Source organism: Ochrobactrum sp. RH2CCR150 (assembly GCA_014138095.1).
Taxonomy (GTDB): domain Bacteria; phylum Pseudomonadota; class Alphaproteobacteria; order Rhizobiales; family Rhizobiaceae; genus Brucella; species Brucella gambitense.
Genome location: JACGXE010000005.1, coordinates 57,672 through 170,596, shown reverse-complemented (window position 1 = coordinate 170,596; position 112,925 = coordinate 57,672). Strand labels below are relative to the sequence as shown.

The window sequence follows — 112,925 nt, the reverse complement described above, 5'->3', positions numbered from 1 at the left end:
GAAAACCTCTGCCCAGCGGGCTGAACGGAACGAAGCCGATGCCCAGCTCTTCCAGAACAGGCAGGATTTCCCCTTCCGGCTCACGCCACCACAACGAATATTCGCTTTGCAACGCCGTTACCGGCTGAACAGCATGGGCGCGCCGAATGGTTTGCGGGCCGGCTTCGGAAAGACCGAAATGCTTGACCTTGCCTTCCTGGATCAGATCGCGAACCGTTCCGGCCACATCTTCGATGGGCGTCGCCGGGTCGACGCGATGCTGATAGAAAAGGTCGATCACATCCGTCTTGAGGCGCTTCAGCGATGCTTCAGCAACCGCCCGAAGATGCTCGGGGCGGCTGTTCACGCCATTCTGGCCACCCTTGTCGTCAAATTCGAAACCGAACTTCGTTGCAATCACCACGCGGTCGCGAATCGGCGCCAGCGCCTCACCCAGAACTTCCTCATTCACATAGGGGCCATAGGCTTCCGCCGTATCGAAGAAGGTAACACCCTTGTCGAATGCAGCTCTCAGCAGCCCGACCGCCTGCGCCTTTTCCATGGCCGGGCCATAGGCGAAACTAAGGCCCATGCAGCCAAGACCGATAGCCGAAACCTCAAGGCCGCTGCGGCCCAATATTCTCTTTTTCATGGTCAATATCCTTAAGCGTGATAATCTTCGTCGCTGACATGTTCCAGCCAGTCCACGACCTTGCCATCGAGCGCTTCCGCTATGGCGATATGGGTCATGGCCGTGGTGGCCGTCGCGCCGTGCCAATGCCGTTCGCCCGGTTCGAACCAGACGATATCTCCGGGACGGATTTCCTCGACAGGGCCACCCTCGCGTTGCGCCCAGCCAAGGCCAGCCGTAACAATCACCGTCTGGCCCAGCGGATGCGTGTGCCAGGCCGTGCGCGCGCCCGGCTCAAACGACACGGTAGCGCCGCCGACACGCGCCGGTGCCGTGGTGCTGAACGGCATGTCGAGACGAACCGTACCGGTGAAATAATCGGCGGAGCCCTTGGTCGAAGGTTGAGACCCGATGCGCTTGATCTGCATGATATGTTTCCTTTCTTTGCCCGCCTGAAATCGCGGCAAACTTAAAAACTTCTGTCCCCGATGATTAGCCACTATAATCGGCATGAACTCATGAGATGGATTCATCAATGCGGCGCGACAATATTCACGATCTTCTGGCTTTTCTGGCCATTGCCCGCGAGGGCAGTTTCACCCGCGCGGCGGCAAAGCTTGGCGTTTCCCAATCAGCGCTGAGCCACACAATGCGCGGACTGGAGGAGCGGCTTGGGCTTCGCCTTCTGACCCGCACCACCCGTAGCGTCTCCCCGACCGAGGCAGGTGAAAGACTGCTCCGCACCATCGGTCCTCGTTTCGAGGAGATCGAAACCGAACTCGACGCCTTGAGCGAATTGCGCGACAAGCCTGCCGGAACCATTCGCATCACCACCTCCGAACATGCTGCACAGTCGATTCTGTGGCCAGTGCTGGCGCGTCTTCTGCCGGACTATCCCGACATTCACGTCGAAGTGGCCGTCGATTCCGGACTGCGCGATATCGTAGCCGACCGTTATGACGCCGGTATTCGCCTTGGCGAACAGATCGCTCAGGACATGATCGCCGTGCCCGTCGGACCTGACATGCGCATGGCCGTTGTCGGCGCGCCGTCCTATTTCAAAAGCCACCCGGTCCCCCGCACCCCGCAGGAACTGACCGCGCATCGTTGCATCAATCTGCGACTGCTCACCTATGGCGGGCTTTACGCCTGGGAATTCGAGAAGAACGGGCGCGAGCTCAAGGTGCGCGTCGAAGGCCAGCTCATTCTCACTTCGCCAAATATGATCGTCGAAGCCGCCAGGGCCGGTTTCGGCCTCGCCAGTTTGCCGGAAGACTACATGCGGGACGGTCTTGCCGATGGCTCGCTTGTGCGCGTGCTGGAAGACTGGTGCCCGCCCTTTCCGGGTTTTCATCTCTATTATCCAAGCCGGAGACAATCTTCCCCGGCTTTCGCGCTGCTCGTTGACGCCCTGCGGTATCGAGAGGCGGAATCGCTGAAACGCTGATCCGCCTCCCCGTTCAACTCAACACCGGCCACTGCCCGAAACGCGGAAGCCTGCGCGTTCCGCCTCGCAGCGATTGGAGAATGTGCGCCGTTCGCTGCCGCGTCTCGCGCAGACAGGCGCATATTCCCGCGTGCATGCGCCCATGCCGGGCCGCGTCCCATGCTGCGGCGGACGGGCCGGACCAACGCCGGGGCCATTCCAGCCACTACCCGGACGGCCGCTACACTGACCGTTCGATACCACGCGGAACCCCTCAGCCCGTGCGGAACATGCGTTGCCGAAGGTCTGGCGAACACCCCGACGCTCGCCGCAGACGGGCGAATAAATCATCGGGCAAGCCTGCACATGGCCCGGATTACCGGGCCGAATCGGTGGTGGTCTGTGATCGGGGCCACCCTCCGCAACACAGCCGCTCAACACCATCACACCAGCAATCAAGCTGGTCCACGACAATCCCCTCAACATGTTTCCTCCTCTCCAGAAACCGGTATCCGTCTTTTGTCCTCATCTAGAATGGAGCAGTCGTACCGAACGGCAAGATTTAAATAGGAAGATTACACGGCCCGACTCTCGACAAGCCGCCAACTTGCGTTACTCTGCATTCAGGCTTTCGACCCAAACAATCCGGGTCACAGCATGGGCAAAAGCGAACAGAAAGACGATATGCGGCGTTTCGGAACTTTTCTGACGGCAGCGCTCCTGATCGTCCCGCTTTCAATCACGCCCGCCGACGCAGAACCGGCACCGGCAAGCTATAGCGAACCCAATCCGCGCATATCGGCACCATCCTTGCCGCCGGAGAAGAAGGTGCCGGGCGTCAACCGCATCTGTCAGCTGATCGAAACCAGCGCTACCAGACATGGCATACCGAAGGATTTCTTCGCCCGCCTGATCTGGAAGGAAAGCCGGTTCGACCATCAGGCCGTCAGCCCAGTCGGCGCGCAAGGCATTGCACAGTTCATGCCCTATACGGCCAAGGAGCGCGGTCTGGCCGACCCGTTCGACATCGAGCAGGCGATCCCCGCTTCCGCAAGCTTCCTGTTCGATCTCAAACAGGCTTTCGGCAATTGGGGTCTGGCGGCGGCCGCCTATAATGCTGGTGCGGGACGCGTCTCAAGCTGGATGCGTTCCGGCGGTTTCCTGCCGCTCGAAACAGAAGACTATGTGCTGGATATCACTGGCGCTCCGGCGGACGACTTTGCTTCCGGCAAGGAGGTGCAGAACCGACCGCTTGATTCGGGGCGCTCCTTTGCGGAAGCCTGCCGCCGCCTGCCGGTCATCCGCTCGGCGACGATTCCCATGTCGCGTGTCAAACCGAAGCCGTGGGGCATACAGGTGGCGGGTAACTTCCGTCGCAGCGCGGCAGTGAATCAGTGGAGCCGCCTGAGCAGACAATTCGCGTCTGTTTTGAAAGGCCATGACCCGGTCATCAGCCGTATTCGCACGCCGATGGGGCGGCGCGGCATCTATGCGGTGCGGATTGGAGCCGACAGCAGGGCTGAAGCAGATGGTATTTGTAGCAAGTTGCGCGCAGCTGGCGGCGCATGCATTGTCTCACGCAATCGCTAACCGCGAGGGAAGCCGGGTAAAGATCTTTGCGCCCGCAATTGATGGCGCACTCTATTAAGCCACCCAATTAAATCCGGGCATTTAATCAGGCCACTTGTCTATAAGATCTCTTATATATCAAGGATAGCCTGTTCTATTTCGGTATACAGCATAGAAATTCTAGAAATAATCGGAAAAATTGCCGACCAATCCGGTTCAAAGATAACAAAAGATCGTGGGCGCAAAGAATTTGCTTGCCAAAATTCGCGTCTTAGATCAGTCTCCACTCGTTCGGGCATTTAGCGAACAAATGGAAGACTGGAAGAACGGCGTGCCGGGGCCGCTATAAGTTCCGGGTCTGGGGATACCCAGACAATGATCGGTTCCTTCCCTAAGTCGAGAACTGCCTGCATGACCCTCTGTCGGGTGTGTGGTGCGCTCGGCAGAAGATATAATTCCATCGTTTTTTGAAAAAAAGCGGTGGCGCCAAGGAAAAGGAACGGATCCAATGGCACAGACCGGACTGGTCAAATTCTTCAACAATGAAAAGGGCTTTGGTTTCATCAAGCCTGATGATGGTGGCGCGGATATCTTCGTGCACATCTCTGCTGTACAGGCTTCGGGCCTGACGGGCCTCGCAGACAATCAGAAGGTTTCCTACGAAACCGAACCAGATCGTCGCGGGAAGGGCCCGAAGGCCGTGAACATCACCGTTACCGGCTGATTGTTCTGAATACCAATTATGACCCCGGTTCACACCGGGGTTTTTTATTGCCCGGGATTCCACGAATATGACGCGCCCGTCGGACAGTGACCGGGCCAGCGCTTATCCTGAAACTGCCACCAAAGGATCGGAACGGCCAGCGAAACCGTTCTGGCGCGCAACTGCTTGAAAGCATTGCGAGAGCGACATTTCCCCGCCGCGCGCAGCGGTAAGCGCGCCTCAAATCCTGCCCGCGAATTGTTACAGACACTGCGTGTATTTTACCGGGGATTGACGACTTAGCTCCCTATTTCACCATTGTTCAGCCTCCATTCATGTCGAGAGAGTTAATCCATTATTCATGAATGGTGCCCCCTCGTTTGAGGGGCCGCACCAGAGGAATTGCAGTCGAGCTTCTGAAGGAGCGAACAATGAACCGATTTGCGAAGACAACCATTCTGGCCGTTGCATCATTGGCAGCGATTGCTGCTCCTCTTGCTTCAGCTTCGGCAGATTCATGGGGCCGTCCGGGCTGGGATCGCGGCGGTGACTGGGGCCGTCACCATCACCGTGGCAATGGCGACGCTGTTGCAGCCGGTGTGATCGGCCTTGCAGCGGGCGCGCTCATCGGAAGCGCGCTGAGCCAGCCGCAGCCGACCTATGTGCAACCAGCGCCGATCTACGATGCGCCACCCCCGCCGCCTGCATATTACCCGGCTCCTCCGCCACCGCGTCAGGTAACCTATTACCGTCAGGGAGGCTTCGAGCCGTGGAGCCGCAGCTGGTACGATTATTGTTCGGACCGCTACCGGTCGTTCAATGCGAATACCGGCACCTATCGCGGTTATGACGGTCGCGACCATTTCTGCACGGCGAATTAAGTGCAAAGTCGATAAGGAAAAGCCGCCCAATGGGCGGCTTTTTTTTGTATCCGTCACGCCATTCCGATCAGGAATGGGTTGTTGCGGCGCTCCTCGCCGAACCGTCCGCCCGGGCCGTGCCCGCAGATAAAGCCGATATCGTCACCGAGCGGCAAAAGCTTCTCGCGGATCGAACGGAGCAGCGCGTCATGGTCTCCACCCGGCAAGTCGGTGCGGCCGACGGAACCGTTGAACAGCACATCGCCGACAATCGCGAAACGGGCTTCGGGGCTGTAGAAAACCACATGGCCGGGCGAATGACCGGGGCAGTGGAACACGTCAAAGCTATGTCCGGCGACAGTGACCTTGTCGCCCTCTTCCAGCCAGCGATCCGGCGTCACATTGCGCACGCCGTCGACAATTCCATATTTGAGGCCTGTCATCACAAGATTATCGAGCAGGAACTGGTCGTCGACATGCGGTCCAATAATCTCGACGCCGAGCTTGTCCTTCAAATCAGCCGCAGCACCCGCATGATCAATATGGCCATGGGTGATCCAGATGGCTTCGACATCGATGCCCTGCGATTGGATCGCTTCCTCGATCTTGGGCAGATCGCCGCCCGGATCGATGACAACGCCCTTCTTGGTCTCGCCGTCGAATAGAATGGTGCAGTTTTGCTGGAACGGGGTAACGGGGACGATAATCGCCTGTAGCTGGCCCATACTGGATACTCCATTGCATATGTGGATTGGCGAAGATCGCGTCACCGCCGCCTGTGCTGTTTCACACATAGTGGCCTTGGCCCGATACGGAAAGGGTTTAAGAATCCCTCAAGCCGCGTTTCTTGGCGATCGGATCGAGCCATAAAAAACGGACGGCGCATGGCCGTCCGTTTTATCCCTCTCAAACAGTTCGTCTTGCCGGTTGGCCATGAAAACTGTGCCATCTACCCGGAGCGTTTCCAAAAACTGGAGGGCGCTCCAAGTTGCTATTTTAGTAACATCCTTGCTCGACCCGATGTTTCCATCCGGCCACGAAATGCATTCCTCAGGCCTTGCTGGCCATCGAGTTTTTGATCAGCCCTACGATTGCAGTCAGAACGATACCGCCCACGCCGCCGCCAGCGAGCTGGCCGATTGCGCCATTTAGCATCGAATCCACACCACCGCCGGAGAGCATCGGAAGAAGCTGGCCGAGGATGACACCGCCAATACCGCCAGCCACGGTGTTACCCGTTGTCCCAAGGCTGATATTCTTGACAGCGCCAGCAATATTGCCACCGACAGCACCGGCGACCAGCTGGAGAATGATAGGCAATAGAGATTCCATAATCGTCACCCCATCTCTGTTAGAGCGCATCCCGAAAAGAATGAACGATTTCGGAATAGTTTGCGCGCCTGATCAAATATTAGAGCGTCGATTTGAAAGGATCAGATCGGAAGCCGCTCCAATACCGGAATAACGCGACTCCGGCATGAAAATCTTGAGCCGAAACTTCGTAATGTCAAACAATAAGCAGTAAAGAAACTAAAAAGCGGCCCGAAAGCCGCTCTTTTTCTGTTTAAAACCCAGTCACTCGGCCGCCTGGCGCTTTGGCTGCACTTCCGCTGTATAAGCATCCATCAAAGTGCTGGTGATTTCGGCCGGCTTGAACCGGTACTGACCTATCTCCGAAACAGGCGTAACTTCGGCAGCCGTACCGCACAGGAAGCATTCGGAGAAATCTGCCATTTCTTCCGGCATGATCGCGCGCTCGATGACCTCGATGCCGCGACGCTTGGCCAGATCGATAATGGTGCGGCGCGTGATGCCGTCGAGGAAGCAATCGGGCTTCGGCGTATGCAGCGCACCATCCTTGACGAAGAACACATTCGCGCCGGTCGCTTCCGCCACCTGCCCGCGCCAGTCGAGCATCAACGCATCGGCATAGCCCTTGGCTTCCGCCGCATGCTTGGAGATCGTGCAGATCATGTACAGGCCGGATGCCTTGGACTTCGACGGAGCCGTGCGCGGGTCCGGGCGGCAATATTCAGCGATGTCGAGGCGAATGCCCTTCATCTTTTCTTCCGGCGAGAAATAGCTTGGCCATTCCCAGCAGGCGATTGCCACGTGAATACGGTTGTTCTGCGCTGAAACGCCGAGCGATTCCGATCCGCGCCATGCGAACGGGCGCACATAGGCATCGACATAGCCCATCTTCTTGATCAGCGCCCGGCAGGCATCATCGATTTCTTCAACACTGTAAGGCAGCGCAAAACCGAGAAGTCGCGCAGATTCATGCAGGCGCTCGGTATGTTCGTTCAGCTTGAAGATTTCGCCGCCATAGGCGCGTTCGCCCTCAAAAACCGTGCTCGCATAATGCAGGCCATGGGTGAGGACATGAATTTTCGCATCTTTCCAGTCGACGAATGCACCGTCCAACCAGATGTATCCGTCCCTTTGATCGAATGGAATCGCAGCCATTTTCTTGCTCCTAACTATTTTGATTGCGGCGCTGTCTCAGGGCAGATTCTGCTCGGGCAAACGTTTCCGCATTCCCATTTCACCAGTTAAATCGATATTACCGGCAAAACGGGCGCCTTTTTCCGCGCGAATACTGGCCTTTTGGTGCGAAATGCTTAGAGCTTGGGCAAAGATTTTGCGCAAAACTCTATTGGAGCACGCATGGACAAAAAATAATCCTCCCAATCCGCGGGACTTCGCGGTCGCAGCGTTTCTTTCACCGCCTCCACAGCAGTGATCGAAAACCCGGTCGCGTAATTATCTCTCCTCCAGCATGCGCCAGCGTAAACATTGTTCCAAAAAGCCAGCTCACGCTTACCGAAAATTATCTGGGCGGTTGAATTATGTCAATAATGCTGACATATTTATCGCAGCAGTACGGAGCATCGATGTGAATTCGACCAACGACATGAATTATATAAGCAATCCGTTGACAGCCGAGGAGGCGGCCGATCTCAACGTCATCGAACTCTTGTTCTTTTCTTATCGCGACTTCACCGCCGACCCCGATCTCATTCTCGAGAAGATCAGCTTTGGCCGCGCGCATCACCGCGTGCTTTACTTCATCAATCGCAAGCCGGGCATGACGGTTGCCGAACTTCTGGAAGTTCTGCGCATCACCAAGCAGAGCCTGTCGCGCGTTCTCAAGCAGCTGATCGATACCGGCCATGTGGTTCAGGCAACCGGCCTGCACGACCGCCGCCACCGCAAGCTATACCCCACGAAAAGCGGACGCCAGCTGACGCTCGCCCTCGCCTTGCCGCAGTCGCATCGCATTGCCCGCGCCCTTGAGGGATGCGCCCCGCAGGACCGCGCCGTCATCGAGCGCTTCCTGTATAATATGGTCAATCCGGAACGCCGTGCCCAGATCGACGCTTTTTCCAGCGCAGAGCCGTCTTGAACCCGGATCGGAATTAAGTGTTACGGTAGGTAGCACTAAGTGCTTGTGTAAAAACATATAAGCAAACACGGCGAATAGACGTGCCACATTCCAGTCGATAATATGCGCGTCCGACGGCCCTGTGTCGTCAGCGAACAGAAACTGAATGGGATCGAAAGACGCCATGACCGCAGAAGAACAAAAAACACTCTCGGATGACGCCCCGCATCTGCTCGTTGTCGATGACGACACGCGAATCCGCAGCCTGCTTTCGCAGTATCTAACCAATAGCGGCTTCCGCGTTACCATTGCCGGAAGCGCTGCCGAAGCGCGCCGCAAGCTGGAAGGTATCGACTTCGACCTTCTGATTCTCGACGTGATGATGCCCGGCGAGACCGGCGTGTCGCTGACCCGCTCGCTGCGCGAACAAAAGAATGTACCGATCCTGATGCTGACCGCGCTGTCGGAAACCGACAACCGCATCGACGGCCTGTCGGCTGGCGCAGATGATTATCTGCCAAAGCCATTCGATCCGCGCGAGTTGACGCTGCGCATCAACAATATTCTGCGCCGCGGCGCCCCCCCTGCCCAGCCCAAGATCGAACAGATCGTGTTCGGGCCTTACACATTCTTCATTCCGCGCCGTGAATTGAAGAAGGGCACCGAAACCATCAAGCTCACGGACCGCGAGCAGGACATTATGGCAATCTTCGCGGAACGCGCGGGAGAAACCATTCCACGTCATGAATTGACCGGACAGGACGGCGATGTCGGCGAGCGCACTATCGATGTTCAGATCAACCGTCTCCGCCGCAAGATCGAGCAGGACCCAGCCAACCCGGTCTGGCTCCAGACTGTGCGTGGCATCGGCTACAAGCTCAGCATCGAATAGTTGTGATTTGACGCAACCGGCCGCTGTTTGGGACGTTCTGAGACGATGACGCTCTGGAAAAATCTCTCGCGCTGGCTGGCGCGCCGGATGCCGAAAGGCCTCTATGCGCGGTCGCTCATCATCATCATCGCCCCGATGGTCCTGCTGCAATCCGTGATCGCCTATGTGTTCATGGAACGTCACTGGCAGATGGTGACCGAGCGGCTTTCGACTGCTGTCGTGCGCGATATTTCGGCGATCATCGACATTCTCGAAACCTATCCGCAGGAACCGGGTTACGACAATCTGATCCGCCTTGCGCAACAGCGTCTCGCGCTCAATATTTCGATCCTGCCGCCCGATCCCCTGCCCGCGCCGGGACCGAAGCCGTTCTTCGCCATCCTGGATTACTTCTTGAGCGAAGAGATCACGCGCCAGATCAATCGGCCCTTCTGGGTCGATACGGTGGGCGATTCCGACCTGATCGAAATCCGCATCAAGCTCGACGACAAGGTGCTGCGCGTCTTCGCCCGACGCAGTCAGGCTTATGCGTCCAACACCGGCATCTTCCTGACCTGGATGGTGGGCACCGCGCTTGTGCTTCTCATCATCGCCATCGCCTTCCTGCGCAACCAGATCAAGCCGATCCAGCAGCTGGCAGACGCTGCCGAGAGTTTCGGCAAGGGCCGTTCCATGCCGGAAGGTTTCAAGCCGCACGGCGCAGAAGAAGTGCGCAAGGCCGGTATCGCCTTCATCCAGATGCGCTCACGCATCGAGCGCCAGATCGAGCAGCGCACGGCGATGTTGTCGGGCGTCAGCCATGATTTGCGCACCATTCTCACCCGCTTCAAACTGCAATTGGCGCTGGCCGGGCACTCGATCGACGTCGAGCCGCTCAATCAGGATATCGCCGATATGCAGACCATGCTGGAAGGCTATCTGGCATTTGCGCGCGGCGAAGGTGCAGAAGAAACCGCAAGCTATGATGTGAAGCGCCTGTGCGAGAAACTTGAAAACGAAGCGCGCCTGCGCGAACGCGGGTTCAAATATTCCATCGACGGCGACAGCGAAATCCATGTTCGCCCCAATGCCTTCTCGCGCCTCGTCAGCAATCTGGTGTCTAACGCCTTCCGCCATGCGCAAAACGTCGAGCTTTCGCTTTCGCATGAGGATGGATGGCTGAAGGTCGTGGTGGACGATGACGGACCCGGCATTCCCGAGGACCGCCGCGAAGATGTGTTCAAACCCTTTGTGCGACTGGATGAAGCCAGAACGCAGGATTCGGGCGGCACAGGCGGCCTTGGCCTTGCCATCGCGCTCGACATTGCCCGCAGCCATGGCGGCGACATTACACTCGCAGACGCCCCGACCGGCGGCCTGCGCGCCATCATCCACATTCCGGCGTAAAAGAGGTTGAAGCCGTTCCTTCACACTGAACTTGTCGAAGGCCCCTCATCCTGAGCTTGTCGAAGGATCGAAGGACGAGGGAAAACGCACCGAGCCCCTCGTCCTTCGAGACGGCTCCTTCGCAAGCTCAGGAACCTCCTCAGGATGAGGGCGCGACGGCGCGTGTTTTTAATTGTGAAATTATTGCGCTCAGTAGAGCTTGCCGCCGTTTGGCACTTTCTTGTCGATGGCCGCGAGGACGACTTCACCGGCTTCGTCCGGCAGGCCCAGCGTCAGCACTTCCGACATGAACGGACCGATCTGGCGCGGTGGAAAATTCACCACGGCCAGCACCTGACGGCCGATCAGTTCTTTCGCCTGATAATGTTTGGTGATCTGTGCCGAAGATTTCTTGACGCCGATCTTCTCGCCGAAATCGATCTTCAGTTTGTAGGCGGGCTTGCGCGCTTCCGGAAAGGGCACCGCTTCCACAATCGTACCCGTACGGATATCGACCTTTTCGAAATCAGCCCAGGTGATTGTCGCGTCTTCGCTCATATCCGTCCGCTTTCGTCTTTCCAAGCATAACCCGGCGCTTGTCCCGCCGGGTTATCTGTTGATCCTGATCAGGCGCGTCCGACTGTTTCGAACACGACGCTTTCCAGCGACTCGCGCGCACTGACACCCGACCAGACCACGAACTGGAAGGCCTGGAAATAGGTTTCGCAAGCTTCAAGCGCTGCGCCCAGCAACACTTCCACCTGACGGCTCGTCGGTTCCGCACCGCCGGCCAGCAAAAGCGACTGGCGGTACATGATGGCGCCTTCCTGCTGCCAGAGATCGAAATGCCCCATGAGAAGCTTTTCGTTGATCAGCGAAAGCAGGCGCATCACCTCGTTTACACGCGGCTCTGCAACCTTGATGTCGAATGCGCAAGCCAGATGCAGCGCCTCGAAATCTTCCATCCAGGAAAATGAGATGTGATAGTCAGTCCAGTTGCCCGCAACCGAAATTGCGATTTCATCGTCGCCAGTCCGCTCGAATGTCCAGTCGTTTGAATGCGCAACCTGCTCGATCACATCCACCGGATGCGCCTCGCGTGCGAATTCAAGCTCAAGAAGGCTCATGTCCGTTTCCTGTTCTGTGAGACACCCTCAAGCCGGATGTCTCAAATTCCCGGCGCGCAAGAATTGCTCGCCCGCACCCGCCGCCGCGCAAAAACCAAGCGCAGAAAAACAGGCACGAATTGATCGGTCGAGGAACCGGCATGCCAAACAGCATGCAAGCGCCTCAATGGCACACGCACATACGCAACTGATACTGGAAAGCAGCCTGAAGACGCGAAAACTAGAACTACAGCCCCTCGCCGCCGCCTACATGACCACACTTCGAATCATGTAGTGTTTTCAGTCTATTGATGCTGAATCTGAACGCCAGTCCCTTTTCAGAAAAGAGACATGAAAGCATGTGGAAACATGAAAGGGGCTGGCCGCGAGCATTGCCTTAAGCGACTCTAAGACAAGGGTTTTTACCGCCCGCGGCCTGTTAATAAATAATCAGGAATTATTTTTGGATTTTGCCGATGAGGAGGCCGATTTTGCCGGTTTGGCATCGGAATCACCTTCGAATCTGGCAAGACGTGCTTCAAGTGCTTCGATTCTTGCCAGCAACGCACTGTTTTCGGCGCGCGCCTTGATGGCCATTTCGCGCACCGCTTCGAAGTCTTCGCGCTGCACCACGTCAAGCGTGTTGAGCACGCGCTCGCTTTGCGAACGCAGGGCCGTTTCCACTTCACGGCGCACGCCTTGCGCAGCGCCAGCCGCATCCGTCACAAGCTTGGCGAGTTCATCGAGAACCCGGTTTTGTCCGCTGGTCATGGCAATCGTTCCTTATTTCCAGGAGAGACCTGTTGAAAACATAAAATGGAAATAGGGCCGTCTCAGTTCCGATGCAAGCGCAGCTATAGAAAGTGATCATGTTGGAAAGCAATTACAGACATGGAGCAGGACAGCTTGACCGTGGCCGGTTCGTCCAGCATGTTCCGTCACAAAATGGAGTGATTTCATGATAGAGACGTTGCTGCCCGCTTCGGCCCTCGCCTTTCCGAACATTGACCCGGTGATCTTTTCCATCGGACCACTGGCCGTGCACTGGTACGGGCTCGGCTATGTCGTCGGCATCATGTTCGCGTGGTGGTATGGCAAGAAGCTTCTGCGCAGCCATCGCCTCTGGACGCATAACCAGCCACCCATGGCGCCCGAAGCGCTCGACGACTTCGTCATCTGGGCAGCGCTCGGCGTCGTGCTGGGCGGTCGTATCGGCTATGTGCTCTTCTATAATTTCTCCTATTATATCTCCAATCCGATCGCCATTCCCGCGGTCTGGGACGGCGGCATGTCGTTCCATGGCGGTATTCTCGGCACCACCATCGCCATGATCCTGTTTGCCCGCTCGCGCGGCATCAGGGTCTGGAGCATGTTCGATGTGGTCGCTGCCGGTGTGCCGGTCGGCCTCGGCGTGGTGCGCGTTGCAAACTTCATCAATTCCGAACTCTGGGGCCGTGTCAGCGATGCGCCATGGGCCGTCTATTTCCCCAATGGCGGGCCGCTGCCGCGCCATCCAAGCCAGCTTTACGAAGCCTTCCTCGAAGGTTTCGTCTTGTTCTTCGTCTTGTTCCTGCTGGTCTGGGTCGGTCGCAAGCTGAAGAAGCCGGGCTTCATCGCAGGCGCATTCGTGACCGGCTATGGCCTCAGCCGCATCGCGGTCGAGTTCTTCCGCGAACCGGATGCACAGCTCGGCTATCTGGTCGGCAGCTGGCTGACCATGGGCATGGTGCTTTCGGTGCCGATGGTGCTGATCGGCCTGTGGGCCATGTGGCGCGCCAACCGCGCAGCTGCCAAAGATGCCTGAAGCAACGCTGAAAGACCGGCTGAAACGGCTGATCGCCACCACGGGGCCGATCAGCGTCGCCGATTACATGGCCGCATGCCTCGGTGACCGGGAATCCGGCTATTACACGACCCGCGAACCCTTTGGTCGCGAGGGCGATTTCATCACCGCACCCGAAGTCAGCCAGATGTTCGGCGAGTTGGTCGGCATCTGGTGCGTCGCGGAATGGGACGCGCTTGGTCGCCCTGCCAACACCGTGCTGTGCGAAATCGGCCCCGGACGCGGCACGCTGATGAGCGATATGCTGCGCACGATCAGCAAGCTCGCGCCACAAATGCTGCCGGGTCTGCGGGTCGCCATGGTTGAGACCAGTCCGCGCCTTGTCGAAAAGCAGAAACAAAAGCTCGCGGATTTGGGCGTTTCCATCACGTGGTTCGAACGTTTTGCCGATGTCCCCACCGGCCCGCTGATCCTCGTATCGAACGAGCTGTTCGACGCGATCCCGTTCCGCCAGTTCGTCAAGTCCAACGGGCGCTTCGTGGAACGGCTGATTGCGCTTGATGATCAGGATGAGTTCCATTTCGTCAGCGGTGCGGGCGGAATCGACCCGGCGCTTTTGCCGGAAGACCATGCACAGACGCCCGAAGGCACGATCTTCGAGGCAGCCCCGGCGCGGACCGCACTGTTGCAGGAAATCGCGCAGCGTATCGCGACGACACGCGGCGCAGCGCTCAACATCGATTATGGCCACCTGCAATCCGGCTTTGGCGACACGCTGCAAGCCATGCTCAAACATGGCTATGACGATGTTTTTGCCCATCCAGGTGAAGCCGACCTGACCAGCCATATCGATTTCGATAGTTTGGAGCAGGCTGCACGTGCCTCTGGCTGCAAGACCGGTACCATGACGCAAGGCGAGTTCCTGCTGGCCATGGGGCTGCTCGACCGCGCAGGGCGTCTGGGCACGGGGCGCGACGCCGCCTTTCAGGAAAAGATCCGTCAGGATGTGGAGCGTTTGGCAGCGCCCGATCAGATGGGCACCCTGTTCAAGGTGCTAGCATTCGGCGACTGCGACACCCGCCTTATTCCTTTCGAGACGGCCTGACTGTCATTTGCTCTTCAAAAAGCTGCAATTGACAAGACAACCTGCCTCCCCCACCATCTCGCTCCAATTATTCGAGCATGATCTTCGTAGAAAAACAGTCCCCACTGTTTTGGAATTATGCTCCAGTGAAAGCCAACATACGATGACCGACATGCCGCAACCGCTCCGCTCGCCTCTGCTCGACAAGCCCGCCGGTCAGGCCGGGAAGCGCATTGCGCACGGCTTTTTCACGCGCAAGGGCGGCGTTTCGGACGGTATTTACGCCGGACTGAATGTCGGCGCCGGATCGGATGATGTGGCCGAGCATGTCGCCGAAAACCGCCGCCGGGTCGCAGAATCGCTTGGCGTTGCGCCGGATCATCTTTTGACCGTGCATCAGGTTCATTCGCCCGATGTGCTGCATGTGACCGCACCTTTCGATTCGCCGCGTCCCAAGGCCGATGCCATGGTGACCAATGTTCCCGGCATTGCGCTCGGCGCACTGTCTGCCGATTGTGGTCCCGTCCTGTTTGCAGATCATGAGGCCGGTGTGATCGGCTCCGCCCATGCAGGCTGGCGGGGTGCATTTAGCGGCGTGCTGGAAAACACCATCGACGCCATGATCGGCCTTGGCGCAAAGCGCGAGAACATTGTCGCGGTCCTCGGGCCGACAATCGGCCCCGACAATTATGAAGTCGGACCGGAATTCTATGCAGAGTTTTTGAGCAAGGACCCTGCCTATGCGCGCTATTTCCGCGCCTCGGACAAGCCCGACCACAAGCTTTTCGATCTGTGGACCTTCATCACCGACCGTCTGACCAAGGCGGGCGTACAGGCAGAATCCCTTCGTCAGTGCACTTATGCCGATGAAGACCAGTTCTTTTCCTACCGGCGTACCACCCACCGCAAAGAACCGGATTACGGACGCCAGATTGCAGCCATTGCTATCGTCGCTGCCAAAGATTCCATTTGAGGAGAACCGCATGGCCCTTCACTTCGAGCCGGAAGAATTTGCCGCACGCCGCGACCGTCTGATCTTGAAGATGGAGGAGGAAAAGCTCGATGCTCTCCTGCTGTTTGCACAGGAAAGCATGTACTGGCTGACGGGCTATGACACGTTCGGCTTCTGTTTCTTCCAGTGCCTTGTGGTGAAGGCCGACGGTTCGATGGTGCTGATGACGCGCTCGGCGGATTTGCGCCAGGCACGCCAGACCTCCAATATCGAGAACATTGTCGTCTGGACCGACCGCGACAATGCCAATCCGGCAGCGGATCTGCGCAATATCCTGACAGAACTTGATCTGCTCGGCACTCGTATCGGCATCGAATACCAGACCCATGGTCTCACCGGCGCAAATGCCCGCAGGCTCGACGAGCAATTGCAGAGCTTTGCCAAATTGTTCGATGCATCCGGCATGGTGGACCGCCTGCGCCTGTTGAAAAGCCCGGCGGAAATCACCTATGCCAAGCGCGCGGCGCAGCTGGGTGACGACGCGCTCGACGCGGCGCTGAAAACCACACGCGCGGGTGCAAGTGAAGCCGATATTCTGGCCGCGATGATGAGCGCCAATTTCGCCGGCGACGGCGACTATCCGGCCAATGAATATATCATCGGCTCCGGCGAAGACGCCCTGCTCTGCCGTTATAAATCCGGTCGCCGCACGCTCGACGCCAATGACCAGCTCACGCTCGAATGGTCGGGTGTGTTCCGCCATTATCACGCGCCGATGATGCGCACGATCCTGATCGGCCAGCCGACAGAGCACCACGTCAAGCTCTACGATGCAGCCCGCGAGGCGCTGGAAGCCGTCGAGGCGGCGATGACACCGGCTTCAACATTCGGTGATGTGTTCGACGCCCATGCCCGCACCATGGAAGCCCACGGGTTGACCCGCCATCGCCTGAATGCCTGCGGCTACTCGGTCGGGGCGCGCTTCACACCGTCGTGGATGGACCCGCAAATGTTCTATGCGGGTAATCCGGAAAGCATCCAGCCGGATATGACGCTGTTCGCACACATGATCATCATGGATTCCGACAGCGGCGCTGCGATGACGCTCGGACAGACATACCTCACGACAAATGGTGCGGCTCAGCCATTATCCCGCCATTCTCTTGATATGCTTATCGCCTGACATCATTGTCAAACGGCCCACGATCGGCGATAAATCGGCCTGACGTGAGAACCGCCTGTATTTTCAGGACTATGCGTTTTCAGGAGCATGAAGCCGAACATGAACAAGGCACATATTTCGATGATGCTGTTGCTTGCCGGAGCGCTCGCTGCCTGCAACAGCACCGAATCCGCACTGAACGTGCAGGGCTCAGGCCAGACTGCGGGCCAGACCACCGGACAACCGGCTAACGGCCAGGCAACGACGCCGGGCGCTGTGACGACGCCCGCAACGACAACACCTGCGACCACACCGGCCCGCACGGCCACGCTGAAACCGGGCAAGCTGCACATAGCGCCCATTGTCGGCGCACCCGTCAATGTCGTGACACCGCTGACCCATCGCATGAATGACGATGCCAAGGCCAAGGGCGTCGAGCTCGCAGGCGCCAATGACGCCAGCGCGGCCTATGTCATGAAGGGGTACTTCTCGGTTCTCTCCGAGGATAACCAGACGACCGTGCTCTATGTCTGGGATGTGCTCGATGCTTCCGGCAACCGGCTGCACCGCATTCAGGGGCAGGAGAAAGTGCAAGGTGCTGCGGCAGACTCATGGAGCGTGGTGCAGCCCGCCACGATGCAGGCCATCGCCGACCGCACGATGCAGGAATATTCGACCTGGCTTGCGGCAAATCGCGCATAAACTATGAGCATTTTCAGCAAGGAACTGAAATCCCTTACTGAATCCCCGCTTTTTGCCATGCGGAAAGGCCGGAAATCCGGCCTTTTTCAACAATTGTGAACAGTCGGGCCTTGCAATGACGGTGACTCTTTGCAATAGGCCCCACATTCGAGAAAACCTTGTAAGCTGCTGTACTTAACCTGACCGGCCAAAAGTACGCGGCTTTAAAGTTTTTAAAGGATGACGTTGCTGGGCCCCGCATCGTTGCGGTCCATGCGCGAAACAAGATTATGTCCGTTCCACGGACTTTTTGCGACAGAACGAAACCGCAAACCTATCGCATCGGCTCAGAGGCAAAAAGAATGAAACTTTTCGCAGGCAACTCCAACCGGGCACTTGCCGAATCCGTTGCTAAATATCTCAACATCCCGCTCGGCAAGGCTAGCGTTCGCCGCTTCGCCGATCAGGAGATTTTCGTAGAGATCCAGGAAAACGTGCGCGGCGAAGACGTGTTCGTTCTGCAATCGACTTCCTATCCGGCAAACGATCACCTGATGGAACTGCTCATCATGATCGACGCCTTCCGCCGTTCGTCGGCGCGCCGCATCACCGCCGTCCTGCCCTATTTCGGCTATGCCCGTCAGGACCGCAAGCCCGGCCCGCGCACGCCGATCTCGGCAAAGCTGGTTTCCAACCTCATCACCGAAGCCGGTGCAAACCGCGTGCTGACCCTTGATCTTCATGCTGGTCAGATTCAGGGCTTCTTCGATATCCCGACCGACAATCTCTATGCCGTTCCGGTTATTGCGCGTGACGTGAAGGCCAATTACGCAACCGGCAACTGCATGGTCGTATCGCCGGACGTCGGCGGCGTGGTTCGCGCCCGCTCATTGGCCAAGCGCATCGATGCGCAGCTCGCCATCGTGGACAAGCGCCGCGAACGTCCGGGTGAATCGGAAGTCATGAACGTCATCGGTGAAGTGGCTGGCAAAGATTGCCTGCTGTTCGACGATATCGTCGATTCCGGCGGCACGCTCTGCAACGCAGCCGAGGCCCTGCTGGCCAAGGGCGCGAACAGCGTCACCGCTTACATTACGCATGGTGTTCTGTCCGGCGGCGCGGTTGCCCGTATCGCTGCATCGAAGTTGAAGGAACTGGTGATCACCGATTCCATCCAGCCGACCACCGCGATCAACGATGCTCCGAACATCCGCGTGCTCTCGATCTCCGATCTGATCGGCGAAGCCATTGCGCGTACGGCAGCGGAAGAATCCGTTTCGAGCCTGTTCGACTAATCAAAACAGCAAGCGGATCACAATTCCGAGACATGCCGCCAGCAACAGCACAAGCGGCATGTTGAGCCTCAGAACGACAAGCAACAATGCCGCCGCGCCTGCGATCAGGACGGCGGCATTGTCTATTGTGCTCCAGACCGGCAAGGGCACGCTGAACGGCCCGACTGCCTTATCCTGCACCTGCGCAAACAGCACATGCAGCGAGAACCACAGCGCCAGATTGGCGATCACGCCCACGACCGCAGCCGTGATGCCGCTCAGCATGGCCGAAAGCCAGCGCACCTGACGCAGCCGCTCCACGAACGGCGCGCCCGCCAAAATCCATAGAAAACACGGCACGAAGGTAAACCACAGCGCAATGATGCCGCCGACGAGGCCGCCCAGAATTGGCGGCAGACCTGACAGGTTTGCAGCCCCTACGAAGCCGACGAAAACCAGCACGAGAATCAACGGTCCCGGCGTGGTTTCAGCCAACCCCAGCCCGGTCAGCATTTCGCCCGGCTTCATCCAGCCAAAATGTTCGACCGCCTGCTGCGCCGTATAGGAAAGTGCTGCATAGGCGCCACCGAAGGTCACAGCCGCCAGTTTTGAGAAGAACGCCGCTTCCTGCACGAAGACATGCGCGCTGCCGAAAGCCAGATAGAGAAGAACGAGCGGCGTGAGCCAAAGCCCGCCCCAGACCAGTGTTTGCTGCGTGAACTCGCGCAAAGCGCCGGGCGTCGCCTCGCCCAAACCAGTGCCCGCCCCGCTGCCCTGAACGATATGGCGCAAGCCCCCTGCCAAAGCTGCAAGCAGGACGACAAGCGGAAACGGCAGTTTCAAAAGGGCTATGGCAATAAACGCCGCAATCGCCACGGCATAAGAAAAGCCCGAAGCCAATGTACGTTTCGCCATGCGGTAAAGCGCTTCGAACACCACAGCCAGCACCGCTGCCTTGAGGCCGAACAGCAAGCCTGCCACCATCTCCACATGCCCGAATGCAATATAAAGCGCGGAGAGCGCAAGCATCACGGCAGCGCCGGGCAGCACGAATAGAAGCCCCGCCAGCAGGCCGCCGCGCCAGCCTTTGACAGCCCAGCCCGAATAGGTCGCAAGCTGCATGGCTTCCGGCCCCGGCAACAACATGCAGAAGTTCAGCGCATGGATCAGCCGTTCCTGATCCATCCATTTTTTCTCATCCACGATAATGCGTTGCAGCATGGCGATCTGGGCGGCTGGCCCGCCGAAAGACAGCAGGCCCACTTTGCCGAAAGTCGTGAATAGTTCTTGGAAACCTGGCTGCTTTACTGGCTCTGTCACGCTACTGCCCTGAATGATCCGTTTCGCAAGAAGTCGGCGAGGATCATTACAGGTTCATGACAGTTTTCACAGTCTACTCGGCGGCAGCGCCCTCTTCCGCCAGATCGTCCGGGGCATTGGGATCGCCCGGTGCCGTTTCGCAGGCGAGATCGGGGAAATTGACGATGCGCATTCCCTTGAAATCATTGCGAACAACGAGCAGCCCACGCTCCTCGAAGTAGGTCAGCAAACGCCGGGCGCGGCTGAACGAATGCGTGCCATAGGCGCGCGCCAGCGCCGCGTCGGACGGGCAAGGCGCGCCGGTCACCGCCGCCTGCGCGACGATCAGGAACACACCCTGTACATCATCGGTGAGGCTTTCTGATAGCGACAGCGCCTGCTGCCATGTTTCACCACTGGCCACATCGCTTTCAATGCTGGCCTGCGCCACCGCCAGCCTGCGGCGGAAGGCGGGCAGCGCCAACGGTTCGCCCGGAACACGGTGAATGCGACAACGTACCAGAAAATCCTGATAGAGAACGGCCACAGACCGGAACGAAGCTTCCGGGTCATCCACGATCTCACGCATGACCTTATCGAGAAGCTCGTCGCGTTCCGCTTCAACAATACCGGGAAACAGCGGTGCCTCGACCGGCTCTGCTTCGGGCTTCGGCTTGGCCACCTGCGCCAGAATTTCCGCCGTGGATGGCGGTGGCGGTGGTGGAGGCGTGCGGCGCACGACGGTGCGGATTTCCTGCGGCGCGGGCGTAAAGATCAAATCGAGCGCATCTTCCGGCGCATCGGGCAGCGGCATGAGCTTCGGCGATGACGAACGCGCGGAGGTTTCCACCTTGCCGATACGGATCGGCAGCGGGCGTCGCGAGAGTGCCGGTCCAAGCGCCACAAAATGCCCGCGCTCCAGATCGCGGAACATTTCCGCCTGCTTGCGCTCCATGCCGAGCAGATCGGCGGCGCGGGCCATGTCGATATCGAGGAAGGTGCGGCCCATGAGAAAATTGGAGGCTTCAGCAGCCACGTTCTTGGCAAGCTTGGCCAGACGCTGCGTGGCAATGACACCGGCCAGTCCGCGTTTGCGCCCGCGACACATAAGGTTGGTCATCGCGCCGAGCGAAAGCTTGCGCGCCTCGTCGGACACTTCACCAGCGGCGGCAGGCGCAAAAAGCTGTGCTTCGTCTACGACCACGAGCATCGGATACCAGTAGTCGCGTTCGGCATCGAAAAGACCGCCAAGAAAAGCCGCTGCCGAGCGCATCTGCTGCTCGACATCGAGACCTTCCAGATTGAGCACCACCGAAACACGGTGCTGGCGGATACGTCCGGCAATGCGGGTCAGTTCGGCTTCGGTGCGGGCAGCATCAACGACGACATGGCCGTAAAGATCAGCCAGCGTGACAAAGTCCCCTTCCGGGTCGACGATGCATTGCTGCACCCATTGCGCGCTCTGCTCCAGCAGGCGGCGCAAAAGATGCGACTTGCCGGAGCCGGAATTGCCCTGCACGAGCAGACGCGTGGCGAGAAGCTCCTCAAGATCAAGCATGGCCTGCTTGCCACCGCCAAGCGCCGCTGCCGAGGCAGAACCGCTTCCAGCAACAGCACCCATGTCGATACCGACCTGCATCTCGCCTCCTTGATTGAAAATGACAGGAACAGACGACTCGCACAGCCAGGCCAGCGGTCGATCAGGCATTCGCTTAACATCTTTGACGTCGGCAATGCCACCGGTTATGAGAAATGCCCACAGATGCCGGGCGCGGCAACCGCTGGCAGCCCAAAAAACTTGCGCTGCCGCACGCTATGGTCTATAGCCACCGCCATCCGCGTAGACACCCTTGGAGGCAACGCGGAATGGAGCGGTCCGGTCTTTCACCTTGTGACAGACGATACGGGCTGTTTCATGTCGTTTGTTGAAGCATGATCCCGAAAAGTGGAAACCGGTTTTCGGTCAAGATCATGCGCAGATAATACAGCGGGCGACACTCCAATAACTTTGAAAGGAAATGCCATGAGCGAGACTTACGTGCTCAAGGCCGATCTGCGTACCCGGGTTGGTAAGGGGTCCTCCCGCGAACTGCGTCGCAACGGCCAGATTCCTGCAGTCATCTATGGCGACAAGCAGGAGCCCCTTGCAATCGCCGTCTCCTACAAGGAGATTTACTACAAGATCCATGGTGGTGGTTTCAAGACCACGGTTGCCACGGTCGAAGTAGACGGCAAGAAGATTCAGGTCCTCCCGAAGGACTACCAGATGGACCCGGTCCGCGACTTCCCGCAGCATGTCGACTTCCTGCGCGTTTCCGCAAAGTCGGTCGTTCACGTGAACGTTCCTGTTCACTTCAAGAACGAAGAAGCTGCACCGGGCATCAAGCGCGGCGGCGTTCTCAACATCGTTCGTCACGACGTTGAACTGATCGTTCCGGCCAATGCAATTCCGGAAGCGCTCGAATTCGACCTGACCGGCCTTGAAATCGGCGACTCCGTCCACATTTCGGCAATCAAGCTGCCGAAGGGCGTGTCTGCTGCCATTCAGGACCGCGACTTCACCATCGCCACCATTGCTGCTCCTGCCGGCCTGAAGTCGGACGAAGCTGCTGCTGAAGGCGCTGAAGAAGAAGCCAAGGACGGCGAATAATCGCTTCCTGGAAGCGCTGTTAAAGGGGCTCTGAACCATGCTGCTCATCGCAGGTCTTGGCAATCCGGGCCCCAAATATGCGCATAACCGGCATAATATCGGTTTCATGGCGGCGGATGAAATATTCCGCCGCCATCGCTTTTCCAACTGGCAGAAGAAGTTTCAGGCCGAGATCGCCGATGGCGTGATTGACGGCGAAAAAGTGCTGCTTATCAAGCCGCAGACTTTCATGAACCTCTCCGGCCAGTCCATCGGCGAGGCCATGCGCTTTTACAAGCTCACCTCCGCCGATCTCGTCGTCATCTATGACGAACTCGACCTTATTCCGGGTAAGCTGCGCATCAAGACCGGCGGCGGCTCCGGCGGCCATAACGGCATCAAATCCATCGACGCACATGTGCAGTCCTTCCCCGGCGGCCAGAACTATCGCCGCATGCGGCTTGGCATCGGCCATCCCGGCGCGAAGGAACTCGTGCATAATTATGTCCTCGGCGACTTCGCCAAGGCCGACAACGAATGGCTGGACACGCTTCTGGGCGCGATCGCCGACAATGTGGGTCTGCTCGCCAAACCGGGCGACGATAACAGTTTCATGAACCGCATTGCGCTCGCCATGGGCGACGGCAATCAGCGACCAAGCGGTTTCAAGGCCGATCCCGCGCAACTGGAGAAGGCTCCGCCAAAGGCGCAGAGCCATATTCGTCAGGCGCGGCAGAACCAGAAGAAACCGGCCATTCCAGAAAGCGGCCCGATGGCTGAAATGCTGAAAAGGCTGCTGGGCAAAAAGGACTAAAGCACTTCCAGCAAAAGTGCGAAGCGGTTTTGCGTAGGAGAATGCGTAAAAATAAGCCGTTCCAAAGGCCGCGACAGCTCCGCCTCTTGACGCTTCACACCTCAATGTCGCATAGCGACGGTAATTCTATTCTAGTCTGACAGGTACGATCATGGGTTTCAAATGCGGCATCGTCGGTCTGCCAAATGTTGGCAAGTCGACGCTTTTCAACGCGCTGACTAAAACGGCCGCCGCACAGGCCGCAAACTATCCGTTCTGCACCATCGAGCCAAACACGGGCGAAGTGGCGGTTCCGGATCCGCGCCAGAACGAGATTGCCAAGATCGCCGGATCGAAGGAAATCATCCCGACCCGCATCAACTTCGTTGACATTGCGGGCCTCGTCCGCGGTGCATCGAAGGGCGAAGGTCTCGGCAACCAGTTCCTCGCCAACATTCGCGAAGTCGACGCCATCGTGCATGTGCTGCGCTGCTTCGAAGATGACGACATCACCCATGTCGAAGGTCGTATCGATCCGGTATCGGACGCGCAGACGGTTGAAACCGAACTGATGCTGTCCGACCTCGAAAGCATCGAGCGTCGTATCGTGCAGATCCGTAAGCGCGCCACCGGCAAAGACAAGGAAGCCCTCACCATCCTGCCGGTGATGGAAACAGCGCTTGAACTGCTCCAGAATGGCCAGCCAGTTCGCCTGATGCTGAAGGATATCGCGGCAGAAGACCTGCTGACGCTGAAGGGTCTGAACCTTCTCACCTCCAAGCCTGTGCTCTATGTCTGCAACGTCGCCGAAGGCGATGCCGCCAAGGGCAACGCCTACAGCGCAGCCGTCGAAAAGATGGCCGAGGAACAGGGCGCACAGACGGTCATCATCTCCGCCGCCATTGAAGCGGAAGTTGCCCAGCTGCCTGACGAGGAAGCAAGGGAATATCTGGAGAGCATGGACCTTGAGGAACCGGGCCTCGATCGCCTGATCCGCGCCGGTTACAAGCTTCTCGACCTCATCACCTATTTCACCGCTGGACCGAAGGAAACCCGCGCCTGGACCATCCGTCGCGGCACCAAGGCTCCCGGCGCTGCCGGTGTGATCCACACCGACTTCGAGCGTGGCTTCATTCGCGCGCAGACCATCGCCCATGAAGACTACGTCAAATACAATGGCGAAGTCGGCGCCAAGGAAGCGGGCAAGGCCAGAGACGAAGGCAAGGAATACATCGTCCATGACGGCGATGTGATGCTGTTCCGCTTCAACACCTGATACGATCAGGCCGCCGTTTCCCGGCGGCCTTTGCATATTTAGAGCATTTCCGGAAACTGGTTTGGAGGAGATAGAGGGTGAGCAAGCCCCAGCAGAAATACGCCTATGAGGATATGGTGCCGGGACTGAAAATTCCATTCGGTCCGCGCACGATCAACAAGGAAGAGATCATCGAATTCGCGAGCGCATTCGATCCGCAGCCCTTCCACCTTGATGAAGAAGCAGGCAAGGCCAGCGTGCTTGGCGGTCTGGCGGCTTCTGGCTGGCAGACTGTATCGCTGATCATGCGTCTCGTCTGCGACGCCTTTCTCACCAACTCCACGTCACAAGGCGGGCCCGGCGTCGAATTTACCCGCTGGAAGCGCCCGGTTCTGGCCGGCGATACGCTGAGCGGTGTTTCCACGGTCATCGACCGCCGCCTTTCCAAAAGCCGCCCGGGAATCGGTCTCGTCACGCTGCATCATGCGCTGTTCAATCAGCGCGGTGAAACCGTGTGCGAAATGCAGCATCCCTGCATGATGGGCTGTCGCGACTACGACGCGGCGCAGGAAGCCGAAACCAGGGCGGATGCATGATGAGCTATCTTGAAGACAATCTCGGTCGGGAACTGGACATCGGCAGCTACACTTTCACCGCCGAAGAGATCATCGACTTCGCCACGAAATATGATCCGCAACCGTTCCATCTCGACGCCGAAGCTGCAAAGAACAGCCTGTTCGGCGGCCTGTGCGCCTCTGGCTGGCACACGACAGCGGTATTCATGAAGCTGAATGTCGCCTCTATCGTGCAGGCAACCAAGGACGCGCTCAAGCGCGGTGAGACGCCGCCGACTTTCGGCCCCTCTCCCGGCTTCGAAAATCTGAAATGGTCAAAGCCGGTCTATGCGGGTGATACGATCACTTTCAAGCGCACCGTTCATGCAATGCGCCCGCTTGCCTCGCGCCCGGGCTGGTCGATGCTGACCATGTCCTTGAGAGCGCATAATCAAAATGGTGAGGACGTGCTGTCCTTCGACAACGCGGCCATGGTCAAGCTACCGCCAAAGGCCGATGGCTGACAAACGAAAAGCCCGCCAATCCGGCGGGCTTTTTACTAAACAATTGTTGGTTCTCAGTCGCCTTCGAATGAAACCAGCGTGCGCACCGGCACGCCAAGCGCTTCCAGCTTCTTGCGTCCGCCGAGGTCAGGCAGATCGATGATGAAGCATGCCGCGACGATATTTGCCCCCATCTGCAACAACAGCTTGGCAGCGGCTTCCGCCGTGCCGCCGGTGGCGATCAGATCGTCGACGAGAATGATGCGTTCGCCCTTCTCGATGGCGTCGCGGTGCATCTCCATCTCGTCGATGCCATATTCAAGGCTATAGGCGATGCGCACCGTATCGCGCGGCAGTTTGCCCTTCTTGCGGATCGGCACGAAACCGGCGGAAATCTGGTGCGCAATCGCGCCACCCAGAATGAAGCCGCGCGCTTCGATGCCCGCGACCTTATCCACCTTGTTACCGGCAAAAGGATAGACCAGTTCGTCGACCGAGCGGCGGAACGCCTGCGCGTCGCCCATCAGGGTCGTTACGTCGCGGAACTGCACACCGGGTTTGGGATAATCCGGAATGGTTCTGATGGCATCCTTCAAGGTGGCTTTGAGCCCGGATTCCATTGTCGGTCCTTTCAATTTGAACTTTTCAGCAACGCCGGAACACCTCGACTGGAGAGCGGTCCCGTGACCTGCATCCCTTCCTCGTCAACGCGCCCGACAAGGCGATCAAGACGCCTCTGGCTGTTACGCTCTTTTCAATCACGATATCGCAGCCACGCCAAGCTTATTCGCGCTGGAGTGAGCAAAACGCCTGTTCTGGCAGTGGGTTTGGCTGATGCCGATTGTAAATCAGCCCCCAACAAACAAAAAGGGCGCCTTTTCGGGCGCCCTCTTTTCAAAGATCAGCTGATTGCTCAGTGCTTAACGTCAGACCAGATCGACCGCTTGGCGATATAGGCCAGACCCGCAAACAGAATCAGGAACACAATCACGCGGAAGCCGGTGCGCTTGCGCTGTTCCAGATGTGGTTCTGCGGCCCACATCAGAAACGCAGCGACGTCGCGCGAATACTGGTCCACCGTTTGCGGCGAACCGTCGTCATAGGTCACCTGACCGTCATTCAGCGGCTTGGCCATGGCGAGCGCCTTTGCCGAGATGAAGTACGGATTGTAATGCGTACCTTCGGCAATCTGCATGCCCGCTGGCGGCTGCTCGTCGAAGCCGGTCAGAAGCGCGTGAATATAATCAGGTCCACCTTCGGCATATTGCGTGAAAATGTCGAAGATGAAGGTCGGGAAGCCGCGTTCAACTGCGCGCGCCTTCGCGATCAGCGAAAAGTCAGGCGGAGCCGCGCCATTGTTTGCAGCCGCAGCAGCGGCAGCATTCGGGAACGGAGCCGGGAAATGGTCGGTCGGCAACGCCTTGCGGGTGAACATTTCACCTTCGCCATTCGGGCCGTCCTGCACTTCATATTCCGCAGCCAGCGCCTTCACCTGTTCCGGCGAATAGCCGAGGTCTTCCAGCGTGCGGAAGGCGACCAGGTTCATGGAATGGCAGGCCGAGCATACTTCCTTGTAGACCTTCAGACCGCGCTGCAGCTGTCCCTTGTCATAGGTGCCGAACGGGCCGGCAAAGCTCCACTTTTCCTGCTTTGGATGGTGGATCGGGAAATGCGTCGGTTCCGCCGCATTGCCGCCCTCCTCAGCAAAGGCACCGCTCATGGAAAGACCAAGTGCGACCAGCGGAGCGATACCAAAGGCAGCGAAGCTCTTGAGGATGTTTTTCATCGTTACGTCCTTCATATCTCTCGCTGGTTCAGCCCTTGATTTCCACGGGGGCAATCTCGGCCTTGCCTTCGCTCTTCGCCAGCACAGCCTCGGTGATCGAGTTGGGCAAACGCTTCGGCGTCTCGATCAGGCCGAGAACCGGCATGATGACGATGAAGAAAGCGAAATAGTAAAGCGTACCGAGCTGCGCCATGAAGACATAGGAGCCTTCGGCAGGACGCGAACCCAGCCATCCAAGGAAGATGGCGTTGATCACGAAGAGCCAGAAGAACAGCTTGAACCACGGGCGATAGACAGCCGAACGAACCTTCGACGTATCAAGCCAGGGAACCACGAAGAGGATAGCGATCGAACCGAACATGGTCAGAACGCCGCCGAGCTTCGAGTCGATCGGGCCGATGTTGAAGGTGATGGCGCGCAGCATCGCGTAGAACGGCAGGAAGTACCATTCAGGAACGATGTGAGCAGGTGTCTTGAGCGAGTCGGCCGGGATATAGTTGTCCGGGTGGCCGAGGAAGTTCGGCATGTAGAAGACGAAATAGGCGAAGAACACGAAGAAGACGAGCGCGCCGAAAGCGTCCTTGATGGTCGCATAAGGCGTGAACGAAACCGTGTCGGTCTTCGACTTCACTTCAATACCGGTCGGATTGGTCTGGCCGGTCACATGCAGCGCCCAGACGTGCAGGATGACGACGCCAGCAATCATGAACGGCAGCAAATAGTGCAGCGAGAAGAAGCGGTTCAGCGTCGGGTTGTCGACTGCGAAGCCGCCAAGGAGAAGCTGCTGTATCGGCTCGCCTATGACCGGGAAGGCCGTGAAGAAGCCGGTGATAACCGTTGCACCCCAGAAGGACATCTGGCCCCATGGCAGCACATAGCCCATGAAGGCGGTCGCCATCATGAGAAGGAAGATCACCACGCCGAGGATCCACAGAAGCTCGCGCGGCGCCTTGTAGGAGCCGTAGTAGAGACCGCGTGCAATGTGCAGATAAACGGCGATGAAGAAGAAGGATGCACCGTTGGAGTGCATGTAGCGCAGAAGCCAGCCGGAGTTGACGTCGCGCATGATCTTTTCGACGGAATTGAACGCAATGCCCGTATCCGCAGCATAGTGCATCGCCAGAACGATGCCGGTCAGAATCTGCGCGATGAGCATGAAGCTCAAAATGCCACCGAAGGTGTACATGTAGTTCAGGTTACGCGGCGTTGGATAAGCCACGAAGGAATCATAGACCAGACGCGGCAAGGGAAGCCGTTCGTCCACCCATTTTTCGATGCCGGTCTTCGGCGTATATGTGGAGTGTCCACCACTCATGTCTTCTCTCCCCAAGACCTGTTTTAGCCGATCCTGATGACCGTATCGGAAGTGAACGCATATTGCGGAATGTGCATGTTTTCCGGTGCCGGGCCGCTGCGGATACGACCCGCAGTGTCATAGGTCGAGCCATGGCATGGGCAGAACCAGCCGCCGAATGCGCCGGATTCACCAAGCGGCACGCAACCCAGATGGGTGCAAACGCCGATCATGATGAGCCAGTTTTCCTTGCCTTCACCTGCCGAGCGGGCAACGTCAGTCGCCTGTGCGTCGGATGGAAGGTTAGCATTGCGGGCGACCGGATCCTTGAGATCACCGAGAGCCGCGCTCTTGCCTTCTTCCACTTCCTTGGCGGAACGGTTGCGGATGAATACCGGCTTGCCGCGCCATTTGACGGTCAGGGACGCGCCTTCTGCCAGAGAAGAAACGTCAACTTCGATGGAAGCGGCTGCGAGTGTCGAAGCGTCTGGACGCATCTGGTCGATAAACGGCCATGCCAGTCCGCCAACACCGACCACACCGGCCATTCCCGTCGCAATATAGAGAAAATCACGCCGTGTCGGCTCAGCCGTGTCGTGTGCGCTCACGTGCCAACTCCCTTTTAATCTGCATGTTCAATTGAACTCTCCCCTCGTCCGCTTTTGCACCTGCGCAAAAGTTATCCCGCAAGTGCTCGCAGGACGAAATTCCCTCCATCTCACTATCCGGTTTATGCGTGTAAAAAACGCTTGTCCAGACACCAAGCCCTTAGGACGGCACGATGTCGCAGGCGGATTTGCTTGATTAATTTGATGGATACACAGCAAAGCTGCGGCCAAGGCTAAAGACCGGCCCGGATGACGGGAAGTTTTCAGTTTTCGCCGTTCTCTGCGAGAAACCCGCCAGACTGACGCGCCCAGAGGCCGGCATAGATACCGCCTTTGGCAATCAGTTCCTCATGTGTGCCTTCCTCGACGATCCGGCCCTGGTCCATGACCACCAGACGGTCGAGTGCGGCAATGGTCGACAGACGATGCGCAATGGCAATCACCGTTTTGCCTTCCATGAGTCGCTTCAGATTTTCCTGTATCGAGGCTTCGACTTCCGAATCGAGCGCCGACGTCGCCTCGTCGAGAATCAGAATGGGCGCATCTTTCAGCACGGCACGTGCAATGGCGATGCGCTGGCGCTGGCCGCCCGAAAGTTTCACACCGCGCTCGCCCACGAAAGCATCGAACGACTTGCGGCCCTGAAAATCTTCAAGATTGGCGATGAAACCGTCAGCTTCCGCCTGCCGGGTGGCCTTCTGCAATTCCTCGTCAGTGGCATCGTCACGGGCCAGCATGATGTTATCGCGCAGCGAGCGGTGCAAAAGCGCGGTTTCCTGACTGACCACCGCAAAGGCGCGACGTAGCGAGGTCTGCGTGACGTCGCGTATATCCTGCCCATCCACCTCAATGGTGCCCTTTTCGACGTCGTAGAGGCGCAGGATCAGATTGACGAGCGTGGTCTTGCCCGCGCCGGAATGGCCGACCAGCCCAACGCGCTCACCGCCTCGTACTGTCAGATTGATGTTCTGGAGAACGCCTGCGCCCTTGCCGTAATGGAACGTCACGTCGCGCACATCGATACGCGCATCGCTAACCACCAGCGGCTTTGCACCCGGCCGGTCTTCAAGGCCGAGCGGCGCAGAGACGAGGCGCATGGAATTTTCGATCAGCCCCAGTTGGCGCAACATGCCGTTGAGCTGCATCATGAGCCGTCCAAGCAGCATGTTGAGACGCAGCACGAGACCAAGCGTGAACGACACCTGACCGACCGTGATGGCATCCTTTGTCCACAAATCGATGGCAATCGCCGCAACGCTAACGATCATCAGGCCGGACAACGCCGTCAGCGACACGCGCACGCCGGTCAGCGACCGCATGAAAGGCAGGATCGCAGCAAGATAGCGTTCGAAACCATCGCGCAGATAGCGCTCGTCATCATCCGCAGTGTTGAGCTTGATGGTCTGAATGTTGGAATAGCTGTCGACGATCCGCCCGTTAATCATGGAACCTGCTTCGGCGGATGCTTCTGCATTCTTGCGGATACGCGGCAGAAAACGCCAAGCGATGAAGCCGAAAGCAATGATCCAGACGATGACCGCAGCGGCTAACCGCCAGTCGAGCCGACCGACCAGAAACAGCGTGGTGACGCTGTAGATCGTCATGAACCAGACGGACTGAATGAGACTTTCGATCAGGTCGCCCGCCGCCTGCCCGGCCTGCCAGACCTTTGTGGCGATACGCCCCGCGAAATCATTCTGGAAGAAGGCATAGGACTGGCGCAGCACATAGGAATTCGCCTGCCAGCGGATCATATTGTAGAAGCCGGGCGACATGGTCTGGTCTTCCAGCAAGGTCGTTGCCGCGGTGACGACCAGCCGGATCACCAGAACTGTGAACCCCATAAACAGAAGCTCAGGCCCGGCAGCCTCGATAAGCGCCGACCAGCTGCGCTCTATGGTGCCTCTGCCAGCCTGATCCAGAATATCGACCAGACGCCCGGTGAAATAGAACAGCGCGGCTTCCACCAGCGGCAGAAGTCCGCCTGCTGCAAGCGCGGCGGCAAGCGGCCATTTGGCCTGCCGCGCATAATGCCAGAGGAAAGCCATTGTGGTTGACGGCGGTCTCAGATTGTCCGGTTCACGGAAGGGATCGACCCAACGTTCGAACAGGCTGTAGACCGCTTTCATCAATGGCGTTTTCCTTACTTGACCAGCGCATCCTCGGAATTGTCTTCGAAGCCGAGGAACCCGCCGGATTGACGCGCCCATAGACTTGCATAAATGCCGCCGAGCGCCACAAGTTCCTCATGCGTGCCGTCTTCGACGATCCGCCCCTTGTCCATGACGATCAGGCGATCAAGCGCGGCAATGGTGGACAGACGATGTGCAATCGCAATAACCGTCTTACCCTCCATCAGCGTATTGAGGCTGTCCTGAATGGCCGCTTCCACTTCCGAATCGAGCGCAGACGTTGCCTCGTCGAGAATGAGGATCGGTGCGTCCTTCAGCATCACACGCGCAATCGCGATACGCTGGCGCTGGCCGCCGGACAGTTTGACACCACGCTCGCCAACATGCGCTTCCAGTCCGCGCCGTCCTTTCGGATCGGTGAGGAGCGGAACGAACTGGTCTGCCTGCGCAAGACGGATCGCCTGTTGCACCATTTCCTCGGTCGCGTCGGGCCTGCCATACATGATGTTTTCGCGCACGGTGCGGTGCAGAAGCGACGTGTCCTGCGTGACCATGCCGATATTGGCGCGCAGCGAATCCTGCGACACTTTCGAAATGTCCTGCCCGTCAATCAGGATGCGGCCCTTCTCCAGATCGTAGAAGCGCAGCAGCAGATTGACCAGCGTGGACTTGCCCGCGCCGGAACGACCGACAAGACCGACCTTTTGGCCCGGCGGGATCTTCAGCGTCAGGTTTTCCAGAACGCCCTTGCCTTTGCCGTAATGGAAACCGACCTTGTCGAAATCCAGTTCGCCTCTGGTCACCTGCAAGGCCGGTGCATTGGGCACGTCCACCACTTCATGCGCACGCGCAATTGTGGTTATGCCGTCTTCCACCGTGCCGATATTTTCAAACAGCGCCGACATTTCCCACATGATCCACTGCGACATGCCGTTGAGACGCAGCACCAGACCGATGCCGACGGCAACCGCGCCCACCGTAACAGCTTCCTGCATCCAGAGGCCGATACCGATCACACCGACTGCAAACAGCAGCAGGCAGTTGGACACATAGAGCGTGAAGTGGAACATGGTCACGAGACGCATCTGGCGATGCACGGTGCCGAGGAAACCATCGAGGCTTTCGCGCACGTAAGATTCCTCGCGGCTCGAATGCGAGAACAGCTTGACGGTCGCGATATTGGTATAGCTGTCAACGATGCGGCCCGTCATGGTCGAGCGCGCATCGGCCTGCTGTTCCGAGATCACCCGCAGGCGCGGAATGAAGAAGCGCAGCAGGAACATATAGACCACGAGCCAGACGAGGAACGGGATCATCAGCCGCAAATCGGCGGCGGCCGCGATAAAAAGCGTGCCCGCAAAATAGACGATGACATAGTTCAGAACGTCGAGCAGCTTCATCACCGTTTCGCGTACGGCAAGAGCGGTCTGCATTAGCTTGGTTGAAATGCGCCCGGCAAACTCGTCCTGGAAAAACGCCATCGACTGGCGGATCAGGTAACGATGCATCAGCCAGCGCACGCGCATCGGATAATTGCCGAGCAGCGTCTGATGGATCACCAGTGAATGCACCAGCACGACACCCGGCAGGCCGACCAGCACGACACCGGCAATCAATGCCAGCCGCCAGCCTTCATTGCTCAGAAAGGTCTCGCGTGACTGGTGAGAAAGCCAGTCCACAATATTGCCCATGAAGGCAAATAGCGACACTTCGATGATTGCAATCAGGGTGGTGAAAATTGCCATGCCGATAATCCACGGCCAGGCGCCGCGGGTATAATAAAGGCAAAACGCAACCAGACCGCGCGGAGGTTCCTGCGGCGGCTCTTCGGGATAGGCATTGAGTCGGTGTTCGAACCACTTAAACATGGCGCTCCTTTTAGGCGGGCCTTGTGCAATTGCCAAGCCATGGCCGGAACAAAACAGGAAACTTTTTGCAATCCTACGGGATTAGTTAGAACTATCCGCAACGGGATGTTGACGCATGAACCGCGCCCGATATGCAGCCTTGCGACGACGGGAATTTCGGGTTACCCGCTTCATATGGATCTGCGCGTCGCCCTTTACCAGCCCGACATTCCCGGCAACACGGGAACAATTCTGCGCATGGCCGCATGTCTCGGCTTTGCCGTAGACCTGATCGAGCCTGCCGGTTTCGACATTTCCGACCGCTCCCTGAAGCGCGCGGGCATGGATTATCTGGCACAGGCCGCACTGACGCGACACGCCGACTGGAACCATTTCGAAGACTGGCGCAAACAAGCTGGACGCCGCATCGTACTGCTCTCCACCAAGGCTGCAATCCCCTATACCGACTACCGGTTTCAGGGGAATGACATTCTCCTGTTCGGGCGTGAATCGTCCGGCGTGCCAGATGCGGTCCACGACAGCGCCGATGCGCGCCTGCTGATCCCGATGGTTCCCGGCACCCGCTCCCTCAATCTTGCAGTTTCGGTCGCCATGACGGCGGGGGAAGCTTTGCGCCAGATGAGAAGCGAAAGTGATTCTTATTCAAAAGCATTTCCAGCAAAAGTGCGAAGCGGTTTTGCGTCGGATAATGCGTGAACGAACAAGACCATAGGCGTCTTGGCGGAATCAGTACTCGAATTACCCACAGCATGCGTCGCGGATTGACCGGACCGTAACGCATCGCCCCCCATTTCCGGTTCGAAAGGCGCGCTTCATTCCATGAAACTGTCTGCTCGCACTGCCGTTCTCACGGCCTCCACCCTCTCACTGCTTGCTGTCGCTCCGGCCTTCGCCCAGGAAGCAGCCAAGGACGTCGAGCGCGTCGCGCCCAAGGTGATGGTCATCACCATGTTCGGTGAGGAAGCCAAGCCTTGGCTGGAAGGTGAAAAGTTCACGCAGAAGATCAAGCTGCCGGGATTGAGCCCTGAATATCCGGAGATCGACTGCACAGTCGAGGGCCTTTGCCACATGACGACGGCCATGGGTTTTGCCAATGCCGCAAGCTCCACGGCGGCCATGGCACTCAGCGACAAGCTGGACCTCAGCCACACCTATTTTCTGATTGCAGGTATTGCTGGCGTTGATCCGCAGCACGGCACGCTCGGCTCTGCCCATTGGGCAAAATATGTCATCGACGCCAATCTCAACCACCGCATCGATATCCGCGAAGCACCGGAAGGCTGGAGCACCGATTTCTTCGGTCTCGGCGCAGCCAAGCCCGGCGAAAAACCCAAATGGGCTGCTGGCACCGAAGTCTTCGAATTGAACGGCAAGCTGGCCGATTACGCCTTGACCACGACGAAAGATGTCGCCCTTCTCGATGGCGACGATGCGAAGGAATATCGCAAGCGCTACACGCAGGAAGCCGCCACCGGCGCGCCGAAAGTCACCATTTGCGATACGGCGTCGGGTGACACCTACTGGCATGGCGCAAAGCTCGGTGAAGCGATGAGCGATTGGGCCAAGCTTCTGACCGACGGCAAGGCCGATTATTGCAACTCACAGATGGAAGACAATGCCACGCTGACGGCGCTCAAGCGCGCCGCCGATGCGGGCAAGCTGGATTTCAGCCGTATCGCTGTCCTGCGTACGTCTTCCAATTTCGACCGGCAGGGCAAGGACCAGACTGCCATTGATTCCCTCGGCGCAAAGTCGGGCGGTTTCCCGCTGGCCACCACCAATGCTTACCGCGTCGGCAAGGCCTATGCGGACAGCATCATCGGCAAGTGGGACGCGTGGGAAAAAGCACCGCAAACTGCTGCCGAATAAGCCCGTAACGCTATAACGACTCAAGATGAAAGGCACCCAACACGGCTGATATTGGGTGCCTTTTATTGCGAGCCGATTTGAATCCTGTTTCAAGCACTTGGCGGCAGATCTTGAATCAAATCTTCAATCTGCAGTTGGCAGGCGACGCATGGTGAATTCGATCACGTCGTCCGGGCGCTCGCACCAGCTTTCGATCTCGGTCCAGTAGGCGGATTTGGGAAATGTGTCGAACCATTCCCGCGCTTTTTCGCGCGCTGCCTGACGCGGCAGAGTGAAGGTTTCGCGGATGAAACCGTCGCGCGGCAACCGGCTTTTCTTGGCGCTGTTTTGAGCGCGACTCTTCGCCAGCTGCTTACGCAGGCCTTCAAGCGGAGGACGGGGCGGTGCTGCTGTCATGCGATTGCCTCCCTGCTGGCTGGAAACACACGCATCCAGCCCCTTGATCACAAAAGATAGGGTAGCGGTTTTGCAAAGACGAGTCTTTTCTTGGGGAGAGCGATTTCGCCAAACTGCCGAAGCCGGTCTTCGCCCTATGCGCGCGGGGCGGAACTTGCTAAGCCAGCAGATATAGCAAAGCCTATTTCACCTTGCCATTTAACCTTGGCTGCACGCTTTTATCCGGCAGATTGCGCCGAGAGGAAACAACCAATGCAACGCGACGAAATTCCCGCTATCATCCCCCACGATATCGAGGAAAAGAAACAGGCGGCGCAACGCTGGTTCGAGGAACTGCGCGACCGCATCTGCTCAAGCTTCGAGCAGCTTGAAGACGAGCTGCAAGGCCCCCTGTCCGACCGCGAGCCGGGCCGCTTCGTGCGCACGCCCTGGCTGAAGGAAGAAGGCAAAGGCGGCGGCGGTGTCATGTCGATCATGCACGGGCGCGTTTTCGAAAAAGTCGGCGTACACGTGTCCACCGTCTATGGCGAATTCTCGCCAGAATTCCGCAAGCAAATCCCCGGCGCGGAAGAAGATCCGCGCTATTGGGCAAGCGGTATTTCGCTGATCGCGCATCCGCAAAACCCCAATGTGCCAGCCGTGCATATGAACACGCGTATGGTCGTGACCAGCCGCCAGTGGTTCGGTGGCGGCGCTGACCTAACTCCGGTTCTGGATCGCCGACGCACACAGGAAGATGCGGACACGCTCGCTTTCCATAAGGCATTCCGCTTCATCTGCGAAAAACACAAGAATGTCGTCGACTACCAGCGCGTGAAGGACTGGTGCGACGAGTATTTCTTCCTGCCGCATCGCAATGAACCGCGCGGCACGGGCGGCATCTTCTATGACTGGCTGCATTCGTCGGATGAAAATGGCGGCTGGGACGCCGATTTCGCCTATACGCGCGATGTGGGACGCGGCTTTTCCGTCGTCTATCCGCATCTGGTGCGACAGAACTTCAATCAGGACTGGACGCAGGCCGACCGCGACGAGCAGCTCGTGCGCCGTGGCCGCTATGTCGAGTTCAACCTGCTCTATGATCGCGGCACAATCTTCGGCCTGAAGACCGGCGGCAATGTGAACTCCATTCTGTCGTCCATGCCACCCGTGGTGAAATGGCCGTAATTTTTTAAATAGAAAGGGCCGGATAACCGGCCCTTTTTTATATGCCAAAAGCGGGATGATGCATGATGTCACCTTGCGGCGTGTCTGGCCCAAAGGCCAGACACTGGACATATTCCGCAGCTATGCCCGGCATTTTCAGCTGCGGATCGGCTTTGAAACCGAACCGCCTGTAATAGCCGGGGTCGCCCACCAGAACGCAGCCTTTCGCGCCGTCGGCCTGCAATAGGGCAAGACCTTCACGGACGAGTTCCCCGCCGATCCCCTCGCCTTGCCTTTCGGGTCGGACCGAGATGGGACCAAGCGCATACCAGCCCTTGTCCTCCCCGCCGATCTGAACCGGCGAGAAGGCGACATGGCCGAGAATCTCGTCCGCCTCCACTGCAACCAGCGACAAAGTGAGCGCCGAAGCCACACGAAGTGCATCGACGATCTCCCCTTCCCTCTGGTTGCTATAAGGAACCGTGCTGAACGCTTCATCCGTCAGATGACGGATTGCAGCGATATCATCGGGCTTTTCCATGCGAAGATACATGACGCCCTCCCTCAACGGTTATTGAGCTGAGCGCGAACATTTTCGCGCCCTTTAAGCGAAATGCGATACGGACTGCCTGATCGGGATTCGATCAGTCGTTTGCGCCGCAATTGCTGGAACACAGCCATCGTACAATCGGCGAGTAGGTAACCCTCACGGGTATAGCATTCGATGTCGCAGACGCGTCCGTCTTCGCGCAAATGGCGGATAAGGCCGCCTTGTGCCAGCACGTGCAACACGCGCTGTTCGATACGTGAGATATTCATTGTTGTTCATGCCTGGATGGAAACCATAACAAGCATCAGCACGCGCGGACAGCGCACAGCTATCCACGGCCAATGCCGTCCCCGTCCCTGAACAACTGCCCGATCAGACGCTTTCAGCGTCCGTCATCGCAGTTCTTGTTCGGAACGATTAAAGGCTTCCAACAATCTCCAGCATCAACAATTCCTCTTTCAGAGGTCAAAAGGATAAAGGGCCACATGGCCCTCCATCCGTTATCTAAGATCGCACCGATCTAAAGTCAAACCGGCATCAACCCCATATCAGGCCTTCGGCTGGTTACGCAGCTTCTCGGCTTCTGCGTAGAACTTCTTTTCCCACTCATTGTGGTTATCCAGCCCTTCCTTGATGAAGGGCGTGAAGATCGCGAGGTTCATCAGGCACCAGTTGACGAAACGGGCCGGGAATTTCAGCGGCTTCACAAAGTCGACAAACAGAACCACGCGCGTCTTGTCGCTGTGGTTCCACGCCTCATGCTCATAGGCATCGTCGAAGATCAGAACCTTGCCTTCGTGCCAGTGGCAAACCTGCTTGTCCACGCGAATGGCCAGCTTTTCATTCGGCTCCGGCACGATGAGGCCGAGATGCAGGCGCAGCACGCCATTGTAAGGCCCGCGATGCGGCGGCAAATGCTTGCCCGGCTCGAAGATCGAGAACATGGCCGTGGTCAGGCCGGGGATTTTGTTCACGATGCGCCAGGTTTCCGGGCAGGTCTTGATGTTCTGCTCCGACTTCACACCGAAGCCGAGCAGGAAGAATGTCTTCCAGCGATTATCGGTGGAAATCGTCTTCACGTCGGTCGAAATATCCTGAAAGGATGGCAGCTCGCTCTGGCGCAGCAGGATCGTGTCCAGCTCCTTGCGAATGGCGGGCCATTCCTTTTCGATCTCCGCCGCCCATGGGAAGGTCGCATTGTCATAAACAGGCGGATTGCCGAGCTTTGCATATTTCAGATTGAGGCTTTCCGCCCAGGAGACGATCCCCATGAAAAACCGGGTGATTTTGCTCGGGCGGTCCATTGCGGCAAGACCTTCAGTGCCGAATTTCTGTTTCGGATCAGAGACTGCCTTATCTTGGATCGATGTATCGGGATTGGACATTTCATGCTCTTTCAAATCGGCGCTGAAAAGATTCCCAGCCATAAACTGATGAAACTACGGCTGAATTTTGCACACAAGCGGTCAGCTGTTCATTTTATCGCGATCAAGTTTCTCCAGAAGCGTGGCACGGTCAAGGCTAAAACCGGAGTCGATCCAGAAAGTTTCAAGCGACCGCAGCGCCACACCCAGACCCGGACCTTTTTCCACGCCGAGCGCCAGAAGATCACCGCCCGTCACAGGAAAGACGGGGGCTTCATAATGTTCCGCCGTTTCGAGCAAACGCGAAAAGCCGCCGGCGCGGATCATCGCATCATCGCTGCCAGCCGCATCGGCACGCGCCGCTGCATAAGCAAGCTTGATCCGATCCACCACTGCCTGTTTGCTGCCGCGATAAATGACCTTCTTCAAGGCCTGTTCGGACAGCTCCGGCTTCACTGCATCTGCCCGTGCCCAGGCTTCCAGTCGCGCCCGCTCGGCATTAGACATTTTCAGACGCTTGCCCATTTCTTCCATGCGCACGGCATCCGGCGGCACGATACTTTCAAGCCGCAACAGCGGATCAGGCGACCAGCCGAGATCGCCTTCCGATCGCACGAGGCCATGAATGGCGTCGATGCCCCACTTCTCGCTTTCAGGCAAAACGAGATTCAGTACACCGCCCTGTCGCATCCACAAAAGCGCGCGCGACGGATCGGGAGCGGACAGCAGTTTCTTCAGTTCCGACCACACGCGTTCGGCTGAAAGCTGCTCGATGCCGTCCTTCAGCCTAGCACTGGCGCGCAGGCCTTCGGCTTCCGGACGCCCGGAACCATACCAGGCGAAGAAGCGGAAAAAGCGCAGGATACGCAGGTAATCTTCGCGAATGCGCTGTTCGGCATCGCCAATGAAACGCAGAGTCCGGGTTTCAATGTCGGCCAGCCCGCCGACATGATCGATGATTTTGCCGTCCGCCGTCGCATAGAGCGCATTGATGGTGAAATCGCGCCGCTCGGCATCGGTTTTCCAGTCGGTCCCGAAGGCAACCTTGGCATGGCGGCCATCGGTCTCGACATCCTTGCGCAATGTCGTCACTTCATAGGCATGCCCCTGCACGACAACGGTGATCGTGCCGTGTTCGATGCCTGTCGGGACAGGTTTGAACCCTGCTTCCTCGACCAAGCGAACCGTTTCCTGCGGCACATGCGTGGTGGCAAGATCGACATCGCTGACGGATGTGCCCAACAAGGTGTTGCGCACCGCACCGCCGACCACGCGCGCCTCCCCGCCGTCGCGGTTCAAGGCCTTGAACAGCGCCTGCAGAGACTTAGACTTCAACCAGCTCGCCGTGTCGGAAATGTTCACATTGTCGCTCAAACGTAGAGCCTTTCATAAAGTCCGCGAATGATCCCGGCGGTAATCCCCCAGATGAATCGCTCGTGATAGGGCATGGCGTAGTAAAAGCGTTCCTTGCCATTGAGTACCCTGCTTTCGCGCCGGTGATTGGCCGGATTCATCAGGAAAGACAATGGCACCTCGAAAATATCGGCTACCTCATCCGGGTTCGGATGCAGGTCGAACGGTGTCTTGACCACAGCCAGAACCGGCGTGATCGAAAAGCCGCTGCCGGTCAGATAGCGCGGCAGATTGCCGATGATTTCGGCGCGCTCGGCTGCAAGGCCGATTTCCTCATTGGCCTCGCGAAGCGCTGCATGTTCCGCCGTTCCGTCGCCCGGATCGATGGCTCCGCCCGGAAACGCGATCTGGCCCGAATGTTTTCGCAACGTATCGGTGCGCTGGGTGAGAAGCACCGTTGCATCGGGACCGCGATCCACCACAGGCACCAGCACAGCCGCATCGCGCATCTGGGACGTAACCATGGCTTGCGTGAAGTCAGGATTGAGCGAATGATCGCCGGTAATCTCGCTGTAATCCGGCTGCCAGCTGCGAACGCGCTCGGCAAAATCACCAGCGGAAAACGCCGAAAGGGATTTCAGGCCACGTTCCATCAGTACACCATCATTTCTGGGCTGCCTCCAGCGCATCCGCTGGCATGATCGGGAAGACGGCGCCGCCGGACCGCACGGCAAACATCGTCACGCCGTCGATCTCGATTTCGTCGCCAAGCCCGACCAGATCATACATCACGGAGCGCGTCACCAGCGCTTCCAGACGTCCGCGAACAAGCACATAGGGCTTTAATCCGTCGCTTTCTTCTTCAACGACAAACCGCAACGGATGCTCAGCATCAACTTGCACCACATCACCGACATTGGTGCGGAATGTCAGCGACTGTTCCAAGCCCTCACCGGAAACCTGCATTTCAACGGCAATGAACGGCGCATCTTCGACACGGATGCCGACCTTTTCGACCGGCGTGACGAGATAGGTCTTGCCGTCCTCGTCCTTGCGCAGCACGGTTGAGAACAGGCGCACCAGCTGTTTGCGGCCAATCGGCGTTCCCATATAGAACCAGGTACCGTCGGCCTTGATCTCCATGTCGAGGTCACCGCAGAAATCAGGGTTCCACCGCTCGACAGGCGGAATGCCGCGCTCTTTCGTTGACGGACCGCTTTGCGCATCGGCATGGGCGCGCGCGATCAGGGCTTCCAGACCGCTGGTCGTCCCGGCGCTTTGCATCGCGTTTTGCGGCGCAACTTTGCCTATAGGGGTGCTCTTTGTCATCCGACTCGGTTATTCCTGTTCGAATGTGTTTAATATGATGGAAGTCATGAAATAGTCACCGTTTCGCGGCTTGTCAGCATTATATGCGATTTATAAGGCACGTCCGCCAGAGCGGTCACATATTGCGAGGTCACCATGAGCGTCGTCATCACGCCTGAAACCGCCAACTCCGAGCAGATTGTTGCGGAAGCCGAACGGGCGCTCGCAGATATTGCCCGCATCAAGGAAGGCGTCGGCACGGTTATCTTCGGACAAGAAAGTGTGATCGAGCGCACGCTCGTCGCCATTCTGGCAGGCGGCCATGCGCTGCTGGTCGGCGTGCCCGGCCTTGCCAAGACCAAGCTGGTGGAAACGCTGGGTGTGGTGCTCGGCCTCTCCGGCCAGCGCATCCAGTTCACGCCCGACCTGATGCCTTCCGACATCATCGGTTCGGAAGTCATGGAACAGGATGCTGATGGTCGCCGCTCGTTCCGCTATCTCAAGGGACCGATTTTCGCACAGCTTCTGATGGCCGACGAAATCAACCGCGCCAGCCCACGCACCCAGTCCGCGCTGTTGCAGGCCATGCAGGAATATCACGTCACGGTCGCTGGCCAACGCTATGACCTGCCCGCGCCATTCCACGTTCTTGCAACACAGAACCCGCTGGAGCAGGAAGGCACCTATCCGCTGCCGGAAGCCCAGCTCGACCGCTTCCTGATGCAGATCGATATTCTCTATCCGGAACTCGACGCCGAGCGCCGCATTCTTCTCGAGACCACTGGTGTAGCCGAAGCGAAGCCTTATGAGATTCTCGATGCAGAACGTCTGAAGCAGATGCAGACACTGGTGCGCCGTATGCCGGTTTCCGAAAGCGTCGTCGAAGCGATCCTGAAGCTGGTACGCTCTGCGCGCCCCGATGCCGACAATGATCATGCCAGGCAGCATATCGCATGGGGCCCCGGTCCGCGCGCAAGCCAGGCGCTGATGCTCTGCGTCCGCGCCCGTGCGCTTTATGATGGCCGCCTCGCCCCTTCGGTGGACGATGTGAAGGCGCTGGCCGAACCGGTGCTGCAACATCGCATGGCGCTCAATTTCGCCGCCCGCGCCGATGGCATGCACATCCGCGATGTCATCGCCAATCTGGTAAAGGCTGCTGTCTGATGGTCATCGGCACGCAAGTTTCCACCGCAGATCGCAAGGATACGCTGGCCCGCGCACGTGCACGGGCCGCGGCTATCCCCGATCTGCTGGTTGAAGCACAGCGTGTCGTCAATACTGTCATGAATGGCTGGCACGGACGGCGCAAGCGTGGTCCCGGCGAGAATTTCTGGCAGTTCCGCCCCTATGTGCAGGGCGAGCAGCTTTCACGCATCGACTGGCGGCGCTCCGCCCGCGACGACCATACCTATGTGCGCGACCGCGAATGGGAATCGGCCCATACCGTGTGGCTGTGGTGCGATTTCTCGCCCTCCATGCTCTACCGCTCGCAAATGTCGCCTGTTTCCAAGGAAGCCCGCGCGCTGGTGCTGACGCTGGCGCTGGCGGAAATTCTGTCGCGCTCCGGCGAGCGCATCGCTTTTCCGGCACTGATCCCGCCTTTTGCGGCACGCAACGGCGCGGAGCGTCTTGCCGGCGCGCTCATGCATGAAGCGCCTGAAAGCGCATTGCCGGATATCGCGCAGATCCGCCGTTTTTCGGAAGTCGTGCTTGTCTCCGATTTCCTGCACCCGTTCGATGAGCTGACAGAACTTCTCGACCGGCTTGCGAAACGCGGCGTGCGTGCGCATCTGGTCGAAGTTGCCGACCCCGCAGAAGAAACCTTCCCCTATTCCGGCCGCACCGAATTTCGCGATCCCGAGACGGGTGCAACGCTGGTTGCCGGTCGCGCTGAAACCTATGCCGAGGATTATCGCCGTCTTTACACTGCCCGGCGCGAAACCCTGTCGGACTTCTGCAAACGGCTCGGCTGGAGCTATTCCGTGCATCGCACCGACCGTCCGGCGGCGGAAGCGCTGGCGCGTCTGCATAGTGCATTGAGCGCAATGGGGGCTGGCGCATGAATTTTCTGCCGCTTGCCTTCGGTTCGCCGCTGATCCTCGCCGGTCTGGTTGCCTTGCCGGTGATCTGGTGGCTGCTGCGCATGACGCCGCCGCGCCCGCAGGAAGAAACCTTTCCGCCGCTGCGCATTCTGGCGCAGGTTTTCAAGCGCGAAGAAGTCCCCTCGAAGAGCCCGTGGTGGATGACGCTTTTGCGTCTGCTGATCGCCGCACTCGTGATCATGGCGCTGGCAGCGCCGATCTGGAACCCGCGTCCTGTTGCGCTGACCGGTCAGGACCCGCTGGCCATTGTGGTGGATAATGGCTGGGCCGCCGCCGAAGACTGGCAGCAGCGCGTCAACGCCGCTGAAAAGCTGATCGACGACGCAGAAGGTTCCAACGCGCAGATTTACATTCTTGGCACCGCCGAACCCGCCAATGCGGAGATCGGTCCCTATGACGGCACCCGTGCCACGGAACGGCTACAGGCTATGCAGCCACGCCCGATCCCTGTCGACCGCAAGGCGACGATGGAACGGCTGGCATCCGCCCTGTCGGATGGTGTCAAAGTTCGCCTCGCCTTCATGAATGACGGGTTGGCGACAGCTGCCGACGAAGAAACCTTTGCCGCACTGGACAAGACCGGCCATCTGGCAAATGTGCTCTGGTATGGTGCCAATCTTGACCGCACTCTTGCGCTGACCGGGGTGGATAACAAGGCTGACAGCCTCGAAGCCACCGCGATCCGCCCGGAAGGCGTGACCATGCCGCGCAGCCTGACGGCGGCGGCCTATGACGACAAGGGACGCCGCATCGCCGAAGCGCCACTGTCCTTTGCGCTGGGTAGCCCCGAAGGCACAGCGCATTTCAATCTGCCGGTCGAGCTGCGCAACGATTTCCGCCTGATCCGCATCGACGGTGTCGAACAGGCAGGTGCAACGCATCTGATCGATGCCGGGTCCGAGCGGCGCACCATCGGCCTGATTGCCAGCGGTGACGGCGATCTTGCGCAGCCGCTTTTGTCACCGTTGCATTATATCACGCGCGCTCTGTCGCCCTACGCCAATCTGATTGAGCCGCGTTCCGCCGATCTGCTTCAATCGGTGCCGGAACTGCTGGATGCCAAGCCGTCCATTCTCATCATGGCCGATATCGGCAACTTGACGCCGCCTGTCGCAGAGCGGATTTCCACGTGGGTGGAAGAAGGCGGCACGCTGGTGCGCTTTGCCGGGCCACGTCTGGCGGGCGCGAGCGACAATGATCCGCTGCTTCCGGTGCGGTTGCGCAAGGGCGAACGTGCGCTTGGCGGCACCCTGTCCTGGTCCGAGCCGCAAAAGCTGCACGCTTTTCCGGAAAGGGGTCCCTTTGCCGGATTGCCTATCCCTGATGATGTCAACGTCAATCGTCAGGTGCTGGCCGAACCGTCTTTCGATCTCAACGACAAGGCCTATGCCATCCTTCAGGACGGCACTCCATTGGTCACAGGCCAGCAGCGCGGTCGCGGCAATATCGTGCTCTTCCATATTTCGCCGGACGCCACATGGTCGAGCCTGCCGATTTCAGGCTCCTTCGTGGAAATGTTGCGCCGCATTGTTTCGCTGTCGCAGCGCACCGGCGCGCAGGACAATCCGGATGCCGTTTCGCTGCCGCCGTTCCAGCTGCTTTCAGCCGCCGGTGCGTTGACGCCGCCCACTTCGGAGGCCAAGCCGCTGATCGTTGAGCGCAACAGAGAGGCCAGTGTCAGCATCAACACGCCGCCCGGTTTCTACGGCAATGAGGACGGTTTGAAAGCACTCAACATTTTCGCCAACAGTAACGTCAAGCTGGAGCCGATCCGCCAGCCGACCCTGTCGGTGGGCGTCACGCCGGTCTCCTATACGGCAGACCAGTCCATATCGCTGGCTGGGCCATTCTTCGCCGCCGCCGCCATGCTTCTGGCGCTCGATTCCCTACTGATGCTGTGGCTGCGCGGCGCGTTCCGTCGCCGCATGAAAGTGCGCGCCAAGACGGCGGGGGTTGCTCTGCTGCTCGCGGGAAGTCTTGCCGCGTTGTCTGTGGGTCATGACCGCGCCTTTGCACAAGCACCATCGCCCCAGCCGCCACAAATCCATGACGACAGCAAACCCGGCGATGAAGCGATCATCGGTTCGGTTTCGCAGACCCATCTTGCCTATATCATCACCGGCAGTGCCGAGACCGACAATATCAGCAAGGCCGGTCTGAAAGGTCTGACCTTCGCGCTGACCGACAAGACTGCGCTGGAACCGGGCGACCCGATCGGCGTCGACCCGTCCAAGGATGAGCTGGCCTTCTATCCGCTTATCTATTGGCCGATAGACCCGAATGCGCCGATGCCAAGCCCCGAAGCCATTGCCAGGGTGGACGCCTATATGCAGCAGGGCGGCACGGTACTGTTCGACACGCGCGACCAGTTGCAGTCGGGTGCCAGCCTTGATCCATCGGTCTCCCCAGCCAATCAGCGCCTGCGCGCCATTCTCGACGACATGAATGTGCCGCCGCTCGAACCCGTGCCGGACGATCACGTCCTGACGAAATCCTTCTTCATCATGCCGGATTTTCCGGGTCGTTATGAAGGAAGCCCGCTCTGGGTGGAGGCAACGGCACCCAATGCCTCGCCGCATGACCGCCCGGTTAGAACCGGCGACGGCGTGACGCCGATCATGATCACCGCCAATGATCTGGCGGGCGCATGGGCTGTGGACGATCAGGGCAACCCGCTGCTCCCCACCGTGCCGAACGACCCGATGCAGCGCATCTATGCCATTCGCGGCGGCGTCAATATCGTGATGTACATGCTCACCGGCAATTACAAGTCCGATCAGGTCCATGTTCCGGCCCTGCTCGAGCGGCTGGGGAATTAGCGCATGATGTTTTGCAGCCCCGATGTCGCCCAGTTACGTTTGTCTTTCCCCCTCATCCTGAGCTTGTCGAAGGATCGAAGGGCGAAGAGAAATGCACAGTGCCTGCCCTCGCCCTTCGAGGCTTCGCTTCGCTCCGCACCTCAGGATGAGGGTGGAAGCGCAGTAGCTTACGAAGAACAAACCTATGGCGTTAGGAGGCGAGCATGAATATCGAATTCGAACCGTTCCTCTCAACGCCGTGGCTCATCGGCATTCTCGCGCCGCTGGCATTGCTGGTTCTGGCGACTGTCGCCTTGCGCATGCGCGGCGGGTTGATCCGTCTTCTGGCCGCCGCAGCCCTTGCCTTGGCGCTCTTCAACCCCGTGGTGATCAACGAAGAACGCGAGCCGCTGAAAAGTGTCGTCGCCGTCGTGGTCGACCGCAGCCAGAGCCAGGAACTGGGGCAGCGCCGCGCCGACACCGATGCCGCGCTGAAAGCCGTGCAGGATCAGCTTGCCACCATGCCGCAATTTGAAACACGCGTGGTAGAAACCGGCAAGCCGGACGAAAACGAGGATGGCTATGCGACGCGGCTTTTCGGACCGCTGGCGCGGGCACTGCTCGACGTGCCGCCAACCCGTGTTGCAGGCGCGATCATGATCACCGACGGGCAGGTGCACGATACGCCCGCCAACAAGAATGCGCTGGGCTTCGACGCGCCCTTGCATGGGCTGGTGACAGGCAAGCCGGACGAATTCGACCGTCGCATCCGCTTCAACAAGGCCCCGCGCTATGGCATCAGCGGCAAGCCGCTGGAAATGTCATTCACGGTCATCGATGAAGGCAAAAGCCTAGGAAGCCCTGCGCCGGTGGAAATTCGCGTCAATGGCGAAGCGGTTTCGCAGGAACAAGCACAGGTGGGGCAGGAAACATCTGTCACCATCACCTTGCCGCGCGCCGGTGTGAATATCGTTGAAATTGCCACGCCCGCGATTCCGGGTGAAGTGACCGACGCCAACAACCGCGCGGTCGCAACCGTTGACGGTATTCGCGAAAATTTGCGCGTGCTTCTCGTCTCCGGCGAACCGCATAATGGCGAGCGCACCTGGCGCAATCTGCTGAAATCCGATGCCGCCGTGGATCTCGTCCACTTCACCATTTTGCGCCCGCCGGAAAAGCAGGACGGCACCCCGATCAACGAATTGTCGCTGATCGCCTTCCCGACGCGTGAACTTTTCGTGGACAAGGTCAACGAGTTCGATCTCATCATTCTGGATCGCTACCAGCATCGCGATGTGCTGCCACTGCTCTATTACGATTACATCGCGCAATATGTGGAAAATGGCGGCGCGCTGCTGGTCGCAGCCGGGCCGGAATATGCAGGCGAAATGTCGATTGCCCGCACGCCGCTCTATAACGCTCTGCCCGCCATGCCGACCGGCACAGTGACCGAAAAGGCGTTCTATCCGCGCCTGACCGATCTCGGCAAACGCCACCCCGTCACACGCGGTCTCGACGGCAGCGAACAGGAGCCGCCCCATTGGAGCCGCTGGTTCCGCACCATCGATATCACCGCGCCGCAGGGCGAAACAGTGATGAGCGGTGCCGACAACAAGCCGCTTCTGGTTCTCAATCGCGTTGGAAAAGGCCGCGTCGGCATGTTCCTGTCCGATCAGGGCTGGCTATGGGCACGCGGCTTTGAAGGCGGCGGTCCCTATGCGGCGCTCTATCGCCGCATTGCGCACTGGCTGATGCAGGAGCCGGAGCTGGAAGAAGAAGCGCTCACCGCCGCAGGCAATGGCCGCACTTTGAGCATTCACCGTCAAACGATGGGCGATAATCCGGGCACCGCGACCGTCACAACGCCTGCTGGCAAGACGTTGCAGGTCAATCTCGCACAGAACAAGCCGGGCCTGTTCGACGGTTCGCTGCAAACCGACGAGATCGGCGTCTTCCGGATCAAGAACGGCGATCTGGAAACCTTGGCCCATGTCGGGCCCGTCGATGCGCCGGAATTTGCCGACAGTATTTCGACCATGGACCGCCTGAAGCCTATTGCTGAAGCGACCGGCGGCTCGGTCCATCGCGTGCATGCAAGTGCAGACAGCGCCGTGCGGGTTCCGTCAATCACCGCAGTCGCCGCCAACCGTTCGGCCAGCGGCAATGACTGGATCGGCCTGCGTGAAACTACCGACACGCAGCTCAAAAGCGTCAACCGCCTGCCGTTGTTCTCCGGCTTCCTGGCGCTCGCTGCCTTGCTCCTTGTCTTTGGCGGCATGTGGTATCGCGAAGGGCGGTAATCCGCCCTCCCGCACCTCACCCCTCATCCTGAGCAGGTGCGAAGCACCCTGTCGAAGGACGAGGCACGCGCTGGCTTCCCCTCTCCTTCGATCCTTCAAAAATCTCAGGATGATGCGCCGTCTTCGACGGCTCCACAGGATGAGGGGAAAAACAAACGTTCCCACAGATCAAGGATTAAACTGAAAATCAGGCCCGGTTGGCGTGGCGCACAATGCCGCTGACGCCGTTTGCGGCGCCGGCGGTGAGTTCGCAGGCGAGCATCCGGCGCGGATCGACCGGTGCGGGCATGACCATGGAGCCGTGCGGCACCATCTTGAAGCCGAACGGACCATAATAAGGTTCGTCACCGACCAGAATGACCAGCTTGTGTCCCGCCTTCATCGCCGCTTCAAGCGACTGGCGCATCAGTGTGCCGCCAATGCCCCGCTTCTTCCATTCAGGCCGCACGGCAAGCGGCCCCAGCAACATTGCTGGTGTCTTGCCGATCACAACCGGCGTCAGCCGCACAGAACCCACCACTATGCCGCCCATCAGGGCAACGAAGGAAAGGTTCAGATCATGTGGGCCGCCTTCACGGATGAAATGGGCGGCGCGGGTAAAGCGTCCCGGTCCGAAAGCCTCGGCATTGATGGCTTCGATTTCAATGTCGTGCGCCGGGCATTCCTGCGCGTAGGTCAGTTCAAGCTGCTGCATGGGCTTAAGATCACAATTGGAGACTTCAGGGACCGTCAGGTCAATGGAATGCATTCCGCGCTGGCAGTGCGGTCCAAGTTTCATCGTCGGATGAAAAGCATTTCCATTACGTGTCTCCCGGGCGATCGAACATTGGATGATCGCAAATTGGAACCCCCATTACACCAAATTGAGCAGAGGTAAAACCATTTTTTTCAAAATGGCAGCTTCATCTTCTCTTTTTGGCAGCGTGACGCACTGTTTACGAGTTGAGATGCTGTAAATGCCGTCGTTTCGATCTATTTGTTCTACGCATTATCCCACGCAAAACCGCTTCGCACTTTTGCTGGAAATGCTTAGCTGCCAAAAGGAGAAATCACATGGGACTTCTGGTCGATGGCAAGTGGCAGGATGTCTGGTACGACACCAAAAGCACAAAAGGCCGCTTTGAACGCTCGAAATCGCAATTCCGCAACTGGGTCACTGCAGACGGCAGCGCCGGTCCAACTGGCGAAGGCGGCTTCAAGGCCGAGCCGGGCCGCTATCATCTCTATGTTTCCTATGCATGCCCATGGGCGCATCGCACGCTGATTTTTCGCGCGCTGAAGAAACTGGAAGCTGTCATTTCGGTTTCCGTCGTCGATTTTCTGATGGTGGAAGAAGGCTGGACCTTTTACGGCACCACCGGCAGTACCGGTGATGATCTGTACGGTTCCAAGCGTCTTTATGAAATCTACACCCGCGCCGACCCGAACTATTCCGGTCGCGTCACCGTGCCGGTCCTGTGGGACAAGCAGCGCCAGACGATCGTTTCCAACGAATCGTCAGAAATCATCCGCATGCTCAACACGGCTTTCAACGAATTCGGCGATGCCTCGCTCGACTTCTATCCGGAAGCGCTGGCGGCTGAGATCGATGCGCTCAACGATTTCATCTATCCCAATATCAACGATGGCGTTTATCGCGCTGGCTTTGCCACGGAACAGGATGCTTATGAAGAAGCGTTCAAGCAGCTGTTCGCCGCGCTCGACACACTGGAAGACCGCCTGTCCCGCCAGCGTTACCTGACCGGCTCAAGCCAGACGGAAGCGGATTGGCGTCTGTTCACGACGCTGTTGCGCTTCGATCCGGTCTATGTCGGCCATTTCAAATGCAACCTGCGCCGGATCGCCGATTATCCGAACCTGTGGAACTATACGCGTGAGCTGTATCAGGTGCCGGGCGTGGCATCGACCGTAAACATTGAACATATCAAGGGCCATTATTACCGCAGTCACAAGATGATCAACCCAACCGGCGTTGTGCCGATGGGGCCGGATATCGACTTTGCCGCCCCGCATGACAGGGACCGCTTTTCGAAAAGCTAACCCTCCCGACTGCGCTTTTCCTGCAACAGTGCAGTTTCTAATATCAGCACTCTCTCATTCTCTTGCGCCCCTTTGATCTTGATCAATGGGGCGCAAGGCGACGCAGTTCAGATTGGATGCATCCCCCAGGACGACACCCAAGACTGCACTGTGACTAAGGAGAGATTTGATGAACCGTTTTGCGAAAGGGCTGCTCGCAGCAACCGCGCTGACATTTGCCGCCCCGGCCGCCTTTGCCGCCGACACTGTGGTCGCCCAGCCAGCCTCTGAAATTCAGGCAGTGCCTGAAGCGCTTTCGCCCTGGCAGATTCGCGTGCGCGCGCTCGGCGTAATTGCGGAAAACAAGGGCCATGTGAATGGTGTTCCGGGTTCCGACCTCGACTATTCGAAGTCGATCACGCCCGAACTCGATATCACCTATTACTTCACCGACAATATCGCTGCCGAACTCATTCTCGGCACGACCTATGCCAATATCAATGGCGCAGGCTCCATCAGCAGTCTGGGCAAGGTTGGCAAGACCTGGATTCTGCCGCCGACCCTGACACTGCAATACCACTTCACCAATTTCGGCTCGTTCAAGCCCTATGTCGGTGCTGGCGTCAACTACACCATCTTCTACAATCAGGATGCAGGCAGCGCCGACTATCTCAAGGTCAAGAACACGTTTGGCGGCGCGCTCCAGTTCGGCGTCGATTATATGATCGACGAACATTGGGGCCTGAACTTCGACGTGAAGAAACTGTTCCTTGAACCGAAATTCGACGTCACCGTTGGCGGGCAGGAACTGAGCGGCAAGGCCAAGCTCAATCCGTGGCTGATCGGCACCGGTATCACCTATCGCTTCTAAAGCCTGCTACTATAAAGGGCGCATCCTGCGCCCTTTATACCAAAGTATTACAGAGTATTCCGGCAGATTTAACCGAAACCCGGCGAGCATCGTGCGCCGGGCTCAGGCGCTACCACATCGGCAGCGGTTCCAGATCATACAGGGCTTCCTGCAAACGCCGCTTGGTTGAAGCCGTCGTCCCTTCGGGAAGATCGTCGAGAGGAAAGAAACCGCTCTCGGCAATTTCTCTATCGGGCACTTTTGGCGCAAGTTGTTCAAAAGAACGGCATACGTAAAGCGCCACATGATCGCGCGGAGAAGCATGGGCGTTCTTGTAAAGAGCAAGAAGTTGGGGGCGCCCTTTCAGGACAATATTACCCTCTTCCCGCAGTTCTTTTTCTAGCGCCTGCTGAAAAGTCTCCCCACTATCAACACCACCGCCCGGTAACTGCCATCCCGGCACGTAAGTATGTCTTACTAAAAAAACAGAGTTAATGTTTTCATCATACACAATTGCCCTCACCCCAAGTGTCATGGGGCGTCGCAAAAGAAAATATGAATGAAATATAAAATGACGAAAGCGCATTCCGACTCTCCAGCAAACATTATATGCAGCTATCAATGCAGCAATCGCATCAACAAAAAGTCGCTAAATACGGTTTCTATTTCAGTAATTATCCAGTAAACGGGCCTTATGTTTCGCCTCGCTCACATCTCCGATATCCATCTTTCGCCGCTGCCGCGTGTGAGATATCGCGAATTGGCATCGAAGCGCATCACCGGTTATATCAACTGGCTGCGCAACCGCAAGGGTGCAATGCACGGAACAGTGCTCGATAAACTTGTGGACGATATGCTGGCGCAAACGCCGAATCATATCGCCGTCACTGGCGATCTGGTCAATCTGGCTCTCAATCTGGAAATAGATATCGCCGCCGACTGGCTGTCGAAACTGGGCAACCCGGATGATGTTTCGGTCGTGCCCGGCAATCACGATGCTTATGTTCCCGGCGCGCTGGACCGGTCCTGCCGCAAATGGGAGCCGTGGATGCGCGGTGACGGCATCGACAACAAGGGCAAGCGGCCGCAATTTCCTTATATGCGTGTGCGCGACGATGTCGCGATGATCGGCGTTTCCTCGGCCCGCGCTACGGCACCTTTCATGGCAAGCGGCGATTTCCGCTCCGCCCAGGCTAAACGTCTCGCCGCCGCGCTCGACGAGGCTGGTGCGCGCGGGCTTTTCCGGGTGGTGATGATCCATCATCCGCCTATCCATGGTGCGACACCGACCCACAAGCGGCTTTACGGCATCCGCCGTTTTCAGAAGATCATCCGCAAGCACGGCGCGGAACTGGTCATTCACGGCCACACGCATCTGGCGACGAAATATGAAATCGACGGATCGAATGGCAACAAGGTGCCGGTGATCTGCGTCCCGTCGGCCAGCCAGAACTATGGCGGCCATAAGCCGCCTGCCCGCTACAATCTCTTCAACATCGACCGAAAGCCGGATGGTGGCTGGCATTGCCTGTGGGAACAGCACGGCATCGAAGATGCAAGCGAGCGCATCTTCAAGATATCCGAGCAGGAACTCTACAAATAAAAAAGGCGGCACACTGTGCCGCCTTCTTCGTTCAATAGCCTGCGCGGTTATTGACCGATCACGCGGTTGGCCGCCGATACGATGGCTTCCAGCGATGCGCTGACGATATTGTCGTTGATGCCCGCGCCGAACAGCTTGCCGCCCGGATGCGCCATTTCAACATACGAGATGGCCGATGCATCCGAACCCTGCTGGAGCGAATGTTCGGAATAATCCACGACCGACATCTTCACGCCGAGATATTTGGACAGCGCGTCGACAAAGCCGTCAATCGGACCGGTACCCTTGCCTTCGATGTTCTTCGTCACGCCGTTATCGGTGATTTCGGCGGTGAGAATGCGGCGGCCCTTCTGTTCAGGATCCGGGATGGTGTGGTGATCCACGAACTTGATGCGGGCATCCGGCTGCGTCACATAAAGCTTCTGGAACTCTTCATGAATGCGCTTCGACGGCAATTCCTTGCCTTCGTCGTCGGTGATTTGCTGGATGATTTCACGGAACTCGACCTGCAGATTGCGCGGCAGGTTCAAGCCGTAATCGGCCTGCAGGATATAGGCGATGCCGCCCTTGCCCGACTGCGAATTGATGCGGATGATCGCCTCGTAAGAGCGGCCAACGTCCTGCGGGTCAATCGGCAGATAAGGCACTTCCCAAACCGGGGAATTGGCCGACTTGCGCGCCTTCATACCCTTGTTGATCGCATCCTGATGCGAGCCGGAGAAAGCGGTATAGACCAGCTCGCCGACATAGGGGTGACGCTCTGCAATCTTCAGCTGGTTCGAATATTCATAGACATCTTTCATGCGATTGATGTCCGTGCAATCCAGCTCGGGATCGATGCCCTGCGTGTACATGTTCAGCGCCAGCGTCACCACATCCACATTGCCGGTGCGCTCGCCATTGCCAAACAGGGTGCCTTCGACGCGGTCGGCCCCAGCCATCAGACCCAGTTCCGTTGCAGCGATGCCCGTCCCGCGGTCATTATGCGGATGCAGCGAAATGATCAGGTTTTCGCGATTGTCGAGATTGCGGCACATCCATTCGATCTGGTCCGCATAAACATTCGGCGTGTTCATTTCCACCGTGGACGGCAGATTGACGATCAGCTTGTTCTCCGCTGTCGGCTTTACGATCTCGATGACCGCATTGCAGATTTCCAGCGCCACATCCAATTCGGTGCCGGTAAAGCTTTCCGGCGAATACTGGAAGCGATAGCCGCCACCTGCCTTGGCCGCCATATCCATGATCATCTTTGCGGCATCGGTCGCGATCTGCTTGATCCCGCCGACATCCTTGGCGAAAACCACGCGGCGCTGCAATTCACTGGTGGAATTGTAGAAGTGGATGATCGGCGTCTTTGCGCCTTCCAAAGCTTCGAATGTGCGGGTGATCAGCTCAGGACGGCACTGCACCAGAACCTGCAAATCCAGCTCGTCCGGCACATTGCCCTGTTCAATCGCCCAGCGGCAGAAGTCGAAATCCGTCTGCGAGGCGGATGGAAAGCCGATTTCGATTTCCGGGAAACCCATATCGACCAGCAAGCGGAACATGCGCTCCTTGCGGTCATGGCCCATCGGGTCGATCAAAGCCTGATTGCCGTCGCGCAAATCGACCGAGCACCAGATCGGCGCTTTTTCGATCCGCTTCGATGGCCAGGTACGGTCGTCGAGCTTGGGAGCCGGGAATGGTGAATATTTGGTGGCTGCATCCCGCATGCCTTTACGGTCGGCTTCGGCGGCGGATTGCGGCGTGATAACGGACTGGTTCATTTGTCGTTTCCTCCCGGCTTCTGGACGGCATTAAAGCCCGTCAAGCACGGATATTCATGATCGATTATAAGGGTTTTATGAAAAGGAGCACAGGCCAGCGGGACCGTTTTCGACCGCCGGACGCTCCTTCAACGAGCCCGGCGATCGCCGCTAAGGCCGAGGGTAAGAAGCGAGTTGAGAACGCAAACATCGACGCGCGCGCCAGTGGCGGCAGCCGAATGTCCCAGAGATGTTGCGTTCTTCGTCATCATGGCCAAGCTTTTACACGCGCGATTTGACCGATGCAAGATGCATTTACGCCAGTTGCTTCGGTCATACCTGTATTTGCATCAGGCAAATGGCACGGCACTTGTGCCCAAAGGCAATTTCGCCTCGTCTTCCGGTTCAACATGGATGACGACGCGGGCGCTGCCGATCTGTTCTTTCAGGGCATCTTCAATGCGGTCGCAGATCACATGCGCATCGCCGACGCTCATGTCGGCTGCGACAACCAGGTGAAATTCGATGAAGGTGACGCGCCCGGCGATACGGGTTTTCAGATCGTGCACTTCAATCGCGCCTGCTGCATTGGCCGAAATGACATCACGAATGCGCATTTCCTCGGCAGGCTCGACGCCGATATCCATCAATCCCTGCACCGACGAATTGATCACATGCCACCCCTGCCACAGAATATTCAGCGCCACGACAATGGCGAGCAGCGGATCGAGGATCGCCCAGCCGGTGACGACAGCCCCCACCAGACCAACCAGCACGCCCAGCGACGTAAATACGTCGGTCATGATGTGCTTGCCATCGGCTTCCAGCGCTGGAGACCGTGCCGCACGTCCGGTACGGATCAGGAGCGTGGCCCAGACGCCATTGATGACGGCGGCAACCGTGTTGATGCCGAGGCCGAGCCATGGTGCTTCGAGCTGGCGCGGGGTCTGCAAGGCAAACCACGCTTCGCGGAAGATCAACAGCGCCGCAACGGTGATCAGCACGCCCTCGACAACCGCCGAGATATATTCCGCCTTGTGATGACCGAACGGGTGATTTTCATCGGCGGGCTTATAGCTCACGCTGATCGCCCACCAGGCGCCCACTGCCGCGATGACATTGACGATGGATTCGAGCGCATCGGAATAGAGCGCCACAGAGCCGGTCAGCATATAGGCCACATATTTTAGCCCCATCACCCCAAAGGCAATGGGAATCGACCATGCGGCCAACCGCCGAACTCTTGCACTCGCGTCCATGACGAACCTTTGATTTATCTAATTACTGCCCGAGACAGGCCCAAAAACCGGACCTTGACCAATTCAGGCTCATGCATATTGGGCTCATGCGCACCGGCTTTGGCTTGAAATTAGCTTTCAGAGCCGGTCAGTCCTATGCAACTGCACTTTTGAAACCGCTCTATACCCCAGAACAATCGAAGTTCGTACCCCTGTTTTTCAGTTATCGCATTTAATTTTTCCTGCAAATGCAAGGCATTACAGTTGCAAATGAGTTGCCAGAGCAAGCAGTCAAAACGCGCCCTGAACAGCCCAAAACAAAACCGGCCGCAGGATGACTGCGACCGGTTGAATATCAAGGCAATGAAACGCTCTTTCAGTAGTTGCTGCGGCGCGCTTTTTTGTGTTTGCCCGCCAGATGCGTCACCACATTTTCGATCATGCGCATACCGGCATTGTGGCCGAGCGTCATGATCGATTCCGGGTGGAACTGAACAGCCGCCACCGGCTCCTTTTTATGCTCGAAAGCCATGATGACACCGTCTTCGGTTTCCGCCGTGACGAGGAAATCATCGGGCAGACGCTCCGGATCGGCGAAGATCGAATGGTAGCGCCCGACCGTCACTTCCTTCGGCAGACCGGAGAAAATGCGTTCAGGCTTCGACACGCGAATGCGCGACGGCTTGCCGTGCATCGGAATGCGCAACTGGCGCAATGTACCGCCATAGGCTTCTGCCAGCGCCTGCAGCCCAAGGCAGACGCCAAAGATCGGCAGTTCGCGCTTGCGCGCCTTGTCGATGGTTGCCTTGCAGTCGAAATCCTGCGGCGAACCCGGTCCCGGCGAAAGCACGACAAGATCAGGATTGACGCGGTCGAAAATATCGTCGGCAACCGGCGAGCGGACCGTCGATACGGTTGCACCCGTCTGGCGGAAATAATTGGCCAGCGTATGCACGAAGGAATCTTCGTGATCCACCAGCAAGACCGAGATGCCCTCGCCCACCTTGGCGGCAACGCGTTCTTCCGCAACATGGTTGCTCTTCTGCGCCTCACGCACAGCCGCGATCATCGCCGAAGCCTTCAGCTCTGTTTCCGCCTCTTCCTCCTCCGGATTGGAATCGAACAGCAGCGTCGCGCCAGCGCGGATTTCAGCCACGCCATCCTTGATGCGGATGGTGCGCAAGGTGAGACCCGTATTCATGTCGCCGTTGAAATGCATCATGCCGATGGCGCCGCCATACCATGCACGCGGGCTGCGCTCGTTTTCCTCAAGGAAACGCATCGCCCACAATTTCGGCGCGCCAGTCACGGTCACGGCCCATGCATGGCTGAGGAAACCGTCGAAAGCATCCATGCCGTCGCGCAGACGACCTTCAATATGATCAACCGTGTGGATCAGGCGCGAATACATTTCGATCTGGCGACGACCGATCACTCGCACCGACCCCGGCTCGCAAACGCGGCTCTTGTCGTTGCGGTCCACATCCGAACACATGGTCAGTTCGGATTCGTCTTTCTTGGAATTGAGCAGTTTCAGGATCTGCTCAGAGTCTGAAATGGCATCCTCACCGCGCTTGATCGTGCCCGAAATCGGGCAGGTTTCGATGCGGCGGCCATTGACGCGCACGAACATTTCCGGCGATGCGCCGACCAGATATTCGTTCTCGCCGAGATTGATGAAGAAGGAATAAGGCGATGGGTTGATCGTCTTCAGGCGGCGGAAGATTTCCGACGGCGCGGTGTGGCAACGCTCATAAAAAGTCTGGCCCGGCACAACCTCGAACAGATCGCCGCGCTTGAAGCTATCCTTGGCGCGCTCGACCAGCTTGGCATATTCGCCCGGATTGTGATCGCCACGCGGCAATGTGCGCTCCGAGGGCTTGAACGCCTCGGCAGGTGTTTCCCGCGCAAGACCATGCGTCGAGGAACCGCCGCAGGTGAATTCATAACGATCGACCCAGGCGCGTGCTGCATAGTGGTCGGCGACAAAGATTTCATCTGGAATGAACAGCACCAGATCGCGCTGGGTTTCCGGGCGCTTGAGCTTGTACTGGATCGGATCGAACTGGAACGCCAGATCGTAACCGAAAGCACCATAAAGGCCGAGATTAGCATCTTCTTCCGAGAAGAAAAGCCCGACAATGGCGCGCAGCACCGTGAACACCGAAGGCATGCGCGAACGCTCTTCTTCGGTAAACGTGCCGGTCGGCTCTGCAATCGTCAGCTCGATGCGATCTTCAGTGGACGTATCTACCGTCACTTCGCCCAGGGCCTGCACCGTATCGAGAATGGGGCGCAGCAGGATGACACCACGGGCGTTCAACGCCTCGATGCGCATCGTGCGCTGGCGCGACGTGATCACCACTGGCGGATCGACGATTGCCGTGTCCCATCGCGTATAGCGGCCCGGATATTCGTAGTTGGACGAGAACACCGCACCGCGTCTTTCATTGAGCACATCGATATAGGTTTCGATGGCGCCCTTATACGTTGTGAGATGGCGCACGCGCTCGACGACAATGCCGCCAGCCGTTTCGTGCTGAAATATCTCGCTATCCGCTATCTTCGCATTCATGGTCGGCTAATCCCAATTGCTTTGGTTTTCGAATAATTCCGGGCTTCGGTCCCATTCGAGCAGCCAAACAAAAAGGCCGCCCGGATAATCCCAGCGGCCCTGTCTCCTGAACGCATATGCGCAAACGCCTGCGTGGCCGCTTTTAGCGAGCCCACCACCAACCGTTGATGCGAATGTGCGAAATATTCATGGGCGCTAGTGTTAGCGCTCCGCCGGGTGCCTTGCAACCGGAAAATTGCAGCCTCGCATTTTTCGCAGCAAGGCCAGTATCTGTGGCCTACGAGGCGATCCTGTTATTGTTGTCAGGCCTATACCTGTCAGAATTATGCTAAGCCTTCGGAACCGAAAAAAGAAAAGTCCGGACACCACGGAAGGGCCGGACTTTTCCCTGTCCTTAATGAGGACATACAGACAAGGAAGCGGGGTGCCTTGCCTGATCACAACGAGGCTCCTCGCCCCCCAAATGACTAAATTTATACGTGTAATATGACTTTCAGTATGGCTAATCACTACCATGGGTTGCATATACTTGGCAACTAGTAATTGATTCGGGGCTGTCTGTTCGTATTTGGGACAGGCAGCACCAGCCCCCGCAAATTTGTCAGCCTTCTGAACAAGTTTCGTCTTGCGCCCAGCGCGGATTTCAGATTCATTCCCGTGACTTAATTCAGAATGAATGCATGAAGAAAAGAGTCGCCGCAAACAGGCGACCAGTTGGGGAAACACGCATGAAGAACCTTGATGCCATGGACAGGAACATCCTACAGGCCCTCCAGGAGAATGGGCGCCTGACCAATACCGAGCTTGCCGATCGCATCAATCTCTCACAGACAGCGACTGCGGAACGCGTCAAGCGCCTGACCCGGGAAGGCTATATTCTGGGCTATTCAGCGCGGCTGTCGCCCAAGATGCTCGACCGCGCCATGCTGGTTTTCATCGAGATCAAACTCGACCGCACGACGCCGGAGGTCTTCGAGACCTTCGCGACTTTCACGCGCAACAATCCAGACGTTCTCGAATGCCATATGGTGGCGGGCGGCTTCGACTATCTCGTCAAGGCCCGCGTGTCCGACATGGACCACTATCGCCGTTTCCTGTCCGAAGCGCTTCTTTCGCTGCCGGGCGTGCGGGAATCGCACACCTATGCCGTCATGGAAGAAGTCAAGGAAACCGCGCATATCGCGGTATAAAGGGCCTCTCATCGCCCGCACTATGCTGACAGGATCATTCCTGTTCCAGCAATGAATGCTTGCCAGAATTCATTTGCGGGTATATACCCGCATCATGGCACATTCTTGTTTCTGCATCCTTCTGCGTCAGGCATCGCGCAAAACCTCGGCCATCTATGACGAGGCGCTGGCTCCGCTTGGCATCAATGTCGCACAGTTCAGCCTGCTGCGTCGGCTTGACCGCGCGGGAACGCTGTCGATCACCGAACTGGCGCGTACGGCCGAGCTTGATCGTTCCACGATGGGGCGCAATGCCAAGGTGTTGCAGCGCATGGGACTGGTTGAGCCCGGCCAGGGTGAAGACCATCGCGAAACCAATATCAGATTGACCGATACGGGCCGGGAACTTCTCGCCCGTGGCGGTCCGCTCTGGGACAAAGCCCAGGAAGAAATCGAAGATAAACTTGGAAATGACGGGGTCGAACAGTTGCAGGCGCTGCTTCAGGCACTCTGAAGCCAGCCGGACGCGACCCTCTGACTGAACCGACTTGACTGGAAACAATGACGGAGCGCGCTTCTGCGGCTACGCGCAAAGAAGCTCGCCTTCCTATCCGTGGCCATTTTTGTAAAGATGGTCCTAACCGAAAGCGCTCAAGATGATATCCGCTAGCCTCGCACGCGTTCTCGCACAGAGAAACATCCATTACGGATGGGTTGTCGCCGCCATTACCTTCCTGACCATGTTGGCAACGGCTGCCGCCATGGGTTCGGCAGGCATATTGATCGAACCGCTCCAGCGCGAATTCGGCTGGACCAACGCCAATATCTCCTTTGCCATGGCGCTTCGTCTGGTTCTGTTCGGCCTGATGGGACCGTTTGCTGCCGCCTTCATGAACCAGTTCGGCCTGCGCCGCGTTGTGACCGCAGCTCTGATCCTGATCGCCAGCGGCCTGCTTGGCTCCATCTTCATGACCGAGGAATGGCAGATGGTGGGCCTCTGGGGCGTCGTGATCGGTGTCGGCACCGGCATGACCGCGCTCGTGCTGGGTGCAACGGTTGCCGCACGGTGGTTTGAAAAGCGCCGCGGCCTTGTGGTCGGCCTGATGACGGCCAGCAATGCCACCGGCCAGCTGGTTTTCATGCCGATCCTCGCCAGTGTCAGCCAGACCATTGGCTGGCGCACATCGCTCACCATCGTCATCGGATTCCTGACCGTTGCGCTGTTGCTGGTTCTCGCCTTGATGCGCGATCATCCGGCAGATATCGGCCTGAAGCCCTATGGCCGCACGGCTCCGCTGCCAGCACCTGAACCGAAGAAGAGCTTTGGTGCGATGCTTGCCTCACCGCTGGTGACCCTGCGCGAAGCGTCTTCGACCTCCACTTTCTGGGTGCTGTTCCTGACCTTCTTCGTCTGCGGTTTCTCGACCAACGGCCTCATCCAGACCCACTGGATCACGCTTTGCGGTGACTACGGCATCGCGCCAGTCGGCGCAGCCGGCATCCTCGCAGTCATCGGCGCATTCGACCTGATCGGCACGATCATGTCCGGCTGGCTGTCCGACCGTTTCGACAATCGCTGGCTGCTGTTCTGGTTCTATGCGCTGCGCGGCCTGTCGCTGATCTATCTGACCTTCACCGACTTCTCGGTCTATGAACTGGCGCTGTTTGCCGTCTTCTACGGTCTGGACTGGGTCGCAACCGTACCACCGACGGTGAAGCTTGCCGCCGAACGTTTCGGCCCGGAAAAGGCCGGTCTGGTCTTTGGCTGGGTGTTCACCGGTCACCAGATTGGCGCTGCTGCCGCCGCCGGTTTCGCGGGCTTTGTCCGCACCGACTATGACAGCTATACACCAGCACTCGTTCTGGCTGGCGCCATGTGCCTTGCTGCGGCGGCGATGGTGTTCATCATCAACCGTCCTGCCCCGCGCGTGGTGCTACAGGCTTCATGACGCGACCGACTTCTTGCCCTTCCTGTTCAGTGCCAGCACACCGACACTGATCAGGAGGGCGGCGAGCGTGTCGGCCAAGCCCGGCACTTCGCCAAGCAGGACAAGGGCAAGAACCAGCGTGATGACGGGGATCAGCGCCGAAAGTGCTGCCCCCGCCGCCGTTCCCAGCAGAACAACGGCACGGTTGAAGGCGAAGACGCCAAAGGCCGACGTGAGAACGCCCTGATAAAACCCTTGCAGGGTGATGTCGCCCCAGGATGTTGCACCGAGCCCCTTGGGCAGGAAAAGCGCATAGATCGGCAGATAGAGCAGGGCCGAGGCGACCGCTGAAATCGCCGTCGCATGCAGCCCGTCCATGCCCTTGCTGCGAAACACCATGACATAAGTCGCCCATATCAGCGCCGCGGCGAAGAAGGCGATGTGCCCAACCATTTCCTGCCCGCCCAGTTGCGACAGCCCGGCAATCAACATGCTGCCGATCAGGATCAGGACGACCCCGAGCCAGCGCGACATTGCAAGACGTTCTCCCAGAAGCACCACGCCCAGAATGGCCACGAGCACTGTCATGATGCCCGGAATGAGCGCTGCCGCATGGGATGCCGGGGCAAATTGCAGACCATAGGCGGTCAACAGGGCATAAGGCGCACCTGCGCCGGAAACCAGCAGCACAAAGCCCAGCGGCCCAAGCTGCCGAAAGCCGAAGCCCTTCAGGACAACAACTGGCAGCAGCACCAGCCCCGCCACGCCAAAGCGCAAAGCGATGATGTCAAAAGGCGTAAGCGCGGTCTTGAACCCGAAACGCGTCAGAACGAACGATCCGGACCATACCAGAACCCCGGACAGCCCCCAGGCCAGACCGCGTATCGTATCGGATGTCGAAAGTGTCGGATTGTTGTCGGCAATGGCGGTCATGTGTGCTCGCTGCGGGATGGTCGAAGAAGAGCCGGACTATTGCACTCTTCGCCGTGGCGGACACCACGGATAAGCGAGATATGAGATATTAGAGTTTCTTATGCCGCTTTGCTTTTGGCATCCTGCGCCACATTGCAGAACCGCTCGACCAGATGCCGGACCGGACTGTCGGCCCGGAAAACGATATAGACGGTGCGAAATGTCGGCGGATCGAGGCGAAGCGCCCGCAATCCGTGCAGGTCCGCCCCCGGCAGACTGATTTCCGATAAAAGCGTCGTGCCGATACCATGCCGCACCATTTCCAGCACGGTGGCTACATCACGGGTGCGCACCTGCTCGCTGCAGGTTTTACCGTCGCCATGAATGATGCGGTCAATGATCATTTCACAGCCCGCAGCGGCAATCAGCTGGCGATCCCGCAAGGTCTCGACGGCGATCCTGTCATGTCGCATGAAAGGATCATCGCTGCGTCCCACCACAACAAGCTCCTCCTGGCCGATGTCGCATGCTTCCAGCTCCGGCTCGGGCAACGAGGTTATGCCAAGATCGGCAATGCCATCCCGCACCCATTGGCTCACGACATCATGTCCGCCCTCGAAGGCGCTGAGTTCAATACCCGGATAGAGCCGCTGAAAGACTTTCCGTAAACCGGGCAAGGCATATTCGAGCTGGCTCGGAATGGCCGCGACACGAAGCCGCTCGGGTCCTGCTGAAACATTGCTTCGTGCTTGCAGCTCTATCCTGTCCACCGCCGCAAGAGCGGTCCTGGCATCGTCGAGGATAGACTGGCCAAAGGCCGTCAGGGTTGCGCCATCGCGTTTGCGCGCCAGCACATCAAGGCCCAGTATCTTTTCCAGCGTCGCTATCGCCTGACTGGCTCCTGATTGCGTCAGCCCAATCTGGCGCGCCGCAGCACCGACACTGCCGGTTTCGGCTACAGCTTGCAGCAGACGTAACTGAACCAGACTGATCTTCATCGCTTTGGTTCCAACTCAATCCCTCAACAAGGCATCGCCCCAGTCGGCGCGGCGCGCCCAGCGGAACAGGTCGCCGTCGCGCTTGGTCAGCAAGCGTTCCTCGGCACTGCCGTCATCCTTGCAGAGTTTAACCGAAACTTTGCCGCCGCCAACCCTCGTCGGCGCAACAACCCGCGCTTCGACAGCATCGGACGGTTCGCGCACGGCGGCGAGATAGATGAACTTCTCATCCTCCCACGGCACTTCCGCATCCTTGGTCATTCGATGAATGCGCGAACGGGCAACACGGCGCGAGAAATGGCACCAGTCCGGCGCGACCAGCGGGCAATCCAGCTGGTGCGGGCATGGCGCGGCAATCGTTGCACCCAGCCCAATCAGCGCCGTGCGCGCATCGAGGATGCGCTGCCAGCCCGCCGGCGTGCCGGGCTCGACAATCACGAACATCTGCCGCGCAGACGCCCAAAGCTGCGCAACCAGCTTGCGCCGATCATCAGGGGCCAGTTCATCCAGCACATAGGCAATGGTGACAAGATCGGCTTGCGGAAAATCGAGCTTTTCCTTCACCACATCGCCGGCGCGCCAGTCGAGCGATGCCAGACCGCTCTGTGTGGCCAGACTGCTACCCACAGTGCGAATGGCCGGGCTTGCTTCGATCATCGTGGCGTTTTCAAGCGATGGCCAGCATCCACGGGCTGCCCATAGCGCCGTACCCGGTCCAGCGCCGACATCCAGCATCGATTGCGGCGCAAAATCCGGGCAGACTTCAGCAGCACTGTCGAGGCTCGCACGCACCGCCGCATAAGTGGCAGGCAAACGCGCTGCGAGATAGGCCCTCGCAGCCAGATCGTCGGAAATATGCAGGCGACCATCCCTTGTCTCGGCACGGTAGCGACGCGACAGAAGATCGGAAGCGCGCTTGAGATCGGCCAATGCTACGCCCTCAAGCGCGGCATCCACCGCCTGTCGCAAAATCGGAGGCAGTTCCATTGCCCGTCAGCGCTCCAGAACCTGCTTCACGTCGACCAGATTGGAACGAACGCGCAGGATATAGAAGCCCATCGTGGTCAGATGCGACGGTGTAAACCATGCATCAGGGCTGCCGTTCGAAACGATGAACGGCTGCATGTCGAGCGCCGAACGCATCTGCTTTTCCATCTCGTCCCATACCCCGTCGAGATGCTTTTCAGCAAGCACACCACGGAAGTCGGAATGGGCCGAGCGGAGCAAACCATAATAGGCGTAGAGCTGGCCATATGCGAACCAGAAGCGGTCATCCGCACGGGTGTCGAACCAGCCATTATGATAGTTCTCCGCGCGGTCCTTGAGGATCGCCGAGGTGGAACCCAGATCGCTGGCGATACGGTCGACAAACTGGATCAGATTGTCGGCGCGGGCATCAAACGTGGCCTGACAGTTTTCAAGACGCGTATTGAATGAACGCAGATCCTTGATCGCCGAACGATAATAGCTTGGCGTCGGGGTCTTCGGGCCGAACGGGCTCAGGCCGAAATACCAGGAATCTTCGGCAAACTGCAAATTGCCACGCGCCTTTTGCAGATCGCCATCGATCTGTGATGTGCCGCGCAGACGGCCGATATTGTCCACCAGTTCAATCGCCGTGCGGCGCACAGCAGCATTGATCCCGCGCTGGAACGAGGCCTTGTTGTCGAGAAACGGCGTGCGATCCCAGTCGAGACCAAAAAAGCCAGCCTTATAGAGCAGCATGGAGGAAATCCACGCATTCTGGTTCACATTGAAATCGGTAAGGTCTGCGGCAACCTCGGCAATCGCCGAGCGCGAACACTTGCGCGCCGATGACGGAATTTGTGCCGCCTGAACCGGCTGTTCAGTCTGCGGCGTTTCGGAAGACGGCTGGTCATTGCCTGATCCGGTCGCGGTTCCGGTGGAAGGTGCAGGTTCCGGCGCTTGCGCTGGCGCGGCAGGCGCTGGCTGCGATGTTACTTCCTCGCCGGGCGTGTTGGCGGTCTGATAGCTATACTTTGCCGGATAGTCCGGATCGAAATTGGTCCAGACCTGAGTCTGCCAGATAAAATAGATATAGAGCGCGGCCAGACCGACCACGACGACGCCAATTACGGCTTTCCACAATATTCCGAACTTAAGATAAAGCCGCCATAAAGCTGCCAGCGGAATGGCTATCAACCGGGCCAGACCCGCTATCATACGACCCAGGAAGGAGAAAACGGCCCGCACTGCATTCCACACTATCAATCATCCTTCCATTGGCCCGCAATTGCGGGGCTTCGCACCATTTTCGCTCTCGCGTCGATCCGTCCGTAAAAACGTCGTTTCCCAAAAATGCGTGAGCAAGATACGTTGTTCCCTTTCAAATAGAGTGCGCTTGTCTTTTCGACAACCGGGATCGCTCATCCAACTGATTTTATCCGGCATTTTGGCGTGGCAGGGTTGAAACCGGGGGGCCGATCCGTAACATGGCGCAACTTCGAACGGTTCCAGAAAAAGTGCGGGATATTTTTCATTCTCATCACGACAAAAGAGACAGACGTCGCAATCGAGAATATTTTCGCCGCTGTGGTACTTGAACGGCGTAATCTTTGGTGTTTGCTAAAGCCGGAACCGGAAAAATAAGCAAACCGTCAAAACGGCCCGGAAATGGAGAGAACAATGAAACTAACCTATACGCTTGCCTTTGCTGCGCTTGCCACGGGAACGGCAATGCTTGCAGCACCCGGCGTCAGCTTGGCGGAAGAGCCGAAAAGCTGCTCGACGGTGCGCTTCTCCGATGTCGGCTGGACCGACATCACCTCGACAACTGCGGTTGCGACCGAAATTCTCAAAGGCCTCGGCTACAAGACCGATATCAAGGTTCTTTCCGTGCCGGTGACCTATGCGTCGCTGAGCAAGAAGGACATTGATGTCTTCCTCGGCTACTGGAACCCTTCCATGAGCGCCGATCTCAAGCCGTATCTGGATGACAAGAGCGTCGAGACGCTGCGCACCAATCTGACTGGCGCGAAATATACGCTCGCCGTGCCGACATATGCCGCCAACGAAGGCCTCAAGGACTTCAAAGATATTGCAACCTTCAAGGACAAGCTCGGCGGCAAGATTTACGGCATCGAGCCGGGCAATGACGGCAACCGTCTGATCCTCGACATGATCAACAAGGACGCCTTTGGCCTGAAGTCGTTCGAGCTGGCGGAATCCTCCGAACAGGGCATGCTTGCGCAGGTCGCACGCGCCGTCAAAAGCAAGGAGCCGATCGTGTTCCTCGCATGGGAACCGCATCCGATGAACAAGCGCTTCGAGATCACCTACCTCACCGGCGGCGATGACTTCTTCGGCCCGAATCTCGGCGGCGCCAAGGTCGAAACCAATGTTCGCAAGGGCTACACGCAGGAATGCCCGAATGTCGGCAAGTTCCTGACCAATCTTGAATTCAATCTCGATCTCGAAAACGAGATCATGGGCAAGATTCTTGATGACGGCCAGGAGCCTTCAAAGGCCGCGACCGACTGGCTCAAGGCAAACCCGGCTGTGCTCGACACGTGGCTCTCTGGCGTGACGACCGTTGACGGCAAAGAAGGTCTGCCTGCTGTCAAATCGGCCCTCGGCCTCTGACGCGCAGTACTCGCAGGCCGCGGCTAAACCCGCGGCCTTTGCATCTCTGGATGCCCCGCACCCTATCCTACAAGCACGCAGCAGGAGACTTCATCGTTGAACTGGCTGACGGACTATAAAATCCCGGTTGGACCGACTGCAAAAACGGTCGTGGACTGGTTGACGAACAATATGGGCGGATTTTTTGATCTGCTGGCAGCGGTCATGCAAAGCATGATCGACGCCCTGCTCTTCGTCCTGAAACTGCCCCATCCCCTGCTCCTGATCGCCATATTCGCGGTGATTGCCTGGTTTATCCAGCGGCGCATTTCGGTCGTCGTACTGACGATCCTGGGCTTCCTGTTCATTCTCAATCAGGGTTACTGGGACCGGACGCTCGAAACGCTGACGCTGGTGCTTTCATCCTGCGTTCTCTGCATGGCCATCGGCGTTCCGCTCGGTATTGCCGCAGCCCATCGCCCCACCCTTTATGCCGCCATGCGCCCCGTGCTCGATCTGATGCAGACGCTGCCGACCTTCGTCTATCTGATCCCGGCCATCGTGTTCTTCGGCATCGGCATGGTGCCCGGCCTGCTTGCCACAGCGATTTTCGTTCTGCCCGCGCCTGTGCGCCTGACGCATCTTGGCGTTTCTTCCACTCCGTCCTCACTGATCGAAGCAGGTGAGGCCTTCGGCGCCTCGCGATCACAGCTTCTCTGGAAGATCGAGCTACCCTATGCCATGCCGCAAATTCTGGCGGGCCTGACCCAGACGATCATGCTGTCGCTTTCGATGGTGGTCATCGCGGCGCTCGTCGGCGCAGACGGTCTTGGTGTTCCGGTTGTTCGCGCACTGAACTCAGTCAACACCGCGCTCGGCTTCGAGGCAGGACTTGTCATCGTCGTGGTCGCCATCGTGCTCGACCGCATCTTCCGCGCTGGCAGGGAAAAATAGCATGATCCCGAAAAGTGGGAACCGGTTTTCGGTTCAGATCATGCTCAAACAAAAGTCAGGAGATTGCGGATGACCATTATCGCACTCGAAGACGTCTGCATCATTTTCGGCAAGAATACGGACAATGCGCTGGCGCTGGCCGATGGCGGCGCAACGCGATCCAAGATTCAAGCCGAAACCGGTCATGTACTCGGCGTCCACAATTGCACGCTCGATATTGAAGAAGGCGAAATCCTTGTTCTTATGGGCCTGTCCGGTTCCGGCAAATCCACTTTGCTACGCGCCATCAATCGGCTCAACCCGATCTCGCGCGGTCGCGTGACGATACAGGACGGTGACCGTGGCATTGATGTCGGCAAAGCGGATCGCAACACGCTTCGCCACCTGCGTACCGAACTTGTTTCGATGGTGTTCCAGCAATTCGGTCTGCTGCCGTGGCGCACCGTTGAGGAGAATGTGGCCTTCGGGCTGGAAATCTCCGGCATGGGTAAGGAGGACCGCATCTCCAAGGCCCGCCAGCAGCTTGAACTGGTCGGCCTTCAGGACTGGGCCAAGCGCAAGGTCGGTGAACTCTCCGGCGGTATGCAGCAGCGTGTCGGCCTCGCCCGCGCCTTTGCCACCGGCGCGCCGATCCTGTTGATGGACGAGCCGTTCTCGGCGTTGGATCCGCTGATCCGCACAAGGTTGCAGGACGAGCTTCTGGCCTTCCAGTCGCGGCTTAAGAAGACCATCGTTTTTGTGAGCCACGATCTCGATGAAGCCATGAAAATCGGCAACCGCATCGCGATCATGGAAGGTGGACGCATCGTACAATGCGGCACGCCGCAGCAAATCCTGCTGCAGCCAGCCGATCAGTATGTTGCCGATTTTGTCGCGCATATGAACCCGCTCGGCGTGCTGCGTGCGGGCGATATCATGACGCCATTCGACCGCAATGCCGCCCCGCGTCCCTTCGCGGCAACGGCCCGCCGGGAAACGCTGGTGCGCGAGCTGATGAACGCCGTCGCAGACAGTAACGGCGATGTCGGCATCGTCGAGAACGGGAACATCGTCGGCAAGGTCGCGGCGGACGATATCGTCCGGGCGCTTGCCTGGCACCAGCAGCGCTGATGCGCCTACATCAATGAAAAATTCCCCATAAAGAGACAGCGGCAATGGAAACAAGAATAAGGACAGAAAATAAAAGTATTAATAGAATACGCATTTGATCACCATATAATTTAAATACCATCACTGTATCGTAAACGTCCTCGCACTCAAGTTGTAAAAGAAATAAAAACGCCGCACATTATAATATGCGGCGTTTTTATTTGATACCAAGCTCTGAATTTCCAATAAATGGATTATCGAGCAGCTAGGCCTGCGCGGCCTGTCTGGCAGCGGCACGTGCTTCAACGCGGGCGCGGATGGCATCGACATCCGCACGCGGCGTCGCGGCAAACAGCTTCTTCGTATAATCGTGCTGCGGATCGTTGAACACGTCGTCACGCGACCCGTATTCAACCACCTCACCGAAATACATCACCATCACCTCGTCGGCGATATAGCGCACCACCGAAAGGTCGTGGCTGATGAAGACGTAAGTGAGGCCGAACTCTTCCTGCAGGTCGGACAACAGGTTGAGAACCTGCGCCTGCACCGACAGATCGAGCGCGGAAACCGGCTCGTCGAGAATCAGCAGCTTCGGATTGAGCATCAGCGCGCGCGCAATCGCGATACGCTGGCGCTGACCGCCGGAGAACATATGCGGATAGCGGTTGAAGTGCTCGCGACCGAGACCAACCTTCAACAACATCTGCATCGCCTTGGCGCGACGCTCTTCTGCCGACATTTTCGTGTTCAGCAGCAGCGGCTCGGCCAGCACATCACCGATCTTCTGGCGCGGGTTGAGCGAACCGTAAGGGTTCTGGAACACGATCTGCACCTTCTGGCGCATTTCCGGCGTCAGCCCGTCACGAGCGATATTCACATCCTTGCCGCCGATCTTCAGATCGCCGGAGGTCTGTGGATCGATCATAGTCAGGATGCGCGCCAGCGTGGACTTGCCGCAACCGGATTCGCCCACGATTGCCAGCGTCTTGCCCTTTTCGAGCTTGAAGCTGACGCCCTTGACGGCATGAACCACCTTCGGCTTGCCGAACAGGCCGCCGCCGACATGATAGTCGCGCTTGATATCGCGCGCTTCGAGAACGACCTCGCTCATCGCGCTTCTCCTGCACTGCTGGTGTCAAAGACGAAATCGGACACCGTCGGCAGACGATCGCCGGTCGCATTTTCCGGCAAAGCCGACAGAAGCGCGCGAGTGTAAGGGCTTTTCGGCGCGGAGAACAGCGACAGCACGTCGGCGTCTTCCATCTTGTGGCCCTTATACTGCACGATAACCCGATCCGCCGTTTCGGCGACAACACCCATATCGTGGGTGATCATGATCAGACCCATGCCATGCTCCACCTGGAGCCGCATCAGGAGATCGAGGATCTGCTTCTGGATCGTCACGTCGAGAGCCGTGGTCGGCTCGTCAGCGATCAAAAGCTTCGGATTGCAAGCGATAGCCATGGCGATCATGACGCGCTGGCACTGGCCACCCGACATCTGATGCGGGAAGCTGCCCAGACGCTCGGAAGCATCGCGGATGCCGACCAGTTCCAGAAGCTCGATGGCGCGGGCACGGCTGGCCGAACCGCCAAGCCCCATGTGCCGCTTGAGCACTTCCTCAAGCTGATAGCCGACCGTGAAGCACGGGTTGAGACTTGCAATCGGCTCCTGGAAGATCATTGAAATGTCGCGACCGATGATCTGGCGGCGTTCCTTGTCAGACATCGCCTGCAAGTCCTTGCCGTCGAACATCATAAGGTCAGCGGTAACGGTCGCCGTCTTGGGCAGAAGGCCCATCACTGCGAGCATACCGACCGACTTGCCCGAACCGGACTCTCCGACAATGGCCAGAACTTCGCCGTTGTCGACCTTGATATCGATGCCGTCAACTGCCTTGAAAGGACCGGTCGAGGTGTCGAATGAAACCGAAAGGTTCTTGATTTCAAGCAAAGCCATCGATCAGCTCCTCTTGAGCTTCGGGTCAAGCGCATCGCGCAGACCGTCGCCGATCAGATTGATGGCGAGAACAGTGATCAGGATTGCCAGACCCGGGAACGTCACCACCCACCAAGCGCGCGTGATGAACTCCCGCGCTTCGGCAAGCATGGTGCCCCATTCCGGCGTCGGCGGCTGTGCACCCATGTTCAGGAAGCCCAGTGCCGCCACTTCGAGAATGGCGTTGGAGAACGACATGGTGGCCTGAACGACCAGCGGCGCCAGACAGTTCGGCAGCACGGTCTTGAACATCAGACGCAGCCTGCTTGCACCGGCAAGCTTGGCAGCCGTCACATATTCCCGCTCCTTTTCCGCCATCACCGCAGCACGCGTCAGGCGCGAAAAGTGCGGCAGCAGAACCAGCGTGATCGCGATGACCGCATTCGTCAGGCCCGGCCCGAGAATAGCCACCAGCACCAGCGCCAGAAGCAGCGACGGGAAGGACAGCATGATATCCATGACGCGCATGAAAGCGGCATCCACCGCGCCGCCCAGATAACCAGCCAGCACGCCAATCGTGATGCCCACGCACATCGAGATCACAACGATCACGAAGCCGACCAGCAGCGAATATTGCGCGCCATAGATCAGGCGGGACAGGATATCGCGACCCACGGCGTCGGTGCCGAGAAGGAACGACGTCGAGCCGCCTTCCTGCCATGCCGGAGGCTTCAGGAAGAATTCGCGAAACTGTTCCGTCGGATCATGCGGCGCAATCAGCGGCGCGAAAATGGCCATCAGAACGATGGCGATGAAAACCCAGAGGCCGATGACAGCGCCGCGATTGACGCTGAAATAAAACCAGAAGTCCTTCAGCATCGCCATACGGCTCACGCCGGGCGTGGCGGTATCCGTGGCGACGGGTGTGTTTGTTACATTGCTCATTGGAACCTCACCTGTGCCGGATACGCGGATTGACCAGACCGTAGAGCAGATCGACAATCAGATTGACTGCCATGACCAACCCTGCAATCAGCAGAAGTCCGCCTTGCACGACCGGATAGTCGCGGCGAGAGATCGAATCGAGCATCCATTTGCCGATGCCCGGCCAGGAAAAGATCGTTTCCGTCAGGATTGCGCCTGCGAGAAGCACGCCAACCTGCAGACCGATGGTCGTGATCACCGGAATGAGGGCATTGCGCAGCGCATGCAGTCCTACAACCCGACGGGTCGGCAGGCCCTTGGCGCGCGCCGTACGCACATAATCCTCACCCAGCACTTCCAGCATCGCCGAACGGGTCTGGCGCGCAATGACTGCAAGCGGAATGGTGGCCAGCACGATGGTTGGCAGAACAAGATGCGAGGCAGCCGATGCAAAAGCACCTTTCTGCCCCGACAACAGACTGTCGATCAGCATGAAGCCGGTGACGGGCGGAAAGAAGAACAGCAGCGAAATACGGCCCGATACCGGGGTCAGCTGCAGATAATTCGAGAAGAAAATGATGAGGAGCAGACCCCACCAGAAGATCGGCATGGAATAACCGACAAGGGCGACACCCATCAGCGACTGGTCGAACCACGACCCGCGCTTGACGGCTGCCACGACGCCCGCCGGAATACCGATCAATACGGCCAGAATGATTGCGCAGACGCTCAATTCCACGGTGGCCGGGAAGAGCGAAAAGAACTCGGTCAGGACGGGCTTCTTGGTGACGATCGAAAGGCCGAAATCGCCATGCAACAGGTTCCAGACATAGTCGAGATATTGCTGCCAGATCGGACGGTCGAAACCGAACTGCGCCATAAGCGCAGCATGACGCTCGGGACTGACACCACGTTCACCGGCCATCAACAGCACCGGATCGCCCGGCAGCACGCGCACGAAACCGAAGGCGACGATGGTGATCCCGATGAAAGTCGGCACCAGATAGGCCAACTTATTCAGAAAAAAACGGAACATAGAATAAACTCCGACCGGGAGCGGAGGGTTTATCCCCCCGCTCCCGGCCGCTGGTGTTGAGACGAATTACTCTGCGATATCGACGCCGGTGAAGCGATGGATACCCACTGGGTCCATCTTGTAACCGGAGACCTTGGAGGACATCGGCATGAAGACGGTCGAGTGGTCGAGAGTTGCCCAAGGAGCCTGCTCCTTGAAGATGACCTGCGCCTGCTCATAGAGCTTGGCGCGTTCGCCTTGATCGGCAGTGATCTTGGCCTTCTGGATCAGATCTTCAAACGGCTTGTAGCACCACTGGGCACGGTTGTTGTTGCCAACGCCCGAGCAGCCGAGCAGAACGCCGAGGAAGTTGTCCGGATCGCCATTGTCACCGGTCCAGCCCATGATGGCCGCACCGTCACGGTCCTTGTCGGACGACTTCTTGAGGTATTCACCCCATTCCATCGAAACGATGTCCACGCCAACGCCAACCTTTGCGAAGTCCGACTGGATCAGTTCGGCAACGCGGCGGGCATTCGGCATGTACGGACGGCTGACCGGCATTGCCCAGACCTTCATCTTCAGGTCCTTGACGCCAGCAGCTTCGAGCGCCTTCTTGGCTTCTTCCGGGTTATACTCGTCGTCCTTGACGTCGTTGTTATAGCCCCACATTGTCGGCGGGATCGGATTCTTGGCAACTTCGCCCGAACCCTGGAACACGGCGTCGACAATGGCCTTCTTGTTGATGGCCTGGTTCAGCGCCTTGCGTACTTCCGGCTTGTCGAACGGAGCGACCAGCGTGTTGTAGGCAAGATAGGCAACGTTCAGACCAGGCTGTTCGTCAACCTTGAGGTTCGAATCGGCCTTCAGGCCTTCAATGTCCGCCGGAGCCGGATAGGACATGATGTGGCATTCGCCAGCCTTTAGCTTCTGCGCGCGCACAGCAGGATCGGTCGTGATCGCGAAAACGAGATCGTCGATCTTTTCCTTGCCGCCCCAGTAGTCCGGGTTAGCCTTGTAGCGGATCACAGCGTCCTTCTGGTAGGCAACGAAAGTGAACGGGCCGGTTCCGAGCGGGAACTGGTTGAGATCGTCCATCTTCTTGTCGGCCTGAAGCTTGTCAGCATATTCTTTCGACAGGATGGATGCGAAATCCATGGCCAGATCGGCGAGGAACGGAGCTTCCGGACGGCTCAGCACGAAGGTGACGGTATGGTCGTCCACGCGCTTGATCTCCTTGATCAGCGTCGGGAATTCCATGCTGTCGAAATATTCGTAGGAAACACCGGCAGTATATTCGTGCCAGGGATTGTCCTTCTTGGCCTGACGCTCGAACGAGAAGATCACGTCGTCGGCGTTGAATTCGCGCGTCGGCGTGAAAAAGTCGGTCGTCTGGAACTTCACACCCTTACGCAGGTGGAAGGTGTATTCGAGACCGTCCTTCGAAACTTCCCAGCTCTCGGCGAGACCTGGTTCAATCGTGGTTTCGCCATGCTTGAACTCGACGAGACGGTCATAAGCCGTGCGCGACGAAGCATCGAACGTATCCCCGCCCGTATAGGCAGCCGGATCGAAGCCTTCAGGCGAAGCCGGCGAGCAGTAAACGAGTGTCTTAGCAGATGCAGCACCGCTCATGAGAGCCACCAGCGCGGTTGCAGCCAGGAGTGTTTTGTACATTTTCATTTTATTGTCCGCCTCCACGGAAAAGTCTGCCGCGCGCGCCCCATTGCCCGCAGCCTGGCCTATCGAAACGCTTGGTTCCCTACTTTGCAAGCGCAATTGTTAGAACCAGTTCACGTTCTTATGCGTTTACCACCCATATTTTTAGATTTTAATTTCTTCAGAACGCCATATTGCGGAAAATTGCGCTAAGCGCGGTCAAATCATAATATTATTTGCGTGAATTTTCGCATGGGGTCATGCAGGTGTCGCATAGCGCCGCTGGAATCGCCGGAATTGCGGGCAATATGAGCGACATCCCTCTGTTTAATCGCTAAAGACTCGGCTAATAACTGGATTACTATACTCATATTTACGGTGGCCCGATGACCGAGACCAGAGACAAGATTGATTCTCCTATCAGGCCGACAACGCCGGAAGCCATTCAGCTGGCGAAGACATTGATGCGCACGGCGCGCTATGGCGCCCTTGCCGTGCTGGATGCGAAAACCCATCGTCCGCTGGCAAGTCGCGTCGCCACTGCCACCGACACGGACGGCACACCGCTCATTCTGGTTTCGGGACTGGCGGCCCATACGCCGGGTCTGCTCGCTAATCCGGCCTGCTCACTATTGCTTGGCGAACCCGGCAAGGGCGATCCGCTTGCCCATCCCCGCATCACGCTTCACTGCGACGCCGCCAAGATCGAGCGGACAGCGGAGGATTATCCGCGCATTCGCCGACGTTACCTGAACCACAATCCCAAGGGCGCACTTTATGTCGACCTCGGCGACTTCGCGTTTTTCCGGCTGCATGTCGCTGGCGCAAGTCTGAACGGCGGCTTCGGCAAGGCCTTCAATCTCACATCGGATGACCTCATCTGTCCCGCTGACATAGCCGAAAGTATGGCTCCCAACGAACAGGACTTTCTTGATAGTGTCACAGAAAATGGAGAAGATGCGATTGTAGCCCGTATCACTGCGGTGACCGGTGCAGCCGCAAGGCCATTGAAGGTGGCAGGAATAGACCCCGACGGTATCGACGTTGCGGTCGGCAATGAGATCGTGCGACTCTCCTTTTCGCGGCGCTGTTCCAGCCCCTCGGAAATACGCGACGAGCTGTCAAAAATGACCGCCTTGCCCCACTGAAACAAATTCACTTTCTTTTTGGGACAAATTTGCGCGATTTAAACCCCTGCGAATTTAAGCAAGGCCTTTTCAAACGAAATGGCAGCCTTTAAATTTGACTTGCGTGTTCCAAAAAGGGACCGTCATTTGAAACTACCAGCGGTCTTACGGGGGTATGACAGCAAATGAACCAAGAACATACTTTTTGTGATTTAACATCAAACGCAGATCAGGCAGCAGATTTTCTTTCAGCACTCGCAAACAACAAGCGACTATTGATTTTATGCAAGCTGCTACACAATGAAATGTCGGTCGGCGCGCTCGCCAAGGCAATTGACCTCAGTCAGTCGGCCTTGTCCCAGCATCTGGCCAAATTGCGGGCTCTCGACCTCGTTTCGACCCGACGCGATGCTCAGACCATCTACTATATGGTTTCGTCACCGCATATCGAGTTGATGTTGTCGACGCTCTCAAGTCTCTATATGAGTCCGACACCGCGCCGGCAGGAACAGCCGGTACTAGCCATCGCTTAAGCATGAGGTTACAGCCGTGCAATGAAATCAGAAGATCATTTGCACGGCTGTCTCCATCGCATAGACGATCCGGACGACGAACGCCTTTCCCCTTATCGTGACATTCGCGAGAAAGACCTCGTTGGACGCCAGAAGCGTTTCATCGCGGAAGGCAAAGTCGTCATCACTGTCCTGTTCTCTTCCACTGCCCGCTTTGAGACAGAATCGTTGCTCGTGCTGGAAAATCGGCTCGAAGGGCTGACAGAACAGCTGGCGCAGATCCCCGCAGGCACCCCGGTTTATTACGTGCCGCAAGCCGTTATGGATGCCGTTGCGGGTTTTCATGTGCATCGCGGCATTCTCGCCGTCGGACGCCGCAAACCCCAGCCGGAATTGGCTGACTTGCTGGCCGCCCTTCCGCAACAGTCGCTCGTCACCGTGCTGTGCGGCATATCCAATCATGACAATGTCGGATCCATCTTCCGCAACGCTGCTGCCTTCGAGGCCGATTGCGTGCTGATGGATGAAACCTGCTGCGATCCGCTTTATCGCAAGGCCATTCGCGTTTCTGTCGGCGCGACGCTGAAAGTCCCCTATTTCCACGGCGGTCGCATCGACGAGACTCTCGCCGCCTTGCAGGATGCAAACTTCAACGTGCTGGCGCTCAGCCCTTCATCGGAAACCAGCATCTATCAGGCAACAGGGCATGATCGTCAGGCGCTGTTGCTTGGTACGGAAGGCGAAGGGCTGCCACAACGGCTGCTGGAGAAGCTGCAGACGGCACGCATTCCGATGTCGAAAGAATTCGACAGCCTGAATGTCGCCACTGCGTCCGGTATCGCCCTGTCGCGCTTCAGTCGGTTTCAATAGACCTCGCGCTTTAACTATTCGTTTTTACGCACATCTTGTCCGAAAACCGTTTCAAACTTTTCGGGATGTGCTCCTAGCCGACGGTAAAAGCGCAGTGATCAGCCGCCCGTCAATGGCCGCCAACCCGGCTGCGATCATCGCCATGCCGATAAAATGCTTGGCTTGCAGGATCTCGCCCAGAAAAAGCACGCCGAGCAGGATCGCGCTGACCGGGATGAGAAACGTCACCAGCATCAGATTGACAGCGCCCGCCGTCGAGAGGATGCGAAAGAAGAGCACATAGGCAAGCGCAGTTGAGAGCAGCGCGATGCCGACCAGCGCGCCCCAGGTGGCGGCGCTTGGCGCGGCCAGCGTCCACGGATGATCCACGATCAGGGCAACCGGAATGAGCATGACGGTCGTTGCCGTCACCTGACCGGTGGCCGTAATCAGCGGGGCGACGCCCATCGCCTTGAAACGGCGTCCGAAAATACCGGCAAAAGCATAGGAGAGCGCTGCGCAGAGAACAGCAAGCTGTGGCCAGAGATTATGGCCAAGTCCGCCGATGGCGTCTGGCCCGATCATGATCGCCACACCGCAGAAGCCGATCATGACCCCCACGATCTTGTTGCGGGTGATCTTTTCGTCCGCGGTAAGGAAATGCGCAACGATTACGCCGAACAGCGGTGTCGTCGCATTGAGGATGGAAGCAAGCCCGCTGGCGATCTGCGTCTGGCCCCAGACGATGAGACAAAACGGCAGCAGATTGTTGAGAAAACCCATACCGAAAAAGGCAACCCAAATGCGCCGGTCCTTCGGCATGGACAGGCCCATGAGGCGGATCAGCACCATCAGGGCCAACGCCGCCAGAGCAACGCGCAGCGTGACAATGCTGAATGGCGGCAGTTCCCGAACCGCAATGCCGTTGAAGAAGAATGACCCGCCCCAGAGCACGGAAAGCACAAGCAACATGCCCCATTCTTTCCAGCCCATCACCTTTTGCGTTGCCATCGCCAGCACTCCCGAAACTCAATAATGAGGCTCTGCTCAAAGCCAGATTAGGCGAACAGGGCCGGATTGACTTCCCGTTTATCGCTTCTAAATTCAACGCTTGGCAAACGAGTGTTTCTCGCAGGATGAGTGAGTAAAACTAAACCATGCATGCACCGCTCCCCTCCCTCAACGGACTGCGTGCGTTTGAAGCCACGGCCCGGCGCGGCAGTGTAACATTGGCAGCGCAGGAACTGAATGTAACGCCCGGCGCTGTCAGCCTTCAGGTGCGCGAGCTGGAAATGTCGCTTGGTATCTCGCTGTTCACGCGCAAGCCACGCCGCCTCATCCTGACACCGGACGGCGAACAGTATTTTGCGGCCTTGCGCACGGCATTCCGCACGATTCGCGAGGCAACGGCACAGCTCAAAACCCGCACACTGCCCATACTGACGATCAGTTGCACGCCAGGCTTCGCCATCCAGTGGCTGACACCTCGGCTCTCGCTTTTTGAAGCCCTTCACCCGCAGGTCGATCTGCGCATCAGCCCATCCAACCGGATTGTCGACCTTGAACGCGACGGCATCGATGTTGCAATACGCCATGGTTTCGGGATCTATCCCGGACTGGAAAGCGAGCGGTTGATCGATGATGACCTGACACCGGTGTGCAGCCCTGCCCTGCTGACGGGCGCAGATCGCGATCCCGCAGTGCTTGAAAATTTCACCCTGCTCCATGACGAGCATCGGCATGACTGGCGCCTATGGCTGGAGGCCGCAGGTCTGGACACCATCGATGCATCGAACGGGCCGATCTTTCTCGACAGCAATGGCGCTATTGAAACAGCGAAAGCCGGGCATGGCTTTGCGCTGGTGCGCCGGTCATTGGTAGCGCGTGAACTGGAGGACGGCGTTCTGGTCGCGCCCTTCTGTCAGGAAGTCGCCAAGGGCTTCGCCTATCATCTGGTCTATCCGGCAACGGCGCTGGAACGCCCGATCGTGGCCTCATTCCGGGACTGGGTGCTGTCACAGGCAAAAAAATAGGCGGGTGTGAAACACCCACCTATCATTTCGTTTGATCTTTCAAACCGGCTCAGGCCGCCGAAGCACTCGCAGTACCGGCCACCAGACGACGCAGCATTTCTTCCGCCTGCGGTTCGCGTTCGGAACGACCGATAAACCCGCCACCGAAGACGCGTGCCGTATTGCTCTCGTCGGAATAAAGCACGCAGGCCTGTCCCGGAGCGATACCGCTTTCGCCATCCACCAGTTCAACCCAGGTCTTGCCATCGCCATGACGCAGAACGGCAGGGCGCGGCGGACGCGTGGAGCGAACCTTCGCGAAAACTTCCATTCCGCCTTCTGGCAGATCGCCGATTGGGCCATCGCCCAGCCAGTTGATATCGCGCAGGAACACCTTGTGTGTTTCCAGCGCCTCACGCGGGCCGACGATGACGCGCGCATTGGCTGCATCAAGATGCACAACGTAAAGCGGCTCGCCAGTGGCAACACCAATACCGCGACGCTGGCCGACCGTGTAATGGACGATGCCGTCGTGACGGCCAAGTGTGCGACCATCGATATGAACGATATCGCCCGGATTGGCGGCTTCCGGCTTCAGCCGGGAGATAATGTCGGAATATTTGCCCTGCGGCACGAAGCAGATATCCTGGCTATCCTGCTTCTTGGCAACCGTCAGGCCCATTTCCTCAGCGATTTCACGCACCTGCGCCTTTGGCAGATGGCCAAGCGGGAAGCGCAGATAATCGATCTGCTCCTGCGTGGTCGCGAAAAGGAAATAGCTCTGGTCACGATCCGTATCGACCGGACGATAGAGCGAGCGGTGCGCACCATTGGCGCGGCTGCGAATATAGTGACCCGTTGCCAGAGCATCCGCACCAAGATCGCGCGCAGTCTGGAGAAGATCAGCGAACTTAACCGTCTGGTTGCAGGAGACGCATGGGATCGGCGTCTCACCGCTGACATAGGAATTCGCAAACGGATCGATCACGGCTTCGCGGAAACGCGCTTCGTAATCGAGAACGTAATGGGGAATGCCGAGGCTTTCCGAAACGCGGCGGGCGTCTTCAATATCCTGTCCTGCACAACAGGAACCGGCGCGATGAACCGCTGCGCCATGATCATAAAGCTGCAGCGTCACGCCGACGACGTCGTAACCTTCACGTTTGAGAATCCCGGCCACAACAGATGAATCGACGCCGCCCGACATGGCGACGACAACGCGCGTGTCTTCCGGCTTTCCCGGCAGATCGAGGCTGTTCAGGCTCATGATTGATTCCAGCTTCCGGGCATGCGCCCCGCTTCTCAAAATTCAGATTTCTAAGGCCTATATAGGCGAAACTGCGGCAATTTGCCAAGGTGTCGCAGAATAAACATTGGTCGAATTGCGACCTGCCCCGCACACTTCACCGTGAAATTCACCCAAAAACACCGAAATATCGTCGGGCCCTTCATTTTTCTTCGAAAATTTTTCAAGTGTTACCAGAGTGTTACCGGCAGTTTAGGTAATTTTTAAAGCTGTGGCGCTAGTCTCACACTCGATTAGGTCCTTGAGTGTTGTGTAGAGAGTACAATGACCGATCTGGTAAGACCGCGTATAAAGTATGTAATTGGTCCCGATGGCAGCCCGCTGACCATTGCGGATCTTCCCCCCGCCAATACAAGGCGCTGGGTCATCCGCCGCAAGGCCGAAGTTGTCGCTGCTGTTCGCGGCGGACTTCTGAGCCTTGAGGAGGCATGCCAGCGTTATACATTGACGGTGGAAGAGTTCCTTGGCTGGCAGTCCTCGATCGATGAGCATGGTCTCGCCGGTCTCCGGACGACCAGAATTCAGCAATATCGGCACTGATGGATCGTGCCGGGTTGAACAGACGTTCAATCATTCGAACGATTCAGCCCATTGATCTGACAAATTGAAAACCGGCCCTTTGGGCCGGTTTTTGTTTGCGCAAATCATTCCTATGTTGAAGACTGTATGTGTTCAATCTGGAGGATGGCATGAGCGGAAATATCGAGATTCGCAAGGAAGGCAGTTCCGATGGCGGACGCTATGTGGCGTCGCTGGATGGCAGCGAAGCCGAAATGACCTACACCAAGCTGGGGCCTTCGCTCATTTCCGTCGATCATACCCGCGTGCCGGAGTCCATGCGCGGCAAGGGCGCCGCACAGGCGCTGGCCAAGAACGCCATTCTCGATGCGCGCCGCAATGGCTGGAAAATCATTCCGCGCTGCAGCTTCTTGCATGCGCAGGCGACGCGTCACCCCGATTGGTCAGATGTGATAACCAACGGCTGATAATGCCGGCAGGAAACTGAAACGCCGACCGTGTTATCTGGTCGGCGTTTTCGCGAATCATGCGTGATAGGATCGGCGAACGATCAGCCTTTCGGCAATTCCTGAATGCGGCTTGCAAGGCTTTTGGAGACGGCCTTGCCATTCTTTCCGCCTGCCACCGTCTCTGCAGCTTGCAGAATGCCGGGAATAGGCGAATCGGGCCCTTCCTTTTCAGCGGTTGCAGCAACCATCCGGGCAGCAAGCTCCGCCATTTCCTCGCGAAGCGCTGCATTCTGTCGCGTGATCTCCGCCTGATCCTGATCGGACAGCGAAACAGCGACGGCACCGCCCCGCGAAAAGCGTTCCAGCTTTTCCTGTGCATCGGACAGTTCGGAAATCAGCTTTTCCAGCTTCTGCTGCAAATCGCCGTTTCGGCGTTTCTCGCTCTTCAATTCAGTCTGCGCCGAGGTGAGCTGCGTTGAAAGCTCGTTATAGCGGGCAGTTGCTTCCTTACGGTCACGGCGCATTTCGGTTATCTCGCTCGACAAGCGGCCACGTTCAGCCTCATTAGCGCTTATCTCGATACGCAGCGTATCCGCAAGCCCTTCCAGCGCAGTGTAATGGCTTTGAATGCGTTCAAGCTCCGCTTGCAGAATCTCGGACTTTTCCGAGGCCGTTCCCTGCGAAGACTTGGCCTCCAGCAGCGCCTGATCCTGCTCTGCCAGTTTCTTCTCGATGGTGGACTGGCTTTCCTCGAGCAGTGGAATGCGCTTCAGCTCATCATATTGACGCCCAAGCGCGACCGCCTGTTCGGCTGCCTTCTGGCGCTCCCGCTTCAATTGCTGCTCCAGTTTTCTGATGGCCATGGCAAATTCAGCGCGCAATCCGTCCTTGTCGGCGCGGATTTCAGCGAGCGTGATCGGCAGTTCGGCCTGAACCTGCCGTCGCGCCAGAAAGAAAGCGCGCCGCCAGACCGACGGCCCGAGCAGGATCAGGACGAAAACCGTCACAAGAACGCCAAGCAGGAAGAAAAGTGCGGACTGGATCAAGGTTTCACACGAAGTTGAGCTTTTTGCAGCCAAACAGAACCATCAGGGATGGTAGCGCATAGGTCTGGGATGCGCAAAAGGCTTTCTTGCACCGAAACATTCCGGGTGCAGAACAGCCTTCGCGCAGCCAAAATTCACAACGACCTAGAAGGGGTTCCAGGTCGGAGCGGCGGAAACCTTCAGATAGCCGATATTCACGCCAAGCCTTGCGCCAACGCCGGTGCGGATCGGCACGAGCACGATGTTTTCGCGCTTCAGCACGTTGAACCCGACGCCTGCGACCACATAAGCCGAACCGGCAACGCCCGCGTAACGGCCGTAAAGGTTCTGGATATCGTCCAGATTATAGACGAGCATCATGACGCGCGAGCCCTGACCGCCGAAATCCCAGCCGAGCGAAGGGCCCTGCCAGTAAGTCTTATGGTCACCGGCATTCTTCGTATAAAGCGTGCCTTCGCCATAGGTCAGACCGCCGATGAACGCGCCTGAACCTTCTTCACCAAGAACATAGCCGTTCGGTAGGCCGAAGCTCTGGAATGCTTTCTCGACGGCGCTGGCAAGTCCGCCCGAAGCCGAGCCGAAGAACCGATGACCGGAATCGACGATTTCCTCGGCGGTGTAGGTGTTCTGCGCCCGTGCCTGATGCGGCAGAGCGAGGATGGAGACAAACAGTGCCGCAAGAAACGCGATGTAATACGCCGCATTGCGGAAACTGGTTTGCGACAGGGATGGTATGGCCATTTTTTTGTTTCCTTCTGGCTACCGCTTCTCTGTCTGACGCCCTGTTAAAAGCATGACGCCGCCTCTTCCGGGCTTTCGCGTCGAATCGCGCATATTGTAAACGCTAATTTATTGTCCAAACCTTTATGAGCGGAAATTGGCGTTACAAAGGCGAAAATCCCGCGTCTTTATCAACTTGCCTCCATTCATAAGACGATCTCAAGCTGATCTCACAAAAGACAGCTTTGTTGCGGCTTTCTAGTGTGGCGTGTATCCAGTTAAACCGACATTCAGGGCGATTCGCCCACCTTCATGCCGCGCGTCAAACAACAGGTTTTACGGGCGGTTTCGTTAACCGATCAGGACGCGACCGTCCGGCCGAAGCGCCGCGGAGCCGGGTCCATCCGCGTTCCGGAGAAAGCGCCATGCCACTACCCGTTACCCTTTCCGCACTCGACCTCGGTGCGCTTCTGTGCAGCAGGATCTGTCATGACATCATCTCGCCGGTTGGCGCGATCAATAACGGTCTTGAACTGCTGGAAGAAGGCGGCGCAGATGAAGATGCAATGGCGCTGATCAAGTCGAGCGCGCGCAACGCCTCGGCCCGTCTGCAGTTTGCTCGCATTGCCTTCGGTGCTGCCGGTTCTGCAGGCGTGCAGATCGACACGGGTGACGCGCAGACCGTCGCCACCGAATATTTCAAGAACGAGAAGCCGGAACTGACCTGGGAAGGCACGCGCGTGCTTCTGCCCAAGAACAAGGTGAAGCTGCTGCTCAACATGCTGCTGATCGCCAATGGCGCGATCCCGCGCGGCGGCTCGCTTGCCGTACGTCTGGAAGGCGGCGATACCGAGCCGCGCTTCGTCATCACGGCCAAGGGCCGCATGCTGCGCGTTCCGCCAAAGTTCCTGGAGCTGCATTCCGGCGCCACCCCGGAAGAGCCGATCGACGCGCATTCCGTGCAGCCTTATTATACGCTGTTGCTCGCCGAAGAAGCTGGCATGACGATTTCCATTCACGCGACGGCAGAAGATATCGTATTCTCCGCCGAGTAAGTGAATTTGGAGCGCGGGTCCGCCCGCGCTCTTGCTGACAAGACAGCAGGCAAATATCGTGTCGCTGTGAGATGTTTCGGCAGCTTCGTTGCCGCTCTGGGGGAAAGTGATGGGAGACGAACCGATGGCCGGTTATTGCTTGCTGGTTGACGATTCATCCGTCATCCGCAAGGTCGCGCGCCGTATCCTATCCGATTCCATTGCGGAGTTTGCCGAAGTCTCCACAGGACATGAAGCGATTGATAGTTGCGCATCGCGCATGCCGGATATCATTCTTCTCGATTTCGATCTGCCGGACATGACCGCCCTCGAAGTCATCCCGGAACTGCGCGCCCTGCCCGATGGCCAGCATCCGCGTATTATCGTTTGTCTCTATGAACTCGACGTCACGCGCATCATGCGCGCCAAACGCTCCGGCGCAGATGGCTACATATTGAAGCCTTTCGACCGCGCCTATCTCACCGAGCAATTCGCTATCCTGATGAGCGCCGAGCCGCAGAAGCGCCCTCGCCTGGCCTGACACGACCTTTGGCGGCGTGTCGCGGTCAAACGACCTCATCTTCTAGCCGCCAAAAAGCAAAAAGCTCCGCCGAAGCGGAGCTTTTTATTTGGTGACCTGAAGGTCCGGGCCGATCAGGCGCTTTCGCGCAGTTCGGCATCCGGCTCGCGCAGCACATAGCCGCGGCCCCAGACGGTTTCAATGTAGCTCTGGCTACCGGAAACCGCATCAAGCTTCTTGCGCAGTTTGCAGATGAAGACGTCGATGATCTTCAGTTCCGGCTCGTCCATACCGCCATAAAGGTGGTTGAGGAACATTTCCTTGGTGAGCGTCGTACCCTTGCGCAAGCTCAGAAGCTCGAGCATCTGGTATTCCTTGCCCGTCAGGTGAACGCGCTGGCCGGAAACTTCCACCGTCTTTGCGTCCAGATTGACGATCAGATCACCCGTGGTGATGACCGACTGTGCATGGCCCTTCGAGCGACGAACGATCGCATGAATACGCGCGATCAGCTCGTCCTTGTGGAAAGGCTTGGTCATGTAGTCGTCAGCGCCGAAGCCGAGGCCGCGAACCTTGTCCTCAATGCCGGCCATGCCGGAGAGGATCAGGATTGGCGTCTTCACCTTGGAAAGGCGCAACGTACGAAGAACTTCGTAACCAGACATATCCGGCAGATTCAAATCCAGCAGGATGATGTCGTAGTCATAAAGCTTGCCGAGATCGATGCCTTCCTCGCCCAGATCGGTCGTGTAGACATTGAAACTCTCGGACTTGAGCATCAGCTCAATGCTCTGTGCGATAGCACTGTCGTCTTCAATCAAAAGGACGCGCATCTCTTATCCCCTTTCCGCAGCCGACCAGATGTCCCTCAAGGCGGCACACGGAACCGTCGTTGCCTCTGTATGAAGGTGCCAGCAAATGGTTAACAAAATATGATTCTGGTTGGCAAGCATATTTATGCCCTGTTTAGAAAATTCTCGTAGCAATCTGAATCATAAGGAGATTCACTTTCCCATGACTCTAAAGCATCACTTTAAGAATTCTCGCTAAGCGATTCATCCGACTCTAGGTTTCACCTGTTGCTCAAAAACCACATTAGGTTTACCGAGCCTTAAGTCCTAACGCGTATGATTAACCTCGCCGGTAAAGGAATGGTTACCAAACGGGTGAAATCTTAACTTTTTGTTTCGCTACGAAGGGTGATTTCCGACAACGGCCGCGACGCTTTCCCTCTTTGGGGCTGGATTCGCGGGGGATTCGCGGTGTGAACGGGCGCGTTTTGCTTATTCACACTTGTTAATAAAGCATGGTCCGATCGCGTGAAACGAAGGTCGGCAAGACTATGCTTCGAATGAATTTGTTTAGAGCGCCGATCCGATAAGCCGGATCGAACCGTTTTCTAGACTCAGGGGGGAACGCCCCAACACATGGAAGCTGGTTGGTGTTCAAGGAGTATTGCGTATGAAGCCACGTGAAAGCCTAGTCAGGCTGAAACTGTTCCAGGTGAAGGAAAAGCGCCGTCAACTGGGCCAGCTTGACCTGATGATCGGCGAGTTCGAGCGAATGGCCGGAGAACTCGACGCCCAGATTTTGTCGGAAGAAAAGAAAGCCGGCATCACCGACATCAATCATTTTGCCTATCCGACCTTCGCCAAGGCTGCGCGCCAGCGGCGTGACAACCTGTTCGGTTCGATCGGCGATCTGATGTCGCAGAAGGAAGCGGCAGAAGCAGAACTGGCCGTCGCCGAGATCGAGCTTTCCAAGGCCGAAGCGCTGGAAGAGCGCGACGGTGGCAAGGCGCCACGCGAAGTCGTCGAGCGCCCGGCCAATCAGCGTCGCGCAATGATCGGCTGATCAACGGCGAAACGATTGCGATTTTCAAGACACTGCCCTTCTTGCAAGGGCAGTGTCTTTTCGTCTGTACATAAGTCGGGCCGGAAAATAACAACCAACACGCTCCATCGGCACCAACGACATAAAAACTTGGTTTGCATCCCGCCGCACCCGCATGTAGGGAAGGCATGCAATGCAGAAATCCGCCCCCCCAGGGCTTAAACCAGCCCCAAGCAAATTCAATTTGAGCAAGATGCCCAAGCCGGCCCAGTGGGGCCTGCTTCTGGTGATGTCGGCTGTCCTGATCTTTGCCGGGGAAATGCTGCATCTTCCCGCAGCCTTGCTGTTGGGAGCCATGATCGGCGGCATTCTGATGGCGGCTGGCGAGAGCAGCTTGCGGGTTCACAGCCAGCTTTCGACACTTGCGCAAGCCGTGGTTGGCCTCTTGATTGCGCGTGCGATAACGCCTGAGTTCTTCTCCAATATGGGGCGGCATTTGCCGATCATCCTGATCTCAATGCTCTTCGTGCTGTTTTCCAGCACGCTGATTGGCTATCTGCTGGCGCGGTTCCGCGTCCTGCCAGGCACAACTGCCGTCTGGGGCTCATCTCCCGGTGCCGCCACCGCGATGACCCTGATGGCGGAATCCTTCGGCGCAGACGCGCGGCTTGTCGCCTTCATGCAATATCTGCGTGTCGTGCTGGTCGCGACCACTGCGTCGCTCGTCGTCCGCCTGGGTGCTGGCGTGGAAATGGCAACGCCCGCTGCAATGGACTGGTTTCCACCGCTCAACCCATCCAGCCTTGGCGCAACGCTGCTTCTTGTCATTGCTGGTGCGCTGCTTGGTCAGGTCTCGCGTATTCCCACGGGCTCCATGCTGGTGCCGTTGGTGCTGGGCGCGATTCTTCAAGATACCGGCATCATGACCATTGACCTGCCGCCATGGCTGCTCGCGATCAGCTATACGCTGATTGGCTGGCGCATCGGGCTTGGCTTCTCGCGTGCGATCATTGCCCATGCGGCACGGGCATTTCCTGCAGTGCTGGCCTCCACGCTGATCCTGATCGCCGTCTGCGGCCTGTTCGGCATGGCGCTTGGCCACATGCTCGATCTCGATCCCTTGACCGCTTATCTGGCAACAAGCCCCGGCGGCGCGGACACGGTTGCCATTATCGCCGCATCGACCAATGTCGACCTGCCCTTTATCATCGCCATGCAGACGAGCCGCTTCTTCGTCGTGCTTTTTGCCGGACCAGCCATTGCCCGCTTCGTCGCCAAACGCGTGGAAAGAAGCCTGGCAAAACGTCCGCAAAAATCGGGCAAATAAAAAACCCGGCTTTCGCCGGGTTTTTCTTCAACTGAACTGACCAGATCAGGCCTTCTTGCCGTGGAAACCACGGATGGCGCCGATGATCTTGTCCTGATCGGCTTCCGAGAGATACGGATGCATCGGCAGGCTCAGAATGCGCGATGGCAGGGCTTCCGAAACCGGCAGACCGCCCGGCGCAATCGGATAGTGCTTATACGCCGTCTGCTGGTGCAGCGGCTTCACATAATAGATCACCGACGGCACGCCCTCGGCCTGAAGATGCGCCTTCAGCCCGTCGCGGTTCTCGCTTTCGATGGAATATTGGGCCCAGGCGGAACGGTTACCGGCAGGCAAGGCCGGAACCTTAACCACATCCTTCAGCGCTTCGTTGTAACGCTTCGCGATACGGTCGCGCGCTTCCATTTCGTCTTCTAGGATTGCAAGCTTTTCCAGAAGAACAGCGGCCTGGATCGTGTCGAGGCGCGAGTTGAGGCCAATGCGAACATTGTCATATTGCGTTTCGCCCTTGCCGTGGAACAGCACGGAGCGCAGCGTGTCAGCAAGCTCGGCATCGTTGGTGAACATTGCACCGCCGTCGCCATAGCAGCCAAGCGGCTTGGCCGGATAGAAGCTGGTCGCACCGACATGACCGAAAGCACCGCACATGACGTTGTCGCGCTTGCCGCCGATGGACTGCGCGGCGTCTTCGATGATGAACAGGCCTTCGCGCTCTGCAATCGCGGTGATGCGGTTATAGTCGGCAGCAAGGCCGAACAGATCGACCGGAATGATTGCCTTCGGCTGCAGGCGGCCTTCCTTGCGGATAGCGGCAACGGCGGCTTCAAGCTGTTCGACATTCATATTGTAGCTGGTCGCGTCGACATCGACGAAAACCGGCTCTGCCCCGACAAGCGCCACAACTTCAGCCGTCGCGGCGAAGGTGAAGGACGGAACGAAAACTGCATCGCCGGGACCGATGCCGCGTGCCATCAGAGGCATCTGCAGGGCGTCGGTGCCGTTGGCGCAGGCGATCACATGTTCGACGCCCAGATATTCACCGAGTTTTTTCTCCAACTCTGCCACTTCAGGCCCGAGTATATAGCGGCCTTCCGCAACAACCTTGGAAATGGCGGCATTGAGACGGTCTTCGATACGCGCGCGCTGCGCTCCAAGATCAATAAACTGCATGTTGGCTCCATAGAGTTGGCCTCGCACGAACCACGTGCGAATCCTTGGCACCTATTTATTCGCTTGCGCCCCGCCCTGCCATGGCCGGGGCGTTCAAAGTTTTGCGAATGCTGTAACACCACTTGACGAAACGGAAGCTCCGTCTGCGGACAATCTTACTTGTTATGCTTCACGGAGCCTTCGGTCAGAATCCGCAGAACATCGATCGCTTCCTTGCCATCGGTCCGCGGCGTCTCGCGCGTTTCGATGCAATGCATGAAATGCTGCAGCTCGCGGGTCAGCGGCATGCCTTCCTCAACCGGTATATAGATCGGGTCTACGAACTTGAAAGCCCACTGATCATTTTCCCGCCAGACTTCGTGCTTGTAGAGAGCAAGCTTGCGGTCCCACGGTTCGCCATCATCGAAAACGGCCATGCCCTTGGTTCCGGTCACACTGAGGCGACGCTCGCGATATGCATTGAGCCGTGAGGCAAAAAGATGTCCGCGAATGCCGCTCGGAAACTCCATGTGCACATGCGCGAAATCGTTCAGATGATCGATGATGGCCGTACCTTCGCCGCGAATGGCGCTTGGCTCTTCGCCGGTGATGGCGAGAATCATCGACAGGTCGTGCGGCGCGAGATCCCACAGCGCATCGAACTGTGCGTGGAACTTGCCGAGACCGACGCGATGCGAATGCACATAGCGGATTTCGCCGAGCTCACCGCTCTTGACCATGTCGAGAAGCTTCTCGAAAGCCGGATGGAAACGCAGAACGTGCCCGACCATGAAGATGCGGCCGTTATCGCGCGCAGCTTTCACTTCCGCTTCCGCCGATGCGACATCGAGCGCAATGGGCTTTTCGACGAGAACGTCCTTGCCGTTCTTCACAGCTTCGGTCGCATATTGCGCGTGGAACTGTGCAGGCAGGGCCAGAACGATAGCGTCGACGTCAGGACGGGTGAACAATTCATCGACCGGAACATTGGGAACGCCGAATTCGGAAGCGAATCGTTCGGCATTTGCCGGATTGGCGTCGGAGACTGCCTGAAGGGCACCGAGGCTCTTCAGGGTACGAATATGGTTGCCGCCCCAATAGCCGCAACCCAAAACCGCAATACGAGGTGCCATGAAACTATGCCTTTGCTTATGCACAGTTCCTTATCGGTGCAAATGATGGAAAACAAGACGAAACCTGTACGAAGAGTGCTTGACAGGTTTTCATTCCCCACATATACCGCCGCCATTCCTTGCAGGAACAATGCTTTGTCCCACCGGAAACGGTGATGATAAAAAATTCTGCAAAGCGACGCGTGGCGGAGTAGCTCAGTAGGTTAGAGCAGAGGAATCATAATCCTTGTGTCGGGGGTTCGAATCCCTCCTCCGCTACCATCGTCTCCTTCCAGCCGATTGAATCGAATATCTGGTCACACACTACTGCTGCCGCCATCTGTAAAGCACTTTACGGACAGATGTGGGGATGAGCGCTTGGTAGAAATTTCTAGCCTGATCTGTGAAACGTCCGACTGCAGCCGTCGATCCATTTATAGAAGCAAGCAGATCATTCGTTGCATCAAGCCGGTTTCCAACGGAAACAGAGCTTTCCTGAACATCCCTGCGAACATCTCTTAAGCCCGCTTCAACATCACCAAGGCGCGCCAGAAAAACATCTTGATAATTGTTCTCTTGATGCTGGCCCAACTCAGTGGCAATCGCATGCCATTTTCTTTTCTCGCTGGTCACGACCAGTTCTTCGATCCAATGCGCCGATGCCAGATGGCATTCTGACGTATTAAGCGGCGCATGGTCTTCAACGGCTTTCTGATAAATTCGCACATATTCGTCGATATAAGCATCAAGCCCAGCGACTGATCGCATATAGAGCATCACCCCGTGTGCGTCATCTGCACCATATTCGGATATGGCTCGCGTCACATTTTCAATCGTTGTTGGCTCGGACAAGAGCCCAACACCCAAATTCCAATCCCGCCAGCGCTTCATATTCTCGGTCGAAAGACGACCTGCAAAGCCCCTCGCGTCACAGATAATCACGCTACAGCCCACTGCCGCCGCTTCGATTGCCATTCTCGCGGTTGCAAAAACGATGTCGTAATTCACGAGATCTTTTTCGATTTCACCAGAGATCTTACCAGTCGCGGGGCCCATCTCGTCCAACGTGACATTCATAATCTCACAGGCTTGTCGCACCGCCTGCTGATGTTCGCGGTTTTTGGTGAGTAACAGACCCCGCACGGGCTTTGCCGGGAGAGGCTGTCGCGGCTTGAAGCGTTTTAAATCCACCGCGTTGTGAATGATGCTCAAACGATCCGATGGAACGCCGCGTGATAGACTTTTCGCCCGGCACGCCTCATCAACCGCCACCCATTGACGAATTTGCGGATGAAGCATCGGCGCCTCAACCTCAAAAAACGAGCTGTGGCACGTAAACACGATAGGCACATCGGGAAATCGCGCCATGGCGATCAGCGTCGGCGTCAAATGATGGGCATGAATAACATCAGGCTTCTCAGTGATTTCGGCAATACGATCATGGACTTTATGGCCTCTCGCGCGCATTCCTTGCGCAAGACCGCCCAGCGTGGGCGCAAAAACCGCCACGTCATGGCCCGCCTGACGCAAACCATCTGCTAACAAGGCAGACACAGTTTCCGTGCCCGAATTCGAGTGGATGAACAGATTTGTGATAAGAACGCGCACTCTGGAAAGCCCTTGCAATTTATAGTTAGTGTGCGAAGGATTATCGTATATACGACGCAGAGGCCACATGCCCCAACCGACACTGAACATCCTGATTCTGGCACATCCGGGCCATGAACTTAGAATTCACCATTGGTTAGAGCTTAACCGGCCGACGGTATATTTATTGACGGATGGATCAGGCGGCAAGCTATCATCCAGAACCCACTATTCCAGAGCTATTATTGAAAACGCAGGCGGGTTACCCGGTGCTGTCTTCGGCACAATAACGGACAAGGAATGGTACAGCGCGATATTGGGCTGCCAAAGCGCTCTCTTCACAACAATGCTCGACACAATTCTCGATGACATTCCTCTGGACCGGCCTGTACGGATTATTTCCGATGCTTTGGATGGCTACAATCCGATGCACGATATGGCCTGGGCATTCGGCAAAATGGTTCAGCATCGTCTTGCTGTATCGCAAATTTCAGCTCGGCATCTTTGTTCGGCGGCAACCACAAATGTTGCAGGAAAAACTGAAGTCGTGCTTCAGCTGGATTCAGGCGCGCGGAGCAGAAAAATTGGCGCCGTCGAAAAATATACGCCTTTGGCAGAAGAAGCGCAGAGAATTTTGGCGTGTGACCCGACAGCCTTCGATCAGGAAACTCTCATTTCGCAAGATTTTGATTGGCAGAATGATTACTCGCCACATTGGGAAGCCATCGGACAAAGCCGCGTCCAAAGCGGGCTTTACTCCGAGTGCATCACCTATAGCGGACATATCCGTCCGATCTGGAAGCAGCTGTTCTCTGAAACCTGTGCTCGTTCATCCCCTACCATGGGCTAATTCTTCAAACTCTCGTCGAAGATGAAGGCCGGGCCGACGACGCGAACCGCTCGGTCCGTCAATGGCGCAAAGGCTGCCGTGGCGACCGCATCGACCGTATCGGCATTGCGCGCGGGACGATTGTCCGGCATCGGCATGACCACATTTCGCATGGCCTTGACGGATCGATTGCTGGCGCGCAGCTCGCTCACCTTGGCGACATAGCCCGCCCAGTCGCATTTCTGGAAATCGCCGCCGCCTTGATAATTATAGGCTGTCGGCAGATCGACATAGGATTTGCCGCTGGTGGTGGAGATCATATCCGCCGTTTCGCCATTCGGGTCGCTCAAAACATAAAGATCGACATTTTGGTCCTGGCAAATGAACCGGCACTGAGCGAGTGTTTCCGGGGTGCTGCCCGTCTTATCGAACTGCGAATGCGGCGCGGGGAACAGATAACCGTCCGAAAGGCGAACGCAATAGGTCAGCGCACCCTTGCCGCCCCAGGACGGCACGGACTGACCATCTGTTTTCGCGGTTACAGTCGCCGCCTTGGGCCGATCAAGCCTGGTGGTCTGCGCGGCTGACGATGTGTCGGAGCAGGCCCGAGAGGCGAGCCCCGCCGAAATCTGTCGCTGCACTTCTGCGATGCGCACCGACAGGTCACGGCAGGCATTGAATAATCCGCCGCCACTATCCCCCTTGCAGCCACGCCCCCTCTCCATGGCGCGCAAGGCCGTGAGCTGTCGCTGCGCCATGAGTTCGGAAGCACTGGCAGCCTGCGAGCAGGCCGCCGACGCCAGTTGCGGATAGATAAGAAAGCCAATCAAGAGAAGCAGGGTGAATGTTTTTGTCACAACAACACCTTCAAGCCTTCGGTCTTAGACGAGCGCATAATCTGACCAGAATGGATTGAGCGCCGATCAGATTATGCTTCAAACAAGAAAGTTCAGAGCGCCTACCGCGTGGACAGGAGATGCAGAGGCACGTCGATTGGGGTGGACGAGTGCGTTGCACTCAATACTTCATCAGGGTCCATGTCCGAGAGCAGTGCTGCGAGCGCCAGACGTAGATAAAGGGGGGCGTCGGGACGTTCGATTGCCTTCAATGCGACCCGCGATATGCCGAGCGCGTAAGCCAGTTCCTGTTCGGACGTATTCAGAGATGCACAAATTTTCGCAAGTTTATCATATGCGCGTCTGCCCATTATCCTATTTCCTCTCCCTGAAATGACCAGGACAGCGCCGTCAGCCGTCCTTAGAGCGTCTTGGCGCACATCTTGTCCGAAAACCGTTTCACACTTTTCGGGATGTGCTCTAAAATTACCATTTTACATTCAGTCCAATATTGCCTTCCCAGATACGCGCTCGCTCCCCTCCGAGGTTGGTCGTGTAGTCGGCTGTCGCAAAAAGACTGGCCTTTTCCGTAATGTCGACAGTCACCCCGCCGCCCACTTCCAGCGAGGTTCCCTTCAAATTCGTGGTGATAGGATCGGTGCCAAAGATGACGACCTGATCCGATGAAAAATTCTGCCAGAGATTGGCCTTCAGATAGGGGCGCAGCTTGCCGAACGACGTGTCTTGCATGCCCTGCAACCGCATGCCGACACGGCCGGTCCATGCATTGTCGCTATCAAATGTGACTGTGGAATAGCTGTCTGCCTGATCATCGAGCGACAGATGCTGCCAGATCAGTTGCGCCTGTGGCTCCAGCGTCCAGTTTCCGCCCAGCGCTACCGGATAGCCGCCTTCCAGCGAGGCCGTCACACCATGACCGCCGACATCAATGCTTTGCTGCGCGTTGGAGCTGACGCTGCCGTCGAACCATGTCCCCATCAACACGGCATCGAGATACCAGCCCTGCGGACCGATATGCGTCCAGTAACCGCCGAAGCTGGTGCCCGAAACGTCCATATCGCCAACTGCAAGATCGTTCCAGCCAAGCGCCTGACCGGTAATGTCGCCCGTGGCGCGCGCATAACCGAAGAAGACGCCGAAGCGGTCGAAATGGCCGCTGGCCGATTCATAACCGAACAGATCCTGCCCGGCCTGAACACCAAGGAGACTGCCATCGACACCGGGCGCAACCGTACCCTTCCACTTCATGTCGACATCCTGCCCGAAAACCCGAACCCAGCTTGATGGCAGATAGCCGCCGCTTTCGAGCAGGTCCTGTTCGCCCCGGCGCTCATGGAACGTGCCAAGTGTGGTCAGCGCCAGATGATGCGCGACCGGCGGCAGCGCGGAATAGACCGGCACTTCTTCGCGGTAGAGATTGATGACATCGCCTTCAACCGGCGTCGCATCCGCAGAAGGCGGGGCAACACCCGGAGCGGGAAGCGGCACTGGCGTTGGCACCACAGGTGCGGTCGGCGTAATTCCCTGCACGATTGTCGAGCGCAGATACCAGTTTTCAGCCGTATTGGCAGAGACCCCGCCCTTGAACAGGTAATATTGGTAAGCACCCGCCGCGAGAGGCTCGTTCAGCGCAAAGGCGCCCGCAGTCGTGGTTGCCCCATTGAGCGCCTGTACCACCATAATCCCATCGGTAGCGGTCCTTGCGCCCGCGCCGCCGACATTATTCACCTCGATTGTGGTGTTACCGGAAGCGGCGCCACTGTCGATCACCAGCTTGTCGGAGGGCGAGCCGTCGCCTGCCAGCACCGTGTCAATGAGCAACAAACCGTTCTGTCCAGCATAGTTGCCTGTGATTGTAAGACTGTCGGTTGTGCTGGAGCCACCACTTGTCAAATCGATGCGGCCCGCATTGACCACACTGGCCAGTTGGCCCGCCGTGAACGGTACGATGCTCGATTGTGCAGCGCCGCCCAGAATAGTGCTTGTCGCATCGATATTGAGCGCGCCGGTGCCCGTGCCGCTGTCGCCCAGCGTAAACGGCGCATCGAAGGTCATGCGCGTATTGTTGGTGAGATTGACCGTTTCCCAACTGTCGAAGCGGCTGACCTGGCCTGCCACAACATTGTCGAATGTCAGGCTGTCGATCCCCACACCGCCCGTGATGCGCGGTGTTGCGCCGATATTGGCATCGGTCAGATTGGCGAGCACTGCAACGTCGTCGTCCCCGCCGAGATCGACAAAGCCATTCACGACGCCGCCGCCGTTCCAGGTGAACTGATCATTGCCGACGCTCATGAGAACATTGCCGCCAATCGTGCCGCCGGTGATCGTCACACTGTCCGCGCCACCGCTGACGCTGATATTGCCGCCAATGCTGCCGTTGGAAATGATGATCGTATCAGTGTCGAAGCCCGTCACCAAATTGCGGTCGATGATACCGCCCGACATATTGAAGTAGTTCTTGTCGAGCTTCATATCGACGCGACCGATCTGACCGCCGGTCATGACGGCGTAGTCGCCATCTTCAAAGGCGTCGACAATCCGCCCGCCCGACATGAAAAACGTGTCGCGCGCGTCACCCTGATTGAGTGATCCGATCTGGCCCCCAGTCATCTGGAAATCGTCGATACCCGCGCCCTGCTGGACATTACCCGTCACCGAGCCGCCGGTAATGACAAAGGCATCCGCGCCGCTTCCCTGATCGACATTGCCGATAATCGATCCGGAATGCACCTCGATGCGGTCCGTCCCGGCACCAAAGGTCACATTGCCGTTGACCGTGCCGGTGCCGCCTTCCGGCAGCAGGAGCGTGTTGTTGCCCGTTGTGTCGGTCAACCCGCCTGCGGACGCGCCGCTATCGCAGATGAAAACATCGTCGCCAGCTGTCGGTGAAAACGAACATGCAGCCTGGGCGCTACCAGTGTGCAGAAGCACAACGCCAACCGTGAAAAGCGCTGTCGTGGAAAGTAATTGGGCGGCCGTCAACCCGCGAACACCAGAATGCATCTAAACCCCTCAGTTCATTGCATTGGAAGCTCTCAGGCCATTAAGAAACTAATTTATTTTGATGAGCAATACTTAAATTCACAGTAGATCAAGCCAGATGTTTATAACAGATAAACAGATATTAGATTAAACTATTTAACAACATGAAAACTATTGATTTCTTTCAATAAATAACGGTGCCATCAGAAATTTACCATAAGCGATCAATACAGATCGTTGCGCATAAAAATTCCTCAACGGGCAATATCAGCCCTCCGGCTCTGCTCAACCGTAGTGATAGAGCCAGATTCGAATGCAATTCAAACCGTCAGCAATTCAAGATTTAGAAAGTCATTTCGCCGGTTGAATTACTAAAAGAGCAGTTCATCATAGAGAGCTTGATTGCTGAATTGAGGAGGAAACACATGGAACAGTCTGCGGGTGGCTGCCTGTGCGGCAATGTCCGGTTTGTGACCCGAGGACGTCCCTATCGGGTTGGCCTCTGCCACTGTCTCGACTGTCGCAAACATCACGGAGCGCTGTTTCACGCATCGGCGATATTTCCCGAAAATGCTGTGACGGTTAGTGGCGAGACGCGTGACTATGCTGGACGGCATTTCTGCCCGCGCTGCGGTTCCACAGTCTTTGGCCGTTCTGGCGATGAGATCGAGGTCAATCTGGGCTCACTGGACGCCACTGATCAATTCGTGCCGACCTACGAGCTTTGGACGATCCGCCGCGAGAGCTGGTTGCCGCCCTTTCCGCTCAAAAACCACTATGAACGTGACCGCGAGAATACGGGCCGCTCCGAGGAATAGAGCACGGATGCGGCAAAGCTGCGCTGGATAAGCGGAAGGCGAGCGCCTATATCCGGGCTGGAACAACCCTGAAAGCCTCGCCATGACCCTGCTCATCAACCAGCCGCATCCATCGATAGACCCCGCTTCCATTCAGGAACTGGTGACCACATTCTATGGACGGGCACGGGAGGATGAGCTGCTCGGGCCTATTTTTGCGGAGGCCGTGCATGACTGGGATCATCATATTGCGCAGATTGCGCAATTCTGGTCGTCGGTCATCTTGAGGACCGGCGGTTATGACGGGCGGCCCATGGCGCCGCATCTGAAGCTCAATCTGAAGGGCGAGCACTTCGACCGCTGGCTTGCCTTGTTCGAGCAAACCGCACGCGAGATTTATCCTGCGGAAGCGGCGATCATTTTCATCGACCGCGCTAGGCGTATCGCCGACAGTTTTGAGATGGCCATTGCAACGCAAGCGGGGCGTATCGCCGCCCCGCGTCATGCGCGCCGTCCGCTTTAATCAATCGGCCTATCAGGCGGCAGGCTTCGACTTATCCGCTTCCAGCTGCTTTTCGTGACGCAGCAGCATGCCGAAGAGATCGCGCGGCTCATCCGGATCGGCCAGCAGGTCGAGCTGTTCGTAAAGGCCAGTATCCTTCAGCTTATCGCGCACATAACGCAGCGCCGAAAAATCTTCCGTTGCAAAGCCGACGGAATCAAACAGCGTGATCTGGCGTGCGTCCTTGCGGCCTTCCGCCTTGCCAGCAATGACTTCCCACAGCTCGTTGACCGGATAGTCTTCCGGCAGCTGCTGGATTTCACCTTCAATCCGGGTCTGCGGCGGATATTCGACAAAAATGTCGGAGCGGCGCAGAATATCGCCGTGCAATTCAGTCTTGCCCGGGCAATCGCCGCCGACCGCATTGATATGGACGCCAGCGCCAACCGTGTTATCGGTCAGGATGGTGGCGTTGGCCTTGTCAGCCGTCACAGTCGTGATGATGTCTGCACCTTCGACCACTTCCTCAACCGACTTGCAGGCGACGATGTCGAAGCCTGCATGGGCAAGGTTGCGCATGCATTTTGCGGTCGCTTCCGGGTCGAGATCGTAAAGGCGAAGCTTGTTCACGCCGAGCAGCGCCTTGAACGCCATGGCCTGAAATTCGCTCTGCGCGCCATTGCCGATGATCGCCATCGTACGGGCATTCTTCGGCGCTAGATATTTGGCGGCAACGGCAGAAGTGGCAGCCGTGCGCAGCGCCGTCAGGATGGTCATTTCGGTCAGGAGCATCGGATAGCCGCTGCCGACATCAGCCAGAACGCCAAAAGCCGTGACGGTTTGAAGACCCTCACGCGTGTTCTTCGGGTGACCGTTGACATATTTGAAGCCATAGAGCGTGCCGTCGCTCGTCGGCATCAGTTCGATCACGCCTTCGCGGGAGTGGGACGCAACACGCGGGGTCTTGTCGAAATTTTCCCAGCGACGGAAATCCTCTTCCACGTAATCTGCGAGTTCCTTCAGGAAGGTCTCGACGCCGATGGAAAGCACCAGCTTCATCATGTTGTCGACACTGACGAAGGGGACGATGTTGAGGTTCGGCTGGGTCATTCAAATTCTCCTTAAACACGCTCCGAAAGACTGAAACGACCTTCGGAACGCATTGCGTATTGATACAATGATCGGAGCGTCATTCTGTTGCCTCGGGCCGCAGCAACGGCACGCGCAGACAGATGATGCGCCTTAATAGCTGATCGTCGGGCGATCCATGACGCTGCGGCCCAGAAGGCTCGCCATCAGGTCGACCATGACGGTGGCAGTGCGGCCACGTTCATCAAGGAACGGGTTCAGCTCGACCAGATCGAGGCTCGTGACCAAGGCGCTGTCATGCAGCATTTCCATGATGAGATGCGCCTCGCGGAAGGTCGCGCCGCCCGGAACCGTGGTGCCGACAGCTGGTGCAACCGATGGATCGAGGAAATCGACGTCGAGGCTGACATGGAGAAGGCCGTCTTCCGCTTTCACGCGGTCGAGGAAACGGCGCAGCAGGGCGGCCACACCGTGCTCGTCGATCATGCGCATGTCGAAAACCGAGACCTTGGTCTTCTGGATGGCCAGACGTTCCGCCGGATCGACGCTTCGGATACCGAGCATGCAGACATTATGCGGATCGATGGCTGCTTCCAGCTTTGGGAAATAGCCTTCAAAGCCCTTCTGCCCGGTGTAATACGCAACCGGCGTTCCATGCAGATTACCGCTGGTTGTGGTTTCCAGCGTGTGGAAATCCGTATGCGCATCGAGCCAGAGCACGAACTGCTTGCGGCCCTTTGCGACGGCGCGGCGCGCAATGCCCGGAACCGTTCCAGCGGCCAGAAGATGATCGCCGCCGAGGAAAATCGGAAAACCCTCTTCGCTCTCGCGGAAAGCCGCGTCGCTGATCGCCTCAATCCAGGCGACCGCGCTTGGCAGCGCCTTGATCGCCGGGTTCGGATGTTCCTGCGGGGCCTTTGCAGCCAGAGCGGGACTGGGAACCAGATTGCCGAGATCCGTAAAGCCGTGACCAAGCTCGCGGATGGCATCCGCAATGCCTGCGGCGCGGTAGGAATCGGGACCCATATTGCAGCCTGCGCGGCCAGTGCCTTCCTGAACGGGTAGTCCCAAAATCTTGCAATGCATTAAACAAGGTTCCTTCTGATTATTGCCCCAAGATTCATCATTTTTATTTGGCGATGTGAACCAACCGGATTGGCAATTTTATCGGTTTGGTTTATCAGAATGTCGGATTGGCTTTTCAAATTGGAGAAACTATGGACGATCTGGATGAAAAGCTGATTACGCTTTTGCGCCATAATGGCCGCCGCAGCATATCCGACATTGCGATAGATCTTGGCGTTTCCCGCGCGACGATACGTGCGCGCATGGAGCGGCTGGAACGTTCAGGCGATATTCTGGGCTATACGGTTATTCTGCGCTCGGACGCTGTTGACCTGCCGGTGCGCGGCATCATGATGATCGAAATCGAGGGCCATGTCGCCGACCGCGTGGTCAAGGCGCTGGGCGGTTTCTCGGAAATTTCCGCGGTCCACACCACCAATGGTCGTTTCGATCTGGTGGTTGAATTGGGGGCCGCCACCCTCACCGACTTCGATGCGGTACTGCGCCGTATCCGCCTTGTGCCCGGCATCAAGGCCAGCGAAACGAACCTGCTGCTTGCGACCCCGCGTTCGACGCGCGCCAGGCTCTGACCATTCTTCCCACATTGGCAAAGAAAAAGCCCGGTCTCGCGACCGGGCTTTTCTGTTTTCAATATCAGGCGAGCACCGGATAATCCGTATAGCCCTTGGCGCCGCCGCCATACATGTTCTGCTGGTCCAGCTCGTTGAGCGGCGCATTTTCCTTCAGACGACGCACGAGGTCCGGATTGGAAATGAACGGCTTGCCGAAAGCCACCAGATCAGCGCGACCGCTGGCGATTTCTTCCTCGGCCAGTTCGCGGTCATAGCCATTATTGACCATCCAGGCCGCATCACCGCCAGCGTCGCGATAGACCTGCTTCAGGTGAGCATAGTCGAAAGGCTGCGGGCCCTGCTGAAAGTCGCGCGGACCGCCGGTTGCGCCTTCGATAATATGGACATAGGCAAGGCCGTAAGCGGCAAGCTTGTCGATGACATAATCGAACAATGGCTGCGGATCGGAATCAGACGCATCATTGGCGGGCGTGACCGGCGAAAGGCGGATACCGACCTTGCCTGCATCCACCGTCTTGGTGATCGCATCGACCACTTCGAACAGGAAGCGCGCGCGGTTTTCAATCGAGCCGCCATATTCGTCGGTGCGCTGATTGCTGCCCGAACGCAGGAACTGGTCGATCAGATAGCCATTGGCCGCATGAATTTCGACACCGTCAAAACCGGCAACGTCAATCGCATCCTTGGCAGCCTTGGCATAAGTGGCGACGATGTCTGCAATCTCGCTCTTTTCCAGCGCGCGCGGCTCGGAGGTCGGCGCGAATTCGCCGGTGCCATCGGGATGAACCAGATAGGTCTTCGACTTGGCGATAATCGCCGAAGGGGCGACCGGCTTGCCGCCATTCGGCTGCAAGGTGTTGTGGGAAATACGGCCCACATGCCACATCTGCACGACAATCTTGCCGCCGGCCGTGTGCACGGCATCGGTCACGCGCTTCCAGCCAGCGAGCTGCTCGGCCGAATAAAGGCCCGGAACATCGGCATAGCCCTGTCCCTGATGGCTGATTGGCGTTGCCTCGGTGATGATGAGGCCAGCGCTGGCGCGCTGCTCGTAATAGGTGACGTTGAGATCGTTCGGCACGGCGCGTGGCGAGCGATTGCGCGTCAGCGGCGCCATCACAACGCGATTGGCAAGCTTCAGATCACCAACGGTGACAGGATCAAACAAGGTGGCCATAGTGCATTTCCTTCAAGTTGGAAAAGTTGGGCAAGTTGGAAAAGTTGGGCAAACGGGAAGAACTGGTCAAAGACCGGATAGCGACGCGATGAAGGCGGCAATCGCCTCTTCGTCGCGTTTGTAGAACGTCCATTGGCCGACACGATGGGGCGTTATCAGCCCCGCTTTTGTCAGTACGGACAAATGAGCTGAAACGGTGGACTGGGAAAGACCGCACCGTTCGAACTGGCCCGCGCACACGCCCATCTCCAAAGACATGTGCTGAGCGGAGAAGTGTTTCTCCGGCTCTTTGAGCCAGCTCAAAATTTCGAGACGCACCGGATTGCCAAGTGCCTTGAATATCTCATCCAAGGGTATCGCCGAGACTGCGGCTTGAACGTCCGACATTGCAATCACCTCGCTGATCTAATGCATATCGTCATTTCACGATATAGATATCGCTGAAAGCCGATTTAAAAAGAGGCGCGACGTTCACATGCGCGTGAACAAGAGAAACCCGCCTCGAGGGCGGGTTTCGGAATAGCGACCAATTCCGGTCAGTCCATAAGCTTCTGCATCAGATAGACCCATTGCAAAATATTAGAATCCGTATTCTCCCATGACGTTTTCACGGCGCTGTGGCCGCCGTCATCGCTCTCGAAGAACAGATTGGGTATCCCCATGGCGTCCATCCTTGCCGCCATCTTGCGGGCATGACCAGGGTGAACGCGATCATCGGCCTGCGATGTTATAAAGAACGGTTCGGGATAGTGCGTTCCCGGTTTCAGATTGTGATAAGGCGAAATCGAGCGCAGAAACGCTCCTTCGACCGGGTCCGCCGGATCGCCATATTCACTTATCCACGATGCCCCTGCCGACAGTACGTTATAACGCACCATGTCGAGCAATGGTACCGATACGACGACAGCGTTCCAAAGCTCCGGTCGCTGGACCAATTGCACACCCGCCATAAGACCGCCATTCGAGCCGCCAGAAACACCAAGCCGTCGCGGTGAAGTGATCTTTCTCGCGATCAGATCTTCAGCCACGGCCTGAACGTCGTCATAGACACGTTGTCTGTTGGTCTTCAGCCCTGCACGATGCCATTTGGCGCCAAACTCGCCGCCGCCGCGAATATTTGGCAGAACATAAACCCCACCCCTTTCGAGCCACATCTTGCCGACGGTTCCGAGGTAGTGAGGCGTCAATGAAATTTCGAACCCCCCATAGGCTGTAATCAGCGTGGGATTGGAGCCATCGAGAGGAATGCCTTTTTTGGACACCATGAAATAGGGAATCTTTGTTCCGTCTTTCGATGACACCCAGTTTTGGGTGACCTGCATATCGCTGGCATCGAAATCGGCATGCTCCGTCTGCAGAAGCTTTACGTCCATCGAAGCCGCATCCGCCCAATAAAGCGTTGTCGGCTCGAGGAAACCTTCAACCGTCAGGAATAATTCATCGGATCCACCATCCGTACTTAATAGAGTGACCGATGCATTCTTCGGTAGCTGGAATTGTTGCGAATGCCACGCGCCTTTTTCGAATTGAAGAGAATAGAGTTGCCCCACCACATCCGACAGAACTTCAATGAGCAGGCGATTCTCGGTGCTCGATACGTTACCGATTGCCTGATGTTCCGACGGCACAAATACTTTCACCGGCTCTATCTTTTCCGGGTGATCGACATTCGCCGCCAGATCGAACGATACGATGCTGTCAGCGACGTAAGTTGTGCCGCTCGCGCTCTTCCAGTCTTCCTTCAAGCGATAAATCAGCTGTCCTTGGAAAAGTTCGACGAACTGCGACGTGACTGGCAACGGAAATATTGCCTTTTTACCGTTATAAATAAACTGAGATAGTATTTCGTCTCCGCTCAATACGCGATTATTCATTTGTACAACAGGGACATCGGTCTCACCCCAAAACATTTCGGCATAAGCTGAAATATCCGTCTTTTCTCCGCGGAAAATCTCCCGCGCCTCTCCCAGCGACTGCCCGCGCTGCAAAACCTTCGTTATATAGCCATAACCGGAACTGGCCACATCGCCCTGATCCCATTCACGGGATACATAGACCGTGTTCAGGTCCTCTCCCCAACTGACGATCTGCTTGGCTTCAGGCAACTTGAAACCGGACGGCAGAAATTTCCCAGTCGCCCTGTCGAACTCGCGAACCGTCACCGCATCCTTGCCGCCGTCCGAAAAGGACAGCAAACACCTGTCCTCATGCAAGGGATGGCACAATGCCCCGGCAAACGTCCAGTTACGCCCTTCTTTGGCGGCCAGAGCGTCAATGTCGAGTATGGTGCGCCAGCTATATTTTCCTTTAAAATAATCGTCTTGGCTGGTCGTCCGCCATAGTCCGCGCAGATTGACGTCATCCATCCAGAAGTTTCGGAGCTCGCCCGTCTTGCCGAAAGCAGGATAAGCGATACGTGTCGCATCCGCAGCAGACGCCTTCGACAAGCCCTCGAATTCCGCATATCGCGGATCCGTCCTGAGCCTCTGAAGCGTCGCTTCGTTCTTGGCGGCAACCCAATTCAATGCCTCTGGCCCTTGTACATCTTCCAGATAGGTGTTTTCGTCGTTCGCTTGAACACCTTCAAAAGGCAAAGACGACGCTCCACTCCAGGCAATTGTAGATAAAATAATTCCTGAGGAAATTATAAGTATTTTTAACAAAAAATCACCATAATATAAAATTAAACATAAAGTATATTTAAACAATACAGAAAATGGCAATATAATGTCAAAAATAAATAATAACTAATATATGCCCTTAATAAAGAACTCTCCTTTCCTGTGGACCACTACCTCGCCTTGATTGCGCCGAACGGACATCCGACTATGTTCGCTGCAAATATTTGAGATTGGAATGAAGATGGCGAACGACAGCAAGCGCATTGCCGGAATTATCGCGGCGGAAATCAACGCAAAGCCGGAGCAGGCACTGGCCGCCATCGGCTTGCTGGATGAAGGTTCGACCGTGCCTTTCGTCGCACGCTACCGCAAGGAAGTCACCGGCGGGCTCGACGATACGCAACTGCGTCAGCTCTCCGAACGCCTCGCTTATCTGCGTGAGCTTGAAGCGCGCCGCACATCCATACTGGAATCGATCCGCGGCCAGGAAAAGCTGACGCCCGAACTGGAATTGAAGATCGCCAATGTCCAGACCAAGGCCGAACTGGAAGATCTTTATCTGCCCTATAAGCCGAAGCGCCGCACCCGTGCGGAAATCGCCCGTGAGCGCGGCCTTGGACCTCTGGCCGAGGCGATCCTCACCGACCGCCGCCTTGTGCCTGCCGAGATCGCCGCGTCTTACGTCACCGGCGAAGTCGCCGATGTGAAAGCAGCACTCGATGGCGCGCGCGACATCATCGCCGAAGGCTTTGCGGAAAATGCCGAGCTGATCGGCAATCTGCGTAACTATCTGAAAGACCGTGCAGTGCTGCGTTCACGCGTTGTCGACGGCAAGCAGGAAGCAGGCGCGAAATTCTCGGATTATTTCGATCATTTCGAACGCTGGGCCAATGTCGCCGGTCACCGTGCGCTTGCCATGCTGCGCGGACGCAACGAGGATTTTCTGTCGCTCGACATCGAAATCGATGCCGATGACACCTCCCCCGTGAAACCGGTCGAGCGCAAGATCGCCGCCGCCTATGCAATCGGCGGCACGCTGCCGGGCGACCGCTGGCTGATGGAAGTGGCGGGCTGGGCATGGCGCGTGAAGCTTTCGCTCTCACTGTCTCTCGACCTGATGCGTGACCTGCGCGAGCGTGCCGAAGAAGAAGCGATCAATGTTTTCGCCCGCAATCTGAAAGACCTGTTGCTGGCCGCACCTGCCGGTTCGCGTGCCACGATGGGCCTCGACCCGGGCATCCGCACCGGCGTCAAGGTGGCAGTGGTCGATGGCACGGGCAAGCTGCTCGACACGACCACGGTCTACCCCTTCCCGCCGAAAAATGATGTGCGCGGCACACAGGCTGAACTCGCCAGCCTTGTTCGCAAGCACAAGATTGAACTCATCGCGATCGGCAACGGCACCGGTAGCCGCGAGACGGAACGTCTCGTCGTAGACATGCTGTCGGACATGCCAGCGCCAAAACCGCTGAAAGTCATCGTGTCGGAAGCGGGCGCTTCGGTCTATTCGGCATCGGCAGCTGCCGCCTCGGAATTTCCGCAGCTGGACGTTTCGCTGCGCGGTGCGGTTTCCATTGCACGCCGCTTGCAGGACCCGCTGGCCGAACTCGTCAAGATCGAGCCTAAATCCATCGGCGTCGGCCAGTATCAGCATGACGTCGATCAGATACGCCTTGCCCGCGCACTCGATGCCGTGGTGGAAGACGCTGTGAATGCGGTCGGCGTCGATCTCAACACGGCCTCCGCCTCGCTGCTTGCCCGCGTGTCGGGGCTTGGCACATCCATCGCCGAGGCCATTGTGGCCCATCGCGATGCCGAAGGCGCCTTCAAAAACCGCAAGGAACTGCTCAAAGTCGCGCGTCTTGGCAACCGCACTTTCGAGCAATGCGCGGGCTTCCTGCGCATTCCGAACGGGAGCGAGCCGCTCGACGCTTCATCGGTTCACCCGGAGGCCTATGGCGTGGCGAAGAAGATCGTTGCCGCATGCGGTCGCGATGTGCGCTCGTTGATGGGCGACAGCGTGGCGCTGAAAAGCCTCGACCCGCGGGTTTTCGTGGATGAACGCTTCGGCCTACCGACCGTGCGCGACATCATTGCCGAGCTGGACAAGCCCGGCCGCGATCCGCGTCCGGAATTCAAGACCGCAACCTTCGCCGATGGTATCGACGACATCAAGGACCTGAAGCCCGGCATGATGCTGGAAGGCACCGTGACCAATGTGGCTGCCTTCGGCGCTTTCGTGGATATCGGCGTGCATCAGGACGGTCTTGTCCACGTCTCGCAGCTTGCAGACCGCTTCATCAAGGACCCGCATGAAGTGGTGAAAGCGGGCGATGTGGTGAAGGTGCGTGTGGTGGAAGTGGATGTGCCGCGCAAGCGTATCGGTCTTTCCATGCGCAAAGATGGTGGCGAAGCCCCTGCTCCGCGCAACAATGCGCAACGCGATCCAAGGCCTGCCAAAAACTTCACGCCGCAGCGCAAGCAGGAACAGCCTTCAACGGGCGGTTTCGGCGCTGCACTGCTGGAAGCGATGAAGAAGAAATAAGAACCAGACGGCCTTCACCACCCGCGTGAAGGCCGTTCAGTTTTGCACCTGCGGCATCGGGCGTTTTGCCTGCCCCGCAAACCGGCGGCCAACGGCAATCATCGGCTTTTCGACAAAACGATAGGTCAGGCTGGAAACGGCAAAGGCAGCCACCACGCAGAGCACCATCGTTATCAGGTCACTCCACAAGCCGGTCGGCGGCAGGAACAGAAAGATCGTCCAGAACACCGGCACGTGAAAGAGATAGATTGAATAGCTGATCTCGCCCGTCGCTGCCAAAATTTCGGATTTCGGGCGCATGGTCCAGAGTGACAGCAGAAAAACCGCATAGGCCGCAATATAGGCCGCGATGACCGGAAACTTGCCGACGATGAAGAATGTGTCGTTCCGGGCCAGCGAGAAATCACCAATCGAACCGATAATGCTCATCTGCACGACGGCCAGCACCAGCGCGGTCCAGACCGCATGCGGCGCCTTTTCGATAACGGCGAGACGCAAAAGCAAGCCGCAAAAGAGAAACGACAAATGCAGCCCGATATAGATCACCGGCAAATTGATGCCGAACGAGCGCAGCATGAATGGCACGCCGGTGGAAGCCGCCAGCAACAGCCCGGCAGCCAAGATCATCAGCGGTTGACGCAAGATACCCGCCATGAAAGCCAGCGCGATCAGGATATAGAAGGCAAGCTCGATGAAGAGCGTCCAGTACACACCCGACAGCCAGGGCTGGCCGAACATATTTGCCGCCATGGTCACATTGGCGGCCAGCGTTTTCAGCTCCGGACTGTCACCCGTGAACGTCAGATAGGCCCACATGCAAGCCAGTGACAGCCAGAAAGCCGGATAAAGGCGGAAGAAGCGCCCGATGGCAAACCGCCGGATCGGATGCTCGCCCTTATTGCCGCTCCTGATGCTGAACGGCACGACGAAACCGCTGATCAGAAAGAACAGAACCACGCCGAAACGGCCAAAGTCGAAGCTTGTGACCAAGGACATAAATATGCCGAATAACGGCGTGTCCTTATAGGTCGCGTGATGCAGTATATCGGCGAAGAAGTGATGAAACACAACTGATGTTGCGGCTATCGCACGCAAGCCATCAATATTGGAAAAACGGGCTGCCGCCATCTCCCCTCCAGCAAAAATATTAGCCGGAGCTTATATGGCAACCTCGCTTCTCACAAGAAGACTTACATGTTTTGGTTAGTGTCAGATTTTATTGCCGATTGGAAAGCCGGTTGAAGCTTTTCTCACCGGCATATCTTCGGTCGGGATGATCCAGCCGCCGCAGATCGCGATGCGTACCTCGTCGCCCTCTTCCAGCCGAACCGGATCGCGCACTTCAAAGTGCAGCGCAATTTCCGGCTTGTTGATGACTTCGGCCTCAATGCGCGAACCGCCGCCGCGATAGACGGAACGCTTCACGCGGACCGGAATTCCACCGGTTTCGGTGAGTTTCAGATCGGCAGCCCGCACGCAGAGCTGTGCATTGGCGCGCGGCATTTCAATGCCCGAACACCGCACCTGCGCGCGGCTGCCCAGCACCAGCGCTTCGCAATGGCCCGCTTGCGCAAAAGACACGACTTCGGCAGGCAGAACCATGCCATGGGCGATGAAGGAGGCCACCATTTCACTGGCAGGTTCTTCATAGAGCTTTCGCGGCGTATCGAACTGCTGAAGCTTGCCGTGATCCAGCACCGCGATGCGATCGGCGAGCGCCATGGCTTCCGCCTGATCATGGGTGATGTAGATGATCGTCGTGCCGGTGCGCTTGTGGAAGGCGGCGAATTCGTCTTCCATCGAGGCGCGCAGATGCACGTCAAGATTGGCGAGCGGCTCATCAAACAGCACCAGCGACGGCGCCGCCACCAGACAGCGGGCGAGCGCCACGCGCTGGCGTTGCCCGCCGGAGAGGTTGGCGGGACGACGATCACCGAAACCGTCGAGATCGACCAGCGCCAGCGCTTCTTGCACCCGGCGTTCCCGCTCGGCCCTGGCGACCTTGGCCACGCGCAGACTGTAGCCGACATTTTCCGCCACGGTCATATGCGGCCAGAGCGCATAATTCTGGAAGACGATGCCGACCTGTCGCTTTTCCGGCGGCACGTTGCCGCTTACATGGGAGACGCGCTTATCGCCGATGTTGATTTCACCGCCGTCAACTTCCTCGAAACCCGCAATCATGCGCAGAAGCGTGGTCTTGCCGCAGCCGGAAGGTCCGAGAATGGCAACGAACTCGCCGTCATTCACATCCAGTGTCACGCCGGACAGCGCCTGAAACCCGTTGAACGTCTTGGATACCTGGTCGATCTTCAGTCGCGCCATGGCAGGACTCCGTTTGGAAGACGCCGCGCAAACAGATTTGTTGCAAGCATCAGCATGAATGTCACCGCAACGGCCACAATGGATAAGGCAGCCGCATAGGCGGAATCACCCGCCTGTTCGAAAGAAAACATCACCACACCCAGCGTTTCCGATCCCGACGCCCAGAGAAGCGCCGAAACCGTCAGCTCGCAAAACGCGGTCATGAAGATGAGCACGCCGCCAGCAAGCGTCGCCGGTGCGACAAGAGGAAATATAATCGTGCGCAGCCGATAGAAAAGCCCTGCGCCCGCAATGCGTGCCGCTTCCTCCATCGCCCGGTCGATCTGGTGCAGACCAGCAACCGTTGGCCGCAGCGCCAGCACGAAGAACCGCGCGAGATAGGCGAACAGGATGATCCAGAGCGTGTTGTACAGGCTGACGCCGATCACAGGCAGCGGTTTCAGGAACAGCAGCAGACAGGCAATCGCCAGCACGACGCCGGGAAGAGCATAGGGCAGCTCGGCTGCGAAATTGAGCACCGGGGTCCAGCGCCGCTTCCGCCAGGCCAGCATATAGGCGAGCGGCACGGCGATCAAAACGGCAAAAAGTGCTGCAATCAGCGACAACAGGATGCTGTTGCCGAAGGCGCGCGCCGCGCCGCCATGCTCCATGAGCACGAAGCGGAAATTTTCGAATGTCGCGGTGGCGAAGGTCAGAGGCACACCATAGGCCGGAACCAGCGCCGAAAGCGTCAACCCGATCAATGGCAGTGCGAGCACGACGACAATCATCAGCCATGCCACAACTTCGGCCAGCAGACGCCACGGGCCGAGCGCGAAAGGTGCTGCGGGCAGCGATGTGGAAACGATGCGGAAATCGCGCCTGCGCGACGCATAATCCTGCGCTGCGATGCCCGCCATGGCGATCAGCCCGATCAGCACCGACAGAACCGCGACGCTTGACAGGACCGATGGACCGCCACCGGCAAGACGCTGATAGATCAGCGTCGGCAGGACGAGATAATTCGACGGAATGCCCAGAAAGGCCGGAATGCCGAAATTGCCGACGCAGGACACAAAGGCCAGAGCGGCGGCGCCGATGATCGATGGCGTCATCAGCGGCAATATGATGGTGCGCAGCACGGTCCATTTGCTCGCACCTGCGCTCAAACCGGCCTCGACCAGTTCACGCGGCAGTTTGCGCAAGCCTGCCCGCACGATGAGGAAAACCAGCGGCCCATATTGCACGCCGAGCAGAAAGATAATGCCCCAAACGGAATAGAGCGGATTGCGGCTGCCAAGTGGCGGAGCCATGCCGAGGAGTTTCAGAAACTGGCTCGACGGCCCGAACAGCTGGAGCCAGGCCAGCGCCGTTACCTGCGGTGCGATCAACAGCGGCGTTACATAGAAAAGTACGAAGACATTGCGCCCGCGCATATTGGTGAGACCCACCAGCAAGGCCGCGGCAATGCCGAAGGCAAGTGCCAGCAATGTGCCGCCAATGCCGATTTGCAGGGAATGCCACGTTGCAATCCATGTCGACTGGCTGCCCAGCGTCTCAACCAGAACCGATGTCGAAAACTGCCCCTGCGGCGCAACAAGCTCCACCAGCAGCCTGCCCATCGGCAGAAGCGACAGAACCGCCACGATCAGTGTTACGCCAACAATCAGGGCCGCATCGCGGCCCTGAAGGTCTTTCATGATACGCATCGAAATGCCTTATCCGCCAAACAGCTCGGAGAACTGCTTCTTGTCGGCATCAGTCTGATCGAGAACCTTCTGGGTGTCGATAGACATGATGTTGATCTTGGTGCCTTCCGGCAGCCAGGCAGGACGGCCAACGCCTTCCTTGGCAGGCAGATAGCCCTGATCCAGCGCCAGCTTCTGACCATTGTCGGAGAGGATGAAGTCAACGAACTTCTTGGCGCCATCGACATTCTTTGCAGTGGCCATGATGGCGACCGGCTCGGTCACGGCAGGCACGCCTTCCGACGGGAACACAAACTCGACCGGCGAGCCCTTGGCCTTGGCGTTGAGCGCCATGAAGTCGACGAGGATGCCGTAAGGCTTTTCACCGCTGGCAACAGACTTCAGCACAGCGCCGTTGCCCTTCACGCTTGCTAGTTCATTGGCCTTGAGATTCTTGAAGTAATCCCAGCCCAGATCCTTGTTGAGTGCAAAACCGCTCAGCAGGTAAGCCGCTGCGCCCGAATAAAGCGGGCTCGGCATGACCACCTGGCCCTTATAATCAGCCTTGGCGAGATCGGCCCAATGTTCCGGCTTCTGCGACGCGCCGGTATTATAGGCAATGCCGGTGGTGATCAGCTTGGAACCGAAATAGGTCTTGTCGGCGTCATAGGCGTCGGCTGCAAAACCATCGAGCTTTGCTTCCGGATAGGCGAGCAGGCGCTTGTCCTTCTTCAGGCCTTCCATGGTCACCGCATCGGCAATCAGCAGCACGTCTGGCTGCGGCGCACCGGCGGAAAATTCAGCGGCAAGCTTGGTGAGGAGTTCGCTGGTGCCGGAGCGGAAAATCTGCACTTCCGTTTCCGGGTTGGCCTTGCGGAAAGCCTCGACGGTCTTGGTCGCATCCGCTTCTGGCTGCGAGGTATAAAGCGTCAGCGTGTCGGCCTGTGCCACAGCGATGGATAGAGCAAGAAGCGCAGGTACGGCAACGGCCCGCTTCAGCATCTTGTTCATGGGGTTTGCTCCTCGAATTTCGGTGTAATGCTCGCCAGCATGGCCGGCAATGCCAGCGCAGCCCTGCCGCGTGCGAACTGATAGCGCGCAGATACTGTTATGGCGATAGGCACGATCATTTCCATTCATGGTGCACCTGTCAAACATCCTGCGTCGTAAATTCGAAGCGGTGGAACCGCTCCAGTTATTTGTCTTTACGCATTATCCGACGCAAAACCGCTTCGCACTTTTGCTGGAAATGCTTGGATGCAAAAAGCCTTCCGGCGGAATCGCGTCCATCGGAAGGCTTATAAGGCATTGAATGTTCATGCCTATCAGCGATCCGCATCTCTCCAACTTGGAGACGATGCGCATCGCAATAGAGGATTTGCGCTGCGGTTTTATGACAAGCCGCAGGGGCGCAAAAAATCAGATTACCATTTCCGCCACATGGGCGATCTGCGCGCCCGCTTCGTAGTAAGCTTCGCGAACACCACGGAAGTTTTGCGCCTTCGGATCGCTGACCGGCAGCGGCAGATCGTCTTCCTTGATTTCGCCCGAAACGAGCTGCGACAGGATCTTGCCGAACACGGTGCCCGGGACAATGCCGCGACCATTATAGCCGGAGAAGCCGACCACATTGCGGGCCAGACGATGGAACTTCGGCAGGCTGTCATTGGTCATGCCGATCTTACCATACCATTCCGCTTCGAACTCGACATTGCCGATCTGCGGGAACAGGCGCTTGAGCGACTTCTTCGCCCAGGCCTTGTGTACGGAAGCGCCTGTATTGCGCAAGGCACCGACGCTGCCGAACA

109 protein-coding genes and 1 tRNA gene (2 of these 110 cut by a window edge) are annotated in these 112,925 nt (G+C 57.7%); 50 read left to right on the top strand and 60 right to left on the bottom strand.

The window, feature by feature from the left end; all coding sequences use genetic code 11:
* Both FHW03_RS12830 and FHW03_RS12825 read right to left on the bottom strand, forming a co-directional pair.
* Positions 1-631 carry the 5' portion of an aldo/keto reductase gene (locus FHW03_RS12830; RefSeq protein WP_182520987.1) on the bottom strand. 359 nt of this gene lie to the left of the window's left edge, so the window shows 631 of its 990 coding nt (coding positions 1-631); it begins with the start codon at positions 629-631; its stop codon lies beyond the left edge, outside the window.
* An 11-nt stretch (positions 632-642) separates the two neighbouring features.
* Complete coding sequence (locus tag FHW03_RS12825) at positions 643-1,038, bottom strand: cupin domain-containing protein (RefSeq protein ID WP_109369479.1); 396 nt, start codon at positions 1,036-1,038, stop codon at positions 643-645.
* A gap of 107 nt (positions 1,039-1,145) precedes the next feature.
* Between FHW03_RS12825 and FHW03_RS12820 the strand changes: the two genes are divergently transcribed.
* A complete protein-coding gene (locus FHW03_RS12820; protein ID WP_182520986.1) occupies positions 1,146-2,057 on the top strand; it encodes a LysR family transcriptional regulator in 912 nt (303 codons plus the stop codon).
* Between the two features lie 18 nt (positions 2,058-2,075).
* On the opposite strand, the gene FHW03_RS12815 is transcribed toward FHW03_RS12820, so the two are convergent.
* Positions 2,076-2,522, bottom strand: coding sequence for a Kazal-type serine protease inhibitor (locus tag FHW03_RS12815; protein WP_182520985.1), 447 nt, complete (start codon positions 2,520-2,522; stop codon positions 2,076-2,078).
* A gap of 171 nt (positions 2,523-2,693) precedes the next feature.
* On the opposite strand from FHW03_RS12815, the gene FHW03_RS12810 reads away from it, so the two are divergent.
* From FHW03_RS12810 to FHW03_RS12800, 3 genes are all read left to right on the top strand, one after another.
* Positions 2,694-3,626 (top strand): transglycosylase SLT domain-containing protein, encoded by a 933-nt coding sequence (locus FHW03_RS12810; protein ID WP_377514749.1) that lies wholly within the window; start codon positions 2,694-2,696, stop codon positions 3,624-3,626.
* Between the two features lie 487 nt (positions 3,627-4,113).
* Positions 4,114-4,329, top strand: coding sequence for a cold-shock protein (locus FHW03_RS12805; protein WP_109369482.1), 216 nt, complete (start codon positions 4,114-4,116; stop codon positions 4,327-4,329).
* Positions 4,330-4,739: 410 nt separating this feature from the next.
* A complete protein-coding gene (locus FHW03_RS12800; RefSeq protein ID WP_182520984.1) occupies positions 4,740-5,189 on the top strand; it encodes a BA14K family protein in 450 nt (149 codons plus the stop codon).
* Between the two features lie 53 nt (positions 5,190-5,242).
* Here FHW03_RS12800 and FHW03_RS12795 read toward each other — a convergent pair whose 3' ends face one another.
* The 3 genes from FHW03_RS12795 to FHW03_RS12785 all read right to left on the bottom strand — a co-directional run bounded on the left by FHW03_RS12795 (position 5,243) and on the right by FHW03_RS12785 (position 7,634).
* Positions 5,243-5,893: an MBL fold metallo-hydrolase gene (locus FHW03_RS12795; RefSeq protein WP_182520983.1), complete on the bottom strand. Its 651-nt coding sequence runs from the start codon at positions 5,891-5,893 to the stop codon at positions 5,243-5,245.
* A gap of 325 nt (positions 5,894-6,218) precedes the next feature.
* A complete protein-coding gene (locus FHW03_RS12790) occupies positions 6,219-6,500 on the bottom strand; it encodes a hypothetical protein (protein WP_078338731.1) in 282 nt (93 codons plus the stop codon).
* 243 nt (positions 6,501-6,743) lie between these two features.
* Positions 6,744-7,634, bottom strand: coding sequence for a branched-chain amino acid aminotransferase (locus FHW03_RS12785; RefSeq protein WP_182520982.1), 891 nt, complete (start codon positions 7,632-7,634; stop codon positions 6,744-6,746).
* A 430-nt stretch (positions 7,635-8,064) separates the two neighbouring features.
* Between FHW03_RS12785 and FHW03_RS12780 the strand changes: the two genes are divergently transcribed.
* The 3 genes from FHW03_RS12780 to FHW03_RS12770 all read left to right on the top strand — a co-directional run bounded on the left by FHW03_RS12780 (position 8,065) and on the right by FHW03_RS12770 (position 10,831).
* Entirely contained in the window at positions 8,065-8,574 is a 510-nt protein-coding gene (locus FHW03_RS12780) for a MarR family winged helix-turn-helix transcriptional regulator (protein ID WP_182520981.1), read from the top strand.
* Positions 8,575-8,737: 163 nt separating this feature from the next.
* Positions 8,738-9,445, top strand: coding sequence for a response regulator (locus FHW03_RS12775; protein WP_078338733.1), 708 nt, complete (start codon positions 8,738-8,740; stop codon positions 9,443-9,445).
* Between the two features lie 45 nt (positions 9,446-9,490).
* Positions 9,491-10,831 carry an ATP-binding protein gene (locus FHW03_RS12770; RefSeq protein ID WP_182520980.1) on the top strand — a complete coding sequence of 447 codons (1,341 nt, stop codon included), beginning with the start codon at positions 9,491-9,493 and terminating at the stop codon, positions 10,829-10,831.
* A gap of 189 nt (positions 10,832-11,020) precedes the next feature.
* Here FHW03_RS12770 and FHW03_RS12765 read toward each other — a convergent pair whose 3' ends face one another.
* From FHW03_RS12765 to FHW03_RS12755, 3 genes are all read right to left on the bottom strand, one after another.
* Positions 11,021-11,368, bottom strand: coding sequence for a tRNA-binding protein (locus tag FHW03_RS12765; protein WP_182520979.1), 348 nt, complete (start codon positions 11,366-11,368; stop codon positions 11,021-11,023).
* Positions 11,369-11,436: 68 nt separating this feature from the next.
* Entirely contained in the window at positions 11,437-11,937 is a 501-nt protein-coding gene (locus tag FHW03_RS12760) for a YbjN domain-containing protein (protein WP_182520978.1), read from the bottom strand.
* A 429-nt stretch (positions 11,938-12,366) separates the two neighbouring features.
* Positions 12,367-12,687 (bottom strand): accessory factor UbiK family protein, encoded by a 321-nt coding sequence (locus tag FHW03_RS12755; protein WP_078338737.1) that lies wholly within the window; start codon positions 12,685-12,687, stop codon positions 12,367-12,369.
* A gap of 187 nt (positions 12,688-12,874) precedes the next feature.
* On the opposite strand from FHW03_RS12755, the gene lgt reads away from it, so the two are divergent.
* The 6 genes from lgt (at position 12,875) to FHW03_RS12725 (ending at position 18,873) form a co-directional block, all read left to right on the top strand.
* Entirely contained in the window at positions 12,875-13,720 is an 846-nt protein-coding gene (gene lgt, locus FHW03_RS12750) for a prolipoprotein diacylglyceryl transferase (protein ID WP_182520977.1), read from the top strand.
* The gene (locus FHW03_RS12745) at positions 13,713-14,804 is read left to right on the top strand and encodes a class I SAM-dependent methyltransferase (protein WP_182520976.1); all 1,092 of its coding nucleotides are present in this window, start codon (positions 13,713-13,715) and stop codon (positions 14,802-14,804) included. The genes lgt and FHW03_RS12745 overlap by 8 nt, the downstream gene beginning before the upstream one ends.
* Positions 14,805-14,946: 142 nt before the next feature.
* Positions 14,947-15,756 carry a peptidoglycan editing factor PgeF gene (gene pgeF, locus FHW03_RS12740; RefSeq protein WP_182520975.1) on the top strand — a complete coding sequence of 270 codons (810 nt, stop codon included), beginning with the start codon at positions 14,947-14,949 and terminating at the stop codon, positions 15,754-15,756.
* A gap of 10 nt (positions 15,757-15,766) precedes the next feature.
* Positions 15,767-16,918 carry a Xaa-Pro peptidase family protein gene (locus FHW03_RS12735; RefSeq protein WP_182520974.1) on the top strand — a complete coding sequence of 384 codons (1,152 nt, stop codon included), beginning with the start codon at positions 15,767-15,769 and terminating at the stop codon, positions 16,916-16,918.
* A gap of 87 nt (positions 16,919-17,005) precedes the next feature.
* Entirely contained in the window at positions 17,006-17,599 is a 594-nt protein-coding gene (locus FHW03_RS12730) for a hypothetical protein (protein WP_182520973.1), read from the top strand.
* A gap of 341 nt (positions 17,600-17,940) precedes the next feature.
* On the top strand, positions 17,941-18,873 hold the full coding sequence (locus FHW03_RS12725) for a ribose-phosphate pyrophosphokinase (RefSeq protein WP_109369495.1): 933 nt from the start codon (positions 17,941-17,943) through the stop codon (positions 18,871-18,873).
* Here FHW03_RS12725 and chrA read toward each other — a convergent pair whose 3' ends face one another.
* The gene (gene chrA / locus FHW03_RS12720; protein WP_182520972.1) at positions 18,874-20,172 is read right to left on the bottom strand and encodes a chromate efflux transporter; all 1,299 of its coding nucleotides are present in this window, start codon (positions 20,170-20,172) and stop codon (positions 18,874-18,876) included.
* 73 nt (positions 20,173-20,245) lie between these two features.
* Positions 20,246-21,790: an ATP-binding protein gene (locus FHW03_RS12715; RefSeq protein WP_078338745.1), complete on the bottom strand. Its 1,545-nt coding sequence runs from the start codon at positions 21,788-21,790 to the stop codon at positions 20,246-20,248.
* 384 nt (positions 21,791-22,174) lie between these two features.
* On the opposite strand from FHW03_RS12715, the gene FHW03_RS12710 reads away from it, so the two are divergent.
* The 5 genes from FHW03_RS12710 (at position 22,175) to FHW03_RS12690 (ending at position 25,906) form a co-directional block, all read left to right on the top strand.
* Positions 22,175-22,801, top strand: coding sequence for a 50S ribosomal protein L25/general stress protein Ctc (locus tag FHW03_RS12710; RefSeq protein WP_182520971.1), 627 nt, complete (start codon positions 22,175-22,177; stop codon positions 22,799-22,801).
* A 37-nt stretch (positions 22,802-22,838) separates the two neighbouring features.
* The gene (gene pth / locus FHW03_RS12705) at positions 22,839-23,594 is read left to right on the top strand and encodes an aminoacyl-tRNA hydrolase (RefSeq protein WP_182520970.1); all 756 of its coding nucleotides are present in this window, start codon (positions 22,839-22,841) and stop codon (positions 23,592-23,594) included.
* A gap of 151 nt (positions 23,595-23,745) precedes the next feature.
* On the top strand, positions 23,746-24,849 hold the full coding sequence (ychF, locus tag FHW03_RS12700; protein ID WP_182520969.1) for a redox-regulated ATPase YchF: 1,104 nt from the start codon (positions 23,746-23,748) through the stop codon (positions 24,847-24,849).
* Between the two features lie 77 nt (positions 24,850-24,926).
* On the top strand, positions 24,927-25,424 hold the full coding sequence (locus FHW03_RS12695; protein ID WP_182520968.1) for a MaoC family dehydratase: 498 nt from the start codon (positions 24,927-24,929) through the stop codon (positions 25,422-25,424).
* Positions 25,424-25,906, top strand: a complete 483-nt coding sequence (locus FHW03_RS12690; protein ID WP_182521183.1) for a MaoC family dehydratase — start codon at positions 25,424-25,426, stop codon at positions 25,904-25,906. Before FHW03_RS12695 ends, FHW03_RS12690 begins: the two co-directional genes overlap by 1 nt.
* Before the next feature lie 53 nt (positions 25,907-25,959).
* On the opposite strand, the gene FHW03_RS12685 is transcribed toward FHW03_RS12690, so the two are convergent.
* The 6 genes from FHW03_RS12685 to FHW03_RS12660 all read right to left on the bottom strand — a co-directional run bounded on the left by FHW03_RS12685 (position 25,960) and on the right by FHW03_RS12660 (position 33,573).
* Positions 25,960-26,505 (bottom strand): adenine phosphoribosyltransferase, encoded by a 546-nt coding sequence (locus tag FHW03_RS12685; RefSeq protein WP_078338752.1) that lies wholly within the window; start codon positions 26,503-26,505, stop codon positions 25,960-25,962.
* Between the two features lie 293 nt (positions 26,506-26,798).
* Positions 26,799-27,671: a cytochrome c1 gene (locus tag FHW03_RS12680; protein WP_182520967.1), complete on the bottom strand. Its 873-nt coding sequence runs from the start codon at positions 27,669-27,671 to the stop codon at positions 26,799-26,801.
* Between the two features lie 28 nt (positions 27,672-27,699).
* Positions 27,700-28,986, bottom strand: a complete 1,287-nt coding sequence (locus FHW03_RS12675) for a cytochrome b N-terminal domain-containing protein (protein ID WP_138785260.1) — start codon at positions 28,984-28,986, stop codon at positions 27,700-27,702.
* Positions 28,987-29,009: 23 nt separating this feature from the next.
* Complete coding sequence (gene petA / locus FHW03_RS12670; protein WP_078338755.1) at positions 29,010-29,573, bottom strand: ubiquinol-cytochrome c reductase iron-sulfur subunit; 564 nt, start codon at positions 29,571-29,573, stop codon at positions 29,010-29,012.
* A gap of 263 nt (positions 29,574-29,836) precedes the next feature.
* Positions 29,837-31,702: an ABC transporter ATP-binding protein gene (locus FHW03_RS12665; RefSeq protein ID WP_182521182.1), complete on the bottom strand. Its 1,866-nt coding sequence runs from the start codon at positions 31,700-31,702 to the stop codon at positions 29,837-29,839.
* Positions 31,703-31,716: 14 nt separating this feature from the next.
* Positions 31,717-33,573 (bottom strand): ABC transporter ATP-binding protein, encoded by a 1,857-nt coding sequence (locus FHW03_RS12660; RefSeq protein WP_182520966.1) that lies wholly within the window; start codon positions 33,571-33,573, stop codon positions 31,717-31,719.
* A gap of 174 nt (positions 33,574-33,747) precedes the next feature.
* On the opposite strand from FHW03_RS12660, the gene FHW03_RS12655 reads away from it, so the two are divergent.
* Together FHW03_RS12655 and FHW03_RS12650 are read left to right on the top strand one after the other, a co-directional pair.
* Entirely contained in the window at positions 33,748-34,269 is a 522-nt protein-coding gene (locus FHW03_RS12655; RefSeq protein WP_138785449.1) for a tRNA (cytidine(34)-2'-O)-methyltransferase, read from the top strand.
* Positions 34,270-34,392: 123 nt separating this feature from the next.
* Positions 34,393-35,442, top strand: a complete 1,050-nt coding sequence (locus FHW03_RS12650) for a purine nucleoside permease (RefSeq protein ID WP_182520965.1) — start codon at positions 34,393-34,395, stop codon at positions 35,440-35,442.
* 123 nt (positions 35,443-35,565) lie between these two features.
* Here FHW03_RS12650 and FHW03_RS12645 read toward each other — a convergent pair whose 3' ends face one another.
* Complete coding sequence (locus tag FHW03_RS12645; protein WP_182520964.1) at positions 35,566-35,838, bottom strand: hypothetical protein; 273 nt, start codon at positions 35,836-35,838, stop codon at positions 35,566-35,568.
* Positions 35,839-36,090: 252 nt separating this feature from the next.
* Between FHW03_RS12645 and hemF the strand changes: the two genes are divergently transcribed.
* Positions 36,091-37,005 carry an oxygen-dependent coproporphyrinogen oxidase gene (gene hemF / locus FHW03_RS12640; RefSeq protein WP_078338759.1) on the top strand — a complete coding sequence of 305 codons (915 nt, stop codon included), beginning with the start codon at positions 36,091-36,093 and terminating at the stop codon, positions 37,003-37,005.
* A 37-nt stretch (positions 37,006-37,042) separates the two neighbouring features.
* On the opposite strand, the gene FHW03_RS12635 is transcribed toward hemF, so the two are convergent.
* From FHW03_RS12635 to FHW03_RS12610, 6 genes are all read right to left on the bottom strand, one after another.
* Entirely contained in the window at positions 37,043-37,537 is a 495-nt protein-coding gene (locus FHW03_RS12635) for a GNAT family N-acetyltransferase (RefSeq protein WP_182520963.1), read from the bottom strand.
* Between the two features lie 11 nt (positions 37,538-37,548).
* Entirely contained in the window at positions 37,549-37,803 is a 255-nt protein-coding gene (locus FHW03_RS12630) for a YjhX family toxin (RefSeq protein WP_182520962.1), read from the bottom strand.
* Between the two features lie 279 nt (positions 37,804-38,082).
* A complete protein-coding gene (locus tag FHW03_RS12625; RefSeq protein WP_182520961.1) occupies positions 38,083-38,919 on the bottom strand; it encodes an aspartyl/asparaginyl beta-hydroxylase domain-containing protein in 837 nt (278 codons plus the stop codon).
* A gap of 81 nt (positions 38,920-39,000) precedes the next feature.
* The gene (locus FHW03_RS12620) at positions 39,001-40,272 is read right to left on the bottom strand and encodes a CCA tRNA nucleotidyltransferase (RefSeq protein WP_182520960.1); all 1,272 of its coding nucleotides are present in this window, start codon (positions 40,270-40,272) and stop codon (positions 39,001-39,003) included.
* The gene (locus FHW03_RS12615) at positions 40,269-40,904 is read right to left on the bottom strand and encodes a CoA pyrophosphatase (protein WP_182520959.1); all 636 of its coding nucleotides are present in this window, start codon (positions 40,902-40,904) and stop codon (positions 40,269-40,271) included. Before FHW03_RS12615 ends, FHW03_RS12620 begins: the two co-directional genes overlap by 4 nt.
* 10 nt (positions 40,905-40,914) lie before the next feature.
* Positions 40,915-41,580 carry a DUF1285 domain-containing protein gene (locus FHW03_RS12610; protein WP_182520958.1) on the bottom strand — a complete coding sequence of 222 codons (666 nt, stop codon included), beginning with the start codon at positions 41,578-41,580 and terminating at the stop codon, positions 40,915-40,917.
* A gap of 135 nt (positions 41,581-41,715) precedes the next feature.
* Here FHW03_RS12610 and FHW03_RS12605 point away from each other — a divergent pair, with 135 nt between their 5' ends.
* The 4 genes from FHW03_RS12605 to FHW03_RS12590 all read left to right on the top strand — a co-directional run bounded on the left by FHW03_RS12605 (position 41,716) and on the right by FHW03_RS12590 (position 48,759).
* Positions 41,716-42,723, top strand: a complete 1,008-nt coding sequence (locus tag FHW03_RS12605) for a MoxR family ATPase (protein ID WP_182520957.1) — start codon at positions 41,716-41,718, stop codon at positions 42,721-42,723.
* The gene (locus FHW03_RS12600) at positions 42,723-43,622 is read left to right on the top strand and encodes a DUF58 domain-containing protein (RefSeq protein WP_182520956.1); all 900 of its coding nucleotides are present in this window, start codon (positions 42,723-42,725) and stop codon (positions 43,620-43,622) included. The genes FHW03_RS12605 and FHW03_RS12600 overlap by 1 nt, the downstream gene beginning before the upstream one ends.
* Positions 43,619-46,480 (top strand): DUF4159 domain-containing protein, encoded by a 2,862-nt coding sequence (locus FHW03_RS12595; protein ID WP_182520955.1) that lies wholly within the window; start codon positions 43,619-43,621, stop codon positions 46,478-46,480. Before FHW03_RS12600 ends, FHW03_RS12595 begins: the two co-directional genes overlap by 4 nt.
* Positions 46,481-46,683: 203 nt before the next feature.
* A complete protein-coding gene (locus FHW03_RS12590) occupies positions 46,684-48,759 on the top strand; it encodes a glutamine amidotransferase (RefSeq protein WP_182520954.1) in 2,076 nt (691 codons plus the stop codon).
* 187 nt (positions 48,760-48,946) lie between these two features.
* On the opposite strand, the gene FHW03_RS12585 is transcribed toward FHW03_RS12590, so the two are convergent.
* A complete protein-coding gene (locus FHW03_RS12585; protein WP_182520953.1) occupies positions 48,947-49,453 on the bottom strand; it encodes a GNAT family N-acetyltransferase in 507 nt (168 codons plus the stop codon).
* 359 nt (positions 49,454-49,812) lie between these two features.
* Here FHW03_RS12585 and FHW03_RS12580 point away from each other — a divergent pair, with 359 nt between their 5' ends.
* Both FHW03_RS12580 and FHW03_RS12575 read left to right on the top strand, forming a co-directional pair.
* Entirely contained in the window at positions 49,813-50,799 is a 987-nt protein-coding gene (locus tag FHW03_RS12580) for a glutathione S-transferase family protein (RefSeq protein WP_182520952.1), read from the top strand.
* Positions 50,800-50,968: 169 nt separating this feature from the next.
* Positions 50,969-51,649 (top strand): OmpW family protein, encoded by a 681-nt coding sequence (locus tag FHW03_RS12575; RefSeq protein ID WP_182520951.1) that lies wholly within the window; start codon positions 50,969-50,971, stop codon positions 51,647-51,649.
* Between the two features lie 109 nt (positions 51,650-51,758).
* Here FHW03_RS12575 and FHW03_RS12570 read toward each other — a convergent pair whose 3' ends face one another.
* Positions 51,759-52,214 (bottom strand): NUDIX domain-containing protein, encoded by a 456-nt coding sequence (locus FHW03_RS12570; RefSeq protein ID WP_182520950.1) that lies wholly within the window; start codon positions 52,212-52,214, stop codon positions 51,759-51,761.
* 108 nt (positions 52,215-52,322) lie between these two features.
* On the opposite strand from FHW03_RS12570, the gene FHW03_RS12565 reads away from it, so the two are divergent.
* Positions 52,323-53,231 (top strand): metallophosphoesterase, encoded by a 909-nt coding sequence (locus tag FHW03_RS12565; RefSeq protein WP_182520949.1) that lies wholly within the window; start codon positions 52,323-52,325, stop codon positions 53,229-53,231.
* Between the two features lie 47 nt (positions 53,232-53,278).
* Here the strand turns inward: FHW03_RS12565 and leuA are convergent, their stop codons facing one another.
* The 3 genes from leuA to FHW03_RS12550 form a co-directional block, all read right to left on the bottom strand.
* Positions 53,279-55,000 (bottom strand): 2-isopropylmalate synthase, encoded by a 1,722-nt coding sequence (gene leuA / locus FHW03_RS12560; protein ID WP_182520948.1) that lies wholly within the window; start codon positions 54,998-55,000, stop codon positions 53,279-53,281.
* A 329-nt stretch (positions 55,001-55,329) separates the two neighbouring features.
* Positions 55,330-56,238 (bottom strand): cation diffusion facilitator family transporter, encoded by a 909-nt coding sequence (locus FHW03_RS12555; protein WP_182520947.1) that lies wholly within the window; start codon positions 56,236-56,238, stop codon positions 55,330-55,332.
* 355 nt (positions 56,239-56,593) lie between these two features.
* Positions 56,594-58,792 (bottom strand): anthranilate synthase component I, encoded by a 2,199-nt coding sequence (locus FHW03_RS12550; protein ID WP_182520946.1) that lies wholly within the window; start codon positions 58,790-58,792, stop codon positions 56,594-56,596.
* A 728-nt stretch (positions 58,793-59,520) separates the two neighbouring features.
* On the opposite strand from FHW03_RS12550, the gene FHW03_RS12545 reads away from it, so the two are divergent.
* From FHW03_RS12545 to FHW03_RS12535, 3 genes are all read left to right on the top strand, one after another.
* Entirely contained in the window at positions 59,521-59,982 is a 462-nt protein-coding gene (locus FHW03_RS12545; protein ID WP_078338776.1) for an Lrp/AsnC ligand binding domain-containing protein, read from the top strand.
* A gap of 94 nt (positions 59,983-60,076) precedes the next feature.
* Positions 60,077-60,475, top strand: a complete 399-nt coding sequence (locus FHW03_RS12540; protein ID WP_182520945.1) for a MarR family winged helix-turn-helix transcriptional regulator — start codon at positions 60,077-60,079, stop codon at positions 60,473-60,475.
* A 142-nt stretch (positions 60,476-60,617) separates the two neighbouring features.
* Positions 60,618-61,910, top strand: coding sequence for an MFS transporter (locus FHW03_RS12535; RefSeq protein ID WP_182520944.1), 1,293 nt, complete (start codon positions 60,618-60,620; stop codon positions 61,908-61,910).
* On the opposite strand, the gene FHW03_RS12530 is transcribed toward FHW03_RS12535, so the two are convergent.
* The 4 genes from FHW03_RS12530 to FHW03_RS12515 all read right to left on the bottom strand — a co-directional run bounded on the left by FHW03_RS12530 (position 61,905) and on the right by FHW03_RS12515 (position 66,031).
* A complete protein-coding gene (locus tag FHW03_RS12530; RefSeq protein ID WP_182520943.1) occupies positions 61,905-62,822 on the bottom strand; it encodes a DMT family transporter in 918 nt (305 codons plus the stop codon). The two genes, FHW03_RS12535 and FHW03_RS12530, sit on opposite strands and share 6 nt — an antisense overlap.
* Before the next feature lie 98 nt (positions 62,823-62,920).
* Positions 62,921-63,799, bottom strand: a complete 879-nt coding sequence (locus tag FHW03_RS12525; protein ID WP_182520942.1) for a LysR family transcriptional regulator — start codon at positions 63,797-63,799, stop codon at positions 62,921-62,923.
* 15 nt (positions 63,800-63,814) lie between these two features.
* Entirely contained in the window at positions 63,815-64,786 is a 972-nt protein-coding gene (locus tag FHW03_RS12520; protein WP_182520941.1) for a small ribosomal subunit Rsm22 family protein, read from the bottom strand.
* Between the two features lie 6 nt (positions 64,787-64,792).
* Positions 64,793-66,031: a DUF2333 family protein gene (locus FHW03_RS12515; protein WP_182520940.1), complete on the bottom strand. Its 1,239-nt coding sequence runs from the start codon at positions 66,029-66,031 to the stop codon at positions 64,793-64,795.
* Positions 66,032-66,433: 402 nt separating this feature from the next.
* Here FHW03_RS12515 and FHW03_RS12510 point away from each other — a divergent pair, with 402 nt between their 5' ends.
* The 3 genes from FHW03_RS12510 to choV all read left to right on the top strand — a co-directional run bounded on the left by FHW03_RS12510 (position 66,434) and on the right by choV (position 69,445).
* Positions 66,434-67,402, top strand: coding sequence for a choline ABC transporter substrate-binding protein (locus FHW03_RS12510; protein ID WP_182520939.1), 969 nt, complete (start codon positions 66,434-66,436; stop codon positions 67,400-67,402).
* Positions 67,403-67,498: 96 nt separating this feature from the next.
* The gene (choW, locus tag FHW03_RS12505) at positions 67,499-68,335 is read left to right on the top strand and encodes a choline ABC transporter permease subunit (protein ID WP_078338784.1); all 837 of its coding nucleotides are present in this window, start codon (positions 67,499-67,501) and stop codon (positions 68,333-68,335) included.
* A gap of 69 nt (positions 68,336-68,404) precedes the next feature.
* Positions 68,405-69,445 (top strand): choline ABC transporter ATP-binding protein, encoded by a 1,041-nt coding sequence (gene choV, locus FHW03_RS12500; protein ID WP_182520938.1) that lies wholly within the window; start codon positions 68,405-68,407, stop codon positions 69,443-69,445.
* Between the two features lie 244 nt (positions 69,446-69,689).
* Here choV and FHW03_RS12495 read toward each other — a convergent pair whose 3' ends face one another.
* From FHW03_RS12495 to FHW03_RS12475, 5 genes are all read right to left on the bottom strand, one after another.
* Positions 69,690-70,538, bottom strand: a complete 849-nt coding sequence (locus FHW03_RS12495; protein WP_182520937.1) for a dipeptide ABC transporter ATP-binding protein — start codon at positions 70,536-70,538, stop codon at positions 69,690-69,692.
* Positions 70,535-71,386, bottom strand: a complete 852-nt coding sequence (locus FHW03_RS12490; RefSeq protein WP_182520936.1) for an ABC transporter ATP-binding protein — start codon at positions 71,384-71,386, stop codon at positions 70,535-70,537. The genes FHW03_RS12495 and FHW03_RS12490 overlap by 4 nt, the downstream gene beginning before the upstream one ends.
* Before the next feature lie 3 nt (positions 71,387-71,389).
* Complete coding sequence (locus FHW03_RS12485) at positions 71,390-72,250, bottom strand: ABC transporter permease subunit (RefSeq protein WP_162762627.1); 861 nt, start codon at positions 72,248-72,250, stop codon at positions 71,390-71,392.
* A gap of 67 nt (positions 72,251-72,317) precedes the next feature.
* A complete protein-coding gene (locus FHW03_RS12480; protein ID WP_182520935.1) occupies positions 72,318-73,325 on the bottom strand; it encodes an ABC transporter permease subunit in 1,008 nt (335 codons plus the stop codon).
* A gap of 66 nt (positions 73,326-73,391) precedes the next feature.
* Positions 73,392-74,987, bottom strand: coding sequence for an ABC transporter substrate-binding protein (locus tag FHW03_RS12475; RefSeq protein ID WP_182520934.1), 1,596 nt, complete (start codon positions 74,985-74,987; stop codon positions 73,392-73,394).
* 362 nt (positions 74,988-75,349) lie between these two features.
* Between FHW03_RS12475 and FHW03_RS12470 the strand changes: the two genes are divergently transcribed.
* The 3 genes from FHW03_RS12470 to FHW03_RS12460 all read left to right on the top strand — a co-directional run bounded on the left by FHW03_RS12470 (position 75,350) and on the right by FHW03_RS12460 (position 77,472).
* The gene (locus FHW03_RS12470) at positions 75,350-76,111 is read left to right on the top strand and encodes a DUF2470 domain-containing protein (protein ID WP_182520933.1); all 762 of its coding nucleotides are present in this window, start codon (positions 75,350-75,352) and stop codon (positions 76,109-76,111) included.
* 164 nt (positions 76,112-76,275) lie between these two features.
* Positions 76,276-76,623, top strand: coding sequence for a helix-turn-helix transcriptional regulator (locus FHW03_RS12465; RefSeq protein WP_182520932.1), 348 nt, complete (start codon positions 76,276-76,278; stop codon positions 76,621-76,623).
* A 21-nt stretch (positions 76,624-76,644) separates the two neighbouring features.
* Positions 76,645-77,472 carry an RNA methyltransferase gene (locus tag FHW03_RS12460; RefSeq protein ID WP_182520931.1) on the top strand — a complete coding sequence of 276 codons (828 nt, stop codon included), beginning with the start codon at positions 76,645-76,647 and terminating at the stop codon, positions 77,470-77,472.
* 51 nt (positions 77,473-77,523) lie between these two features.
* Here the strand turns inward: FHW03_RS12460 and FHW03_RS12455 are convergent, their stop codons facing one another.
* Entirely contained in the window at positions 77,524-78,462 is a 939-nt protein-coding gene (locus FHW03_RS12455) for a DMT family transporter (RefSeq protein WP_182520930.1), read from the bottom strand.
* A gap of 146 nt (positions 78,463-78,608) precedes the next feature.
* On the opposite strand from FHW03_RS12455, the gene gcvA reads away from it, so the two are divergent.
* Complete coding sequence (gcvA, locus tag FHW03_RS12450; protein ID WP_182520929.1) at positions 78,609-79,484, top strand: transcriptional regulator GcvA; 876 nt, start codon at positions 78,609-78,611, stop codon at positions 79,482-79,484.
* Positions 79,485-79,533: 49 nt separating this feature from the next.
* On the opposite strand, the gene mnmA is transcribed toward gcvA, so the two are convergent.
* Positions 79,534-80,730, bottom strand: a complete 1,197-nt coding sequence (mnmA, locus tag FHW03_RS12445) for a tRNA 2-thiouridine(34) synthase MnmA (RefSeq protein ID WP_182520928.1) — start codon at positions 80,728-80,730, stop codon at positions 79,534-79,536.
* Between the two features lie 303 nt (positions 80,731-81,033).
* Here mnmA and FHW03_RS12440 point away from each other — a divergent pair, with 303 nt between their 5' ends.
* Positions 81,034-81,309 (top strand): DUF1153 domain-containing protein, encoded by a 276-nt coding sequence (locus tag FHW03_RS12440; RefSeq protein ID WP_010659559.1) that lies wholly within the window; start codon positions 81,034-81,036, stop codon positions 81,307-81,309.
* A gap of 149 nt (positions 81,310-81,458) precedes the next feature.
* Positions 81,459-81,755, top strand: a complete 297-nt coding sequence (locus FHW03_RS12435) for a GNAT family N-acetyltransferase (RefSeq protein WP_182520927.1) — start codon at positions 81,459-81,461, stop codon at positions 81,753-81,755.
* A gap of 83 nt (positions 81,756-81,838) precedes the next feature.
* Here the strand turns inward: FHW03_RS12435 and FHW03_RS12430 are convergent, their stop codons facing one another.
* Both FHW03_RS12430 and FHW03_RS12425 read right to left on the bottom strand, forming a co-directional pair.
* Positions 81,839-82,759, bottom strand: a complete 921-nt coding sequence (locus FHW03_RS12430; RefSeq protein ID WP_182521181.1) for a hypothetical protein — start codon at positions 82,757-82,759, stop codon at positions 81,839-81,841.
* 168 nt (positions 82,760-82,927) lie between these two features.
* Positions 82,928-83,524, bottom strand: a complete 597-nt coding sequence (locus FHW03_RS12425) for a DUF1134 domain-containing protein (protein ID WP_078338797.1) — start codon at positions 83,522-83,524, stop codon at positions 82,928-82,930.
* A 404-nt stretch (positions 83,525-83,928) separates the two neighbouring features.
* On the opposite strand from FHW03_RS12425, the gene chpT reads away from it, so the two are divergent.
* Complete coding sequence (chpT, locus tag FHW03_RS12420) at positions 83,929-84,558, top strand: histidine phosphotransferase ChpT (RefSeq protein ID WP_182520926.1); 630 nt, start codon at positions 83,929-83,931, stop codon at positions 84,556-84,558.
* A 109-nt stretch (positions 84,559-84,667) separates the two neighbouring features.
* Positions 84,668-85,078: a response regulator gene (locus FHW03_RS12415; protein WP_182520925.1), complete on the top strand. Its 411-nt coding sequence runs from the start codon at positions 84,668-84,670 to the stop codon at positions 85,076-85,078.
* Between the two features lie 113 nt (positions 85,079-85,191).
* On the opposite strand, the gene ctrA is transcribed toward FHW03_RS12415, so the two are convergent.
* Positions 85,192-85,890, bottom strand: coding sequence for a response regulator transcription factor CtrA (gene ctrA / locus FHW03_RS12410; RefSeq protein WP_078338799.1), 699 nt, complete (start codon positions 85,888-85,890; stop codon positions 85,192-85,194).
* Positions 85,891-86,518: 628 nt separating this feature from the next.
* Between ctrA and FHW03_RS12405 the strand changes: the two genes are divergently transcribed.
* The gene (locus FHW03_RS12405) at positions 86,519-86,911 is read left to right on the top strand and encodes a flagellar export protein FliJ (RefSeq protein ID WP_078338800.1); all 393 of its coding nucleotides are present in this window, start codon (positions 86,519-86,521) and stop codon (positions 86,909-86,911) included.
* A 232-nt stretch (positions 86,912-87,143) separates the two neighbouring features.
* Positions 87,144-88,217, top strand: a complete 1,074-nt coding sequence (locus tag FHW03_RS12400) for an AbrB family transcriptional regulator (RefSeq protein WP_377514827.1) — start codon at positions 87,144-87,146, stop codon at positions 88,215-88,217.
* A gap of 45 nt (positions 88,218-88,262) precedes the next feature.
* On the opposite strand, the gene FHW03_RS12395 is transcribed toward FHW03_RS12400, so the two are convergent.
* The gene (locus FHW03_RS12395; protein ID WP_182520923.1) at positions 88,263-89,387 is read right to left on the bottom strand and encodes a DegT/DnrJ/EryC1/StrS aminotransferase family protein; all 1,125 of its coding nucleotides are present in this window, start codon (positions 89,385-89,387) and stop codon (positions 88,263-88,265) included.
* A 155-nt stretch (positions 89,388-89,542) separates the two neighbouring features.
* On the bottom strand, positions 89,543-90,499 hold the full coding sequence (locus tag FHW03_RS12390; protein WP_182520922.1) for a Gfo/Idh/MocA family protein: 957 nt from the start codon (positions 90,497-90,499) through the stop codon (positions 89,543-89,545).
* A 184-nt stretch (positions 90,500-90,683) separates the two neighbouring features.
* On the opposite strand from FHW03_RS12390, the gene FHW03_RS12385 reads away from it, so the two are divergent.
* Positions 90,684-90,760 (top strand) — tRNA-Met (locus FHW03_RS12385).
* Positions 90,761-90,802: 42 nt separating this feature from the next.
* Here the strand turns inward: FHW03_RS12385 and FHW03_RS12380 are convergent.
* Entirely contained in the window at positions 90,803-92,086 is a 1,284-nt protein-coding gene (locus FHW03_RS12380) for a glycosyltransferase family 4 protein (RefSeq protein ID WP_182520921.1), read from the bottom strand.
* A 67-nt stretch (positions 92,087-92,153) separates the two neighbouring features.
* On the opposite strand from FHW03_RS12380, the gene FHW03_RS12375 reads away from it, so the two are divergent.
* Complete coding sequence (locus FHW03_RS12375; RefSeq protein ID WP_182520920.1) at positions 92,154-92,915, top strand: hypothetical protein; 762 nt, start codon at positions 92,154-92,156, stop codon at positions 92,913-92,915.
* On the opposite strand, the gene FHW03_RS12370 is transcribed toward FHW03_RS12375, so the two are convergent.
* The 3 genes from FHW03_RS12370 to FHW03_RS12360 form a co-directional block, all read right to left on the bottom strand.
* Positions 92,912-93,751: a DUF2865 domain-containing protein gene (locus tag FHW03_RS12370; protein ID WP_182520919.1), complete on the bottom strand. Its 840-nt coding sequence runs from the start codon at positions 93,749-93,751 to the stop codon at positions 92,912-92,914. The two genes, FHW03_RS12375 and FHW03_RS12370, sit on opposite strands and share 4 nt — an antisense overlap.
* 101 nt (positions 93,752-93,852) lie before the next feature.
* Complete coding sequence (locus tag FHW03_RS12365; RefSeq protein ID WP_182520918.1) at positions 93,853-94,101, bottom strand: hypothetical protein; 249 nt, start codon at positions 94,099-94,101, stop codon at positions 93,853-93,855.
* Between the two features lie 115 nt (positions 94,102-94,216).
* Entirely contained in the window at positions 94,217-96,757 is a 2,541-nt protein-coding gene (locus FHW03_RS12360) for an autotransporter outer membrane beta-barrel domain-containing protein (protein ID WP_182520917.1), read from the bottom strand.
* 404 nt (positions 96,758-97,161) lie between these two features.
* Between FHW03_RS12360 and FHW03_RS12355 the strand changes: the two genes are divergently transcribed.
* Positions 97,162-97,554, top strand: coding sequence for a GFA family protein (locus FHW03_RS12355; RefSeq protein ID WP_182520916.1), 393 nt, complete (start codon positions 97,162-97,164; stop codon positions 97,552-97,554).
* Positions 97,555-97,636: 82 nt separating this feature from the next.
* Positions 97,637-98,056 carry a group III truncated hemoglobin gene (locus FHW03_RS12350; RefSeq protein WP_182520915.1) on the top strand — a complete coding sequence of 140 codons (420 nt, stop codon included), beginning with the start codon at positions 97,637-97,639 and terminating at the stop codon, positions 98,054-98,056.
* A 12-nt stretch (positions 98,057-98,068) separates the two neighbouring features.
* Here FHW03_RS12350 and FHW03_RS12345 read toward each other — a convergent pair whose 3' ends face one another.
* Together FHW03_RS12345 and rocF are read right to left on the bottom strand one after the other, a co-directional pair.
* Positions 98,069-99,145 (bottom strand): ornithine cyclodeaminase, encoded by a 1,077-nt coding sequence (locus FHW03_RS12345; RefSeq protein WP_078338812.1) that lies wholly within the window; start codon positions 99,143-99,145, stop codon positions 98,069-98,071.
* A gap of 132 nt (positions 99,146-99,277) precedes the next feature.
* Positions 99,278-100,210, bottom strand: coding sequence for an arginase (gene rocF / locus FHW03_RS12340; protein WP_182520914.1), 933 nt, complete (start codon positions 100,208-100,210; stop codon positions 99,278-99,280).
* A gap of 131 nt (positions 100,211-100,341) precedes the next feature.
* On the opposite strand from rocF, the gene FHW03_RS12335 reads away from it, so the two are divergent.
* Positions 100,342-100,779 carry an Lrp/AsnC family transcriptional regulator gene (locus FHW03_RS12335; protein ID WP_078338814.1) on the top strand — a complete coding sequence of 146 codons (438 nt, stop codon included), beginning with the start codon at positions 100,342-100,344 and terminating at the stop codon, positions 100,777-100,779.
* A gap of 64 nt (positions 100,780-100,843) precedes the next feature.
* On the opposite strand, the gene FHW03_RS12330 is transcribed toward FHW03_RS12335, so the two are convergent.
* The 3 genes from FHW03_RS12330 to FHW03_RS12320 form a co-directional block, all read right to left on the bottom strand.
* Positions 100,844-101,959 (bottom strand): alkene reductase, encoded by a 1,116-nt coding sequence (locus FHW03_RS12330; protein ID WP_182520913.1) that lies wholly within the window; start codon positions 101,957-101,959, stop codon positions 100,844-100,846.
* A gap of 66 nt (positions 101,960-102,025) precedes the next feature.
* Positions 102,026-102,346 (bottom strand): metalloregulator ArsR/SmtB family transcription factor, encoded by a 321-nt coding sequence (locus FHW03_RS12325; protein ID WP_182520912.1) that lies wholly within the window; start codon positions 102,344-102,346, stop codon positions 102,026-102,028.
* Between the two features lie 149 nt (positions 102,347-102,495).
* On the bottom strand, positions 102,496-104,682 hold the full coding sequence (locus FHW03_RS12320) for a prolyl oligopeptidase family serine peptidase (RefSeq protein WP_182520911.1): 2,187 nt from the start codon (positions 104,680-104,682) through the stop codon (positions 102,496-102,498).
* Between the two features lie 139 nt (positions 104,683-104,821).
* Here FHW03_RS12320 and FHW03_RS12315 point away from each other — a divergent pair, with 139 nt between their 5' ends.
* Positions 104,822-107,125 (top strand): Tex family protein, encoded by a 2,304-nt coding sequence (locus FHW03_RS12315; RefSeq protein ID WP_182520910.1) that lies wholly within the window; start codon positions 104,822-104,824, stop codon positions 107,123-107,125.
* 36 nt (positions 107,126-107,161) lie between these two features.
* On the opposite strand, the gene FHW03_RS12310 is transcribed toward FHW03_RS12315, so the two are convergent.
* The 6 genes from FHW03_RS12310 to FHW03_RS12290 all read right to left on the bottom strand — a co-directional run.
* Positions 107,162-108,253: an acyltransferase gene (locus FHW03_RS12310; protein ID WP_182520909.1), complete on the bottom strand. Its 1,092-nt coding sequence runs from the start codon at positions 108,251-108,253 to the stop codon at positions 107,162-107,164.
* Positions 108,254-108,334: 81 nt separating this feature from the next.
* A complete protein-coding gene (locus FHW03_RS12305; RefSeq protein WP_182520908.1) occupies positions 108,335-109,450 on the bottom strand; it encodes an ABC transporter ATP-binding protein in 1,116 nt (371 codons plus the stop codon).
* Positions 109,438-111,138 carry an iron ABC transporter permease gene (locus FHW03_RS12300; RefSeq protein ID WP_182520907.1) on the bottom strand — a complete coding sequence of 567 codons (1,701 nt, stop codon included), beginning with the start codon at positions 111,136-111,138 and terminating at the stop codon, positions 109,438-109,440. Before FHW03_RS12300 ends, FHW03_RS12305 begins: the two co-directional genes overlap by 13 nt.
* A 9-nt stretch (positions 111,139-111,147) precedes the next feature.
* Complete coding sequence (locus FHW03_RS12295; protein WP_182520906.1) at positions 111,148-112,128, bottom strand: ABC transporter substrate-binding protein; 981 nt, start codon at positions 112,126-112,128, stop codon at positions 111,148-111,150.
* Positions 112,125-112,253, bottom strand: coding sequence for a hypothetical protein (locus FHW03_RS26060; protein ID WP_268898820.1), 129 nt, complete (start codon positions 112,251-112,253; stop codon positions 112,125-112,127). The genes FHW03_RS12295 and FHW03_RS26060 overlap by 4 nt, the downstream gene beginning before the upstream one ends.
* Before the next feature lie 283 nt (positions 112,254-112,536).
* Positions 112,537-112,925: the end of an FAD-binding oxidoreductase gene (locus FHW03_RS12290; RefSeq protein ID WP_182520905.1), read on the bottom strand. It continues 895 nt past the right edge of the window; 389 of the gene's 1,284 nt are visible here — the last part of the coding sequence; its start codon lies off the right edge, out of view; the stop codon is at positions 112,537-112,539.

Excerpts from the sequence above, each read along its gene's own strand:
- FHW03_RS12350 (WP_182520915.1), top strand. The coding sequence starts at position 97,637 with ATGACCCTGCTCATCAACCAGCCGCATCCATCGATAGACCCCGCTTCC.
- FHW03_RS12460 (WP_182520931.1), top strand. The coding sequence starts at position 76,645 with ATGAAATCAGAAGATCATTTGCACGGCTGTCTCCATCGCATAGACGAT.
- FHW03_RS12725 (WP_109369495.1), top strand. The coding sequence starts at position 17,941 with ATGAAACTTTTCGCAGGCAACTCCAACCGGGCACTTGCCGAATCCGTT.
- FHW03_RS12495 (WP_182520937.1), bottom strand. The coding sequence starts at position 70,538 with ATGAGCGAGGTCGTTCTCGAAGCGCGCGATATCAAGCGCGACTATCAT.
- FHW03_RS12365 (WP_182520918.1), bottom strand. The coding sequence starts at position 94,101 with ATGGGCAGACGCGCATATGATAAACTTGCGAAAATTTGTGCATCTCTG.
- leuA (WP_182520948.1), bottom strand. The coding sequence starts at position 55,000 with ATGAACCAGTCCGTTATCACGCCGCAATCCGCCGCCGAAGCCGACCGT.
- FHW03_RS12305 (WP_182520908.1), bottom strand. The coding sequence starts at position 109,450 with ATGGCGCGACTGAAGATCGACCAGGTATCCAAGACGTTCAACGGGTTT.
- chpT (WP_182520926.1), top strand. The coding sequence starts at position 83,929 with ATGCCACTACCCGTTACCCTTTCCGCACTCGACCTCGGTGCGCTTCTG.
- FHW03_RS12790 (WP_078338731.1), bottom strand. The coding sequence starts at position 6,500 with ATGGAATCTCTATTGCCTATCATTCTCCAGCTGGTCGCCGGTGCTGTC.
- FHW03_RS12675 (WP_138785260.1), bottom strand. The coding sequence starts at position 28,986 with ATGAGTGGTGGACACTCCACATATACGCCGAAGACCGGCATCGAAAAA.
- FHW03_RS12795 (WP_182520983.1), bottom strand. The coding sequence starts at position 5,893 with ATGGGCCAGCTACAGGCGATTATCGTCCCCGTTACCCCGTTCCAGCAA.
- FHW03_RS12820 (WP_182520986.1), top strand. The coding sequence starts at position 1,146 with ATGCGGCGCGACAATATTCACGATCTTCTGGCTTTTCTGGCCATTGCC.
- FHW03_RS12345 (WP_078338812.1), bottom strand. The coding sequence starts at position 99,145 with ATGACCCAGCCGAACCTCAACATCGTCCCCTTCGTCAGTGTCGACAAC.
- FHW03_RS12655 (WP_138785449.1), top strand. The coding sequence starts at position 33,748 with ATGGATCTGCGCGTCGCCCTTTACCAGCCCGACATTCCCGGCAACACG.
- FHW03_RS12360 (WP_182520917.1), bottom strand. The coding sequence starts at position 96,757 with ATGCATTCTGGTGTTCGCGGGTTGACGGCCGCCCAATTACTTTCCACG.
- FHW03_RS12540 (WP_182520945.1), top strand. The coding sequence starts at position 60,077 with ATGGCACATTCTTGTTTCTGCATCCTTCTGCGTCAGGCATCGCGCAAA.
- FHW03_RS12355 (WP_182520916.1), top strand. The coding sequence starts at position 97,162 with ATGGAACAGTCTGCGGGTGGCTGCCTGTGCGGCAATGTCCGGTTTGTG.
- FHW03_RS12435 (WP_182520927.1), top strand. The coding sequence starts at position 81,459 with ATGAGCGGAAATATCGAGATTCGCAAGGAAGGCAGTTCCGATGGCGGA.
- FHW03_RS12580 (WP_182520952.1), top strand. The coding sequence starts at position 49,813 with ATGGGACTTCTGGTCGATGGCAAGTGGCAGGATGTCTGGTACGACACC.
- FHW03_RS12680 (WP_182520967.1), bottom strand. The coding sequence starts at position 27,671 with ATGAAAAACATCCTCAAGAGCTTCGCTGCCTTTGGTATCGCTCCGCTG.
- FHW03_RS12390 (WP_182520922.1), bottom strand. The coding sequence starts at position 90,499 with ATGGCACCTCGTATTGCGGTTTTGGGTTGCGGCTATTGGGGCGGCAAC.
- FHW03_RS12785 (WP_182520982.1), bottom strand. The coding sequence starts at position 7,634 with ATGGCTGCGATTCCATTCGATCAAAGGGACGGATACATCTGGTTGGAC.
- hemF (WP_078338759.1), top strand. The coding sequence starts at position 36,091 with ATGCAACGCGACGAAATTCCCGCTATCATCCCCCACGATATCGAGGAA.
- FHW03_RS12590 (WP_182520954.1), top strand. The coding sequence starts at position 46,684 with ATGAATATCGAATTCGAACCGTTCCTCTCAACGCCGTGGCTCATCGGC.
- FHW03_RS12490 (WP_182520936.1), bottom strand. The coding sequence starts at position 71,386 with ATGGCTTTGCTTGAAATCAAGAACCTTTCGGTTTCATTCGACACCTCG.
- FHW03_RS12475 (WP_182520934.1), bottom strand. The coding sequence starts at position 74,987 with ATGAAAATGTACAAAACACTCCTGGCTGCAACCGCGCTGGTGGCTCTC.
- FHW03_RS12760 (WP_182520978.1), bottom strand. The coding sequence starts at position 11,937 with ATGAGCCTTCTTGAGCTTGAATTCGCACGCGAGGCGCATCCGGTGGAT.
- FHW03_RS12575 (WP_182520951.1), top strand. The coding sequence starts at position 50,969 with ATGAACCGTTTTGCGAAAGGGCTGCTCGCAGCAACCGCGCTGACATTT.
- FHW03_RS12755 (WP_078338737.1), bottom strand. The coding sequence starts at position 12,687 with ATGACCAGCGGACAAAACCGGGTTCTCGATGAACTCGCCAAGCTTGTG.
- FHW03_RS12730 (WP_182520973.1), top strand. The coding sequence starts at position 17,006 with ATGAAGCCGAACATGAACAAGGCACATATTTCGATGATGCTGTTGCTT.
- FHW03_RS12745 (WP_182520976.1), top strand. The coding sequence starts at position 13,713 with ATGCCTGAAGCAACGCTGAAAGACCGGCTGAAACGGCTGATCGCCACC.
- FHW03_RS12610 (WP_182520958.1), bottom strand. The coding sequence starts at position 41,580 with ATGACAAAGAGCACCCCTATAGGCAAAGTTGCGCCGCAAAACGCGATG.
- ychF (WP_182520969.1), top strand. The coding sequence starts at position 23,746 with ATGGGTTTCAAATGCGGCATCGTCGGTCTGCCAAATGTTGGCAAGTCG.
- FHW03_RS12585 (WP_182520953.1), bottom strand. The coding sequence starts at position 49,453 with ATGCAGCAGCTTGAACTGACCTACGCGCAGGAATGCCCGGCGCACGAC.
- FHW03_RS12775 (WP_078338733.1), top strand. The coding sequence starts at position 8,738 with ATGACCGCAGAAGAACAAAAAACACTCTCGGATGACGCCCCGCATCTG.
- FHW03_RS12635 (WP_182520963.1), bottom strand. The coding sequence starts at position 37,537 with ATGTATCTTCGCATGGAAAAGCCCGATGATATCGCTGCAATCCGTCAT.
- FHW03_RS12565 (WP_182520949.1), top strand. The coding sequence starts at position 52,323 with ATGTTTCGCCTCGCTCACATCTCCGATATCCATCTTTCGCCGCTGCCG.
- FHW03_RS12770 (WP_182520980.1), top strand. The coding sequence starts at position 9,491 with ATGACGCTCTGGAAAAATCTCTCGCGCTGGCTGGCGCGCCGGATGCCG.
- FHW03_RS12520 (WP_182520941.1), bottom strand. The coding sequence starts at position 64,786 with ATGGAACTGCCTCCGATTTTGCGACAGGCGGTGGATGCCGCGCTTGAG.
- mnmA (WP_182520928.1), bottom strand. The coding sequence starts at position 80,730 with ATGAGCCTGAACAGCCTCGATCTGCCGGGAAAGCCGGAAGACACGCGC.
- FHW03_RS12550 (WP_182520946.1), bottom strand. The coding sequence starts at position 58,792 with ATGAATGCGAAGATAGCGGATAGCGAGATATTTCAGCACGAAACGGCT.
- FHW03_RS12625 (WP_182520961.1), bottom strand. The coding sequence starts at position 38,919 with ATGTCCAATCCCGATACATCGATCCAAGATAAGGCAGTCTCTGATCCG.
- FHW03_RS12395 (WP_182520923.1), bottom strand. The coding sequence starts at position 89,387 with ATGCAGTTTATTGATCTTGGAGCGCAGCGCGCGCGTATCGAAGACCGT.
- FHW03_RS26060 (WP_268898820.1), bottom strand. The coding sequence starts at position 112,253 with ATGGAAATGATCGTGCCTATCGCCATAACAGTATCTGCGCGCTATCAG.
- FHW03_RS12415 (WP_182520925.1), top strand. The coding sequence starts at position 84,668 with ATGGGAGACGAACCGATGGCCGGTTATTGCTTGCTGGTTGACGATTCA.
- FHW03_RS12715 (WP_078338745.1), bottom strand. The coding sequence starts at position 21,790 with ATGCAGGTCGGTATCGACATGGGTGCTGTTGCTGGAAGCGGTTCTGCC.
- FHW03_RS12545 (WP_078338776.1), top strand. The coding sequence starts at position 59,521 with ATGAAGAACCTTGATGCCATGGACAGGAACATCCTACAGGCCCTCCAG.
- FHW03_RS12455 (WP_182520930.1), bottom strand. The coding sequence starts at position 78,462 with ATGGCAACGCAAAAGGTGATGGGCTGGAAAGAATGGGGCATGTTGCTT.
- ctrA (WP_078338799.1), bottom strand. The coding sequence starts at position 85,890 with ATGCGCGTCCTTTTGATTGAAGACGACAGTGCTATCGCACAGAGCATT.
- FHW03_RS12650 (WP_182520965.1), top strand. The coding sequence starts at position 34,393 with ATGAAACTGTCTGCTCGCACTGCCGTTCTCACGGCCTCCACCCTCTCA.
- FHW03_RS12375 (WP_182520920.1), top strand. The coding sequence starts at position 92,154 with ATGCCCCAACCGACACTGAACATCCTGATTCTGGCACATCCGGGCCAT.
- pth (WP_182520970.1), top strand. The coding sequence starts at position 22,839 with ATGCTGCTCATCGCAGGTCTTGGCAATCCGGGCCCCAAATATGCGCAT.
- FHW03_RS12735 (WP_182520974.1), top strand. The coding sequence starts at position 15,767 with ATGGCCCTTCACTTCGAGCCGGAAGAATTTGCCGCACGCCGCGACCGT.
- FHW03_RS12485 (WP_162762627.1), bottom strand. The coding sequence starts at position 72,250 with ATGGCGATGCTGAAGGACTTCTGGTTTTATTTCAGCGTCAATCGCGGC.
- FHW03_RS12470 (WP_182520933.1), top strand. The coding sequence starts at position 75,350 with ATGACCGAGACCAGAGACAAGATTGATTCTCCTATCAGGCCGACAACG.
- FHW03_RS12555 (WP_182520947.1), bottom strand. The coding sequence starts at position 56,238 with ATGGACGCGAGTGCAAGAGTTCGGCGGTTGGCCGCATGGTCGATTCCC.
- FHW03_RS12685 (WP_078338752.1), bottom strand. The coding sequence starts at position 26,505 with ATGGAATCCGGGCTCAAAGCCACCTTGAAGGATGCCATCAGAACCATT.
- FHW03_RS12630 (WP_182520962.1), bottom strand. The coding sequence starts at position 37,803 with ATGAATATCTCACGTATCGAACAGCGCGTGTTGCACGTGCTGGCACAA.
- FHW03_RS12825 (WP_109369479.1), bottom strand. The coding sequence starts at position 1,038 with ATGCAGATCAAGCGCATCGGGTCTCAACCTTCGACCAAGGGCTCCGCC.
- FHW03_RS12330 (WP_182520913.1), bottom strand. The coding sequence starts at position 101,959 with ATGGCCACCTTGTTTGATCCTGTCACCGTTGGTGATCTGAAGCTTGCC.
- FHW03_RS12295 (WP_182520906.1), bottom strand. The coding sequence starts at position 112,128 with ATGAACAAGATGCTGAAGCGGGCCGTTGCCGTACCTGCGCTTCTTGCT.
- FHW03_RS12660 (WP_182520966.1), bottom strand. The coding sequence starts at position 33,573 with ATGTTTAAGTGGTTCGAACACCGACTCAATGCCTATCCCGAAGAGCCG.
- FHW03_RS12310 (WP_182520909.1), bottom strand. The coding sequence starts at position 108,253 with ATGGCGGCAGCCCGTTTTTCCAATATTGATGGCTTGCGTGCGATAGCC.
- FHW03_RS12615 (WP_182520959.1), bottom strand. The coding sequence starts at position 40,904 with ATGGAACGTGGCCTGAAATCCCTTTCGGCGTTTTCCGCTGGTGATTTT.
- choV (WP_182520938.1), top strand. The coding sequence starts at position 68,405 with ATGACCATTATCGCACTCGAAGACGTCTGCATCATTTTCGGCAAGAAT.
- FHW03_RS12300 (WP_182520907.1), bottom strand. The coding sequence starts at position 111,138 with ATGCGTATCATGAAAGACCTTCAGGGCCGCGATGCGGCCCTGATTGTT.
- FHW03_RS12600 (WP_182520956.1), top strand. The coding sequence starts at position 42,723 with ATGGTCATCGGCACGCAAGTTTCCACCGCAGATCGCAAGGATACGCTG.
- FHW03_RS12815 (WP_182520985.1), bottom strand. The coding sequence starts at position 2,522 with ATGTTGAGGGGATTGTCGTGGACCAGCTTGATTGCTGGTGTGATGGTG.
- FHW03_RS12525 (WP_182520942.1), bottom strand. The coding sequence starts at position 63,799 with ATGAAGATCAGTCTGGTTCAGTTACGTCTGCTGCAAGCTGTAGCCGAA.
- FHW03_RS12605 (WP_182520957.1), top strand. The coding sequence starts at position 41,716 with ATGAGCGTCGTCATCACGCCTGAAACCGCCAACTCCGAGCAGATTGTT.
- FHW03_RS12710 (WP_182520971.1), top strand. The coding sequence starts at position 22,175 with ATGAGCGAGACTTACGTGCTCAAGGCCGATCTGCGTACCCGGGTTGGT.
- FHW03_RS12335 (WP_078338814.1), top strand. The coding sequence starts at position 100,342 with ATGGACGATCTGGATGAAAAGCTGATTACGCTTTTGCGCCATAATGGC.
- FHW03_RS12510 (WP_182520939.1), top strand. The coding sequence starts at position 66,434 with ATGGAGAGAACAATGAAACTAACCTATACGCTTGCCTTTGCTGCGCTT.
- gcvA (WP_182520929.1), top strand. The coding sequence starts at position 78,609 with ATGCATGCACCGCTCCCCTCCCTCAACGGACTGCGTGCGTTTGAAGCC.
- FHW03_RS12400 (WP_377514827.1), top strand. The coding sequence starts at position 87,144 with ATGCCCAAGCCGGCCCAGTGGGGCCTGCTTCTGGTGATGTCGGCTGTC.
- FHW03_RS12805 (WP_109369482.1), top strand. The coding sequence starts at position 4,114 with ATGGCACAGACCGGACTGGTCAAATTCTTCAACAATGAAAAGGGCTTT.
- FHW03_RS12810 (WP_377514749.1), top strand. The coding sequence starts at position 2,694 with ATGGGCAAAAGCGAACAGAAAGACGATATGCGGCGTTTCGGAACTTTT.
- rocF (WP_182520914.1), bottom strand. The coding sequence starts at position 100,210 with ATGCATTGCAAGATTTTGGGACTACCCGTTCAGGAAGGCACTGGCCGC.
- FHW03_RS12440 (WP_010659559.1), top strand. The coding sequence starts at position 81,034 with ATGACCGATCTGGTAAGACCGCGTATAAAGTATGTAATTGGTCCCGAT.
- FHW03_RS12665 (WP_182521182.1), bottom strand. The coding sequence starts at position 31,702 with ATGAAAGCGGTCTACAGCCTGTTCGAACGTTGGGTCGATCCCTTCCGT.
- lgt (WP_182520977.1), top strand. The coding sequence starts at position 12,875 with ATGATAGAGACGTTGCTGCCCGCTTCGGCCCTCGCCTTTCCGAACATT.
- FHW03_RS12465 (WP_182520932.1), top strand. The coding sequence starts at position 76,276 with ATGAACCAAGAACATACTTTTTGTGATTTAACATCAAACGCAGATCAG.
- FHW03_RS12325 (WP_182520912.1), bottom strand. The coding sequence starts at position 102,346 with ATGTCGGACGTTCAAGCCGCAGTCTCGGCGATACCCTTGGATGAGATA.
- FHW03_RS12405 (WP_078338800.1), top strand. The coding sequence starts at position 86,519 with ATGAAGCCACGTGAAAGCCTAGTCAGGCTGAAACTGTTCCAGGTGAAG.
- FHW03_RS12530 (WP_182520943.1), bottom strand. The coding sequence starts at position 62,822 with ATGACCGCCATTGCCGACAACAATCCGACACTTTCGACATCCGATACG.
- FHW03_RS12480 (WP_182520935.1), bottom strand. The coding sequence starts at position 73,325 with ATGTTCCGTTTTTTTCTGAATAAGTTGGCCTATCTGGTGCCGACTTTC.
- FHW03_RS12535 (WP_182520944.1), top strand. The coding sequence starts at position 60,618 with ATGATATCCGCTAGCCTCGCACGCGTTCTCGCACAGAGAAACATCCAT.
- FHW03_RS12690 (WP_182521183.1), top strand. The coding sequence starts at position 25,424 with ATGAGCTATCTTGAAGACAATCTCGGTCGGGAACTGGACATCGGCAGC.
- FHW03_RS12315 (WP_182520910.1), top strand. The coding sequence starts at position 104,822 with ATGGCGAACGACAGCAAGCGCATTGCCGGAATTATCGCGGCGGAAATC.
- FHW03_RS12595 (WP_182520955.1), top strand. The coding sequence starts at position 43,619 with ATGAATTTTCTGCCGCTTGCCTTCGGTTCGCCGCTGATCCTCGCCGGT.
- FHW03_RS12645 (WP_182520964.1), bottom strand. The coding sequence starts at position 35,838 with ATGACAGCAGCACCGCCCCGTCCTCCGCTTGAAGGCCTGCGTAAGCAG.
- FHW03_RS12800 (WP_182520984.1), top strand. The coding sequence starts at position 4,740 with ATGAACCGATTTGCGAAGACAACCATTCTGGCCGTTGCATCATTGGCA.
- pgeF (WP_182520975.1), top strand. The coding sequence starts at position 14,947 with ATGACCGACATGCCGCAACCGCTCCGCTCGCCTCTGCTCGACAAGCCC.
- FHW03_RS12765 (WP_182520979.1), bottom strand. The coding sequence starts at position 11,368 with ATGAGCGAAGACGCGACAATCACCTGGGCTGATTTCGAAAAGGTCGAT.
- FHW03_RS12570 (WP_182520950.1), bottom strand. The coding sequence starts at position 52,214 with ATGCGCTTTCGTCATTTTATATTTCATTCATATTTTCTTTTGCGACGC.
- FHW03_RS12425 (WP_078338797.1), bottom strand. The coding sequence starts at position 83,524 with ATGGCCATACCATCCCTGTCGCAAACCAGTTTCCGCAATGCGGCGTAT.